104 protein-coding genes and 1 tRNA gene (2 of these 105 running past the window's edge) are annotated in these 113662 nt (G+C 73.3%); 65 read left to right on the forward strand and 40 right to left on the reverse strand.

The annotated features are described in order from the left end of the window. A protein-coding gene (locus tag AB0B20_RS06755; protein ID WP_357468780.1) for a MarP family serine protease crosses the window boundary here: on the forward strand, positions 1 to 363 show its final stretch. It extends 816 nt beyond the left edge of the window; 363 of the gene's 1179 nt are visible here — the last part of the coding sequence; its start codon lies off the left edge, out of view; its stop codon occupies positions 361 to 363. A 15-nt stretch (positions 364 to 378) separates the two neighbouring features. On the opposite strand, the gene AB0B20_RS06760 is transcribed toward AB0B20_RS06755, so the two are convergent. The 4 genes from AB0B20_RS06760 to eccCa form a co-directional block, all read right to left on the reverse strand. Next, positions 379 to 1104, reverse strand: coding sequence for a phosphatase PAP2 family protein (locus AB0B20_RS06760; RefSeq protein WP_357468783.1), 726 nt, complete (start codon positions 1102 to 1104; stop codon positions 379 to 381). A 30-nt stretch (positions 1105 to 1134) separates the two neighbouring features. After that, complete coding sequence (locus AB0B20_RS06765; RefSeq protein ID WP_357468786.1) at positions 1135 to 1926, reverse strand: phosphatase PAP2 family protein; 792 nt, start codon at positions 1924 to 1926, stop codon at positions 1135 to 1137. A gap of 40 nt (positions 1927 to 1966) precedes the next feature. Continuing rightward, positions 1967 to 3280, reverse strand: coding sequence for a type VII secretion-associated serine protease mycosin (gene mycP, locus AB0B20_RS06770; RefSeq protein WP_357468789.1), 1314 nt, complete (start codon positions 3278 to 3280; stop codon positions 1967 to 1969). An 88-nt stretch (positions 3281 to 3368) separates the two neighbouring features. Beyond that, positions 3369 to 7307, reverse strand: coding sequence for a type VII secretion protein EccCa (eccCa, locus tag AB0B20_RS06775; protein ID WP_357468792.1), 3939 nt, complete (start codon positions 7305 to 7307; stop codon positions 3369 to 3371). 105 nt (positions 7308 to 7412) lie between these two features. Here eccCa and eccD point away from each other — a divergent pair, with 105 nt between their 5' ends. Further along, positions 7413 to 8795: a type VII secretion integral membrane protein EccD gene (eccD, locus tag AB0B20_RS06780; protein ID WP_357468796.1), complete on the forward strand. Its 1383-nt coding sequence runs from the start codon at positions 7413 to 7415 to the stop codon at positions 8793 to 8795. Between the two features lie 58 nt (positions 8796 to 8853). On the opposite strand, the gene AB0B20_RS06785 is transcribed toward eccD, so the two are convergent. Then, positions 8854 to 9360 carry an inorganic diphosphatase gene (locus AB0B20_RS06785; RefSeq protein ID WP_181570752.1) on the reverse strand — a complete coding sequence of 169 codons (507 nt, stop codon included), beginning with the start codon at positions 9358 to 9360 and terminating at the stop codon, positions 8854 to 8856. A 449-nt stretch (positions 9361 to 9809) separates the two neighbouring features. Between AB0B20_RS06785 and dacB the strand changes: the two genes are divergently transcribed. The 3 genes from dacB (at position 9810) to tilS (ending at position 13437) form a co-directional block, all read left to right on the forward strand. Next, positions 9810 to 11231 (forward strand): D-alanyl-D-alanine carboxypeptidase/D-alanyl-D-alanine-endopeptidase, encoded by a 1422-nt coding sequence (gene dacB, locus AB0B20_RS06790; protein ID WP_357469063.1) that lies wholly within the window; start codon positions 9810 to 9812, stop codon positions 11229 to 11231. A 66-nt stretch (positions 11232 to 11297) separates the two neighbouring features. After that, positions 11298 to 12365, forward strand: a complete 1068-nt coding sequence (locus AB0B20_RS06795) for a zinc-dependent metalloprotease (protein WP_357385449.1) — start codon at positions 11298 to 11300, stop codon at positions 12363 to 12365. 121 nt (positions 12366 to 12486) lie between these two features. Continuing rightward, positions 12487 to 13437 carry a tRNA lysidine(34) synthetase TilS gene (gene tilS / locus AB0B20_RS06800; protein WP_357468799.1) on the forward strand — a complete coding sequence of 317 codons (951 nt, stop codon included), beginning with the start codon at positions 12487 to 12489 and terminating at the stop codon, positions 13435 to 13437. Positions 13438 to 13703: 266 nt separating this feature from the next. Here tilS and AB0B20_RS06805 read toward each other — a convergent pair whose 3' ends face one another. Beyond that, the gene (locus AB0B20_RS06805; protein ID WP_357468802.1) at positions 13704 to 14663 is read right to left on the reverse strand and encodes a helix-turn-helix domain-containing protein; all 960 of its coding nucleotides are present in this window, start codon (positions 14661 to 14663) and stop codon (positions 13704 to 13706) included. 150 nt (positions 14664 to 14813) lie between these two features. Between AB0B20_RS06805 and AB0B20_RS06810 the strand changes: the two genes are divergently transcribed. From AB0B20_RS06810 to folE, 4 genes are all read left to right on the forward strand, one after another. After that, complete coding sequence (locus AB0B20_RS06810) at positions 14814 to 14951, forward strand: hypothetical protein (RefSeq protein WP_018786602.1); 138 nt, start codon at positions 14814 to 14816, stop codon at positions 14949 to 14951. Positions 14952 to 15050: 99 nt separating this feature from the next. After that, positions 15051 to 15626, forward strand: a complete 576-nt coding sequence (gene hpt, locus AB0B20_RS06815; protein ID WP_013288988.1) for a hypoxanthine phosphoribosyltransferase — start codon at positions 15051 to 15053, stop codon at positions 15624 to 15626. Positions 15627 to 16057: 431 nt separating this feature from the next. Next, a complete protein-coding gene (gene ftsH / locus AB0B20_RS06820) occupies positions 16058 to 18070 on the forward strand; it encodes an ATP-dependent zinc metalloprotease FtsH (RefSeq protein WP_357468805.1) in 2013 nt (670 codons plus the stop codon). Positions 18071 to 18156: 86 nt separating this feature from the next. Further along, positions 18157 to 18774: a GTP cyclohydrolase I FolE gene (gene folE / locus AB0B20_RS06825; protein ID WP_259275967.1), complete on the forward strand. Its 618-nt coding sequence runs from the start codon at positions 18157 to 18159 to the stop codon at positions 18772 to 18774. A gap of 50 nt (positions 18775 to 18824) precedes the next feature. On the opposite strand, the gene AB0B20_RS06830 is transcribed toward folE, so the two are convergent. From AB0B20_RS06830 to AB0B20_RS06850, 5 genes are all read right to left on the reverse strand, one after another. Continuing rightward, positions 18825 to 19526 (reverse strand): hypothetical protein, encoded by a 702-nt coding sequence (locus tag AB0B20_RS06830; RefSeq protein WP_357385457.1) that lies wholly within the window; start codon positions 19524 to 19526, stop codon positions 18825 to 18827. Continuing rightward, on the reverse strand, positions 19523 to 21709 hold the full coding sequence (locus tag AB0B20_RS06835; protein ID WP_357468808.1) for an FtsK/SpoIIIE domain-containing protein: 2187 nt from the start codon (positions 21707 to 21709) through the stop codon (positions 19523 to 19525). Before AB0B20_RS06835 ends, AB0B20_RS06830 begins: the two co-directional genes overlap by 4 nt. A 156-nt stretch (positions 21710 to 21865) precedes the next feature. Continuing rightward, on the reverse strand, positions 21866 to 25258 hold the full coding sequence (locus tag AB0B20_RS06840; RefSeq protein ID WP_357468812.1) for an ATP-binding protein: 3393 nt from the start codon (positions 25256 to 25258) through the stop codon (positions 21866 to 21868). A 49-nt stretch (positions 25259 to 25307) separates the two neighbouring features. Beyond that, positions 25308 to 25670, reverse strand: coding sequence for a hypothetical protein (locus tag AB0B20_RS06845; protein WP_013288977.1), 363 nt, complete (start codon positions 25668 to 25670; stop codon positions 25308 to 25310). 13 nt (positions 25671 to 25683) lie between these two features. Beyond that, the gene (locus tag AB0B20_RS06850; RefSeq protein ID WP_013288976.1) at positions 25684 to 25998 is read right to left on the reverse strand and encodes a hypothetical protein; all 315 of its coding nucleotides are present in this window, start codon (positions 25996 to 25998) and stop codon (positions 25684 to 25686) included. A 357-nt stretch (positions 25999 to 26355) separates the two neighbouring features. Here AB0B20_RS06850 and folP point away from each other — a divergent pair, with 357 nt between their 5' ends. The 7 genes from folP (at position 26356) to AB0B20_RS06885 (ending at position 31000) form a co-directional block, all read left to right on the forward strand. After that, positions 26356 to 27267: a dihydropteroate synthase gene (gene folP / locus AB0B20_RS06855; protein ID WP_357468815.1), complete on the forward strand. Its 912-nt coding sequence runs from the start codon at positions 26356 to 26358 to the stop codon at positions 27265 to 27267. Continuing rightward, entirely contained in the window at positions 27264 to 27623 is a 360-nt protein-coding gene (gene folB, locus AB0B20_RS06860) for a dihydroneopterin aldolase (protein WP_357468818.1), read from the forward strand. Before folP ends, folB begins: the two co-directional genes overlap by 4 nt. Then, positions 27620 to 28147, forward strand: coding sequence for a 2-amino-4-hydroxy-6-hydroxymethyldihydropteridine diphosphokinase (gene folK, locus AB0B20_RS06865; protein WP_357385474.1), 528 nt, complete (start codon positions 27620 to 27622; stop codon positions 28145 to 28147). Before folB ends, folK begins: the two co-directional genes overlap by 4 nt. Before the next feature lie 85 nt (positions 28148 to 28232). After that, complete coding sequence (locus AB0B20_RS06870; RefSeq protein WP_120574102.1) at positions 28233 to 28721, forward strand: DUF3180 domain-containing protein; 489 nt, start codon at positions 28233 to 28235, stop codon at positions 28719 to 28721. Between the two features lie 114 nt (positions 28722 to 28835). Continuing rightward, a complete protein-coding gene (locus AB0B20_RS06875; RefSeq protein ID WP_357468821.1) occupies positions 28836 to 30062 on the forward strand; it encodes an ABC transporter permease in 1227 nt (408 codons plus the stop codon). A gap of 60 nt (positions 30063 to 30122) precedes the next feature. Beyond that, positions 30123 to 30425 (forward strand): hypothetical protein, encoded by a 303-nt coding sequence (locus AB0B20_RS06880; protein WP_135242344.1) that lies wholly within the window; start codon positions 30123 to 30125, stop codon positions 30423 to 30425. 83 nt (positions 30426 to 30508) lie between these two features. Further along, a complete protein-coding gene (locus AB0B20_RS06885; RefSeq protein WP_357385478.1) occupies positions 30509 to 31000 on the forward strand; it encodes a hypothetical protein in 492 nt (163 codons plus the stop codon). 2 nt (positions 31001 to 31002) lie between these two features. Here AB0B20_RS06885 and AB0B20_RS06890 read toward each other — a convergent pair whose 3' ends face one another. Continuing rightward, positions 31003 to 31995: an ATP-binding cassette domain-containing protein gene (locus AB0B20_RS06890; RefSeq protein WP_357468825.1), complete on the reverse strand. Its 993-nt coding sequence runs from the start codon at positions 31993 to 31995 to the stop codon at positions 31003 to 31005. 2 nt (positions 31996 to 31997) lie between these two features. Between AB0B20_RS06890 and AB0B20_RS06895 the strand changes: the two genes are divergently transcribed. From AB0B20_RS06895 to AB0B20_RS06910, 4 genes are all read left to right on the forward strand, one after another. Then, positions 31998 to 32687 (forward strand): ABC transporter permease, encoded by a 690-nt coding sequence (locus AB0B20_RS06895; protein ID WP_357385482.1) that lies wholly within the window; start codon positions 31998 to 32000, stop codon positions 32685 to 32687. Continuing rightward, complete coding sequence (locus tag AB0B20_RS06900; protein WP_357468828.1) at positions 32684 to 33406, forward strand: ABC transporter permease subunit; 723 nt, start codon at positions 32684 to 32686, stop codon at positions 33404 to 33406. Before AB0B20_RS06895 ends, AB0B20_RS06900 begins: the two co-directional genes overlap by 4 nt. A gap of 152 nt (positions 33407 to 33558) precedes the next feature. Beyond that, the gene (locus AB0B20_RS06905) at positions 33559 to 34563 is read left to right on the forward strand and encodes a glycine betaine ABC transporter substrate-binding protein (RefSeq protein ID WP_357385484.1); all 1005 of its coding nucleotides are present in this window, start codon (positions 33559 to 33561) and stop codon (positions 34561 to 34563) included. A 115-nt stretch (positions 34564 to 34678) separates the two neighbouring features. Further along, positions 34679 to 36625: a hypothetical protein gene (locus tag AB0B20_RS06910; protein ID WP_357468831.1), complete on the forward strand. Its 1947-nt coding sequence runs from the start codon at positions 34679 to 34681 to the stop codon at positions 36623 to 36625. Between the two features lie 35 nt (positions 36626 to 36660). Here the strand turns inward: AB0B20_RS06910 and AB0B20_RS06915 are convergent, their stop codons facing one another. Continuing rightward, a complete protein-coding gene (locus tag AB0B20_RS06915; RefSeq protein WP_013288963.1) occupies positions 36661 to 37830 on the reverse strand; it encodes an NADH-quinone oxidoreductase subunit D in 1170 nt (389 codons plus the stop codon). Next, entirely contained in the window at positions 37827 to 38906 is a 1080-nt protein-coding gene (locus tag AB0B20_RS06920; protein ID WP_357469068.1) for an SAM-dependent methyltransferase, read from the reverse strand. Before AB0B20_RS06920 ends, AB0B20_RS06915 begins: the two co-directional genes overlap by 4 nt. A 193-nt stretch (positions 38907 to 39099) precedes the next feature. Here AB0B20_RS06920 and AB0B20_RS06925 point away from each other — a divergent pair, with 193 nt between their 5' ends. From AB0B20_RS06925 to AB0B20_RS06955, 7 genes are all read left to right on the forward strand, one after another. Next, entirely contained in the window at positions 39100 to 40029 is a 930-nt protein-coding gene (locus AB0B20_RS06925) for a Rossmann-like and DUF2520 domain-containing protein (protein WP_357468834.1), read from the forward strand. Next, positions 40029 to 40871 (forward strand): pantoate--beta-alanine ligase, encoded by an 843-nt coding sequence (gene panC, locus AB0B20_RS06930; RefSeq protein ID WP_357468837.1) that lies wholly within the window; start codon positions 40029 to 40031, stop codon positions 40869 to 40871. Before AB0B20_RS06925 ends, panC begins: the two co-directional genes overlap by 1 nt. Before the next feature lie 29 nt (positions 40872 to 40900). After that, on the forward strand, positions 40901 to 41329 hold the full coding sequence (panD, locus tag AB0B20_RS06935) for an aspartate 1-decarboxylase (RefSeq protein WP_357385492.1): 429 nt from the start codon (positions 40901 to 40903) through the stop codon (positions 41327 to 41329). Positions 41330 to 41547: 218 nt separating this feature from the next. Further along, a complete protein-coding gene (locus tag AB0B20_RS06940) occupies positions 41548 to 42441 on the forward strand; it encodes a septum formation family protein (RefSeq protein WP_357385494.1) in 894 nt (297 codons plus the stop codon). A gap of 61 nt (positions 42442 to 42502) precedes the next feature. Continuing rightward, on the forward strand, positions 42503 to 44200 hold the full coding sequence (locus tag AB0B20_RS06945) for an L-aspartate oxidase (RefSeq protein WP_357468841.1): 1698 nt from the start codon (positions 42503 to 42505) through the stop codon (positions 44198 to 44200). 46 nt (positions 44201 to 44246) lie between these two features. Further along, complete coding sequence (gene nadC, locus AB0B20_RS06950; RefSeq protein ID WP_357468844.1) at positions 44247 to 45143, forward strand: carboxylating nicotinate-nucleotide diphosphorylase; 897 nt, start codon at positions 44247 to 44249, stop codon at positions 45141 to 45143. 9 nt (positions 45144 to 45152) lie between these two features. Further along, the gene (locus AB0B20_RS06955; RefSeq protein WP_013288955.1) at positions 45153 to 45911 is read left to right on the forward strand and encodes a type III pantothenate kinase; all 759 of its coding nucleotides are present in this window, start codon (positions 45153 to 45155) and stop codon (positions 45909 to 45911) included. Between the two features lie 80 nt (positions 45912 to 45991). Here AB0B20_RS06955 and AB0B20_RS06960 read toward each other — a convergent pair whose 3' ends face one another. Next, a complete protein-coding gene (locus AB0B20_RS06960; protein ID WP_357468847.1) occupies positions 45992 to 46738 on the reverse strand; it encodes a class I SAM-dependent methyltransferase in 747 nt (248 codons plus the stop codon). 94 nt (positions 46739 to 46832) lie between these two features. Here AB0B20_RS06960 and lysS point away from each other — a divergent pair, with 94 nt between their 5' ends. The 3 genes from lysS (at position 46833) to AB0B20_RS06975 (ending at position 51898) form a co-directional block, all read left to right on the forward strand. After that, the gene (gene lysS / locus AB0B20_RS06965) at positions 46833 to 48341 is read left to right on the forward strand and encodes a lysine--tRNA ligase (protein WP_357385502.1); all 1509 of its coding nucleotides are present in this window, start codon (positions 46833 to 46835) and stop codon (positions 48339 to 48341) included. 118 nt (positions 48342 to 48459) lie between these two features. After that, a complete protein-coding gene (locus AB0B20_RS06970; protein WP_013288952.1) occupies positions 48460 to 48810 on the forward strand; it encodes an Lsr2 family protein in 351 nt (116 codons plus the stop codon). 550 nt (positions 48811 to 49360) lie between these two features. After that, a complete protein-coding gene (locus tag AB0B20_RS06975) occupies positions 49361 to 51898 on the forward strand; it encodes an ATP-dependent Clp protease ATP-binding subunit (protein ID WP_357468850.1) in 2538 nt (845 codons plus the stop codon). A 190-nt stretch (positions 51899 to 52088) separates the two neighbouring features. Here AB0B20_RS06975 and AB0B20_RS06980 read toward each other — a convergent pair whose 3' ends face one another. Then, complete coding sequence (locus AB0B20_RS06980) at positions 52089 to 52988, reverse strand: A/G-specific adenine glycosylase (RefSeq protein WP_357385504.1); 900 nt, start codon at positions 52986 to 52988, stop codon at positions 52089 to 52091. Between the two features lie 95 nt (positions 52989 to 53083). Between AB0B20_RS06980 and AB0B20_RS06985 the strand changes: the two genes are divergently transcribed. The 3 genes from AB0B20_RS06985 (at position 53084) to AB0B20_RS06995 (ending at position 55032) form a co-directional block, all read left to right on the forward strand. Further along, positions 53084 to 53596, forward strand: coding sequence for an ACT domain-containing protein (locus tag AB0B20_RS06985; RefSeq protein ID WP_357385506.1), 513 nt, complete (start codon positions 53084 to 53086; stop codon positions 53594 to 53596). After that, positions 53593 to 54156 (forward strand): peptide deformylase, encoded by a 564-nt coding sequence (locus AB0B20_RS06990; protein WP_357385508.1) that lies wholly within the window; start codon positions 53593 to 53595, stop codon positions 54154 to 54156. Before AB0B20_RS06985 ends, AB0B20_RS06990 begins: the two co-directional genes overlap by 4 nt. Before the next feature lie 105 nt (positions 54157 to 54261). After that, a complete protein-coding gene (locus AB0B20_RS06995; RefSeq protein ID WP_357468853.1) occupies positions 54262 to 55032 on the forward strand; it encodes a hypothetical protein in 771 nt (256 codons plus the stop codon). 8 nt (positions 55033 to 55040) lie between these two features. Here AB0B20_RS06995 and disA read toward each other — a convergent pair whose 3' ends face one another. The 4 genes from disA to AB0B20_RS07015 all read right to left on the reverse strand — a co-directional run bounded on the left by disA (position 55041) and on the right by AB0B20_RS07015 (position 59635). Continuing rightward, the gene (gene disA / locus AB0B20_RS07000; protein ID WP_349880028.1) at positions 55041 to 56231 is read right to left on the reverse strand and encodes a DNA integrity scanning diadenylate cyclase DisA; all 1191 of its coding nucleotides are present in this window, start codon (positions 56229 to 56231) and stop codon (positions 55041 to 55043) included. Positions 56232 to 56361: 130 nt separating this feature from the next. Then, positions 56362 to 57810, reverse strand: a complete 1449-nt coding sequence (gene radA, locus AB0B20_RS07005; RefSeq protein WP_357468858.1) for a DNA repair protein RadA — start codon at positions 57808 to 57810, stop codon at positions 56362 to 56364. Positions 57811 to 57913: 103 nt separating this feature from the next. Next, the gene (locus AB0B20_RS07010; protein WP_357468861.1) at positions 57914 to 58663 is read right to left on the reverse strand and encodes a hypothetical protein; all 750 of its coding nucleotides are present in this window, start codon (positions 58661 to 58663) and stop codon (positions 57914 to 57916) included. Positions 58664 to 58804: 141 nt separating this feature from the next. Beyond that, complete coding sequence (locus tag AB0B20_RS07015) at positions 58805 to 59635, reverse strand: UbiA family prenyltransferase (RefSeq protein WP_357385518.1); 831 nt, start codon at positions 59633 to 59635, stop codon at positions 58805 to 58807. Between the two features lie 45 nt (positions 59636 to 59680). On the opposite strand from AB0B20_RS07015, the gene AB0B20_RS07020 reads away from it, so the two are divergent. From AB0B20_RS07020 to AB0B20_RS07035, 4 genes are all read left to right on the forward strand, one after another. Then, positions 59681 to 60436 (forward strand): methyltransferase domain-containing protein, encoded by a 756-nt coding sequence (locus AB0B20_RS07020; protein WP_357468864.1) that lies wholly within the window; start codon positions 59681 to 59683, stop codon positions 60434 to 60436. A 40-nt stretch (positions 60437 to 60476) separates the two neighbouring features. Beyond that, the gene (locus AB0B20_RS07025; RefSeq protein ID WP_357468867.1) at positions 60477 to 61643 is read left to right on the forward strand and encodes an acyl-CoA dehydrogenase family protein; all 1167 of its coding nucleotides are present in this window, start codon (positions 60477 to 60479) and stop codon (positions 61641 to 61643) included. A 96-nt stretch (positions 61644 to 61739) separates the two neighbouring features. Continuing rightward, positions 61740 to 62789, forward strand: coding sequence for a type III polyketide synthase (locus AB0B20_RS07030; protein WP_357468870.1), 1050 nt, complete (start codon positions 61740 to 61742; stop codon positions 62787 to 62789). Between the two features lie 39 nt (positions 62790 to 62828). Continuing rightward, positions 62829 to 63425, forward strand: coding sequence for a hypothetical protein (locus AB0B20_RS07035; RefSeq protein WP_357468873.1), 597 nt, complete (start codon positions 62829 to 62831; stop codon positions 63423 to 63425). A gap of 19 nt (positions 63426 to 63444) precedes the next feature. Here AB0B20_RS07035 and AB0B20_RS07040 read toward each other — a convergent pair whose 3' ends face one another. Further along, complete coding sequence (locus AB0B20_RS07040) at positions 63445 to 64140, reverse strand: hypothetical protein (RefSeq protein ID WP_357468876.1); 696 nt, start codon at positions 64138 to 64140, stop codon at positions 63445 to 63447. 327 nt (positions 64141 to 64467) lie between these two features. Here AB0B20_RS07040 and AB0B20_RS07045 point away from each other — a divergent pair, with 327 nt between their 5' ends. Together AB0B20_RS07045 and ispD are read left to right on the forward strand one after the other, a co-directional pair. Next, a complete protein-coding gene (locus AB0B20_RS07045) occupies positions 64468 to 64953 on the forward strand; it encodes a CarD family transcriptional regulator (protein WP_013288937.1) in 486 nt (161 codons plus the stop codon). Between the two features lie 53 nt (positions 64954 to 65006). After that, positions 65007 to 65702: a 2-C-methyl-D-erythritol 4-phosphate cytidylyltransferase gene (gene ispD, locus AB0B20_RS07050; protein ID WP_357385530.1), complete on the forward strand. Its 696-nt coding sequence runs from the start codon at positions 65007 to 65009 to the stop codon at positions 65700 to 65702. A gap of 5 nt (positions 65703 to 65707) precedes the next feature. Here the strand turns inward: ispD and AB0B20_RS07055 are convergent, their stop codons facing one another. Continuing rightward, positions 65708 to 66814, reverse strand: a complete 1107-nt coding sequence (locus tag AB0B20_RS07055) for a hypothetical protein (protein ID WP_357468879.1) — start codon at positions 66812 to 66814, stop codon at positions 65708 to 65710. Between the two features lie 165 nt (positions 66815 to 66979). Between AB0B20_RS07055 and ispF the strand changes: the two genes are divergently transcribed. Continuing rightward, positions 66980 to 67462 carry a 2-C-methyl-D-erythritol 2,4-cyclodiphosphate synthase gene (ispF, locus tag AB0B20_RS07060; protein ID WP_357468882.1) on the forward strand — a complete coding sequence of 161 codons (483 nt, stop codon included), beginning with the start codon at positions 66980 to 66982 and terminating at the stop codon, positions 67460 to 67462. 37 nt (positions 67463 to 67499) lie between these two features. Here the strand turns inward: ispF and AB0B20_RS07065 are convergent, their stop codons facing one another. Next, entirely contained in the window at positions 67500 to 68030 is a 531-nt protein-coding gene (locus AB0B20_RS07065; protein WP_357468885.1) for a hypothetical protein, read from the reverse strand. Positions 68031 to 68204: 174 nt separating this feature from the next. Between AB0B20_RS07065 and AB0B20_RS07070 the strand changes: the two genes are divergently transcribed. From AB0B20_RS07070 to AB0B20_RS07080, 3 genes are read left to right on the forward strand one after another with little or no spacing between them, the layout of a single operon-like run. Beyond that, positions 68205 to 69557 carry a BTAD domain-containing putative transcriptional regulator gene (locus tag AB0B20_RS07070; RefSeq protein WP_357468888.1) on the forward strand — a complete coding sequence of 451 codons (1353 nt, stop codon included), beginning with the start codon at positions 68205 to 68207 and terminating at the stop codon, positions 69555 to 69557. Between the two features lie 50 nt (positions 69558 to 69607). Next, a complete protein-coding gene (locus AB0B20_RS07075) occupies positions 69608 to 70666 on the forward strand; it encodes a tetratricopeptide repeat protein (protein WP_357468891.1) in 1059 nt (352 codons plus the stop codon). A 45-nt stretch (positions 70667 to 70711) separates the two neighbouring features. Continuing rightward, on the forward strand, positions 70712 to 71752 hold the full coding sequence (locus tag AB0B20_RS07080; protein WP_357468894.1) for an NAD(P)-dependent alcohol dehydrogenase: 1041 nt from the start codon (positions 70712 to 70714) through the stop codon (positions 71750 to 71752). Positions 71753 to 71807: 55 nt separating this feature from the next. On the opposite strand, the gene AB0B20_RS07085 is transcribed toward AB0B20_RS07080, so the two are convergent. Then, positions 71808 to 73004 (reverse strand): homogentisate 1,2-dioxygenase domain-containing protein, encoded by a 1197-nt coding sequence (locus AB0B20_RS07085; protein WP_357385542.1) that lies wholly within the window; start codon positions 73002 to 73004, stop codon positions 71808 to 71810. 94 nt (positions 73005 to 73098) lie between these two features. Between AB0B20_RS07085 and AB0B20_RS07090 the strand changes: the two genes are divergently transcribed. The 5 genes from AB0B20_RS07090 to AB0B20_RS07110 all read left to right on the forward strand — a co-directional run bounded on the left by AB0B20_RS07090 (position 73099) and on the right by AB0B20_RS07110 (position 77581). Then, positions 73099 to 73965 carry a hypothetical protein gene (locus tag AB0B20_RS07090; protein ID WP_357385544.1) on the forward strand — a complete coding sequence of 289 codons (867 nt, stop codon included), beginning with the start codon at positions 73099 to 73101 and terminating at the stop codon, positions 73963 to 73965. A gap of 119 nt (positions 73966 to 74084) precedes the next feature. After that, positions 74085 to 75284 (forward strand): fumarylacetoacetase, encoded by a 1200-nt coding sequence (fahA, locus tag AB0B20_RS07095; protein ID WP_357469070.1) that lies wholly within the window; start codon positions 74085 to 74087, stop codon positions 75282 to 75284. A 171-nt stretch (positions 75285 to 75455) separates the two neighbouring features. Beyond that, entirely contained in the window at positions 75456 to 75665 is a 210-nt protein-coding gene (locus AB0B20_RS07100; RefSeq protein WP_357468897.1) for a DUF397 domain-containing protein, read from the forward strand. 112 nt (positions 75666 to 75777) lie between these two features. Then, positions 75778 to 76260: an SRPBCC family protein gene (locus AB0B20_RS07105; RefSeq protein WP_357468900.1), complete on the forward strand. Its 483-nt coding sequence runs from the start codon at positions 75778 to 75780 to the stop codon at positions 76258 to 76260. 67 nt (positions 76261 to 76327) lie between these two features. Continuing rightward, the gene (locus tag AB0B20_RS07110) at positions 76328 to 77581 is read left to right on the forward strand and encodes a PQQ-binding-like beta-propeller repeat protein (protein WP_357385549.1); all 1254 of its coding nucleotides are present in this window, start codon (positions 76328 to 76330) and stop codon (positions 77579 to 77581) included. A 124-nt stretch (positions 77582 to 77705) separates the two neighbouring features. On the opposite strand, the gene hisC is transcribed toward AB0B20_RS07110, so the two are convergent. Genes hisC through hppD form a run of 4 tightly spaced genes read right to left on the reverse strand, consistent with a single transcriptional unit; the run spans position 77706 to position 81777 of the window. Further along, positions 77706 to 78809, reverse strand: coding sequence for a histidinol-phosphate transaminase (gene hisC / locus AB0B20_RS07115; RefSeq protein WP_357385551.1), 1104 nt, complete (start codon positions 78807 to 78809; stop codon positions 77706 to 77708). Further along, a complete protein-coding gene (locus AB0B20_RS07120) occupies positions 78806 to 79816 on the reverse strand; it encodes an RDD family protein (RefSeq protein WP_357385553.1) in 1011 nt (336 codons plus the stop codon). Before AB0B20_RS07120 ends, hisC begins: the two co-directional genes overlap by 4 nt. Before the next feature lie 55 nt (positions 79817 to 79871). Beyond that, positions 79872 to 80561, reverse strand: coding sequence for an RDD family protein (locus AB0B20_RS07125; protein ID WP_357385555.1), 690 nt, complete (start codon positions 80559 to 80561; stop codon positions 79872 to 79874). A gap of 10 nt (positions 80562 to 80571) precedes the next feature. Then, positions 80572 to 81777: a 4-hydroxyphenylpyruvate dioxygenase gene (gene hppD / locus AB0B20_RS07130; RefSeq protein ID WP_357385557.1), complete on the reverse strand. Its 1206-nt coding sequence runs from the start codon at positions 81775 to 81777 to the stop codon at positions 80572 to 80574. A gap of 140 nt (positions 81778 to 81917) precedes the next feature. On the opposite strand from hppD, the gene AB0B20_RS07135 reads away from it, so the two are divergent. The 6 genes from AB0B20_RS07135 to AB0B20_RS07160 all read left to right on the forward strand — a co-directional run bounded on the left by AB0B20_RS07135 (position 81918) and on the right by AB0B20_RS07160 (position 91049). Further along, the gene (locus AB0B20_RS07135; RefSeq protein ID WP_357385558.1) at positions 81918 to 82406 is read left to right on the forward strand and encodes an Lrp/AsnC family transcriptional regulator; all 489 of its coding nucleotides are present in this window, start codon (positions 81918 to 81920) and stop codon (positions 82404 to 82406) included. Between the two features lie 120 nt (positions 82407 to 82526). Continuing rightward, on the forward strand, positions 82527 to 83963 hold the full coding sequence (locus AB0B20_RS07140) for a PQQ-binding-like beta-propeller repeat protein (RefSeq protein ID WP_357468903.1): 1437 nt from the start codon (positions 82527 to 82529) through the stop codon (positions 83961 to 83963). 76 nt (positions 83964 to 84039) lie between these two features. After that, positions 84040 to 85707, forward strand: coding sequence for a fumarate hydratase (locus tag AB0B20_RS07145; RefSeq protein WP_357385562.1), 1668 nt, complete (start codon positions 84040 to 84042; stop codon positions 85705 to 85707). Positions 85708 to 85968: 261 nt separating this feature from the next. Next, a complete protein-coding gene (locus AB0B20_RS07150) occupies positions 85969 to 88941 on the forward strand; it encodes a BTAD domain-containing putative transcriptional regulator (RefSeq protein WP_357385564.1) in 2973 nt (990 codons plus the stop codon). 44 nt (positions 88942 to 88985) lie between these two features. Next, entirely contained in the window at positions 88986 to 90395 is a 1410-nt protein-coding gene (locus tag AB0B20_RS07155) for a class II fumarate hydratase (protein ID WP_357385566.1), read from the forward strand. Positions 90396 to 90449: 54 nt separating this feature from the next. Then, positions 90450 to 91049 (forward strand): GNAT family N-acetyltransferase, encoded by a 600-nt coding sequence (locus AB0B20_RS07160; protein WP_357385568.1) that lies wholly within the window; start codon positions 90450 to 90452, stop codon positions 91047 to 91049. On the opposite strand, the gene AB0B20_RS07165 is transcribed toward AB0B20_RS07160, so the two are convergent. Next, positions 91013 to 91561, reverse strand: a complete 549-nt coding sequence (locus AB0B20_RS07165) for a CGNR zinc finger domain-containing protein (protein ID WP_357385570.1) — start codon at positions 91559 to 91561, stop codon at positions 91013 to 91015. The genes AB0B20_RS07160 and AB0B20_RS07165 overlap by 37 nt on opposite strands. 72 nt (positions 91562 to 91633) lie before the next feature. Here AB0B20_RS07165 and AB0B20_RS07170 point away from each other — a divergent pair, with 72 nt between their 5' ends. The 3 genes from AB0B20_RS07170 to AB0B20_RS07180 all read left to right on the forward strand — a co-directional run bounded on the left by AB0B20_RS07170 (position 91634) and on the right by AB0B20_RS07180 (position 95071). Continuing rightward, positions 91634 to 92599: a DMT family transporter gene (locus tag AB0B20_RS07170; protein WP_357468907.1), complete on the forward strand. Its 966-nt coding sequence runs from the start codon at positions 91634 to 91636 to the stop codon at positions 92597 to 92599. Next, positions 92596 to 93294: an HAD family hydrolase gene (locus tag AB0B20_RS07175; RefSeq protein WP_357468910.1), complete on the forward strand. Its 699-nt coding sequence runs from the start codon at positions 92596 to 92598 to the stop codon at positions 93292 to 93294. The genes AB0B20_RS07170 and AB0B20_RS07175 overlap by 4 nt, the downstream gene beginning before the upstream one ends. 88 nt (positions 93295 to 93382) lie before the next feature. Beyond that, the gene (locus AB0B20_RS07180; RefSeq protein WP_357385576.1) at positions 93383 to 95071 is read left to right on the forward strand and encodes a S8 family serine peptidase; all 1689 of its coding nucleotides are present in this window, start codon (positions 93383 to 93385) and stop codon (positions 95069 to 95071) included. 83 nt (positions 95072 to 95154) lie between these two features. Here AB0B20_RS07180 and AB0B20_RS07185 read toward each other — a convergent pair whose 3' ends face one another. Beyond that, entirely contained in the window at positions 95155 to 96168 is a 1014-nt protein-coding gene (locus AB0B20_RS07185; RefSeq protein WP_357385578.1) for a hypothetical protein, read from the reverse strand. A 107-nt stretch (positions 96169 to 96275) separates the two neighbouring features. Beyond that, positions 96276 to 96923 carry a helix-turn-helix domain-containing protein gene (locus tag AB0B20_RS07190; protein WP_357389935.1) on the reverse strand — a complete coding sequence of 216 codons (648 nt, stop codon included), beginning with the start codon at positions 96921 to 96923 and terminating at the stop codon, positions 96276 to 96278. A gap of 63 nt (positions 96924 to 96986) precedes the next feature. Between AB0B20_RS07190 and cysS the strand changes: the two genes are divergently transcribed. Together cysS and rlmB are read left to right on the forward strand one after the other, a co-directional pair. After that, positions 96987 to 98402 carry a cysteine--tRNA ligase gene (gene cysS / locus AB0B20_RS07195; RefSeq protein ID WP_357468913.1) on the forward strand — a complete coding sequence of 472 codons (1416 nt, stop codon included), beginning with the start codon at positions 96987 to 96989 and terminating at the stop codon, positions 98400 to 98402. Beyond that, a complete protein-coding gene (gene rlmB, locus AB0B20_RS07200; RefSeq protein WP_357389931.1) occupies positions 98402 to 99517 on the forward strand; it encodes a 23S rRNA (guanosine(2251)-2'-O)-methyltransferase RlmB in 1116 nt (371 codons plus the stop codon). Before cysS ends, rlmB begins: the two co-directional genes overlap by 1 nt. A gap of 54 nt (positions 99518 to 99571) precedes the next feature. Here rlmB and ugpC read toward each other — a convergent pair whose 3' ends face one another. Further along, on the reverse strand, positions 99572 to 100663 hold the full coding sequence (gene ugpC / locus AB0B20_RS07205) for a sn-glycerol-3-phosphate ABC transporter ATP-binding protein UgpC (RefSeq protein WP_357389929.1): 1092 nt from the start codon (positions 100661 to 100663) through the stop codon (positions 99572 to 99574). Positions 100664 to 101027: 364 nt separating this feature from the next. Between ugpC and AB0B20_RS07210 the strand changes: the two genes are divergently transcribed. Next, positions 101028 to 101104, forward strand: a tRNA-Thr gene (locus AB0B20_RS07210). 120 nt (positions 101105 to 101224) lie between these two features. Here AB0B20_RS07210 and AB0B20_RS07215 read toward each other — a convergent pair. After that, a complete protein-coding gene (locus AB0B20_RS07215; RefSeq protein WP_357389927.1) occupies positions 101225 to 102277 on the reverse strand; it encodes an aldo/keto reductase in 1053 nt (350 codons plus the stop codon). A 145-nt stretch (positions 102278 to 102422) separates the two neighbouring features. On the opposite strand from AB0B20_RS07215, the gene AB0B20_RS07220 reads away from it, so the two are divergent. After that, positions 102423 to 102977: a TetR/AcrR family transcriptional regulator gene (locus AB0B20_RS07220; protein WP_357389925.1), complete on the forward strand. Its 555-nt coding sequence runs from the start codon at positions 102423 to 102425 to the stop codon at positions 102975 to 102977. A 223-nt stretch (positions 102978 to 103200) separates the two neighbouring features. Here AB0B20_RS07220 and AB0B20_RS07225 read toward each other — a convergent pair whose 3' ends face one another. Beyond that, complete coding sequence (locus AB0B20_RS07225; RefSeq protein ID WP_357468918.1) at positions 103201 to 103434, reverse strand: hypothetical protein; 234 nt, start codon at positions 103432 to 103434, stop codon at positions 103201 to 103203. A 589-nt stretch (positions 103435 to 104023) separates the two neighbouring features. On the opposite strand from AB0B20_RS07225, the gene AB0B20_RS07230 reads away from it, so the two are divergent. Beyond that, entirely contained in the window at positions 104024 to 104635 is a 612-nt protein-coding gene (locus AB0B20_RS07230; protein WP_357389923.1) for a histidine phosphatase family protein, read from the forward strand. Positions 104636 to 104642: 7 nt separating this feature from the next. Here AB0B20_RS07230 and AB0B20_RS07235 read toward each other — a convergent pair whose 3' ends face one another. Both AB0B20_RS07235 and AB0B20_RS07240 read right to left on the reverse strand, forming a co-directional pair. Further along, positions 104643 to 105299, reverse strand: coding sequence for a type 1 glutamine amidotransferase domain-containing protein (locus AB0B20_RS07235; protein WP_357389921.1), 657 nt, complete (start codon positions 105297 to 105299; stop codon positions 104643 to 104645). Positions 105300 to 105378: 79 nt separating this feature from the next. After that, positions 105379 to 105810, reverse strand: a complete 432-nt coding sequence (locus AB0B20_RS07240) for a hypothetical protein (RefSeq protein WP_357468921.1) — start codon at positions 105808 to 105810, stop codon at positions 105379 to 105381. 190 nt (positions 105811 to 106000) lie between these two features. On the opposite strand from AB0B20_RS07240, the gene AB0B20_RS07245 reads away from it, so the two are divergent. Then, positions 106001 to 108397: a M4 family metallopeptidase gene (locus tag AB0B20_RS07245; protein WP_357468924.1), complete on the forward strand. Its 2397-nt coding sequence runs from the start codon at positions 106001 to 106003 to the stop codon at positions 108395 to 108397. 75 nt (positions 108398 to 108472) lie between these two features. Then, positions 108473 to 109240: an enoyl-CoA hydratase/isomerase family protein gene (locus tag AB0B20_RS07250; RefSeq protein ID WP_357468927.1), complete on the forward strand. Its 768-nt coding sequence runs from the start codon at positions 108473 to 108475 to the stop codon at positions 109238 to 109240. An 87-nt stretch (positions 109241 to 109327) separates the two neighbouring features. On the opposite strand, the gene AB0B20_RS07255 is transcribed toward AB0B20_RS07250, so the two are convergent. The 4 genes from AB0B20_RS07255 to AB0B20_RS07270 all read right to left on the reverse strand — a co-directional run bounded on the left by AB0B20_RS07255 (position 109328) and on the right by AB0B20_RS07270 (position 113397). After that, positions 109328 to 109768 carry an HNH endonuclease gene (locus AB0B20_RS07255; protein WP_357389913.1) on the reverse strand — a complete coding sequence of 147 codons (441 nt, stop codon included), beginning with the start codon at positions 109766 to 109768 and terminating at the stop codon, positions 109328 to 109330. A 216-nt stretch (positions 109769 to 109984) separates the two neighbouring features. Beyond that, entirely contained in the window at positions 109985 to 111121 is a 1137-nt protein-coding gene (locus AB0B20_RS07260; protein ID WP_357468930.1) for a hypothetical protein, read from the reverse strand. Positions 111122 to 111175: 54 nt separating this feature from the next. Next, on the reverse strand, positions 111176 to 112720 hold the full coding sequence (locus tag AB0B20_RS07265; RefSeq protein ID WP_357389909.1) for an FAD-dependent oxidoreductase: 1545 nt from the start codon (positions 112718 to 112720) through the stop codon (positions 111176 to 111178). A gap of 197 nt (positions 112721 to 112917) precedes the next feature. After that, positions 112918 to 113397: an MSMEG_6728 family protein gene (locus AB0B20_RS07270; protein ID WP_357468933.1), complete on the reverse strand. Its 480-nt coding sequence runs from the start codon at positions 113395 to 113397 to the stop codon at positions 112918 to 112920. 141 nt (positions 113398 to 113538) lie between these two features. Here AB0B20_RS07270 and AB0B20_RS07275 point away from each other — a divergent pair, with 141 nt between their 5' ends. Then, a protein-coding gene (locus AB0B20_RS07275; RefSeq protein WP_357389937.1) for an NAD-binding protein crosses the window boundary here: on the forward strand, positions 113539 to 113662 show its start. Its footprint extends 1607 nt past the window's final position; only the first 124 of its 1731 coding nucleotides appear in the window; the start codon lies at positions 113539 to 113541; its stop codon lies off the right edge, out of view.

The following is a 113662-nucleotide window of genomic DNA, read 5'->3' on the forward strand; positions in this document are numbered from 1 at the left end:
TCGCTGCGGTTCGCCGCCGGGCCGGCCGCCACCGGCGCGGACGCGATCGTGCTCGGCTTCCCGCTCGACGGCCCGTACGACGCCCGCCCGGCCCGGATCCGGGACGTCGACCGGATCACCGGACCGGACATCTACTCGGCCGGTGACGTCAACCGGGAGATCTACACGATCCGGGCGCTGGTGCGCAGCGGCAACTCCGGCGGCCCGCTGGTCTCCTCGAACGGTCTGGTGCTCGGCGTGATCTTCGCGGCGGCGGCGGACGACCCGAACACCGGCTTCGCGGTGACCGCGGCCGAGGCGCGACCGGTGGCGCTGGCGGGCGCGGAGCGTACCCGGGGAGTCGCCACCGGCGACTGCACCTGAGCTGGCCGGCGGCGCTCAGCCGCCCACCGGTGCTCCCGCCGGTGTCGCCTCGTCACCGGAGCGGGACAGCGGCAGATGGGCGCGGCCCCAGGTGAGCGTGCGGTCGAGGACCGCCCGCGCCATGATCGCCACGCAGGCGCCGCCGTTGAGGAACGAGGCGACCACGTCGCTGGGGTGGTGCATGCCCCGGTACATCCGGGTGAGCGCCACGCCGATCGGCACCAGCACCAGCAGCGTCCACCAGGTGGCCTTGGCCGGGGTGCTGCGTGCCCGCAGCGCCAGCAGCAGCGCCAGACCGACGTAGAGCGCGGTGGCCGCCGACGTGTGCCCGGACGGGAAGCTGGACGTGGGCGGGGAGGCGTCCATGTGTGCCACGGCCGGACGGTTCCGGTCGATGACCATCGTGGTGAACAGGAAGATCAGCGCCTGTGCGGTCACCGCCGCGCACAGGAACAACGGTTCCCGCCAGCGGTGCAGCACCAGCCGCAGCACCAGGGCCGCCAGCACCGTCACCACGACGATCATCTGGGTGCTGGCGAGCGTGCTGAACACCAGCGAGACGTCGTTCCAGCCCGGCGTCCGGTCGCCGGCCAGCTCACGGTTGACCGTGTCCTCCACTGTGAACGGCCACGTGTGGGCCAGCACCCGGGTCACCAGCAGGCCCAGGCCCACCATCAGCGCGAAGAGCAGGACCAGCGGCAGCAGGACACGCCGGGTGACTCGGATCACGACATCGGACATGGCATCGCCTGTACCCCGGCGCGGGTCCGGCTACGCCCGCCCGCCCTCCGGCCCCTGGTCGGCCAGCTCCGGCTCGACCCCCTCACGCAGCGGACGCGCGGACCGCCGCCCGGTGCCGCTGCGCCAGGTGGCGAAGCCGGCCGATGTCGCGGCCACCACGGCGGCCCCGAGCACCCAGCCACCCACCACGTCGCTGGTCCAGTGCACGCCCAGCGCGATCCGGCTGATCCCGGTCACCACCGTGACCAGCACGGCGGCCGTCCACAACGCGACCCGGCCCCGGCGGCTGTCCCGTGCGAACGGCAGGAACACCAGCAGCAGCACGCCGGCGGCCAGCGTGGCGTTGAGCGCGTGCCCGGACGGGAACGAGTAACCGGCGGCCCGCGCCACCGGTTCGAGCAGATCCGGCCGGTCCCGGCCGACGAGCAGCTTGAGCAGCGCGCCGAGCAGCCCGCCGGTGACCATGGTGACGACCACCCACACCGCGAGCCGGGGCGCGCCGCGCCGGACCAGCCAGACCACCACCGCGACGGCGGCGACCCGCAGCGGGCCGGGTCCGAAGACGTGCGTCCAGACCGTCATCACGTCGACCCAGACGGGATGGTCCTGCGCGTACCCGTGGAACGCGTCGGTGATCGAGGCGTCCAGCCGCAGCAGGGGCGGCCAGGCGCCGAGCACCAGCAGCGCGATCAGGGCGAACGGCACCAGCACCAGGAACGCCGCGACAGCGGCCACTGTGAGCCGCAGGCCGAGAGAGTGCTCGCGGTCGAGGCGGCGATCGCGCCACGACCGGTGCGTGACCGGCGCCCCGGTGGTCTCCATGGGGCTTCCCCTACCCACCTGAGGGCAGGGTCAGACTGGTTCAGCGGCGGGTCTGCCGGAACCGCCGCACCATCAACGCGGTGCCGGTGACGAGCGCGACGAACAGGGCCAGGCCGGTCCAGAGCCGCTCCGGGGCCCAGACCTCCGTCTGCCCCGCCGGCCGGGCGGTCCAGCCCTCCGCCGTACGCCCGACCGGATCGCCACCCCGGCCCGCCGCCGCGGCCCGGGTGTCCCGCCCCTCGCCGGGTGCCGGGCCGAAGCCCACCACGCCGGGGGAGGCGTTGTCGTCCAGCGGGTTGTGGCCCACCCCCGGCACGTCGCCGGTCAGCGCGGCCACCGGATCGACAAGGCCGTAGCCGAACCGGTCGTCCCGGCCGGTCGGCCCGAGGTCCCGGGCTGTGGTGATCAGCCGGTTGACCACGTCGCCGGCCGACATCTTCGGATAACGGGCGCGGACCAGGGCGGCGGTCGCGGCGACGAGCGGCGCGGCGAAGCTCGTCCCCTGCACCCGCCAGTAGCCGTCCGGCCGGGCGCCGTAGAGCCCGGTGGCCGGGGCGCTGAGCACCGTCTCGTGCCCGGTGATCGAGCCGGACCAGAGGTTCTCGCTGGTCCGCTCCAGGCCGGTGACCGCGAGCACACCCGGTTCCCGGGCCGGATACCAGACCTCGGTGGTCGTCGAGGTGGCCAGGTTGCCGGTGCAGGCCACCACCACCACGTCCCGCGCGAACGCGTAGTCGAGCGCCGCGGCCAGGGCCGGGTTGTCGATGCTGCCGCCGAGCGACAGGTTGACCACCCGGGCGCCGTTGTCGACCGCCCAGCGCACCGCCTTCGCGATGATCAGCGCGTCGTCGTAGCGGTTCTCGGCGTCGAGGACCCGGACCGGGAGGATCTTGGCATCCGGCGCGAGCCCCACCACGCCCCGGTCGTCGTCGGCCCGCCCGGCGATCAGCCCGGCGACGGTGGTGCCGTGCCCCACCGGGTCCGGGCCGTCCGAGCCGTCCGGCGTCACCAGATCCAGGCCGGGCAGCACCTGACCGACCAGGTCGGGGTGGGAGCCGTCCACACCGGAGTCGATCACCGCGACCACCACGCCGCGCCCGGTCGAGGTGCGCCACGCGGTCGTCGCCCGCAACTCCTCCAACTGCCACTGCTCGTCGCGTACCTGGTCGGTGCGCAGCAGGCCGCCGGGGGCCACCCAGGGCCGCGCCACAGTGGCCGGGGCGGCGGGCGCGGCGTGTGCCGGCGGCGCCAGCGGACCGGCCACGGTGACCAGTGCCGACGCGGCGGCGAGGAGCGCGCGTCCGGCGAGACGCCGGGGCGGCCCACCGGGCAGTCCCTGCCGATCCCCTGTCACATTCCCCAGCCGTTCGGTCGCGTCAGACACATGCTGCACGGAGATTACCGGTTGTCCCGCCCGTCACGGGGCAACTCGGCGAGCCCGATCACCCGGGCGGGAGATGCGCCAGCTGCACCAGGCGCACCCCCTCCCGGCGGGTGACCAGCCGCGCCCGCCCCGGGGGGAGCGGCCCGGCCTTCACCTGGCCGACGAGAGTGCCCTCCTCCGGCCCGCCCGACATCACCAGCCCGGCCGTGGACAGCTCGCGCAGCCGCTGCACGATCGGCTCGTACGCGGTCCGCCCGGCACCGCCGGTACGCCGCGCCAGCACCAGGTGCAGCCCGATGTCCCGTGCGTGCGGCAGGTGCTCCTCCAGCGCCCGCAACGGGTTCGTCGGGCCACCGGCCACCAGGTCGTAGTCGTCCACGAGCACGAACAGCTCCGGCCCCTTCCACCACGACCGGCTGCGCAACTGCGCCGGGGTCACCTCCGGCCCCGGCTGCCGCCCCTGGAGGTAGCCGGCGGCCGACTCGATCAGCTCGGCGGTGTGCGGCGCGGCGGTGCCGTACCCGATCAGGTGCGGAGTCTCGATCACGCCCATCAGGCTGCGCCGGTAGTCCACGAGCATCACCCGGGCCTGCTCCGGGGTGAACCGGTTGACGATCGAGGTGGCGAGCGCGCGCAGGAACGACGACTTGCCGCACTCGGCGTCGCCGAAGACCAGGAAGTTCGGCTCGGTGGTGAAGTCCAGCACCACCTGGGACAGGTCCGCCTCGGCCACGCCGATCGGGAACGCCAGCCCGCTCGTCGCGCTCTGGTCCAGCTCGGCGTACGGCAGCACCGGCGGAAGCAGCCGCACCCGTGGCGCGGGCGGACCGGTCCACGCGCCGGCCACCGCCTTGACCAGGTCGGCCGTCTCGGCCCCCAGCGCCTCGACGCGGGGCTCGGCGGTGAGGAAGTGCAGCCCGCCGGGCGTGATGCCGCGTCCCGGACGCTCCTCCGGCACGGTCGCCGCCAACGCGCGCTTGACCACCACCGAGTCGGCCGGGTCGCCCAGACGCAACTCCAGCCGGGAACCGAACAGGTCGCGGATCGCCGGGCGGAAGTCCGACCAGCGCAGGGCGCTCGCCACCACGTGCACCCCGTACGCCAGGCCCCGGGTGGCGAGCTCGGTGACCAGCGGTTCCAGGTCTTCGTACTCGCCGCGCAGCGTGTTCCACCCGTCCACCACCAGGAACACGTCCCCGAACGGGTCGGGCGCGCCCGCCGCCCGCCGCCGTCGCCACGCGGCCATCGACTCCACACCGGCCTCGGCGAACCGTCGCTCCCGCTCGGCCAGCAGCCCGGCGACCTCGCCGACGGTACGGCGCACGGCGGTGCCGTCGGAGCGCCCGCTGACGCCGCCCACGTGCGGCAGGTCGCGCAGCGCGCCGAGCGTCCCGCTGCCGAAGTCGAGGCAGTAGACCTGCACCTCGGCCGGGGTGTGGGTGAGCGCGAGCGCGCAGACCAGCGTGCGCAGCAGGCTGGACCGGCCGCTGCGGGTGGTGCCGACCACCGCGACGTGCCCGGCCGCGCCGTCCAGCGCCAGCCAGAGCAGGTCGCGCCGCTGCTCGAACGGCTTGTCCACCACCGCCACCGGCACCTGTAGCGCCCCGTGCAGCTCCGGATTGGCCACCGCGAGCCCGCGTACCGGGTCGGCGCCGACCGGGCCGAGCAGCTCGTCCAGGGCGGGCGACGCGTCCAGCGGCGGCAGCCACACCTGGTGCGCCGGCGGGCCCTGCCCGGCCAGCCGGTCCACGAGCAGATCCAGCAGCGTCTCGCCGCCGTCGTCCTCGGCCGGGAGGGCGGCGGGCACGGGCGGCTCGGGCACCGGGACCAGGTGGGTGGAGAAGGTGAGCACGCGCGCCTCACCGGCACCGGACGCGCCCGCCGCCCCGCCGCGCCGGCGGACCGCGCCGGAGACGTACGCGGCCTTGAACCGGACCAGCGGGTCGGTGCCCGAGCGCAGGTAACCGTGCCCCGGACTGCGCGGCAACTCGTGCGCGTCCGGCACGCCCAGCACCGTCCGGGACTCCAGCGCCGAGAACGTCCGCAACCCGATCCGGTACGACAGGTGCGTGTCCAGCCCGCGCAGCCGCCCCTCCTCCAGCCGCTGGCTCGCCAGCAGCAGGTGCACCCCGAGCGACCGCCCCAGCCGGCCGATCTGCACGAACAGGTCGATGAAGTCGGGCTTGGCGGACAGCAGCTCGGAGAACTCGTCGCAGATCAGCAGCAGCGACGGCAGCGGGGCCAGCGGCGAACCGGCCGTCCGGGCCCGCTCGTAGTCGCGCACGCTCGCGAAGTTGCCCGCCCGGCGCAACAGCTCCTGCCGGCGCATCAGCTCACCGTTTATCGCGTCCACCATCCGGTCCACAAGCGGCAGCGCGTCGGCCAGGTTGGTGATCACGGCGGCGGTGTGCGGCAGCCGCTCGAACGGCGCGAACGTGGCGCCGCCCTTGAAGTCGACGAGCACGAAGTTGAGCTGCTCCGAGCTGTGCGTGGCGGCCAGCCCGAGCACGAGCGTGCGCAGCAGCTCCGACTTGCCCGAGCCGGTAGCGCCGATCAGCAGGCCGTGCGGGCCCATCCCGTCCTGCGCCGACTCCTTCAGGTCGAGGTCGATCGCCCCGCCGTCGGCGCCCACCCCGATCGGCACCCGCAACCTGTCCCGCGCGGCCCGGGGCGCCCAGCCCTGCTCGGCGGTGAAGCTCTCCGGGTCACCCAGACCCAGCAGCTCGGGCAGGCCCAGCTCGGCGCCGGGCAGCGCGTCCGGCCCCCGTACCGTGCCGGCCAGCCGCAGCGGCGCGAGCCGCCGGGCCACCGCCTCGGCGTCGGCGGGCGCCAGCGCGTCGGCGGCACCCACCTCGGCGTGCCCCTCGGCGGAGTGCGAGTGCAGGCGGCCGTCGACCAGGTCGAGCAGGAGCGCGTACCGGTCGAGCAGCCGGGGCGGCGGGGTGTCCAGGTCGAGCACGGTGACCGCGTCGATGCCGCCGTCACCGGCCAGGTCGCTCGCGCCGGTCAGGTCACCGCCGTCGAGCAGCACCACGACGTGCGGCCCGTCCGTGGCCGTGCCGTGCGGGCTGAACCGGGACCGGGCGCCGAGCACGTCGTCGAGCAGCCGTTCCAGGTCGGCGGCGGAGCTGGTGACCAGCCGCACCGGGCCCAGCGCGTCGGTACGCGCCGGATGATGGGCGTGCGGCAGCCACTTCACCCACTCCCAGACGGCCCGGCGTTCCGGCCCGGCGCAGACCGCGATCAGCAGCTCGTCCGGCGCGTGGAAGACGGCGAGCTGGGTGAGCACCGCCCGGGCCAGCGCCTGCGCGGCGGGCGAGCCGGCGCCGCGTACCGGGCCGGCCGGCCCGCGCACGAAGACCCGGGCGAAACTGCGCAGCGACAGCGCCACCGGCAGGTCCGGCACCACCGAGTACGCGTCCAGGAAGCGCCGCAGCGCCCCGGCCGTCATCGGCTCCAGCTCCTCCAGCGGGCGGGTGACCGGTGGGACCAGCGGGGTGGCCAGCGTCTGCGGCCCCGTACCGACCCGGACCACGGCGAAGTCCGGGTCGCCGGGCCGGCGTTCCCAGACCCGGTGACTGTCGACAGTCGACCAGAGCCGCCCCGGCTCGGGATGGCGGTAGGACAGCCCGGCCCGCTGGGCGCCGGCGGTCTCCCGCACCCGGCGCCGGAGCGTGCCCAGGTGGCGCAGGTATTCCCGGCGGGCGGCCATCAGCTCGGACTTCTTCGGCCCGGCGCTGCCCCAGGTGGTCACCAGCATCGCCACCGAGGAGAGGCCGAACATGCCGCCCACGACGTACGAGTAGGCGCCACCGCCGCGGCCGAACATCATCGCCATGGCCACCGTCCCGCCGAGCATCGGCAGCACCGTCAGCGCCTGCTGCCAGCGCCCACCGGCGGCGGCGGGGATCTCCGGCGGCGCCTCGACGGGCAGCTCGCCGACCGGGATCTCCGGGGCCGGGCGGCGTGGCGGCCGCTTGATGACGACAGTGGACACTCACCCTCCCCGAACGTGGCTCTGGGTAACCCGAGCCTGGCTCATCGTAGGTAAAGTCCTCTCGTCCGTCAGCCCACTCCCTCCGCGCGATATGGAGATGCCTCGATGACAAGCGGGCTCGCCCGGGTCACCATCAGCGCGCCCAGGCGGCGGGTCGACGTGGCCCTACCGGAGCAGGTCCCCCTGGCCGAGCTGCTGCCCGAGGTGCTCCGGCACGCCGGCGAGGGGCTGGCCGACGACGGGGAACGGCACGGCGGCTGGGTGCTGCGCCGCACCGACGGCGCGGTGCTCGCCACCGCCCAGGCGCTGCTGCCGCAGGGCGTCCGCGACGGCGAGGTGCTGCACCTGGTGCCGGCCCGCGCCGAGTGGCCCGAACTGGAGTACGACGACGTGGTCGAGGCGATAGTCGACGGCGCCCGGCGCCGGGGCGCCGCCTGGTCGGGTCACGCCACCCGGGCCGCCGCGCTGGCCGGTGCCGCCGTACCCCTGGCCGTCGGGCTGGTCGCGGTGGTCGCGGCCGGTCCGGGGGAGCACGGCTGGCCGGTCGCCGCGGCGGTCGCCCTGATCCTGGTGCTCACCGCAACCGCCGCGTCCCGGGCATACGGGGACGGCCCGGTCGGCGCCACCCTCGGCGGGTACGCGCTGCCCTGGGCGGCGGTGGCCGGAGCGCTCTCGGTCGCCTCCGGCGATCCGGTCGGCCCGATCGTGGGCCTGCGTTGGGTGGGCGCCCCCGAACTGCTCGTCGGCTCGGTGGCGCTGCTGCTGGTGGCGGTGCTCGGCCTGCTCGGCGTGGCCAGCCGGTCCCGCGTCTTCGTGGCCGGGGTGACTGTCGGCCTGGCAGGTGTGGCAGCCGCGCTCGGCGGGTTGCTGCTCCACCCGGACGGCACCGCCGCCGTACTGCTCGCCGTGCTGGTGTTCGCCCTCGGCGGGCTGCCGCTGCTGGCCATCCGGGTCGGCAAGCTGCCGCTGCCGCCGCTCACCCTGCCCAGCCCGGCCGGCACCCGGGACCTGCCGGACCGGGGGCGGGTGCACGCGGCGGTGGCCCGCGCGGAAGAGGTGCTGACCGGGATGCTGCTCGGCCACGCGGTGCTCGCGGTCGGCGCGGTCGCGGTGCTGGTCTCCGTCGGCCGGACCGCAGGGCTGCTGTTGGCGGCAGTCGCGTGCGGGGTGCTGCTGCTGCGTTCGCGCCTGTTCGTGGCGGTACGGCACCGGGTGCCGGCGATAGTCGCCGGGCTGACCGGGTTCGCCCTGCTCGGCGTGGTGCTGGCCGACCGGGCCGGTCCGGGTGGCCGGCTGGCGCTGACTGTGGGCGGGCTGGCCCTGGCCCTGACGGCGGTCACCGCCGGCGCCACCTACGCCCGGCGCCCGGTCTCCCCGTACCTCGGGCGGCTGGCCGACCTGACCGACACCGCGCTGGTGGTCGCGGTCGTGCCGGTGGCCTGCGCGGTGCTGGGCCTCTACGACCGGGCCCGCGACCTGCTCACCTGAGACACGCGGAGGCCCGGGTCGCGCGTCGCGACCCGGGCCTCCGGCGAAAGCGTGGGTGTCAGTGCAGCGTCTCGCCGCGCTCCTCGGCCTCCTTGGCCCGCCGGTACGAGTTGGCGATCTCCGCCTCGGCCTCGACCCGGCCGACCCAGGTCGCGCCCTCGACCGACTTGCCCGGCTCCAGGTCCTTGTAGACCTCGAAGAAGTGCTGGATCTCCAGCCGGTCGAACTCGCCCAGGTGGTGGATGTCGCGCAGGTGCTCCTGGCGCGGGTCCTCGTAGGGCACGCAGAGGACCTTGTCGTCGCCGCCCTTCTCGTCCGTCATCCGGAACATGCCGATGGTGCGGCAGCGGATCAGGCAGCCCGGGAACGTCGGCTCGGGCACCAGCACCAGCGCGTCCAGCGGGTCGCCGTCCTCGCCCAGGGTGCCCTCGATGAACCCGTAGTCGGCCGGGTACTGCGTGGAGGTGAAGAGGGTGCGGTCCAGCCGGATACGGCCGGTCGCGTGGTCTACCTCGTACTTGTTGCGGTGACCCTTGGGGATCTCAACCGTGACGTCGAAATCCATCTTCCACGCTCCCTCGTTTGCCCACGCTGGCTAACGGAAACCAGCGGCTCACCCCCGGCGCGGGGTGAACGCCCCCCGTCGGCTCCGGCCGCCGCATAGTGTTCGGACCGAAGTAGTGTCGCCCAAGGCGATTTCGAGCGGGGGAGGAGGGGGCCGTGGGGAGGGAAGATTCACACTACCGCCCCGAGAGGGTTGACGGGCGCGGGTCCGCCGGTTCCGGTTCCGGCGGGGCCACCGGGCGGGTGTCCGTCCCGGGTGCCAACATCCCTCATCGTCCGGCTCCGGCCGCCGGGTCCGCCCGGGTCGGCCCGCCGCACGATCCGGCAGGCCCGGTGAGCCGGCCCGGCGTGCCGGGCTCGATCCCGGTCAGCCCGCCGGTTTCGCCGTCCGACGCCGCGCCGCCCGTACCCTCCGGTCCGCCGCCGGGCCGGCCACGACGCCGCTCGCGGCTGCTCGCGGCGCTGGCCTGCGTGCTCGTGCTGGCCCTGGCGGTGGCCGGGCTCGCGGTGCTGCGCCCCGGCCCGGTCGCCGGGTGGCTGGGCGACCCCGACAGCACGGGTACGGCGGTCGCCGCGCCGCCCGAGCCGACCCCGCCGGCAGTGCTGGCCGGGCCGGACGGCAACGCCCCGCTGCCCACCGAGGCCGGCATCCGCGCGGCCCTCGACCCGCTGGTCCGCGCCGCCACGCTCGGCGACCGGGTGCACGTCTCGGTGGCCGACGTGAGCACCGGCCAGGCGCTCTACGGCAGGGGCCAGGACACCCCCACCGTGCCCGCCTCGGTGACCAAGCTGGCGACCGGGGTGGCGGTGCTCGCGGCACGCGGCCCGGCGTACCGGATCCCGACCCGCGCGGTGGCCGGGGCCAACCCGGGCGAGGTGGTCCTGGTCGGCGGTGGTGACCCCACGCTCGCCGTGAACAAGGACGGCTTCTACCCGGGCGCGGCCCGCCTGGACGACCTCGCCGCCCAGGTGCGCGACGCGCTCGGCGGCACCGCGCCGACCAAGGTGATCGTCGACTCGTCGCTGTTCAGCGGCCCGGTCTTCGAGCCCGGCTGGGACGCCGACATCCCCACCGGTGGCTTCGGCGCGGCGATCACCGCGTTGATGACCGACGGCGCTCGGAAGAACCCCGCCGAGGCGCGGCGCACCGCCGAGCAGACCAACCACGCCGCCGAGCGGGTGCCGCAGCCCGACCTGACCGCGGGCCGGCAGTTCGCCAAGCTTCTCGGCCTGACCGGCGCGGCCCAGGTGGCCCGGGGCACCGCGCCGGCCGAGTCCGGCGCCACGGGTACGGCTCCCGGCGCCGAGCTGGGCACTGTCGAGTCCCTGCCGATGATCCGGCTGGTCGACATCATGATCAGCGAGAGCGACAACGTGATCGCCGAGGCGATGGCCCGGCAGGTGGCGCTCGCCAAGGGCAAGCCCGGCTCGTTCGCCGGCGGCGCGGCCGCCACCGACCAGGTGCTCGGCGAGCTGGGCCTGCCCGCCGGTGAGATCAGCCTGGCCGACGGCAGCGGGCTGTCCCGCACCAACCGGATCAGCCCTTCGCTGCTCACCGACCTGATCACGATGGCCGGCAACGGCAGTCACCCCGAACTCGCCGCGATCTTCGGCGGCCTGCCCGTCGGCGGCTGGTCGGGCACGCTCGGCGAGCGCTACCGGGCGGCGGCCACGAGCGCCGGGGCGGGTGTGGTGCGGGCCAAGACCGGCACGCTGAGCGGCGTCAACGCGATCGCCGGCACGGTGACCACCGCCGATGGCCGGTTGCTCACGTTCGCCGTGCTCACCGACCGGACCCAGGGCTCGCTGGACGAGAGCCGCGCGGCGCTGGACCGGATCAGCTCGGCGCTGGCCGGGTGCGGCTGCCGCTGACCGACGGGCGTCGATCGGCCGGCGCGACCCCGGGTGGGGGTGTTCCGGCGCGGGTACGGTGGGTTCATGGCGCAGTTCGTGGACTGGGATCTGGCCGCCGCGACCGCGGGGGCGCTGAGTAAGTCGGGCCCTCGGGTGTCGTACGCCGAGGCCACCGACGTGGTCGGCGACCTGCGCCGGCTGACCGAGGAGGCGGCCGGTCACGTCGCCGACTACACCGGCCTGCGTGCGCAGGTCGCCCACCCGCCGGTACGCGTGGTCGACCGCCGCGACTGGGCGGCGGCGAACATCGCCGGGCTGCGTGAGGTGGTCTCCCCGCTGGTCGAGCGCCTCTCCGGCGACAAGCGGCCGGGCGCGCTCACCGAGGCGATCGGCTCCCGGGTGACAGGTGTGCAGGCCGGCACCGTGCTGGCGTACCTCTCCGGGCGCGTGCTCGGCCAGTACGAGGTCTTCGCCGGCGACCCCGGCCAGCTGCTGCTGGTGGCGCCGAACATCCTCGAGGTCGAGCGGAAGCTCGGCGCGGACTCGCGCGACTTCCGGCTCTGGGTGTGCCTGCACGAGGTCACCCACCGCACCCAGTTCACCGCCGTGCCGTGGATGCGCGCGTACTTCCTCGGTGAGGTGCAGGCGTTCGTGGACGCCTCGCAGGGCGGGGAGCACCTGCTGGAACGACTCCGCCGTGGGGTGGCCACGCTCTCCGACGCGGTCAAGGACCCGGAGAGCCGGGCCAGCGTGCTGGACATCGTGCAGACCCCGGCCCAGCGCGCGGTGCTGGACCGGCTGACCGCGCTGATGACGTTGCTCGAGGGCCACGCCGAGTTCGTGATGGACGGCGTGGGCCCGCAGGTCATCCCCAGCGTCGAGTCGATCCGCGCGGCGTTCAACCGCCGTCGCGAGTCCGGCAACCCGCTGGAGAAGGCGATCCGGCGGCTGCTCGGCATCGAGGTCAAGATGCGCCAGTACGCCGAGGGCCGCAAGTTCGTGCACGGCGTGGTCGACCGGGTGGGGATGCAGGGCTTCAACAAGATCTTCTCGTCCCCGCTGACGCTGCCCCGGCTGGACGAGCTGGGCGACCCGGACGCCTGGGTGAACCGCGTACACGGGCCCGCCGGTGCCACCCCGCCCGTCGTCTGATCCGGTCGTTTCGGCTGGTCCGGCCGGCTCGGCTGGTCCCGGCTCGGCCGACGGCACCGGCCCGGCTGATTCCGGCGCTCGGTCGCGGCGATCTCCGTCGCCCGCTCCCGCCGTCGCGGCCGTGCGGCTCGCCGTACGCCGGTTGCTGACCCGTCTGCCCGGCGGCGGCCCGGTGCTGGTGGCCTGCTCCGGCGGGGCCGACTCGCTCGCGCTCGCTGCCGCCACCGCGTTCGTGGCCCCCCGGCTCGGGCGCCCGGCTGGCCTGGTGACAGTCGACCATGGCCTGCAACCCGGGTCCGCCGAACGGGCCGAGGCGGTCGCCGGCTGGGCCCGCGCCGCCGGGCTCGACCCGGTCGAGGCGCTCACGGTACGGGTGGACGGCCGGCCCGGCGGCCCCGAGGCAGCCGCCCGGGAGGCCCGGTACGAGGCGCTGGTCACCGCCGCCCGCCGGTACGACGCGGCCGGGGTGCTGCTCGGGCACACCCGCGACGACCAGGCCGAGACCGTCCTGCTGGCACTGGCCCGGGGCGCCGGACCGCGCGGGCTGTCCGGGATGCCGGAACGGCGCGATCTCGACGGGGTGCCCCTGTTGCGCCCGTTGCTCGACGTCCCGCGTGCCGACACGCGGGCCGCCTGCGCCGCGCTCGGACTCGACCCGTGGGCGGACCCGCACAACGCCGATCCCGCGTACGCCCGGGCCCGGGTCCGGGCCGAGGCACTGCCCGCCCTCGTCGACGCGCTGGGCCCGGGGGTGGTGGCGAACCTGGCCCGTACCGCCGGGCTGCTCGCGGCCGACAACGCCGCGCTCGACGCGCTCGCCGCCGCCGCGCTGGCCGACGTCCGGACCGAGGGGAGCGGCCTGTCCGTCGCCGGGCTCGCCGGGCTGCCGGCCGCCGTCCGCACCCGGGCGCTGCACGCCTGGGCCCGTGAGCTGGGCGCGACACCGGCCGCCCTGTCCCACAGTCACGTGGCGGCGCTGGACGCCCTGGTCACGGCCTGGCACGGACAGGGCCCGGTGCACCTGCCCGGCGGCCTCCAGATCCGCCGCCGGGCAGACCACCTCCAACCCTGACCCGCTGTACCCGGCGCTGCGCCCGCCCTCACCCCTGCCTGCCCGCCGCCGTTCCGACCCTCCCCACCCCCCGGCCCCGCTGATCAAGGAGTTTGGGTCACGTTCCGGCCCTCCCCACCCCTCAAACTCCTTGATCACCGCTCCAGGCGTGCCGGCCGGGGCGTTGATCATGAGGTTGGCGGGGAGAAAATGGGCGGAAAGCGCGGTCAACCTCATGATCGACGAAGTGAGCGCGCCGGGGAGGGGGTGCACGAGACGGGGGTGGGTCAGGTGGATTGGCGGTCTCGGAAGGTGGTGCGGTAGGCCAGCGGGGTGGTGCCCACCCGGCGGGTGAAGTGGTGCCGCAGGGCCGCCGCGTCGCCGAATCCGGCCTGCTCGGCGACGCCCTCCACGCTCAGCGCGGTGTCCTCCAGCAGGTGCCGGGCCAGCAGCACCCGCTGGTTGGTCAGCCAGTCGTGCGGGGTGGTGCCGGTCTCGGCGCGGAAACGGCGGGCGAACGTACGCGGGGCCATCCCGGCGCGCGCCGCCAGCTCGTCCACTGTCACCTGCCGCCGTAGGTGTCCCATCAGCCACTCCAGCACCGGTTCCAGGGTGGGCGCCTCCGGCGCCTTGGGGATCGGTGTCTCGACGTACTGCGACTGGCCGCCGTCGCGGTGCGGTGGCACCACCATCCGGCGGGCCAACCGGGTCGCCACCGCCGAGCCGTGTTCCTGGCGTACGAGATGCAGGCAGGCGTCGATGCCGGCGGCGGTGCCGGCGCTGGTGAGCAGCCGGTCGTCCTGTACGTAGAGCGAGTCGCACTGGACCCGGGCGGCCGGGAAGCGCCGCTGGAGTTCGTCGGTGTACCGCCAGTGGGTGGTGCAGTCGCGCCCGTCGAGCACGCCCGCCTCGCCGAGGACGAACGCGCCGGCGCAGACGCTGAGCAGCCAGGCGCCCCGGTCGGCGGCGCGGCGCAGCGCGGCGAGCACCGGTTCGGGCACGGGGGTGCCGTCGGCGTGCGCGGGCACCGCCACCAGGTCGGCGTCCTCGACCGGGCCCAGGTCGGCGGTGGGGGTGAGCAGGAAGCCGGAGCGGCTGCGTACCGCGCTGCCGTCGGCGGTGCAGACGTCGAACCGGTAGCCGGGGAAGCCGTCGGCGGTGCGGTCGGTGCCGAAGACCTCCGCGAGCACGCCGAGTTCGAACGCGGCGACCTGGTCCAGGGCGATGACGGCGACCGTGCGGAGCATGTGACGAGGGTAACCTGCCGGATGGCAGGAAATCGATGCCCACTGGCTTTTCTGCCACTGTCGGCCTCGGTCGGTGGTCCGCAGAATCAATGGTGTCCGGTGCGCACCGGCGGCGAAAACAGTCTCAACCATGTGAAAGGGAGCGCCGCCATGACCGTTCTCCTGCTTCTGCTCTTCCTGCTCCTCCTCGTCGGCGCCAGCGCCTTCGGGTTCACCGCCGACACCCGCGACTCGGCCGACTGGAAGCCGAGCGACGACGGGCAGCGCTGGCGCTCCCGTACCTGCTGAGGTGATTTGGTCAGTTCGCGCCGAAAATCCCCGGCGGGACCGCGCCAAAAGGGGCGGCCCCGCCGACGGCGGCGCGGGCGCGTACGGCAGGCTAGGAGCATGGCTGACGGCTCCTGGTACGACGCCGACATCGACCACGTGATCATTTCGGAGGCGCAGATCCGCGACAAGACCGCGGAGCTGGCCAAGCAGGTCTCGGCGGACTACGCCCACGTCGAGGACGGCCTGCTGCTCGTGTGTGTGCTCAAGGGAGCGGTCATGTTCATGGCCGACTTCGCCCGCGCGCTGGGCCGCCAGGGCCCGCCCGCCGAGCTGGAGTTCATGGCCGTCTCCTCCTACGGCCAGGGCACCACCTCGTCCGGCGTGGTCCGCATCCTCAAGGACCTCGACCGCGACATCGCCGGCCGGCACGTGGTGGTCGTCGAGGACATCGTCGACTCCGGCCTGACACTGTCCTGGCTGCTGCGCTACCTGGAGTCGCGCTCCGCGGCGAGCGTCGAGGTGGTCGCGCTGTTCCGCAAGCCGGACGCGGTCAAGGTCCAGGTCCCGGTCAAATACGTCGGGTTCGACATCCCGACCGAGTTCGTCGTGGGCTACGGGCTCGACTTCGGCGAGCGGTACCGCGAGGTGCCCTACGTCGGGGTGCTCAAGCCCGAGGTGTACGCCCGGGCCTGACCCTGCCGAGCCCTTCGTCAGCTGACATTCAGCGGGCTCTCAGTCTTCCGGTCTACGGTAGGGGCCGGTGACGTGGAGGCACCCTCCACGCCCGGCCCCTCGAACCGCGTGACCGTGCGGTGTGGGCGGGCCGGGTGGGAGCTCCCCGCCACGCCGGCTCAAACCCAGGTTCGCCCTACGCGTAAGCGCCGGGCTCGCAAGCTCGCTCAACGTGCGCGCCGAGGTTCCGAATGTGCGCGACTGCGGGGCTCGCAAGCTCACTCCTCGCGCGCACGGTGTACCGTCGAATGACCGTGGTGCGGCAGTTTGCGTGCCCCGGGGGTCGGGCCGGCCCGCACGGCGGCCCCGGCCGCCGCTCAAGGCGGCGACACCATTCAGACGGTCAGGACGTCGATCAGGAGGATGCGGGCGCCTCGGCACCCGACTACAGCATGGAACGTACGCGTTTCTTCCGCCGACCGGTGGTCTGGATCATCCTGGTCATCCTCGGCGCCGTCGTGCTCAGTCAACTGTTCACCGCTGGTCCCAGCTACCACCGGGTGGATACTTCCGTCGCGCTCGACCAGCTCAACAAGGGCGGCATCGAGAAGGTCGTCTTCCAGGACAAGGAGCAGACGCTCCAGCTCGACCTGAAGGACAAGGCCAAGTTCGGCGACGACACCACCACCGACAAGATCGAGGCGCAGTTCCCGTACGAGGTCGGCGGCCAGGTCTGGAACCAGGTCCGCGAGGCCGAGGCGGCGGACCGGATCACCGGCCCGGTCGACACCAAGGTGTCGTCGGACAGCATCTGGGTCAGCCTGCTGGTCAACCTGCTTCCCATCGCGCTTCTCGTGCTCCTGCTGCTGTTCTTCATGTCGCAGATGCAGGGTGGCGGCTCGCGGGTGCTCAACTTCGGCAAGTCCAAGGCGAAGATGATCACCAAGGACACGCCGAAGACCACCTTCGCGGACGTGGCCGGGGCCGAGGAGGCCGTCGAGGAACTGCACGAGATCAAGGACTTCCTGCAGAACCCGGCGAAATACCAGGCCCTGGGCGCCAAGATCCCGAAGGGCGTGCTGCTGTTCGGCCCGCCCGGAACCGGTAAGACGCTGCTCGCCCGCGCGGTGGCCGGCGAGGCCGGGGTGCCCTTCTACTCCATCTCCGGCTCCGACTTCGTCGAGATGTTCGTCGGTGTCGGCGCCAGCCGGGTCCGCGACCTGTTCGAGCAGGCCAAGTCGAACGCCCCGGCGATCGTCTTCGTCGACGAGATCGACGCGGTCGGCCGGCACCGTGGCGCCGGCATGGGCGGCGGTCACGACGAGCGGGAGCAGACGCTCAACCAGCTCCTGGTCGAGATGGACGGCTTCGACACCAAGGGCGGCGTCATCCTGATCGCCGCCACCAACCGGCCGGACATCCTCGACCCGGCGTTGCTGCGCCCGGGCCGGTTCGACAGGCAGATCCCGGTCGACGCCCCCGACATGGAGGGCCGCAAGGCCATCCTGCGGGTGCACGCCAAGGGCAAGCCGTTCACGCCCGACGTCGACCTCGACGCGGTCGCCCGGCGTACCCCGGGCTTCAGCGGCGCCGACCTGGCCAACGTGATCAACGAGGCCGCGCTGCTCACCGCTCGTAAGGAGCAGCGGGCGATCACGAACGACTCCCTGGAGGAGTCGATCGACCGGGTGATCGCCGGCCCGCAGCGCCGGACCCGGGTGATGAGCGACCAGGAGAAGAAGATCACCGCGTACCACGAGGGTGGGCACGCGCTTGTCGCCTGGGCGCTGCCGCACGCCGCGCCGGTGCACAAGGTGACCATCCTGTCCCGGGGTCGCTCGCTGGGTCACACGCTTGTCCTCCCGACGGAGGACAAGTACACCCAGACCCGGGCCGAGATGATCGACACCCTGGCGTACGCGCTGGGCGGTCGGGCGGCCGAGGAGCTGGTCTTCCACGAGCCGACCACCGGCGCCGGCAACGACATCGAGAAGGCCACCCAGCTGGCCCGCGCGATGATCACGCAGTACGGCATGAGCTCCAAGCTCGGTGCGATCAAGTACGGCACCAGCGGCGACGAGCCGTTCCTCGGCCGCAACATGGGCCACGAGCGGGACTACTCCGACGCGGTGGCCGCCGAGATCGACGGGGAGATGCGTGCCCTGATCGAGCTGGCCCACGACGAGGCCTGGGAGATCCTGGTGGAATACCGGGACGTCCTGGACAACATGGTCCTGGAGCTGATGGAGAAGGAGACGCTCTCCACCGCCGACATGGCCCGGATCTGCGCGCGCGTGGTCAAGCGCCCGCCGATGGCGCCGTACCACGGCTTCGGCAAGCGTCAGCCCTCCACCGAGCCGCCGGTGCTCACGCCGGCCGAGAAGGAGGCGCTGGCCGCTCAGGCCCGCGCCGACGGTGCCGCCTCGATCGGTGGTTCCAGCAACAACTCGGACGGTATGCACTGAACAGCGATCCGACGACGGCCGGCTCCCCGCACAGGGAGTCGGCCGTCTCCGCGACCGAGCCCGACGGCGACGACGCGCTCGACTACGTGGCCGCGCGGCTGATCAGCGGCAAGCTCACCGGTGGCCCGGTGGAGGAGAGCGTCGACCTCGCCCGGATCGAGAAGGCGGTCCGCGAGATCCTCATCGCGGTCGGCGAGGACCCGGACCGCGACGGTCTCCAGCAGACACCGGCCCGGGTGGCCCGTGCGTACGCCGAACTCTTCGCCGGCCTGCGGGTCGACCCGGCGCAGGTGCTCCGCACCACCTTCGAGGCCAACCACGAGGAGCTGGTGCTCGTCCGGGACATCGACGTGATGAGCCTCTGCGAGCACCACCTGCTGCCGTTCCGGGGCAGCGCGCACATCGGCTACATCCCCGGCCCGGACGGCCGGATCACCGGCCTGTCCAAGCTGGCCCGGCTGGTCGAGGTGTTCGCCCGCCGGCCCCAGGTGCAGGAGCGGCTCACCTCGCAGATCGCCGACCTGCTGATGTCCAGCCTCGCCCCGCGCGGCGTGATCGTCGTGCTGGAGTGCGAGCACATGTGCATGGCGATGCGCGGCATCCAGAAGTCGGGCGCGAAGACCATCACGTCCGCGGTGCGCGGCGGCCTGCAGAACGACGCCAAGTCGCGGGCCGAGGCGATGGCACTGATCATGGCCCGCTGACCCCGACCGCCACCGACGGCCGCGTACTCCCGCCGGGAGCGCGGCCGTCGTCAGTCCGGCAGCATGGCGAGCAGCAGCCCGGCGGCGGTGAGCACCGCCGGCACCAGGCAGACCAGGGCACCGAAGCGCGGCGTCCGGTCCACCCGGTCGGTGGGACGCGGACGGAAGACACGCCCCACCGCGAGCCAGCCCAGCATGAACGCGACAGCCGGCAGCGGCAGTCCGACCAGCAGCGCCAGCACCGTCACCGGGCCCGGACCGGCGACCGCGTACAGCACGAGCTGGAGCAGCGGCACCACGAGCGCCAGCGGCCCGTACACCAGAAGGTTGCGCGGACGGGCGGGCCACCGCGCCAGCCGGGGCAGGCCACGCGCGCTCAGCGTGTCGTCCGCCGCATCCGCCCAGTCTCCGGCCGCGCGCAGCGCCGCCAGCACCGCCGACGGCCCACCCGCCATCGACCGGGCCGCCTCGGTCACCTCCGGCGGCGTCGGGACCAGCGACAACGCCGGTACGCCCAGCTCACGCAGCCGGGACTGCTGCGGCGCCAGCCGTTCCCGTACCACGGTCAGCTCCTCGCGGGCCGCGGCCACCGACCGTGCCTGCTCCCCGGCGGCGGTGGCCGCCGCCCGGCGTACGCCGTCGAGCGCCCGCGCGGCGGCGACATACTCCGCCCAGGCCGACTCGGCGGGATCCGCCACCGTGGCCGGCCCACCCGAGCGGGGCCCCGGTACGGTCGTGCCGGTCTCACTCATGCCGTGCCCTCCCCGGTGCGGTCCGTCGCCCGCCGGTCCGGCTCGACCCGCGCGGTCGCCGCCGCCCCGGTCGTGCCGAACGGCACGAAAACCGTGCCCTGCTCGTCCGGGCCGTCCCAGAGCACCGCGCGGCCCGGCCGGGGCCGCCACCACACCGGGCGGTCGAAGAGCTGCTCCAGCCGGCCGCCCGGCACGTCCGTGACCGCCACGGCGGTGAGCTTGTCCACCTCGCCCTCCGGGCCGAGCAGCCCGGCCAGCGGAGCCGGCGTCCGCCACCAGCCGAGCAGGTGCCGGCCGGCCGGCGGGCCCTCCACCAGCAGCGACCGAAGCAGGTCGGGCGGCAGCTCGGAGGCGTCCGGCACGTCCAGCCCGAACACCACCAGGTAACCCGGCTCGTCCGACGCCATGGCGTCCCTCAGCCCGGCCGCGTCGACGGTCTCCACCCGGTGCCGCCCGGCCAGCTCGGCGGCGAGCGCCCCGGCCGGCTCGGCCGACCCGTTCGCCAGCGGCGCCAGCACGAACCGGACCGCGCCCGGCTGTGCCGCCGCCGCACTGCGAACAGCCGTCACCAGCAGGCGCTCCGCCTCCTCGTCCCGCCCCAGGACGGCCAGGTTCCGTCCCGCGCCCGGCCCCAGCGGCACCGTCACCGTGGACCGGCGCACGTCCACCGCCCGGCCCAGCAACGCGGCGGGCCCGTGGGCGCGGCCGGCGAGCGCGGCCCGGTGCCGAGGATCGTTCGCCAGCAGCGGGCGGGCGTACCCGGCGAAGACCACCGGCGGCGTCGCCGCCTCGTCCCGTGCCTCCCAGAGCCGTCGCCGCAGGTCGGTGAGGACCTCGGGGTCCTCGTACGGATCCGGGAAGCGGATCATCCGCTCGTGCCCCCGGGTCGCGCCGCGCGGCCCGCCCAGGCCACCCGCCGTGTTCACCACCGCGCTGCCCACCGGCAGCCCGGCCGCCGAGTCGTTCGCCGGTTCCAGCACCGCCGAGCCGCCGGGCAGCGCCACCCGCACCGGGAACTGGCCGAGCAGCGGGTCACGCGGACCGCCGATACCCAGGTCACCCTCGCCGGCCAGCACCAGGTGGATCCCGTACGAGCGGCCGGCGCGGGCGAGAGCGTCCAACCGGGCCAGCAGGTCGGCGGCGAGGCGGTCCCGCTCGCGTAGCGCCATCGGGAAGTTGTCGACCACGCAGACGATCCGGGGCAGCGGCTGGTGCTGCCGCAGCTCGGTGTAGCGCTGCCCACCGGCCCGCCGGGACGCCTCCTCGCGGCGGCGCAGTTCCGCCGCCAGCTCGCCGAACAGGGCGGCCACGTACTCCCGGTCGGCAGCCATCCCGGCGGCGCGCACCTGCGGCACCCAGGAACGGTCCCGCTCGGTCTGGAGGAACTCCACGAAGGACTCGCCGTCGGCCAGGTCGGCCAGGTAGAGCGCCAGCTCGTCCGGGCCGTACCGGGCGGCGAGTCCGAACAACGCGTCGGTCAGGAACGCCGACCGGCCCGCCTGACCCCGGCCGCTGACCAGCCAGTGCGGGGTCAGCTCGGTGAAGCCCAGGCTGACCGGACGCCCGGCGGCGTCACCCACTGTGGTGCTCAGCCCGTCCGCCGAGCCGGCCGCCCAGAAACCGTCCGCCGGCAGCAGGTCACGCAGGGACAGACGCGAGCCGTCCTCGATCTGCCGGGCCAGCCGCGCACACACGTCGGCGACCAGCTCGGCGGGCGGGTCCTCGTCGAGGAACACGGGCGAGTTCAGCCCGCCCGGCGGCTCGGTGCCGGGACTGCTGAAGCCGGCACCGGGCGGGTCGCCGACAAGCGCGTACGCGGTGCGCACCGTCACCGGTGTGGCACGCGGCAGCGGGCTGCCGTCCGGCCAGCCGGCGAGCACCAGATGCAGCCCGGCGCGCGGCCCACCCTCGGCCAGTCCGGCGAGCCGGTCCAGGTCGGCTGTGGTCGTACCGCCTGGTAGCGCGGCGACCACGAGCAGCAGCGTCCGGTCGTGCCCGCGCTGCCGGGCGGTTCCGGCCGCCATCCACTGCTCGGCCTCGGCCAGCACCGCGCGCATTCCGGCGAGGTCGGTGGCGGGCGGAGGCAACAGCCCGGCGTCGGCCAGCGGCGCGTACCCGGCGAATGTCGCACCGGAGCAGCCGTCGACCGCGCGGACCAGCAGGACCGGAAGTCGGCCTGCCACTCCTTGGTGCTGCACAGCTCGGCGCGCGCCTGGGCGACCGGCGCGGCGGCGTACGCGGGTGTGGCACCCCCGATCACCGGCCAGGAGATCGTGGCCCCGGCGAGTACGCCGAGCGCGAGGAGGAGCGCCGTGATCCGTGCCCGGGCCCTCGCCATGTCACGCCTCCAGATCAGCCAGGACGGTCGGCAGTATCCCGGCGGCCTGGGCGACCGCGGCGGGGGTGGTGTCCAGGTGCTCCAGCAGCCCGTCGACGTACGACACGTCGACCCGGACCTTCTGCACGCGCCCGTCGACGTCGCGCATGACGAACTCGCGGAAGCCGAGCCGGTTGGCCGACCCGCTGTCGGCCTGGGAGAGGGAGGCGAGTGTCGCCTCGTACCCGTCGTCCACGGGCACCCGCAGCAGGCGTAGCGCCTCGGAGGCGATCTCGCTGTCCTCGGCGATCCGGCCGACGAAGACGGTGGAGACGAGGTTCTGCACGTCGAGGCCGAGGATGTCCTTCGGGTTCTGCGAGGCGACCAGCGCGGCCAGGTTCCACTTGCGGGAGTCGCGGGCGAGCCGGACCAGGAACGACCGGCCGGAGCGCCAGCCCTCCATGAAGTGCGCCTCGTCGAGGCCGACCAGCTTCCGCGAGGACATCGACCCGCCGTAGCAGCGGCGTACCGCGAGCCGGTGCGCGGTGTGCAGCATCGGCAACGCGAGGGCCTCCTCGGCCGACCAGTACTCCCGCTCGATCTTGAGGTCGGGGAGCCGCAGGCCGGCCATGGTGATGACGGTGAGCGCGGCGTCGGCACCGAGCAGCCCCTCCGGCGGCCGGCCGAAGAAGAGCATGGCCAGCGGCATCTCGGCGGTGTCGAGCAGCAGGTGGGCCAGCTCGCGACCGGCGTCGTCGTCGAGCCCTTGCAGGCAGGTGACCACGTCGTCGAGCGTGGAGGTCTCCTCGGCGGGCACCTGGCGTACGGCGTGCCGGAACAGCGTGGCGGTGGACGCCTCCCGGGCCACCTGCGGCGGCACCAGCATCATGCAGATGTCCTGCACCAGCATCCGGCGCTCGGCGCGGGCGTTCGACACGGCGATCTCGAACTCACGGTCGCCCGCCGGGCCGGCGCCGAACTCGCTGCGCAGCGGCGTCGGGATCAGCGCGTACGGCGCGAGCGTGCCCTGCTCCGAGCCGGTCAGGTTGAGCACCCGGGAGTACGGTGCCAGCTCGGGCATGGCGCACAGCCGGGCCAGCGGACCGGACGGGTCGAGCAGCGTCACCTGTACGCCACGGCGTGCGGCCAGGTAGCCGAGCGCGCCGAGCAGCGTCGACTTGCCACCGCCGGGTTCGGCGACGAAGACGGCGAGGCCGGAGCGCTCGCGTACCTCCATCGGGAAGTGCAGGTCGAGGAAGACGGGCCGGCGGCAGGTGCCGGCGGTGCGCCCGATCAGGTCGCCGCGCCGGTCGCCGACAGTGGACGCGGCCTGCGGCAGCGCGGCGGCCAGCAGGTTGACGGGCATCCGCCGGACGTAGCCGGTGTTGGCGATCGGTTCGCCGGGGATGAACTCGCGGGCCAGCCAGTCCTGGTTCTTCGGGTGCTGGAGCGAGATCCGCAGCTCGCGGGAGTAGAGCTGGATGAGCCGCCGGGCCCGCTCCAGGCACTCCTCCCGGGTCCGCCCGCCGACCGCGATGCGGTGCCAGCCGTGTGCCCGGGCCGAGTCGACGGGCAGGCCGGTGGTCATCTCGTCGCCGATCACCAGCGCGCGCTTGGCCAGCCGTTCCAGCTCCGGTGGCGCGTCGATGCCGTGCTCGGCGTAGTCGAGCTGCTGGGAGCGGATCATCCGGAGCCGGTGTTCGAGGTTCCGGAAGGAGTCGTTGGGACCGAGGATGTCGACCCGGGTGGACAACTCCATCGGCCACGGCAGCCGCTCGTGGAAGTGCAGCCAGGGCTCGTGCCGTTCGGGGATCTCCAGCGGCTCCATCCGGCCGACCGCGAGCACCGCGACGTGGCGCTCCTCGCCGGTCATCCGGTTGACCAGCTTCACCGTCGAGCCGTACGGGGTGCGGTAGCGCTCGACCTGCTCGGTGAGGGCCAGCAGATCGCCGCGTTCCCACCGGCCGTTCGTGATCGGGGAGAGGACGCCGGGCGGCGCCATGCACAGCGCCACCGACCGGTAGAGCAGCCATTCCAGCTCGGGCGCGGTGACCCGCCGCCCGCGCATGCCGAACGCGCCGAGGACCTCGTCGAACTGCTCGACGGTACGGCTCAGCCGGCGCCGCTCGCCGTCGGCGGTGCCCCGGCCGAACGTACGCAACAGTCGTTCGGTGAGCGAGTCGCCGAGTGACCGGCGGGCGAACGTGACACCGAGGTAGGTCTGGCCCTCGGCGTGGTTGACCGCCATCAGGTGCCGCTGGGCGGCGACCAGGTGATCGGCCCAGCCGGTGGTGCCGGGCACGTCGGGCAGCGGGGCGACGGTGTGCGCGTCGATGGTGCGGGCCCACTCGTCGGCCGGGAAGGGCCTTGTGGTCCGGCGCAGGTGCAGCCGGAAGCCGGCGAGGCCGGCGTACTGCTCGGAGATCGCCGAGAGCAGCGCCTCGCGTTCCGCGTCCGGCCGGAACGCCCACCGCACCTCGGGCAGCCAGTACCAGGCGGTGACCGTGTTCGGAGTGAAGGTGAGGTGACCGGCGATCTCGGTGATGGCCAGCTCGACCGACGGGTCCCGATCGCCGAACTTGATCTTCGGGGCGCGGACCCGGGCCGGTTTGGTCGGCCGGTTCCGGCGTTCCGGCGTGCGTTGCCGGGGCGGCGTCACCTCGCGGTGCTCCGGGCGGCCCACCTCACGCGAGGGCGCCGTGCCGGTCGCGAGCGGCTCGGCCGGGGCGAGGTCCGGTTCCCGGTGCTCGGCCGGGGCGGGCGCGGCGACGGTCACGGGCGGCGCGGGGATCTGCGGGGGCGGCGGTAGCGCCGGCTCCGGCTCGGCCGGAGGGCGGAGCACGGGCAGCCGGTCACCGGCCTGCTGCGGAACCCGGCTACGGGACGGCGGCGGCGGGGCGAGGACCGCTGGCGGGTCGGGCAGGGACGGCTCGACCGGCGGCGGCGCGGCGTGCGTGGGCGCGGGCCGGGGACGCCCGACGGCGCGTACCCCCGGGGCCTGCTCGCGGACCGGCGGTTCCGGTTCGGGCCGCGGGGCCGGCTCGATCGGGACGGCGGGCTGGTGCGGGATCGGCAGGGGCTCGCGGCCGACGCCGCGGCGGGGCGGCGCCACCACCGGCTCGACCGGCGAGGGTGGCGCGGACGCGGCGGGTCGCCGCCGGGGCTGCGCGCCGCCGAACAGGTCGAGGAAGGGCGAGTCGATGTCGCCGTCGGGGCGTACCGGTTCACGCGGTGTCATCGGCCGCGGCGGCTGGAAGACGCCGACGCGGCCGTGCCCGGGGCTGGTGACGAGCGCGCTGTCCAGGACCACCTCGTCCAGATCCTCGTCCGGTGGGTAGTCGAACGATCGCGCACGGTTACCGTTGGGCCCGGCCGGGCGCCCGGCCGGGGAACCCGGCGTGGAAGAGCGACTCATGCGACCGCCTCACCCGCATCGTTCGTCTGCACGGTTGTCGTACGCCCGGTCATGCCAGTTCCTCCCGGATCCTGATCCGGCTCGCCACGAGCCGCGGATCCCGCTGCTCGGTGGCCGGTTCCCGGGTGCGTCGCCAGTCGGTCAGCGCGGTCCGGATGACCATTCGCGCGGGTCGGTCCGGGTCGACGTACCGGAAGATGAACGAGGTCGTCACGATCGCCAGCGAGATCTCCCAGGCGGGGAACAGCTCGACCTGGAGCGTGAACAACCAGTGGATGAACATGTAGAGGGGTACGAGCAGCATGAACAGGCCGTACTGGGCGTACGGCAGATGGACGGGAAGGGTGTACCCGGGCGGCCCCAGGTAGACGAGGCGTGCCCGGTAGATGTCGTCGTCGGTGCGCAGCCGCATCGTCGCCCGCGCCCTACTCGAAGATCAGGTTGATCAGGTAGTCGCCGACGAAGAACAGTGTTGCCGCCCCGGCGATGAAGGCCAGGCCGATGATGGCGATGGCCGAGCTGGTCAGCACCTTCGAGATCTCACCCCGGCTGGCCCGGCCGATGAAGATCACGCCGAGGACCGCGAGCAGGATCGGCGCGATCTTGCTGGCGAAGAAGGTGACGACGTTGTCGGTGTCGATGCCCTTCGGGGCCGGCTCGGCGAGTGGAGTCGACGCCAGGGTGTGGAGCGCGTGGTCGACGGCACTGGATGCCGTTGCCATGAGCTCGATGGCGATCACTGGAAACCTCCCCAAGGTCGCGGCCGGCGGCGCCGCGTTGGTGCAAGTAGGCAAGCCTGGCGGGATGGTGCTCGTCAGAGACAGCGCCGTAAACGCTGCGTCCGTCACCCACCACGCAGAGTGGTGAGTTTTGGGGGGATTCTTCCCGCTTCGGCCCTCCCTCCAGGCTTCGCCATCTCGATGCTGGGCAATTCCAAAGCGTACGGCCCGGCCACCTTTGCGACAAGCCGTGAAGAGTCGACCCCCGAATGCCCGGATGACCGATCGTACACCTGTTCCAATGCGCACGTCAGGGGTGCCGCGTTCCGCGTTCGACCGGTGGCCGGAAGCCCTGGCGGCGAACGGTACTGTCGGGCCGTGACCGATCTGGTACGGGCGGAGAACCCGGTGGTGATGGGCGTCCTCAACGTCACGCCCGACTCCTTCTCCGACGGCGGCAGATACGCCGATCTGGACGCGGCCGTCGCACACGGGGTGCGACTGCGCTCCGACGGCGCGGACCTGATCGACGTGGGTGGCGAGTCCACCCGGCCGGGCGCCGACCGGGTCGACCCGGAGACGGAGACCGCCCGGGTGCTGCCTGTGGTCCGCGAGCTGAGCGCCGCCGGGATTCTGGTCAGCATCGACACCAGTCGCGCCCGGGTCGCCGAGGCCGTCCTCGCCGCCGGCGCGTACGCGGTGAACGACGTCTCCGGCGGCCTCGCCGATCCGGACATGGCCCGGGTGGTCTGCGACGCGGGCTGCCCCTGGGTGCTCATGCACTGGCGGGGGCACTCCCGGGGGATGCGTGAGCTGGCCACGTACACCGACGTGGTGGCCGACGTCCGGGACGAGCTGAGCCGGCGCGTCGACGCCGCGCTCGCCGCCGGGGTCGCCGCCGACCGGATCATCGTCGACCCGGGCCTGGGCTTCGCCAAGACCGCCGCGCACAACTGGGCGCTCAGCGCCCGCCTGCCGGAGCTGGTCGAGCTGGGCTTTCCGGTGCTGTTCGGGGCCAGCCGCAAGTCCTACCTGGGCCGGCTGCTCGCCGACCCGGCGGGCGAACCCCGGCCCACCGCCGGGCGGGAGGCCGCGACCGTCGCGACCAGCGTGCTCGCCGTCGCGGCCGGCGCCTGGGGGGTGCGCGTGCACGACGTCCGCGGCACCGCCGACGCGCTCGCCGTCTGGCGGGCCACCGGCAGCCCCCGGCTGGCCGCCGCGACCGGCGCACGGCCGGCGACCGCGTCGCGGACAGCAGCGACCACCGGCCTGAGCGGAGGCGACAGGTGACCGACCGGATCGAGCTGACCGGCCTGCGCGCGCACGGCCGCCACGGCGTCTACGACTTCGAGCGCGCGCAGGGCCAGGAGTTCGTGGTCGACGCGGTGCTCGAACTGGACCTCGGCCCGGCCGCCGGCTCGGACGAGGTGACCGACACCGTGCACTACGGCGAGCTGGCCGAACGTCTGGTCGCGGTCATCACCGGCGAGCCGGTGAACCTGATCGAGACACTCGCCGACCGGCTGCTCGCGGTCTGCCTGGCCGAGCCGCTGGTGGAGGCCGCGACGGTGACCGTGCACAAGCCCGAGGCCCCGATCCCGCACGCCTTCCGGGACGTCGCCGTCACGATGCGGCGTAACCGGTGACCCGGGCCGTGCTGTCGATCGGCAGCAACCTGGGCGACCGTCTCGGCCACCTGCGTGGCGCCGTGGCCGCGCTCGGCGACCGGGTGCTGCTGGTCTCCGGCGTCTACGAGACTCCACCGTGGGGGGACGCCGACCAGCCCGCGTACCTGAACGCGGTGGTGATGGTCGCGGACCCGGCGGCGGCGCCCGAGGACTGGCTGGCCCGCGCCCGGGCCGCGGAGGCGGCGGCCGGGCGCGACCGCGACCCGCGACGGCGGTACGGGCCGCGCACGCTGGACGTGGACGTGATCGCGGTCTGGGACGACGCCGGTGAGCCGGTGCTCCGCGACGACGCCGAGCTGACGGTGCCGCACCCCCGGGCCCACCTGCGCGCCTTCGTGCTGCGCCCGTGGATCGACATCGAGCCGCACGGCCGGCTACCCGGGCACGGCTGGCTGACCGACCTGCTCAACGCCGAGCCGCTGGCCGGGGACGCGCTGGAACTGAGCCCGCGACCGGATCTGACGCTAGAGTCGGAAACATGACCCGCTGGAGTGCGGCCCCGCCGTCGCGAGCCGAGGAGGCGCGGTGAGCACCGCGCGCTCCCCGCAGGGGCCCGACCGCTTCCGGATGGGCCCGACCCGGGCCTCCACGCTGGTGGTGGCCGGTCTGGCCGCCGCCGCGGTGGCCTGGCTGCTGATCAGCGGCTTCTACTACGACTTCGCGCCCGACCTGCCCTGGCTGCCGGTGATCACGCTGGCCGGGCTGGCCGTGCTGGAGGGCTACGCCGCGGTCAACACGCGCGGCCGGATCGAGCGGCGGCCCGGCCGGGAGCCGGTGAACCCGCTGCTGGTGGCCCGGTTCGTGGTGCTGGCCAAGGCGTCCGCGCTGGCCGGTGCCATCTTCGCCGGCTTCTACGCGGGGCTGACCGGCTGGCTGTTCGTCGAGCGCACGAACGCGGCGGTGGGCGACCGGCCCGCCGCGCTCGGCGGCCTGATCGCCGCGCTCGCGCTGGTCGCGGCCGCGCTCTGGCTGGAACGCTCCTGCCGGGTCCCGGAGCAGGAGGACGACGAGGACCGCGAGCCGGGCGACCGGGAGACGCCCCGCGGCCGTCTCTGAGGGTTCCCCCCACCCCGGCCCGGCGGTACCGTCCCTGGGCGACCGGAGAGCGACGGCCGCCACCGGTCCGCCCGCCCGTGGGCCGGACGCGGCCACCTGGGGAGGCGCGAGCCAATGGCGTACGACGATGCGGGCCGGACAGCGCCGCCGGAGACGTCGTCCGGGGTGCCCGCTGCCGTACTGGAGAACGTCTTCGACGACCCGGCACACGGCGAACCCGGCCGGGACCGGATCGCGGTGCACGTGCTCTGGGAGTTCGTGCTGCTGGCCGCGCTGGTCGCGATGGCCTGGCTGCTCTGGCGGGAGGACTCGGACGCGCTGCGCGGCGGCGCCCTGAAGACGCTGCTCGTCGACGTGGCCGCGCTCGGCCTGTTCACCCTCGCCGCCGGCCTGAGCCTGCGGGCCGGCGCGGTGAACCTGGCGATCGGCCCGGTCGCGCTGGCCTCCGCGCTGCACTTCGCCGAGCAGGGCGACCGGGGCGTACGGGAGGCGCTGCTGCCGGCGCTCGGGGTGGCGGCGGTGGCCGGGCTTGCACTCGCCCTGGCCGTCGTGGTGCTGCACGTGCCCGGCTGGGCGGCGAGCCTGGCCGGGGCGGCCGGCGTGATCGTCTACCTGGAACGGCGGACCGGCCCGGTCACCGTGCAGGGGGACTACGACCCCCGCCGCAGCGCGCTGTACCTCTTCGTCGGCTTCGCCGCGGTCGCCGTCCTCGGTGGCCTGTTCGCCGCGATGAAGCCGGTACGCCGGCTGATCGGCCGGTTCCGGCCGGTCGCCGACCCGGCCCGGCGGCGCGGCGCGGTGGCCGCCACGGTGACCGCGCTGGCGCTCGTCGGGTCCACCGTGCTGGCGATGCTCGCCGGCGTGCTGCTCGCGGCGAACGGGGACGGTCAGGTCGCGCCCGGCACCGGGCTGGACTGGACCGTGCTGGCGATCGGCACGGCGATGCTCGCCGGCACCAGCGCGTACGGACGCCGAGGCGGCATCTTCGGCACCCTGTTCGCGGTCTGCCTGGTGGTGGTGTTCCTGGCCTGGACCGTGCCGTACGGCTGGACGGTCAGCCGGTGGGCGCTGGGTGGTGCCGTGCTCGGCGTCGGCCTGCTCGTCACCCGGCTGGTCGAGACGTTCGGCCGGCCGCGCCCGGCGGCGCCGGTCGGACCCGGTCCGGTCCGCCCGGCCCGGGACGGCGCGTCGAGTGGCGGCTGGACGATGACCCCGGCGCCCCAGCCGGGCGACACCTGGCCGTCGGTGCTGCCGGTACGCGAGCACGAGACCCCGGTCGAGGCATGGGAGGCCCAGCGCTGGGACAGCGAACCCCGGCGCTGGGACGCCGACGATCGCTGACCCGGCGGTGGCCGTGCGTCCCGCGCGCCGGGACTGATCTCTCCGGTTAGGCTCGGCGGCATGACCGATACTCCTGCCCCCGGCGGCCGCACCTTCGACGAGCTCGACAAGCTCTCCACCGAGGAACTGCGCGAGCAGGCGTTCAACCTGGCGCGCGACCGCCGCGACGTGGGCTTCTTCTGGTCGGTCCTGCGGCACCTGCCCAACGCCGACGAGGCCGCCGCGCTGGACGGGGCGCCGAACTCGATCGGCCCGACCATCGACGAGGCGAACGCGCTCTGGCGTGAGCTGACCGGGCACGGCTACGACGAGTCCGCGCCGCTGCTGCGCGCCGCCTTCATCGACTACCTGATGAAGCACTGAGGTCGATGACGGCCCGCCGGCCGGCGGCAGCCGCCCGCCTACGCAGGTTTGCCCGGCGGGACCGGCCGGGAACTGACCGCCGCATGGCTCTGAGCAACCGCCCTCGTACCGTCTCCCAGTACGGCACGGCCGCCGGCACCGGGATGCTCGCCGCGTTCCTGCTCGTCGCCGTCGGCGGCAGCCCGATGTACGTGGACTGGGCGCAGCGCGGCACCGACCCGACCGGGGCCGGTGGCTGGTTCCTCCGGCTGCTCGCCTGGCCGTCCTGGCGGTGGCAGGCCGACGAGGGCGTGTTCGCCACCAATCTCCGGGCGATCCTGCTCCTCGTGCTGGCCGCGGCGCTGCTGTACCTCCTGCCCGGCCCGCAGGTCGACCGGGTGACGTCCTCGGGCAGCCAGTTCCTCTCCGGCTGGGGCGCGTACGCGCTCGCCGCCGGGCTCAGTGCCCTGCTCGCCACGCTCCTCGGCCCGCACGGCTCGCTGTACGCCGCGTTCCAGGCCGCCAGCACCGGTGTCACGTACGGCTTCTTCGCGGGCTGGATCGTCGGCCTGGCCAGCCTCGGCGGCCGGGCCTGAGGTCAGTCCACAGCGCCCAGCGTCAGCACCCGGGCGCGGGCGAGCAGCCCCACCGCCCGGCCCTCCTCGGTGACCACCGCGTGCTCGGCGCCGGAGGTGAGCAGCGCGCCGAGCGCGTCGTACGCCGAGTCGCCGAGCGCCACAGTGGGCAGGCCGGCGCCGCCGTCGGCCGGGAGCGGGTCGAGCACCGCGCGGGTCACCGGGGTGACAGCGAGCCGCCGGATGCCCCGGTCGGCGCCGACGAACTCGCGGACGAAGTCCGAGGCGGGCGCGCCGAGCAGCGCGGCGGGCGTGTCGTACTGCTCCAGCCGGCCGCCCTCGGAGAGCACCGCGATCCGGTCGCCCAGCCGGACCGCCTCGTCGAGGTCGTGGGTGACCAGCACGATCGTCTTGCGTACCTCGGCCTGCAACCGCAGGAACTCCTCCTGCAGGCGGGTCCGGACGATCGGGTCCACCGCCGAGAACGGCTCGTCCATCAGCAGCACCACCGGATCGGCGGCGAGCGCCCGGGCCACGCCGACGCGCTGCCGCTGCCCGCCGGACAGCTCGTGCGGGTACCGCCTGCTGAACTGAGCCGGGTCCAGACCGACGAGCTCCAGCAGCTCGCCGACCCGGGCCCGGATCCGCTGCTTCGGCCAGCCGAGCAGCCCCGGCACGGTCGCCACGTTCGCGGCGACGGTCTGGTGCGGGAAGAGGCCGACGTTCTGGATGACGTAGCCGATGCGGCGGCGTAGCGCCACCGGATCGACCCGGGTGACGTCGTCGTCGCCGAGCAGGATCCGCCCGCCGGTCGGCTCGATCAGCCGGTTGACCATCCGCAGCACAGTCGACTTGCCGCAGCCGGACGGGCCGATCAGCACCACCAGCTCGCCGGCGGCGACCTCCAGGCTCAGCTCGCGTACCGCCTCGGTGCCGTCCGGGTAGCGCTTGCGGATGCGCTCCAGCGTGATCGACGCCGCGCCGCCTCCGGCGGTGCTCCCCGGGGTACCGTCCACGTGTGTCCCTCCACCTGAGCTACCGGGCCGACCCGGGTAATCCGTGGTTCTCCTGGCAGTACGTGCGGGACAACTCTGACACGATCCTCGCCGCGCTGCGGGAGCACACCTGGCTGACCGGCCGGGCCGTGGTGATCGCCGCGCTGGTGGCGCTGCCGCTGGCGGTGCTCGCGTACTGGTTCCGGTCGCTGTCGGCACCCATCCTGGCGGTGACCGGGGTGCTCTACACCGTCCCGTCGCTGGCGTTGTTCGCGTTCCTGGCGCCGTACCTGGGCATCGGCGCGATCACCGTGCTCACCGTCGTGGCGCTGTACGCGTTGCTGGTCATCGTGCGCAACGCGCTGGCCGGGCTGAACCAGGTGCCGCCGGAGGTGCGCGAGGCCGCCGAGGGCATGGGGTACGGCAGGTGGGGGCGGCTGCTGCGGATCGAGCTGCCGCTGGCGCTGCCGGGCATCCTCACCGGCGTACGGCTGGCGACCGTGTCCACTGTCGCGCTCGTCACGGTCGGGGTGGTGGTCGGCCGGGGCGGCCTGGGCCAGCTCATCTTCGCGGGCTTCCAGAACAACTTCTACAAGGCCCAGATCATGACCGGCACGGTGCTGTGCGTGCTGCTGGCGCTGGTGCTCGACCTGGTGCTGGCGGGCGTGGGCCGCCTGCTCACCCCCTGGCTGCGCGGGAGGTCCGCCCGGTGAACCCCGTCGAGCAGGCAGTGGTCTGGCTGAACGACCCGCTGAACTGGACCAACCCCGGCGGCGTGCTGGACCGCCTCGGCGAGCACCTGAGCATGTCCGCGCTGGCGGTGCTGCTGGGCTGCCTGGTGGCCTGGCCGATCGGGCTCTGGCTCGGGCACAGCGGCCGGGGCGGCGGGCTGGTCCTGCTGGTCTCCAACGTCACGCTGGCGATCCCGACGCTGGCGCTGCTGACCATCCTCCCGCTGACGTTCCTCGGCTTCGGCCGGTCGGCAGTGGTCGTGGCGCTCGCGGTCTTCGCGGTTCCGCCGCTGCTGGCGAACGCGTACACCGGGGTGCGGCAGGCCGACCCGGAGGCCCGGGACGCGGCCCGGGGGATGGGCCTGTCCGGCGGCCAGGTGCTGCGCCGGGTGGAGCTGCCGCTCGCGGTGCCCTACCTGGCGGCCGGCTTCCGTACCGCGGCGGTGCAGGTGGTGGCCACCGCGGCGCTCGCCTCCTTCGTCAACGGCGGCGGGCTGGGCCAGATCATCCGGGCCGGTTTCGGGCTCGACATCGCCGCCGGCGGGGGGCAGATCATCGCGGGCGGGGTGCTGGTGGCCGGGTTGGCGCTGCTCGTGGAGGGGGTGCTCGCGCTGGTGGAGCGGGCGGTCACGCCGCGCCCGCTGCGCCGGGTACGCCGGCGGGCGAACCGCCGCGCGACGGCGGCGACGACCGGCGGTTGAGCCGTCGGTGACGATCAGGTGACGAAAACCGCTCCGAGTTTGTCGGTCGGGTCTGGAGGATATTGGCTGGAGTCGCGGGTGGCCGTCCGGGTCGCCCGTCGGACACGCGGCCGGCCCGACGGGTCGCGCCGGGACACGGAAGGCGGGCACTCATGCGTGCGCGTACACGAATGGCCGCCGGGGCGATCGGCGCTCTCACCGCGGCCGCGCTTCTCACCGGCTGCGGCGACGCCGGCTCGTCCGGCACCGACGCGCCCGAGCAGGGCGCCTCGGGGGCGGGCTGTGCTCCGGTGGCCGGTGACCAGCTCGTCGTCCTGACCGACGACAAGAAGCTCCAGAACACCGACAACGTCATTCCCGCGATCAACGCGAAGGCGGCCACGCCGCAGCTCGTCGCCGCGCTCGACAAGGTCTCCGCGAAGCTCGACACCCCGAAGCTGATCCAACTCAACCGGGCGGTCGACGTCGACCGCAAGACGCCCCAGGTCGCCGCGCAGGAGTTCGCCTCCGCCAACGGCGTGACCGACGGGATCGAGAAGGGCCCGGGCGGCCAGATCACAGTCGGCGCGGGCAACTTCAGCGAGAGCCAGACCATCGCCGAGCTCTACAAGATCGCGCTCACCGCCGCCGGCTACCAGGTCAAGGTGCAGACCATCGGCAACCGGGAGCTCTACGAGCCGGCGCTGGAGAAGGGCCAGATCCAGGTCGTCCCGGAGTACGCCGCCACCATGGCGGAGTTCCTCAACACCAAGAACAACGGCAAGGACGCGCAGCCCGTCTCCTCGCCGGAGCTGGACAAGACGGTCGCGGCGCTGAAGAGCCAGGGTGACAAGAACGGCCTGGTCTTCGGCCAGCCGTCCCAGGCGCAGGACCAGAACGCGTTCGCCGTCACCAAGGCGTTCGCCGACAAGTACGGCGTCTCGACGCTCTCCGAGCTGGCCGCCAAGTGCTCCGGCCAGGCGACCGTGCTGGCCGGGCCGCCGGAGTGCCCGCAGCGGCCGAAGTGCCAGGCCGGCCTGGTCGAGGTCTACGACTTCAAGGCCGGCTCGTTCAGCTCGCTCGACGCGGGCGGCCCGCAGACCAAGAACGCGCTGAAGACCGGCTCGGCGAGCGTCGGCCTGGTCTTCTCCTCCGACGCCGCGCTGGCCACGAGCTGACGCACCACCGCCGGCCGGTGCCACGCGTGCCGGCCGGCGGCCCGTTCGGCGGCCCGGGCATCGAGTCGTGCCGACCCGTTCCCCTCGGGTGGAACTCTCGGTAATCTGCTCAGCCATGCCCGCCTCGGTCGCGCCCACCGACAAGAGCACGCCCACGGTGCTCACCGTCCTGTTCTGGGTCGGTGTGGGGCTGGCGCCCCTGGCCGCGCTCATCCTGCTGATCGCCGACGGCAACGGCTCGCTCCGGTTCGGTGCGGTCCTGGCGATCCTCGCCGTCGTGCTCATCGGTCTGTCGATGGCGCTGCGGCCGGAGGGCGGTTCCGACGACGCGGCCACCGAGGAGCTGCGCGAGGAGCTGGCGCAGCTCCGGCGGGAGTTGCGAGCCGAGATCGTGGCCGCCGCGCAGCGCGGCAACCAGGCACTCGACCAGGCCCGCCGGGCGGAGGAGGCGGCCGGCGCGGTACGGCATCGGCTCGACGCGGCAGCCGCCGGACTGGCCGCCGCGCCCGCACCCGCCGCAGCGCCCGTGCCCGCGTCCGCCGCCGTGCCCGCGTCCGCATCCGCCGCCGTGCCGGAGCGCCCGAGCGGTGCGGCACGGGTGCCGGTCACCGGCAGGTCCGACGCGGGACGGGCGCACCCGGCCGGCCGGGACGACGACGAACCGGCCTGGCCGGCGGGCGCCGCCGGCCGCTACGGAACCGACTCCGACTCACCCAGGGCGGGCGCCGAGCCGCTCCGGCCCGGCCGTTACGACGCCGAGCCGCCCCGGACCGGCCGTTACGACGATGAGCCGTCCCGGGCGGATTACTACGAATCCGAACAGCCCCGGTCCGGCCGTCACGAACCCGACCCGGTGCGGACGGGCCGGCACGACGCCGAGCCGGCGCGGGCCACCGTACGTCCGGACCGGCCGGCGAGCGGGGTGTACGGCGCGGCGCGGGTCTCCGATCCGGCGGCCCGCCCGGTCGGCGTGGTCCACCACACCGAGACGGTGCACGTCACCACCCGGCACACGATTGTCGGCGGTGGTGAGCCGGCCGGAAACCGGTACGGCGGATTCCCCGGCGGCTGGTCGGACGAGGACCGGTCGCGTGGCACGGACCCGGCCGATCACTGGCGTGCGGGACACCGCGACCCGGGCGACCGGCCGGGCCGTCGGGCCGCTCCTGATGATCGTGGTCGGGGTGCGGAGTCCGTTGACGACAGGCACTCGTGGAACGACCCCGGACGCCCAGGTGCCGACCATCCGTGGGCGGGCGTCGGCCGGACCGCCGACGGTGAACCGGGCTGGTCCGCGCGTACCGACGGTGAACCGGGCTGGTCCGCGCGTACCGATGGCGAACAGGGCTGGTCCGGGCGCACCGGCGGGGAACCGGGCTGGTCCGCGCGGACCGCCGGGGGCGGCTGGTCGAGCGACCAGGGCCGGACGGCGGCGGAGGAGCAGCGGCAGTGGCCCGGCGGGGGTGACGACCGGGCGGCGGGCGCGTGGCCGGCGGCCGCGGCGGGCGGGCCGGACGCCCCGGCGGGCCGGGCGAGCGACGGCGACCAGTGGTCCGAGATGAGTGCGGGCAACCGGTGGGCCGCCGTCCGCGACGACGGCGCGGGCCGGGAGATCCGGCTCGGAGAACGACGGGCGGCTGTGCACGCCGACGGCGGCGGCACCGAGTACCGGGTCGAGGACCGGTGGGCGTCGGTACGCGGCGGCGGTCCGGCCGCGAGCGGGCCGGGCGAGCCGGAGGGCCGCTGGTCGGCGGAGAGCAACCCGGCGCTGCCGGCCGGCGGGGTGCCGGTGCCGGAGGAGTGGCGGCCACCGGCGCGGCGCAGCGGCCAGCCGGAATGGCGGCAGCCGCCCCCCGAGTGGCGTCAGCCCGGACCGGAGTGGCGTCAGCCGGAGGAACGGCACCAGGCCGAGCCGGAATGGCGGCAGCCGGAGACGCCGCAGCCCGAGTCGCAGTGGCGTCGGCCCGAGCCGGAGTGGCGGCCGGCGGAACCGGAGTGGCGCAGCCCAGAGCGCGGTGGACACGGCCGGCCGCACCGGGACGCCACCGACCGCTGGGGCTGAACCGCCCGCATCGACCGACAGCGCCCGGACGGCTGTTACTTGTCGATGTCGCCCACCACGAAGAACATCGAGCCGAGGATGGCGATCAGGTCGGGCACCAGGCAGCCGGGCAGCAGCGACGACAGGGCCTGCACGTTCGCGTACGAGGCGGTGCGCAGCTTCATCCGCCACGGCGTCTTCTCGCCCCGGGACACCAGGTAGTAGCCGTTGATGCCGAGCGGGTTCTCGGTCCAGGCGTACGTGTGCCCCTCGGGCGCCTTCAGCACCTTCGGCAGCCGGGTGTTCACCGGTCCGCTGATCCGGTCCACCCGGTCCAGGCACTGCTCGGCGAGGTCGAGCGAGACGTACACCTGGTCGAGCAGCACCTCGAAGCGGGCGTGACAGTCACCGGCGGTCTTCGTCACCACCGGCACGTCGAGCTGGTCGTAGGCCAGGTAGGGCTCGTCGCGGCGCAGGTCGAGGTCGAGCCCGGAGGCGCGGGCGACCGGACCGGACGCACCGAACGCGGCGGCGTCGGCGGCGGACAGCACGCCGACCCCGACGGTACGGGCCAGGAAGATCTCGTTGCGCCGGATCAGGTTGTCGAGGTCGGGCATCCGTCGGCGTACCTCGGCGATGGCGGCGCGGGCGCGTCCGGTCCAGCCGGACGGCACCTCCTCCTTCAGGCCGCCGACCCGGTTGAACATGTAGTGGATCCGGCCGCCGGAGACCTCCTCCATCACGGCCTGGATGGTCTCGCGTTCCCGGAACGCGTAGAACATCGGCGTGATCGCGCCGATCTCCAGCGGGTACGAGCCGAGGAACATCAGGTGGTTGAGCACTCGGTTCAGCTCGGCCAGCGCCATCCGCAGCCAGGTGGCGCGCTCCGGCACCTCCATGCCCATCAGCCGCTCGACGGCGAGCACCACGCCCAGTTCGTTCGAGAACGCCGACAGCCAGTCGTGCCGGTTCGCCAGCACGATGATCTGCCGGTAGTCGCGTACCTCGAAAAGCTTCTCCGCCCCCCGGTGCATGTAGCCGACGATCGGTTCGGCGGCGACCACCCGCTCCCCGTCGAGCACCAGCTTGAGCCGCAGCACGCCGTGCGTCGACGGGTGTTGCGGCCCGATGTTGAGCACCATGTCGGTGCCGAGCTGCTCACCGCCCGCGCCGGTGCCGACTGTGAGCTCGCGGAGGTCGGCGGCGTCCGTGGTCATGCCCGTCATCGTGCCACGACCGCGTCGAGCGCGACGCCGACCGGCTGCCGCAGCCACAGGTGCCCGCCGAGCCCGGCCGGGTCGGTCAGTTCGGCCGCCGCCGACGCCGCGGCCAGCGCCCGCAGGTAGCCGGCCGGGTCGCGGGAGGCCAGGCTCAGCGGCGGTCGCCCGCCGTCGGCCCCGAGCGCCCGCAGCGCCTCCCGCTGCGAGACCAGGGAGTACGCGCACCGGGCGACCCGCTCACCGGCGGAGGCGACCGAGTCCATGGCGACGTGCGCCGTCACGTCGCACGATCCGTCCGGCACCGGCGGCACCTGCCGTCCACCCCGGTACCCGGTCAACGTCCCGTCCAGCGGACGCGAGTCCCGCAGATGCCCGTAGTCCACGGCGAGCGCCAACCCCCGCGCGACCTTCCCCACGGCCCCCGCCCAAGCCAGATCCCGCCCCACCCCGATCTCCCCCCTCCCACCGACCCCGCGGCGACTCCCGCCCTCGCCCTCCCCGGTGATCAAGGAGTTCGTGTCCTGATCCGGGCCCTCCGCCGACACGAACTCCTTGATCACCGGGGAGGGAGGCGGGGCGGACGGTGAGGGCCACCAGTGGGTCAGCCAGGTGGTGCCGGTGGGGGACGGGGGCGGGCCCACCGTCTCCTCGCCGGTTTTCGGGTTCACCAGGAGGAGACGCCAGCCTGCCTCGGTGTGGACCGCCACGTCCACGGGGACGTTGTCCAGCCACTCGGTCGCCAGGAGCAGGCCGGTTATCGCGTCCGGGATGTCGGCCTGCCAGGCGATCTCCGGCGGCAGGCCGGCCGGGCGGGGCGACAGTTCCACCGCTACCGGGTTGATCCGGGCGGCCAGCTCGGGTGCGGCCTGCGCCAGCAGCGCCCGGAGCAGTTCGCCCCGGCCCGCACCCACGTCCACCACGTCCAGCCGCGCGGGGTGGCCCAGCGCCGCGTCCACCAGTTCGAGTTGCCGCAGCAGGCAGGCGGCGAACGCGGGCGAGGCGTGCACGCTCGTGCGGAAGTGCGCGGCGGGCCCGCCGCCGGAGACGAAGAAGCCGTCCGGCCCGTACAGCGCCCGCTCCATCGCGTCGCGCCAGCGCAGCGGGGAGGTCACCGGGCCGACCCTACGGGACGTACCCGAACGGGCGGTTTGCCCGCCACCGCAGCGGCCGGTTCCGGCGGCCGGTGAAGGTTTTCACACCTCCTTGTTTCCGGTCTGTCACCCGGGCGCATACTTGCCATCGACCGGTACCCCCTTCGAGGACTGGATCGCTGCCATGAGCGCACCGCTGCGCCCTCGGGCCACCGCTGCCCCGCTCGTCTCTCCCCGTACCCTCACCGTCGGCGTGCTCGGCGCCGGCCGGGTCGGCGCCGTGCTGGGCGCGGCCCTCGCCGCCGCCGGCCACCGGGTCGTCGCCGCGTCCGGCGCCTCGGGCGCGACAAGGGCCCGGCTGGCGCTGCTGCTGCCCCGGACCCCGCACCACGAGGCGTCCGCCGTGGCGCGCGCCGCCACCGACCTGCTGATCGTCGCGGTCCCGGACGACGCGCTCGCGGACGTGGTCGCTGACCTGGCCGCGAGCGGCGCGCTGCGCCCCGGCCAGGTGGTGGCGCACACCTCCGGCGCGCACGGGCTGGCCGCGCTGGCCCCGGTCGTCGAGGCGGGCGCCCGGCCGCTCGCGCTGCACCCGGCGATGACCTTCACCGGTACGCCGGACGACCTGTCCCGCCTGCCGGGCATCTCCTACGGCGTGACCGCCCCGGCCGAGCTGCGTCCGTTCGCGACGCGGCTGGTGGCCGACCTGGGCGGTGTGCCGGAGTGGGTGGGTGAGGCGGACCGGCCGCTCTACCACGCGGCGCTGGCGCACGGCGCCAACCACCTGGTGACGCTCGTCAACGAGTCCGCCGACCGGCTGCGTGACGCCGGGGTGGAGCGGCCGGAGAAGGTGCTCGCCCCGCTGCTGCGGGCCGCGCTGGAGAACGCGCTGCGGCTGGGCGACGACGCGCTGACCGGCCCGGTGTCGCGGGGTGACGCGGGGACCGTACGCCGGCATCTGGACCGGCTGGCGCGGACCGCGCCGGAATCCGTACCCGCGTATCTGGCGTTGGCACGACGGACGGCGGACCGCGCCGTCGCGGTCGGCCGCCTGCGCCCGGCGGACGCGGCCGCGCTGCGCAACGTGCTCGACGGAATCGAGGTGGCGGCCTGATGGCCGAGGTGCTGCACACGCGCAAGGAGCTGGCGGCGGCCCGCGAGGCGATGGCCGGCACCGTCGGCGTCGTGATGACCATGGGCGCGCTGCACGCCGGGCACGAGGCGCTGCTGCGGGCCGCCCGCGAGCGCGCCGGCCACGTCATCGTCACGATCTTCGTGAACCCGTTGCAGTTCGGCCCGAACGAGGACTTCGACCGCTACCCGCGCACGCTCGACTCCGACCTGGAGATCTGCCGCCGGGCCGGGGTGGACGTGGTGTTCGCGCCCTCGGCGACCGAGATGTACCCGGAGGGACGCCCGACAGTGGGGCTGAATCCGGGGCCGCTGGGCGAGGACCTGGAGGGCCTGAGCCGTCCCGGCTTCTTCCACGGCGTGCTCACGGTGGTCATGAAGCTGCTCCAGCTCACCCGGCCCGACCTGGCGTTCTTCGGCGAGAAGGACTATCAGCAGCTCACCCTGGTGCGCCGGATGGTCCGCGACCTCGACGTGCCGACCGAGATCGTCGGCGTGCCGACCGTACGGGAAGCGGACGGGCTGGCCATGTCGAGCCGGAACCGGTACCTCTCGGCGGAGGAACGGCGGACCGCGCTGAGCCTGTCCGCCGCGTTGCGGGCCGGCGCCGAGGCGGCCGAGCGGGGCGAGGACGCGGGCGCGGTGCTGGCCGCCGCGCACCGGGCCTTCGACGCGCCGGACGCCCGCCTGGACTATCTGGTGCTCACCGACACCCAGCTGGAACCCGGCCCGGTCGACGGCCCGGCCCGGCTGCTGATCGCGGCCTGGGTCGGCGCCACCCGCCTGATCGACAACACGGCGATCCACCTCGCGCCGCGTCCCTGACCCCACCACGAATGCGGAAAGGCACCCCGATGTTCCGGACCATGCTCAAGTCGAAGATCCACCGGGCCACGGTGACCCAGGCCGACCTGCACTACGTCGGCTCGGTCACGGTGGACGAGGATCTGCTCGACGCGGCGGACCTGCTCCCCGGCGAGCAGGTCGCGATCGTGGACATCACGAACGGCGCCCGGCTGGAGACGTACGTGATCCCGGGGCGGCGGGGCAGCGGCGTGATCGGCATCAACGGCGCCGCCGCGCACCTGGTGCACCCCGGCGACCTGGTCATCCTGATCTCGTACGGCCAGATGGACGACGCCGAGGCGCGCGCGTACCGCCCCCGGGTGGTGCACGTCGACGCCGACAACAGGGTCGTCGACCTCTCGGCAGACCCGACGACGGCGGCCCCCGGCACCGCGGGCGCCCCCGTCCCCAACCCCCTCGCCGCCTCCCTGAGCTGACCCGCCCCGCCGTTCTCGCCCTTTCTCGCCCTTTCTCACCCCGTCGATCTTGCACTTTCGGCCCCTCGGATGCGTCTTTTGTCCGGCTTGCCGGGGCGACTAGTGCAAGATCGACGAGGGTGGCGGAGTGGGGAACGCGGTCTGTCACCGGAAGGTCATTTTCGGCTACCCTGAGCGGACCGTCGGGGATCGACGGTCGTCGGCTGGGGGAGGCCGCGATGCGCCGTGCGATGAGCGCCCTGGTCGCCGCGATTGTCGCGAGCGCCGCCCTGGCCGGCTGCGCCGGCACCGGCGGGCTGGACGGCGACCTCACCGACGACTGGGCCGCGATGGCGGCCCCCGCGCCGTTCACCCCGGCTGCCGGGGTCTGCCAGGTCGCCGACTTCACCGCGAGCGTCGGGCTGGCCGCGTACGCGCCGGTCGGCTGCGAGCTGCCGCACCGGGTGGAGACGGTGCACGTCGGCGCGTTCACAGCGGACCGGCCCACCCCGCCACCGCTCGCCTCACCCGAGCTGCGTACCGCGTTCGCCGACTGCGACAAACGGGCCGCCGGGTACGTGGGTGACGACTGGCGGGCCGGGCGGCTCCGGCTGGCGGTGGCGCTGCCGACGGGTGTCGGCTGGACGGCCGGCTCTCGCTGGTACCGGTGCGATCTGACCGAACTGACCACCACCGAGGCGGCGGCCACCGTGGTGACTCGGACGGGCAGCCTGCGCGACGCGCTCAGGACGCCGTCCCCGCTGCGGCTGGGCTGCCAGCGCACCGTACGGGAGGCGGGCCGCGTGCAGCGGCTCACCCCGATCGCCTGCACTGTGGCACACGACGCCGAGTTCGTCGGCGTGTGGGCCGCGCCGGACCGCCCGTACCCGACAAAGCCGGAGGACTGGGCGCCGCTCTACGACGGCTGCTTCGCCGTGATCGCCCGTTATGCCGGGCTGCCCGCCGACGGCCATCTGCGCTACCGCAGCGACGTGGTGGTCCGCCCGCCCGCGGCCGGTCGCTGGGCGGTCGGTGACCGGGGCGTGCGCTGTTACCTGTGGCTCAGCGACCGTACGGTGACCACCTCGCTCAAGGGCGCCGGACCGGCCGCCCTGCCGCGCCGGACGAGGTAGCCGACCGCACTCGTCACGCCCCCCGCGCCCGAGCCGAGGACGCTTCGGGTTGACTGTGCTCATGGACCTACCCACAGTCGGCCTGCCGGCGCTGCCCCGGCTGCTCGCCGCGCCCGCCCCCGGCTGGGTGGAGACCACAGACGTGATCGTGGTCGGCTCCGGTGTGGCCGGGCTGACCGCCGCGCTGCACCTGCGCGAGGCGGGCCTGCACGTCACGGTGGTCACCAAGGTCGACATGGACGAGGGCTCCACCCGCTGGGCGCAGGGCGGGATCGCCGCCGTGCTGGACCCGGCGGACACGCCGGCCGCGCACGCGTACGACACGGAGGTCGCCGGCGTCGGTCTGTGCGACCCGGCGGCGGTCCGCGCGCTGGTGGCCGAGGGGCCGACCCGGCTGCGTGAGCTGATGCGGATCGGGGCGGAGTTCGACCGCAACCCGGACGGCTCGCTGATGCTGACCCGCGAGGGCGGCCACCGGGCCGACCGGATCGTGCACGCGGGCGGTGACGCCACCGGCGCGGAGGTGCAGCGGGCGCTGCACGACGCGGTGCGCCGCGACCCGTGGATCCGGCTGGTCGAGCACGCACTGGTGCTGGACCTCCTGCGCGCTCCCGGCGACGGGCCGGGCGGGCTCGGCCCGGCCTGCGGCATCACACTGCACGTGCTCGGCGAGGGCAGCGAGGACGGCGTCGGCGCGATCCTCGGCCGCGCGGTGGTGCTGGCCACCGGCGGCATGGGGCAGGTCTTCGCCGCCACCACCAATCCGGCGGTCTCCACCGGGGACGGCGTGGCGCTGGCGTTGCGCGCGGGCGCTGCGGTCACCGACGTGGAGTTCGTCCAGTTCCACCCGACCGCGCTGATCGTGCCGGCGGGCGGCCCGGGTGCCGGGCTGGCACAGCAGCCGCTGGTCTCCGAGGCGCTGCGCGGCGAGGGCGCCCACCTGGTCGACGGCGACGGCAAGCGGTTCATGGTCGGCCAGCACGAACTGGCCGAGCTGGCCCCCCGGGACGTGGTCGCCAAGGGCATCCACCGGGTGCTGCTCGCGTCCGGCGCCGACCACGTGTTCCTGGACGCCCGCCACCTGGGCGGCGACTTCCTGGCCCGGCGCTTTCCCACCATCGTGGCGTCCTGCCTGGCCATCGGCGTGGACCCGGCGACCGACCTGATCCCGGTCGCGCCGGCCGCGCACTACGCCTCCGGCGGCGTCCGGACGGACCTGCGCGGCCATACCTCCATCCCCGGCCTGTACGCGTGCGGCGAGGTCGCCTGCACCGGCGTGCACGGCGCGAACCGGCTCGCCAGCAACTCGCTGCTGGAAGGGCTGGTCTTCTCCCGCCGGATCGCCGAGGACATCGCCGCCGGCCTGCCCGAGCAGGCTCGCCCGGCGGAGACCGGCGCCTGGGTGGGCGGTCCGGGTCCGCTGGTGCCGGCGTCCGGCACGGCGGATCTGCAACGGGCGATGACGCGGGGCGCGGGCGTGCTCCGGTCGGAGCGAACGCTGGAGGCCACCGCCGCCACGCTCACCGCGCTGGGCGCGGGGCAGGGCTCGCCGCGTACCGCCGACTGGGAGGCCACGAACCTGCTCACAGTGGCGTCGACGCTGGTCGCCGCCGCGTACGCGCGCCAGGAGACGCGGGGCTGCCACTGGCGCGAGGACTTCCCGACCGCCGACGAGCGGTGGCTGGGTCACCTGGTGGCCGAGGTGGCAACGGACGGCCGGGTGGCCGAGCGCTGGGAATCCCGTGAGCGCGAGGAGTGAGCCGGTTTTGCGAGCCCCGCAGTCGCGAACGAAGGAGGCACAGTTCATGAGGGAGCCGACGGAGCGGGCGCTGCGGGAGGGTGGCCTGGACCCGGAGCGGGTCCGGCACGTCATCGTCGACACGCTGCGCGAGGATCTGGGGCCCGACTTCCTCGACGTCACGAGCGTGGCCACCATCCCGGACGAGCAGCACGACACGGCCGATCTGGTGGCGCGTGCCGACGGCGTGGTGGCCGGACTGCCGGTGGCCGCCGCCGTGTTCGAGCTGGTCGGCGAGGTGACCGGCGCGGGGCGTACGGTCGAGGTGTCGCTTGTGGCGCACGACGGGCAGCGGGTGACGCGCGGCGAGGTGCTGGCGACCGTGACCGGGCCGACCCGGCTGCTGCTGACCGGCGAGCGCACGGCGCTGAACCTGCTGTCCCGCATGTCCGGCGTGGCAACGCACACCCGGGCCTGGGCCGACGCGCTCGCCGGCACGAAGGCGACGGTGCTCGACACCCGCAAGACCGCGCCGGGCCTGCGGGCGCTGGAGAAGTACGCGGTCCGGGCCGGTGGCGGCACGAACAAGCGGATGGGCCTGTACGACGTCGCCATGATCAAGGACAACCACAAGCTCGCGGCGGGCGGGATCGCCGCCGCGTTCCGCCGGGTCCGGGACGCGTTCCCCGACGTTCCGGTGCAGGTCGAGGTGGACACGCCGGCCGAGGCGGTGGAGGCCGTCGAGGCGGGCGCGCGGTTCCTGCTGCTGGACAACATGACCCCGGCCCAGCTGCGCGAGGTGGTGGCGTCGGTGGGTGACCGGGCGGAGCTGGAGGCCACCGGCGGGCTGACGCTGCCGATGGCGGCCGAGTACGGCGCGACGGGCGTCGACTTCCTCTCGGTGGGGGCGCTCACCCACTCCTCGCCGATCCTGGACATCGCCCTCGACCTGCGCGCCGTCTAGGCTGCCGCTGTGCTGCTCTGCATCGACATCGGAAACACGAACACCGTGCTGGCGACCTTCGACGGCGACAAGCTGGTGCACTCGTGGCGGATCAAGACCGACGCCCGCTCCACCGCGGACGAGCTGGGCCTGATGTTCCGCGGGCTGCTCGCCGGCGACGCCGTGGAGATCACCGGCGTGGCCGCCTGCTCGACCGTGCCGGCCGCGCTGCGCTCGCTGCGCACCATGCTGGACAGGTACTACGCCGACCTGCCCAGCGTGATCGTCGAGCCGGGGGTGCGGACCGGCGTGCAGCTCGCCATCGACAACCCGAAGGAGGTGGGCGCGGACCGGGTGGTGAACACGCTCGCCGCGTACACGCTCTACGGCGGGCCGTCGATCGTCGTGGACTTCGGCACCACCACCAACTTCGACCTGGTCAGCAGCCGGGGCGAATTCCTCGGCGGCGCGTTCGCGCCCGGCATCGAGATCTCCTTCGACGCGCTGGCCGCCCGCGCCGCCCAGTTGCGCAAGGTGGAGGCGACCCGGCCGCGCTCGGTGATCGGCAAGAACACTGTCGAGTGCCTTCAGGCCGGGCTCTACTTCGGCTTCGCGGGCCAGGTGGACCGGATCGTCGAGCGCATGTCGGAGGAGCTGGGCGGCGTGAAGGCGGTCATCGCCACCGGCGGCCTGGCCTCGCTGGTGCTCGGCGAGTGCCACACCATCACCCACCACGAGCCGATGATCACGCTGATCGGCCTGCGGATGGTCTACGACCGCAACGTCTGAGGTGCAAGGAAGGGCCCCCTCTTAACGCCTCCGGTAGAGGAAGGGCCCCTTCTTAACGCCGCCGCTTCAACGCCGCCGCTTCAACTCCGGCACGCCCGGAGCACCATCGTGCGGTACGGCAGCTCGACGGCGTCCCGGCCGGCCAGGTCGGGGTGGGTGGCGAACAGCTCCGCCAGCTCCGCGTCCACCCGCCGCCGCTCGTCCGCGTCGGCGGTCAGCCAGAACGAGCGGGTGTGCAGCATCGCCACCACCTCGTCCGGCGTGAGCGTGGTGGCGTGCGCGAACTCGCCCACCTCGACCGCCGTGAAGGCGGGGCCGAAGTCCGCGTACCGCTGGGTCACGTCGCCCGCGTTGTCGCCGAGGTGGGCGATCCGGGTCAGCTCCGCGACCCAGCCGACCCGCTCGTCGCGGATGTTCCAGACCGGCGCGAACGTGCCGCCCGGCCGCAGCACACGGGCCACCTCGGCGTGCGCCAGCTCCCTGTCGAACCAGTGGTAGGCCTGCCCGGCCAGCACCGCGTCCGCCGACCCGTCCGGCAGCGGCACCGCCTCGGCGCTGCCGGCCAGCGCCGTCGTGCCAGGCGTGGCGGCGGCCAGCTGCGCCCGCATCCCCGGATCGGGCTCCACGGGTACGACCCGCGCCACCGGCCCGCTCAGCGCCAGCAGCCCTCGGGTGAGGATGCCGGTGCCGGCGCCGAGGTCCACCACCCGGGCGGCGTGCAGCCCGTCCAGCGCCCAGCGCAACGCGGCCTCGGGGTAGCGGGGACGGAACCGGTCGTACTCGGCCGCGGCGGCGCCGAACGAGAGGGCCGCAGTGGGGTCGGTCATGGCGGGCAGGTTATCCCGTAACGGCCGCCCGGGCGCTTGAGTACGCTCATGTGCTGACCCCGCCGATGTTCCCCAAGGCCTGAGGAAGCGTGCCGTGACCGAGCAGAACGCCCTGCCAACAGACCCCGCCGACGACCTTCCCGAGCAGATGAAGGTCCGCCGGGAGAAGCGGGACCGGATGCTCGCCGAGGGCGTCGAGCCGTACCCCGTGGGCTTCCCGCGCACCACCACGCTCGCGCGGCTGCGGGAGCGCTACGCCGACCTGCCCACCGACACCGCCACCGGCGACCGGGTCTCGGTCACCGGCCGGGTGATCTTCATTCGCAACACCGGCAAGCTCTGCTTCGCGACGCTGCGCGACGGTGACGGCACCGAGGTCCAGGCGATGCTCTCGCTGGACCGGGTCGGCGCCGAGCGGCTGGCGGACTGGAAGCGCCTGGTCGACCTCGGTGACCACGTCGGCGTGACCGGCGAGGTGATCACCAGCCGGCGCGGCGAGCTGTCCGTTCTCGCCGAGGAGTGGGCGGTGACCGCCAAGGCGCTGCGCCCGCTGCCGGTGGCGCACAAGCCGCTCAGCGAGGAGTCCCGGGTCCGCCAGCGCTACGTGGACCTGGTCGTCCGCCCGCAGGCGCGGCAGATGGTACGCACCCGGTCCACCGCCGTACGCAGCCTGCGCGACACCCTGCACGGTCAGGACTTCATCGAGGTCGAGACCCCGATGCTGCAACTGCTGCACGGCGGGGCGGCGGCCCGCCCATTCGTGACCCACAGCAATGCGCTCGACACGGATCTGTATCTGCGAATCGCGCCGGAACTGTTTCTCAAGCGTGCGGTGGTCGGCGGCGTGGACCGCGTCTTCGAGATCAACCGCAACTTCCGTAATGAGGGCATCGACTCTTCGCACTCGCCCGAGTTCGCGATGCTGGAGGCGTACCAGGCGTACGGCGACTACCACACGATGGCGGAGCTGACCCGAAATCTCGTGCAGCAGGCCGCACTGGCGGTCGCCGGCTCGACGGTGGTGACCCACGCCGACGGGCGTGAGTTCGATCTGGGCGGGCAGTGGCGGTCGGTGTCGCTGTTCGGTGTTCTTTCCGAAGCGCTCGGTGAGGAGGTCACCGTCCGCACCGAAAGGGCACGCCTCGTCGAGTACGCGGACAAGGTCGGTCTCTCGGTCGACCCGAAGTGGGGGCCGGGCAAGCTGGCCGAGGAGTTGTTCGAGGAACTGGTGGTGCCGTCCCTTCAGGCGCCGACGTTCGTGATGGACTACCCGGAGGAGACCAGCCCGCTGACCCGGGCCCACCGCAGCGAGCCGGGCCTGGCCGAGAAGTGGGACCTCTACGTGCTCGGATTCGAGCTGGGCACCGCGTACTCGGAGCTGGTCGACCCGGTCGTGCAGCGCGAGCGGCTGGTGGCCCAGGCGCAGCTCGCGGCGCGCGGAGACGACGAGGCCATGCGGCTGGACGAGGATTTTCTCCGAGCGATGGAGTATGGAATGCCGCCGTCCGGAGGCATGGGAATGGGAATCGACAGGCTGCTGATGGCACTGACGGGGCTCGGAATTCGGGAAACGATCCTGTTCCCGTTGGTCCGGCCCGAGTAGGCGCTCCGCAAGCCTTCTCCGGCTCGTTACCCGGTCCTATTGACGGAGCAAGCGCCGGACGGGTTATTGTGCTCGGGGTATTGCAGGAGCACAACCCTGCTCGAAAGGAATGTAGGACGTGGCCAAGCAGATCATTCACAAGCTGGTCGATGACCTGGACGGTGGGGACGCTGACGAGACCGTCAAGTTCGCGCTCGACGGGGTGCAGTACGAGATCGACCTCTCCGCATCCAACGCCGGTAAATTGCGTGACGTATTCGCGCCGTACATCGCGAACGGAACGAAGGTCGGTCGCGGGGGTGTGGTCGTGGGTGGCCGGGCCGCTCGGGGCCGGGGCGGGGCGACCGCCGACCGCGAGCAGAACCGGGCCATCCGCGAGTGGGCCAAGAAGGCCGGCAAGGACATCTCCGACCGGGGCCGGATCCCGCAGGAGATCGTGGACGAGTACCACGCGAAGGCGGGGCACTGACCCCACCCTCGTCACGGGCGACGCGACGCCGGACCGGAGTGCCACTCCGGGCGGCGTCGCCGTTTCCGCGTCGGTGTCCTGTTGCGCGCTGGTGTCCTGTTTCCGCGTCCGCGTCCCCGACCGGTCGCGCGGTCCCGTTTCGGCCGCGCCGCGCCGGCTGGCCGGTGCGGCCCGAGCGGGCCGGCCGGTCCACGGTCGGGGAAGAAATCTCCGCCGGGGACGGTTGTCCACAGGCGGTGGAGACTGCGTCCACAGGCTGTGGACGACCCGGCGGACGCGCCGGCGACGCACCGGGTCCACCTCGACCGGCCGTTCGGCCGCCGGTCGAATTTCGCTCTGCGCGTACAGGCAGGGGTCCCGGAACACCTCCTGAGCGTGGACGGTTGTCAGAAACGACGCCGGAACGGTCATTCGCGGGGGCACACGACCTCAGCGGAGGCGGTCCGCGGCGATAGAGTAAGGAGGCACGGACGCCCGTCCCGGACGTCCGCGCACCGGCCCCGCCGAGATCTGACCATCAAGGCGCACGGCACGTGAGGAGCACGAGGGCATGTTCGAGCGGTTCACCGACCGAGCGCGACGGGTTGTCGTCCTGGCCCAAGAAGAGGCCCGGATGCTCAACCACAACTACATCGGTACGGAACACATCCTGCTGGGCCTGATCCACGAGGGTGAGGGTGTCGCGGCAAAGGCCCTGGAGAGCCTCGGCATCTCCCTGGAGGGCGTGCGTCAGCAGGTCGAGGAGATCATCGGCCAGGGCCAGCAGGCGCCGAGCGGGCACATCCCGTTCACGCCGCGGGCCAAGAAGGTGCTGGAGCTGTCGCTGCGCGAGGCGCTGCAGCTCGGCCACAACTACATCGGCACCGAGCACATCCTGCTCGGCCTGATCCGCGAGGGCGAGGGCGTCGCCGCCCAGGTCCTGGTGAAGCTGGGCGCCGACCTGAACCGGGTGCGCCAGCAGGTCATCCAGCTGCTCTCCGGCTACCAGGGCAAGGAGCCGGCCGCGGCCGGCGCCGCGCCGGGCGAGGCCGCGCCGTCGACCAGCCTCGTGCTGGACCAGTTCGGCCGCAACCTGACCCAGGCCGCCCGCGAGGGCAAGCTCGACCCGGTCATCGGGCGCGAGAAGGAGATCGAGCGGGTCATGCAGGTGCTGTCCCGCCGCACCAAGAACAACCCGGTGCTGATCGGTGAGCCCGGCGTCGGCAAGACCGCCGTGGTGGAGGGCCTGTCCCAGAAGATCATCAAGGGCGAGGTGCCCGAGACGCTGAAGGACAAGCAGCTCTACACGCTCGACCTCGGTGCCCTGGTCGCCGGTTCCCGCTACCGCGGCGACTTCGAGGAGCGCCTGAAGAAGGTGCTCAAGGAGATCCGCACCCGGGGCGACATCATCCTGTTCATCGACGAGATCCACACCCTCGTCGGTGCGGGTGCGGCCGAGGGCGCGATCGACGCCGCCAGCATCCTCAAGCCGATGCTGGCCCGTGGTGAGCTGCAGACCATCGGCGCCACCACGCTCGACGAGTACCGCAAGCACCTGGAGAAGGACGCCGCTCTGGAGCGTCGTTTCCAGCCGATCCAGGTGGGTGAGCCGTCGCTGGCCCACACCATCGAGATCCTCAAGGGCCTGCGGGACCGCTACGAGGCGCACCACCGCGTCTCCATCACCGACGCCGCCCTGGTCGCCGCCGCGACGCTGGCCGACCGGTACATCTCCGACCGGTTCCTGCCGGACAAGGCGATCGACCTGATCGACGAGGCGGGCGCGCGGATGCGCATCCGCCGGATGACCGCGCCGCCGGACCTGCGCGACTTCGACGAGCGCATCGCCCAGGTGCGCCGCGACAAGGAGTCCGCGATCGACGCGCAGGACTTCGAGCGGGCCGCGCAGCTGCGCGACACCGAGAAGCAGCTGCTGGGCCAGAAGGCGCAGCGGGAGAAGGAGTGGAAGGCCGGTGACCTGGACGTCGTCAGCGAGGTCGACGACGAGCAGATCGCCGAGGTGCTCGGCAACTGGACCGGCATCCCGGTCTACAAGCTGACCGAGGAGGAGACCTCGCGCCTGCTGCGCATGGAGGACGAGCTGCACAAGCGCGTCATCGGCCAGGAGGACGCGGTCAAGGCGGTCTCGAAGGCGATCCGGCGTACCCGGGCCGGCCTGAAGGACCCGAAGCGCCCCTCCGGCTCGTTCATCTTCGCCGGCCCGTCCGGCGTCGGTAAGACCGAGCTGTCCAAGGCGCTCGCCGAGTTCCTGTTCGGCAGCGAGGACGCCCTCATCCAGCTCGACATGTCGGAGTTCCACGACCGGTACACCGTGTCCCGGCTCGTCGGTGCCCCTCCCGGCTACGTCGGCTACGACGAGGGCGGGCAGCTCACCGAGAAGGTGCGTCGCCGGCCGTTCTCGGTGGTCCTCTTCGACGAGATCGAGAAGGCCCACCCGGACGTGTTCAACACGCTCCTCCAGATCCTGGAGGACGGGCGCCTCACCGACGGCCAGGGCCGGATCGTGGACTTCAAGAACACGGTCATCATCCTGACCACCAACCTCGGTACGCGCGACGTCGCCAAGGCGGTCTCGCTGGGCTTCCAGCAGTCGGAGGACTCCGAGTCGAACTACGACCGGATGAAGCAGAAGGTCAACGACGAGCTCAAGCAGCACTTCCGGCCCGAGTTCCTCAACCGGATCGACGACACCATCGTCTTCCACCAGCTCCGCGAGAACGAGATCCTCTCGATCGTCGACATCATGATCCAGCGGATCGAGGGCCAGCTGCGCAACAAGGACATGGGTCTGGAGCTGACCGACAACGCGAAGAAGTACCTCGCGAAGAAGGGCTTCGACCCGGTGCTGGGTGCCCGGCCGCTGCGCCGCACGATCCAGCGCGACATCGAGGACAACCTGTCCGAGCGGATCCTGTTCAACGAGCTGACCCCGGGTCAGATCGTGGTGGTGGACTGCGAGGGCGACCCGGAGAACATCGACAAGTCCAAGCTCGTCTTCCGGGGTGCGGACCGGCCGGACGCCGTGCCGGACGCGGTCCCGGCGGACCTCGGCGGCACCGCCGCCACCGGCGCGGACGACGCCGCATAACGAGAGCACGAAGGGCGACGGCCCCGGTAGGCGAAAGCCACCGGGGCCGTCGCCTGCCCATGCCCACCCACCCCGCCCCTACCCGGTTGATCAAGGAGTTTGTGTCTCCCGATGGGCTTCTCGGGGACACAAACTCCTTGATCACCGCTTGCGGTGAGGGTGGGGGTGGGGCGGGTGGGGTGGGGTGCGGTCAGGGGAGGGGGAGGGCGGGGCCGTCGCCGGCCAGGCGGAACGACTCCTCGCCAACCGGTTCCACCAGGCCGTCGGTGACCAGGCCGGCCAGGGCCCGGGCCCGCTGCACGTCGTCGTGCCAGACCTGGTCCAGCCGCTGGTGCGGCACCGGGCCGGTGGACTCCCGCAGCACCGCGAGCAGCAGTCCGCGTACCTGCCGGTCGGTGCCCGCGTAGCGCTGCGGCCGGCGGGTCGGTCCGGCCGGGGCGGCCTGCCCGGAGGCCCGCCAGGCGCAGCTCGACTCGACCGGGCAGACCGCGCAGCGCGGCGTACGGGCGGTGCAGACGACGGCGCCGAGTTCCATGAACGCGGCGCTGGCGAGCGCGGCGGCGGCCGGCTCGATCGGTAGCAGCTCCTCGGTGGCGACCAGGTCGGCTGGGCGGGTGGTGGGGCCGGCGTCGGGTTCTCCGGCGATCGCCCGGCACACCACCCGCCGGACGTTCGTGTCCACCACCGGGTGCCGCTGCCCGTACGCGAACGCGGCGACCGCGCGGGCCGTGTACGTGCCGACACCAGGTAGCGCCAGCAGCTGGTCGAGCCGGTCGGGCACCACGCCGCCGTGCCGTTCCACTATTGCCACCGCGCACTCGCGCAGGCGGATCGCCCGGCGGGGGTAGCCGAGCCGCCCCCACATCCGGATCGCCTCGGCCGGGGTGTCCTCGGCGAGCGCGCGCGGCTCGGGCCAGCGGGCCAGCCATGCCTGGAAGGCGGGTACCACCCGGACCACAGGGGTCTGCTGGAGCATGACCTCGCTGACCAGGATCGCCCAGGCGCCGATGCCGGGCTTGCGCCAGGGCAGGTCGCGGGCGTTGCGCTCGTACCACCGGCTGACCAGGGTGGCGAATGTGGGCTCGGACATCGCGCCGCCGATCATGTCACGACTGCCTTTCCCGCAGGTTGGGCGGGCGGGTGGCCGGTGTCGATCGATCATGGACGACGGGGCAGAATGTCCGAATGAACGAGCTCGCGATCACCGTCATCGGCCGGGACCGGCCGGGCATCGTGGCCGACGTCGCGGAGGTCCTCGCCCGGCTGGGCGCGAACCTCACCGACTCGACGATGACCCGGCTGCGTGGACACTTCGCGATGACCCTGATCTGCGTTGGCCCGGCCGCCGCCGACGTCGAGGCCGCGCTGGCCCCGCTCGCCGCCGACGGTCACCTGCTGGCCACCGTACGCGCTGTCACGCCGGACGGCGGCAGCGAGCCCACGGGCGAGCCGTACGTGCTGGCGGTGCACGGCGCAGACCGGATGGGCATCGTCGCGGCGATGACCCGGGTGCTCACCGACGCGGGCGGGAACGTCACCGACCTGAGCACCCGGCTGACCGGCTCGCTCTACGTGGTGGTCGCCGAGGTCGAGTTGCCGCCCGGCGTGTCGGACGAGGTGGCCGGCCGGCTCACCCGGGTCGCCGCGGATCTGGGCGTGGGGGTCAGCCTCCGCCCGGCGGACACGGATCTGCTGTGACCGGGCCGGAGTACGCGGGCCTGGGCGGCTGGACACCGGAGAAGCTCGGCGTCTCCGGTGCGGTACGCCCGGTGGTCACGGCCCCGGAGCCGGTGCTGAGCCAACCCGGCCCGGAGGTCGACCCGACGTCTGCCGAGGTGGTGCGCCTCGCCGCCGACCTGGTGGCCACGATGCGCGTCTCGCCCGGCTGTGTGGGCCTGGCGGCGCCGCAGGTGGGGGTGAGCGCGCAGGTGTTCGCGGTGGACGTGACGGGGCATCCGAAGGCGGTCACGGTGCACGGCACGTTCGTGCTCTGCAACGCCCGGGTGGTGGAGGCGTCCCGGTGGAAGGCCGGCCGGGAGGGCTGCATGTCGGTGCCGGACCTGACCGGCGATGTGAAGCGGGCCAGCCGCCTGGTGGTCGAGGGTGTGCTTCCGGGCAGCGGCGAGCCGGTCCGGCTGGTGACCGACGGCTTCGAGGCGCGTGCGCTCCAGCACGAGATCGACCACTGCGCGGGGCTGCTCTTCCTCGACCGGGTGGCGGGCGCGCACGCGATCTACCAGCGCAAGGTCTACCTCTGACGGTGATCGTCGCGCTCCACTGTGGACGGCTGTCCGGGTGCCGCGGCGGGTTCCCGGCGCGTCGGACCGGCGAGCCGTGCGCCGCGCGGCTACGGTAGGCGCATCATGCGTCTGACGGTCGGCCCCCTGCCCCCTGCCGTGTACTGGCGGCGTCGTGCCGTCGTGCTCGGAGCAGGGCTGCTCTTCCTGATTGTCCTGCTCTATTCCTGCACCGGTACGGACCGCAACACCGGTGCGCCGGGTACGGACCCGTCCCCGAGCGGTTCCGCCGGCGCTCAGCCCGACCCGTCCGGTTCGGTGCTGACCCCGCAGTCGGGCGGCCCGTCACCGACGGCCGGCGACACCGGCGGCGGCGCGAACACCGGCGGCGGCACCGGCGACGGTGGCGCGAGCAGCGGCGGCGGGAACACCGGCGGGGGCGTGAACAACGGGGGTGGCAACGGCAACGGCGGCGCCACCGGCCAGCCGGTCTCCGATGACGGCACCTGCACCGACTCCGAGTTGCTGGTGACGCCGGTGGCGGTGCCGCCCACCGCCCAGCGGGGCACTGTGGTCACGCTGCGCCTCAAGGTCAAGAACGTGTCGAACCGTACGTGCAGCCGGGACGTCGGCGCCGATCTCCAGGAGCTGTACCTGAAGTCGGGCGCGGAGAAGGTCTGGTCGTCGGACACCTGCGGCACCGGCAAGGGCTCGGATGTGCAGTCGTTCACGCCGGACTTCGAGCGCTCCTACGAGCTGGGCTGGAACGGCCGGCGGGACAACAGGTGCGCCAACGGGGTCGCGAGCGGTGAGTTCGCCGCGATCGGGGCGTACCAGCTGTTCGCCCGGGTCGGCACCAAGATCAGCGAGCCGGTGAAGCTGACCGTCACCGGCTGAGCGGTCGGTCAGACGTACCGTTCGAGGATGCTGGCCTCGGCGAGTCGGGACAGGCCCTCGCGGACGCCACGGGCGCGGGCGTCGCCCACACCCTCGACCGCCTGGAGGTCTTCCACTGTCGCGCCGAGCAGCCGCTGGAGGCTGCCGAAGTGCACCACCAGCCGGTCGACCACGGCGACCGGCAGCCGGGGCACCTTCGCCAGCAGGCGGAAACCGCGCGGGCTGACCGCCGCGTCGAGCGCGTCCGAGGCGGACGGGTAACCGATCGCCTTCGCCACCGCCACGAGGTCGATGAGTTCGGTGGCGCTGAGCAGGTCGAGCTCGACGAGCGCCTCGTCGAGCGTGCGCGACTTGCGGCCGGTCGGCAGGTAGTCGCGGATGACCAGGGTGCGGTCGGCGTCCACGCCGGCCATCAGCTCGTCGAGCTGGAGGGCCAGCAGGCGGCCGTCGGTGCCCAGCTCCACCACGTAGCCGGCGATCTCGTCGGCGATCCGGCGGACCATCTCCAGCCGCTGCACCACCGCCACCGCGTCGCGGACGGTGACCAGATCCTCGATCTCCAGGGCGGAGAGCGTGCCGGAGACCTCGTCCAGCCGCAGCTTGTAGCGCTCCAGCGTGGCGAGCGCCTGGTTGGCGCGGGACAGGATGGCTGCCGAGTCGTCCAGCACGTGCCGCTGGCCGTTCACGTAGAGGCTGATGATCCGCATCGACTGGCTGACCGAGATGACCGGGTAGCCGGTCTGCCGGGCCACCCGCTCGGCGGTGCGGTGCCGGGTGCCGGACTCCTCGGTGGGGATGGACGGGTCGGGCATCAGGTGCACGCCGGCCTGCACGATCCGGGTGCCGTCGCTGGAGAGCACCACCGCGCCGTCCATCTTGCACAACTCCCGGACCCGGGTGGCGGAGAACTCCACGTCCATCGGGAAGCCGCCGGTGCAGATCTGCTCGACCACCTTGTCGTAGCCGAGCACGATCAGCGCGCCGGTGCGGCCGCGCAGGATCCGCTCCAGGCCGTCGCGCAGGGCGGTCCCCGGCGCCATCAGGGCGAGATTGGCGCGCAGCGGATCGGCGCCGGCCCCGCCGCCGACGCTTCCGTTGACGCTCACGCTGATGGCACGAGCGGGGTTGCCGCTCACGGCGCCGGTACGGGCGTGCGGCGTCGCCGTTGCGGGCTTTGTGGCATCGCGGTCGATCGGCACGGGCACAGTCTACGGACTGCCATGCGGTGGGTGCTCTCGTGGTTACTGTGATGTGTCACGATGCCCGGCTCGGGCGGGTCGGTGCGGCCTGCGTGGCCTGCCCGGAAACGCCCGGCGGATCCCACCCGTGTCACTCCGCCGACGCGCGGGCGGCCGCCTGGAGGGCGGCTCGCACGTCGGTGACCTCGATCACCCGCATGTTCTCCGGCCCGGCGCCGCTGCTCTCCGGCCCGCAGCCGGGCGGCACGAGGGCCAGCCGGAAGCCGAGCCGGGCGGCCTCGGCCAGCCGGCGGGGGACCGCGCCGACGCGGCGGACCTCGCCGGTGAGGCCCACCTCGCCGATGGCCACCAGATGCGGGTTGAGCGCCAGGTTGAGCCCGCCGGACGCGACGGCGAGCGCCACGGCCAGGTCGGCCGCCGGCTCCACCACCCGGATGCCGCCGACGGTGGCGGCGAAGACCTCCCGGTCGTGCAGCGTGAGCCGCTCGGTGCGGCGCTGGAGAACCGCGAGGACCATGGCGAGCCGGGCGCTGTCGAGGCCGGAGACGGTGCGCCGGGGCGAGCCGGCGACAGTTGCCCCGATCAGCGCCTGCACCTCGGTCACCAGCGCCCGGCGCCCCTCCATCGCCACCGTCACGCAGGTGCCCGGCACCGGCTCGGAGTAGCGGGTCAGGAACAGCCCGGACGGGTCGGCCAGGCTGCTGATGCCGCCCTCGTGCATCTCGAAGCAGCCCACCTCGTCGGCCGCGCCGAAGCGGTTCTTCACGCCGCGCACCATGCGCAGCGAGGAGTGCTTGTCGCCCTCGAAGTGCAGCACCACGTCGACCAGGTGCTCCAGCACCCGGGGACCGGCCACCTGGCCGTCCTTGGTGACGTGCCCGACCAGCACGGTGGCGATGCCGCGCTCCTTGGCCACCGCGACCAGCGCGGCGGTGACCGCGCGGACCTGGGTGACGCCGCCCGGCACGCCCTCGGTGCCCGTGGTCGAGATGGTCTGCACCGAATCGAGCACCAGCAAGCCTGGCTTGACCGCGTCGAGGTGGCCCAGCACCGCCGACAGGTCGCTCTCGGCGGCCAGGTAGAGCTGGTCGTGCAGCGCGCCCATCCGCTCGGCGCGCAGCCGCACCTGACTGACCGACTCCTCGCCGCTGACCACCAGCGACGGGCTGCCGGCACCGGCCGCCCACTGCTGTGCCACGTCGAGCAGCAGCGTCGACTTGCCCACGCCGGGCTCACCGGCGAGCAGCACCACAGCGCCGGGAACCAGCCCGCCGCCGAGCACCCGGTCGAGCTCGCTGACGCCGGTGGGGCGGGCCCGGGCGGGCGCGGCGCTGATCGTGGCGATCGGCCGGGCCGGCTCGGCCGGCATCCGTGAGCTGACCACCCGGCCGGAGACCATGGGGCCGGTGACCGTGCACTCGACCACCGAGCCCCACTCGCCGCACTCGGGGCACCGGCCCACCCACTTCGGCGGCTGGTGGCCGCAGGCGTCGCACTCGTAGGCCGGGCGGGGGTCGCGGGTGGCGGCGCGACCGCGGCCGGCGCCGGCACGGGAGGGGGTCGATCGGGGCGAGGTCACCACCGGACGCTAACCGGCCCGTACGACGAAAGCCCACCCGAAACGGCGACACCGCCGGCGTGGCGCTGGCCACGGCGGCGGTGCCGACGGAAGGAGGGGGAGGTCAGTGGCCGCCCTCGGCGCCGCCGTCCTCACCGGCGTGCTCACGCGGGTTCACGATCTTCGACGGCGTGGCCTCCGCCGTCAGCGGGATGCCGATCGGGGCCGGGGTCTTGACGACCTTGCCGTCGCCGAAGTCGAAGGTCAGGTTGACCTGCTGGCCGACGAGCAGCTTCTCGTTCAGGCCGACGAGCTGGAGGAACCGCGGGTTGCCGGCGTTGAGCTGGGCGTAGCTGAGCGCCGGGATCTCGATCCGGGCCGGCTGACCGGCGGGCGCGGACTCACTCTCGCTCGGCGACGGGCTGGCCGACGGCGACCCGGTCACCTCCAGCGACTGGCTCGGCGAGGCGCTCGGGTCGGACGCGGTCGGCGAGGTGGTCACCGGCTCGGTGGGCGAACCGGTCGGGGTGGCCGCGCCGCTCTCGCCCGCGCCGGAACCGGTGAGCACGATCTCCCGCGCGCTGTCGGTCGTGACCGTCACGGTCACCGGCTTCTCGCTGTCGTTGTAGATCACCACGTTGACCGGCGCGTTCGACCCGGCCTCGTAGCCCTTGGGGCCCGGGAACTGCACGTAGAGCCCGCGCACCTTGTAGAGGTTGTCGGAGGTCTGGACGTTGACGCCCTGTACCGACGGGATCTTGTTGGCGGTCTCGGAAATCTGCCCGGCGCCGCACCCGGACAGCAGCAGCGCCGCCGCCGCCGTGCCGGCCAGCAGCAGGGCCGGCCCCCGGGAACCCCTGATCGAGCGCGTCACGTCGGTCCTCCTCGTCACGATCCCCGCCCGGTCGACCACCGGGCACGGGGTGGCCATACCCGCGCAGACCGCGCTCCAGGGTAGTTGGAGCTGATCGAGGCCCGCACGCGGACCCGGCAATACCACCTCGGAGGGACCTGCTCAGACCACCCGGCCGCTCGTCACCAGCAGCACCACATCGATGAGCGCCACCACCAGCACCGCCCGGAAGGCGGCCGCCGAGCGTCCGGGCGCGGAGCGTCCCGCGTACCAGCCGGCCGCCGGCACGGCGACGGCGGCGGCGACCGCCGACAGGCCGGTCCACGACGGCGGCCCGGGCGGGCCGAGGACCAGCGTGACGGTGGCCGCGAGCAGCAGCCCGGCGGCGGCCAGCCGGCTGCCCACCGGCCCGATCCGGTGCGGCAGCCCGCGCACCCCGGTCCGGGCGTCGTCGGCCAGGTCGGGCAGCACGTTGGCGAAGTGCGCGCCGGCGCCGAGCAGCGCGGCGGCGGCCACCAGCCAGACCGGGGGCGCCGGCGAGCCGGGCAGCGCGAGCACCACGAACGCGGGCAGCGCGCCGAACGAGACCGCGTAGGGCAGCACCGAAACCGGCGTCGACTTCAGCGGCCGGTTGTAGAGCAGCGCGGAGACCAGGCCCAGGGTGGCGCAGGCCGCCGCGGCCGGGCCGCCGGCCAGCGCCAGCAGGGGCACGGCGAGGGCGGCCACCGCGGTGGCGCGGGCCAGCGTCGGCCGGGCCACCGCGCCGGTGGTCACCGGTTTGTCGGTACGCCCCACCGCGGCGTCCCGGTCGGCGTCGATCAGGTCGTTGCTCCACCCGACCGCGAGCTGACTGGCCAGCACCGTCAGCCCCACCGCGACGACACCGGCCGCGGAGTGCCCGACACCGGCGGCGAGCAGCGCGGCGACCACGGTGACCGCCGCCGCCGGCTCCGGATGGCTCGCCCGGACGAGCCCTGACACCCGTGTCGACATACCGGAAGTCTGGTCGTTACCGGGCAGTCGTGCCACGCTCGACGCATGCCCGACGCGTCCCCGGTGTCCACTCCGTACCGGGTGCTGCCGCCGAACGACCCCCGGCAGTACGACGACCTGGCCGGCGAGTGGTGGCGGCCGGACGGAGCGTTCGCGATGCTGCACTGGCTGGCGCGGGCGCGCGCGGCACTCGTGCCTCCGGCGTCCACGCCGGACGATCCGCTCGTCGACCTGGGTTGCGGCGCCGGGCTGCTGGCGCCGCACCTGGCCGGGAAGGGCTACCACCACGTCGGGGTGGACCTGACCCGCTCCGCGCTCGACCAGGCCGCGAAGCACGGCGTGACCGTGATCCAGGGCGACGCGACGGCGGTGCCGCTGGCCGACGGCTGCGCCGCGGTGGTCTCCGCCGGGGAGGTGCTGGAGCACGTACCGGACTGGCGGCGGGCGGTCGCCGAGGCGTGCCGGCTGCTGCGACCCGGCGGCCTGCTGGTGCTGGACACGCTCAACGACACGCTGCTGGCCCGGCTGGTCGCGGTGGAGCTGGGCGAACGGCTGCCCACGGTGCCGCGCGGCATCCACGACCCGCGGCTGTTCGTCGACGCCCGCGCACTGGTCGCCGAGTGCGCCCGGCACGGCGTGTCGCTGACGGTGCGCGGGGTCCGCCCGGAGCTGGGCGGGACGCTCGCGTGGCTGCTGCGCCGCATGCGCGGCGGCGACCGTCCGGGCCGGACCGAACCGCGCATCGTGCCGACCCGGTCGACGGCGGTGCTGTACCAGGGCTGGGGGCGCCGGAGCGGGTAGCCGGGGCCGCCCGGGGTAAAGGACGCGAGAAGGGGGCGACATGACTGTGCACGCGCTGGAGGCGGCCCGCCGGTTGGCGCCGCGACTGGCCGCCCGCGCGGCCGGGCACGACCGGGACGGCTCGTTCCCCGTGGACGACTTCGCGGACCTGCGGGAAGCAGGGCTGTTCGGCCTGATGGTGCCCCCCGAGCTGGGCGGCGCGGGCGCGAGCTTCGCCGAGTACGCAGCTGTCGCCACCGAACTGGCCCGGGGCAACGGCGCGACCGCGCTGGTGTTCAACATGCACGCCTCGGTCACCGGGGCGCTGGGCGCGGTCACCGAGGAACTGGCCGAGGCGCTCGGCGTACCGGACGAGGCGCTGGCGGCGCGGGACCGGTTGCTGCGCGCGGCGGCCGACGGCGCCTGGTACGCGGTCGCGATGAGCGAACGCGGCGCCGGCGCCCGGTTGTCCCAGCTCAGCACCGTCTACGAGCCGGTCGAGGGTGGCTGGCACATCAAGGGCAGCAAGACGTTCTGCTCCGGGGCCGGCCACCCGGACGGCTACCTGGTGGCCGCCCGCAGCGCCGCCGACCAGTCGGTGGTGTCGCAGTTCCTGGTCCCGGCCGGGGACGGGATCACCGTCGAGCCCACCTGGGACTCGCTCGGCATGCGGGCCACCTCCTCGCACGACGTGCACCTGGACGTGACGGTCCCGGCCGACCGGCTGCTCGGCGGCGTCGAAGGGCTGGCCCTGGTCGTCGCCCAGCTCATGCCGCACTGGCTGGTGGCGAGCTACGCGGCGGTCTACGTCGGCGTGGCCCGGGCCGCCGTCGACGCCGCGGCCGAGCACCTCAACGCGCGCAACCTGGCCGGCCTGCCCGCCGTGCGGGCCCGTCTGGGCCGGGCCGACGCGGCCACCGCCGCCGCCGAACTGGTGGTCGCCGAGGCGGCCCGGCGGGTCGACGAGGCGCCCGGCGACGCCGAGACGAACCGCTGGGTGTGGCGGGCCAAGCTGCTCGCCGGCACCACCGCGGCCGACGTCGCGGCCTCCATGCTGGAGGCGGCGGGCACCTCGGCGACGCGGCGCGGGCATCCGCTGGAGCGGCTCTACCGGGACGCCCGCTGCGGTTCGCTGCATCCGGCCACGTCCGACGTGTGCGCCGACTGGCTCGGCATCGCCGCGCTGGGCGGCGACCCGGACCGGGACAGCACGCTCCCTCGTTGGTGAGCGCGAGGAGTGAGCCGGTTTTGCGAGCCCCGCAGTCGCTGACGAAAAGCGGCACGGTGACCAGAGTCGGTGCGAGTGAAGGGCGAGGGTGGGGACGTGGGCATACCGGTGATCGCGGGTCTGGGTACGGCACAACCGCCGGCGGCGGCGCAGGACGAGCTGTGGACGGGCTTCTTCGCGGGGCACTTCCAGGGGAACACCCGGGCACTGGCCGAGCGGATCTTCGCGAACTCCGGCGTGACCCGGCGGCAGGCGGCGGTCAACCCGCTGCTGGAGGACGTCTCGGAGTGGCCGACCGAGCGCCGGATGCGCCGCTACCAGGTGGAGGCGCTGCCGCTGGGCAAGGAGGCGGTCGGCCGGGCGCTCACCGCCGCCGGCCTGGACGCCGCCGACATCGGGCTGTTCATCGTCTGCTCCTGCACCGGGTACGCCACCCCGGGGCTGGACATCCTGCTCGCCCGGGACCTCGGCATGTCTCCCGCCACCCAGCGCATGTTCGTCGGGCACATGGGCTGCTATGCGGCCCTGCCCGGGCTGGGCGCGGCGAGCGACTTCGTCACCGCCCGGGGGCGGCCGGCGCTGCTGCTCTGCGCGGAGCTGACCAGCCTGCACATCCAGCCGCCGGGCGCCCGGGTGGACACCCAGCAGATCGTCTCCCACGCGCTGTTCTCGGACGCCGCGGTCGCCGCCGTGGTCGTCCCGGGCGGCCGGGGGTACGCGCTGCGCGAGGTCACCTCGGTCACCGACACCTCCACTGCCGACCACATGACCTGGGACGTCACCGACACCGGCTTCCGGATGGGGCTGTCGCCGAAGGTGCCGCAGGTCCTCTCCCGGCATGTCCGGACGCTGATCGACGACCTGCTGGCGCGGCACGGGTGCGAACGTTCCGACGTGGACGGCTGGGCGGTGCACCCGGGCGGTCCGCGGATCCTCAACGTGGTGGAGCGTGAGCTGGCCCTGCCGCCGGACGGGCTCGACGCGTCCCGGGGCACGCTCGCCGAACACGGCAACTGCTCGTCCCCGACGGTGCTGCTGATCCTGGACCGGCTGTGGCGCGCGGAGCCGTCCCCGCGCTGGGTGGTGATGCTCGCGTTCGGGCCGGGCCTGACGCTCTACGCGGTGTTGCTGGAACGGGTGGGCTGACGGCTCGCCCCGCCTCGGCCGCGCCGATACGCTGCCGTCATGGCCTCCGACGAGCGGGACGGGCGGGTACCGCTGGCCGTGCTGACCGCCCTGGCGTTGGCCGCCGGCGCGGCCTGGTGGCGGGCGGCGGCACCGGAGCCCGGTCCGGCCACCGCGGCACCGGCCGCGAGTGCCGAGGCGCTCTTCCGCACTGTGATGGTCGACCCGCCGACCGGCGCCGTCTGGCCGTCCCGCCCGGGAAGCGATCTGCCGCCGGGGGTGCGCCGTGGGGCGGTCACCGAGCCGGAGCGGTCGGTGGTGATGCGGGTGGAGGCGGACGGCACCGCGCGCGTGCTCAGGATGTCGCACGTGGTGTGGCGGGAGACGTCAAGCCTGACGCCGGACGGCCCACCCGTCGTACGGCAGGTGAACCCCTCGCGCGGCGACGACTACCGGCTGACTGTGAGCTGCTCGGGGGACGGTGTGGTCGCCGTCCGGCTCTCCGGCGCCGGGGACGGCGACGCGCGGCGGGTGCTCCGGTGCGGCGGGCGGCTGGAGCTGCCCGTGCTGGGCGGCACGGGCGCACCGGTGCTGGTGCGGTTCAGCGGTGTACGCGGCCGGGCCGAACTGGACGCCCGGCTCGAAGCGCTCTACTGAGCGCGGTCGGGCCGGTGGCTCAGCCGCCCAGCCGGGCGAGGTCGGCGCCGTAGGCCGACAACGGGCCCAGCTCCGGCACCACCCGCACCAGCGTGCCCTGCCGGTCCACGAGCAGCGCGGCGGCGGTGCCGGGGTGGGGCGACAGGTGCAGGTAGGAGCGCAGGCCGCCGGCCGGGTCGCCGAGCGGGCGTACCCCCGGGACGCTCGCGGGCCCGGCACCGCGGCCCTCGGTCACGGTGACCACGGTGACGCCGGGCGGGGCGGCGCGTGCCGCGGTGCCGACCTGCTCGGCGCAGGCGCAGGCGTCGACCAGGATGATCACGGCGGGCAGCAGGCTGCGCAGCGGCACCGGCGTGTCGTCCGCGCCGACCAGGTCCAGCGCGGGCAGCGGGCCGACCGGCTGCGGCGCGGCGGTGGAGCGCGGGAGCACCGTCGGCGCACCGGACCGGGTGCCGGTACGCGGCCATGTGACGGCGGCCAGCCCGGCGAGCGTGACGAGCACCGACACGAGCAGGATCAGCACCGGCAGCCCGAGCCGGGCCGGAGTCGTACGCCGGCCGGAGCCCCGCCGCGCGCGGCGCAGCTCCCGGCGGACCTGCCGGGCCTCGTCGGCGAGCGCCGAGGCGTCGTCCGGGACGACCACCCGTCCCCACTCCGGGGGCAGGCCGGGGAGCCCGTCCGGCGGCCCCTGGCCGTCAGCGTCAGGCACGCCCATCGGACCCCCAGGAACGTCTCGGTGAGCGGACGTCACGTCCCTCATTAGCGTCCCGCACCGGCCGCCGTAACGCCACACCTGGGCGCGGATGGAGTTGCGGAGCTACCATGGAAGGAGCGCATAGCCCTAGATCCGGACGCTCCCGTCACCCTTACCGGGTTGTCACGTGTTCCTCACGGAGCGTGTCGAAAGCATCGGTTTGACCGCCTGTCAAGCTGAAGAAATACCTCTCACAGGGCCCCTGAGCTGCGCCAACGATCAGGACAGCGGTGAGACATCGGTGCCTGAGCGTGTTACCCTAGACACAGCGAAAGGGGTTTCGAACCTATGGTTTTCAGTGTCGGCGAGACCGTTGTTTACCCCCACCACGGGGCCGCACTCATCGAGGCAATCGAGACTCGGGTCATCAAGGGCGAGCCCAGGGAATACCTCGTCCTGAGGGTCGCGCAGGGTGACCTGACGGTCCGGGTGCCCGCCGAGAACGCCGAGATCGTGGGTGTGCGCGAAGTGGTTGGCGAAGAGGGCCTGGGCAAGGTCTTCGACGTGCTCCGTGCACCGCACACCGAGGAGCCGACCAACTGGTCGCGGCGTTACAAGGCGAATCTGGAGAAGCTGGCCTCCGGCAACCCGCTGAAGGTGGCCGAGGTCGTCCGCGACCTGTGGCGCCGGGAGCGGGAGCGGGGCCTGTCGGCGGGCGAGAAGCGGATGCTCGCCAAGGCTCGTGACATCCTCGTCGGCGAGGTCGCGCTGGCGGAGAAGAGCACCAAGGACGAGGCCGAGACGCTGCTCGACAAGGTGCTGACCGAGGCCTGATCCACGCCTCTGCCTCTACCCACCCCGCAGCGAACGAATCCGAGGACCGCGACGTGACCGCGCAGCTCAATCCGCGCGGTGACGTCGCGGTCCTCGTTCCTGCGGCAGGTGCCGGCGTACGCCTCGGACCCGGCGCCCCCAAGGCACTCCGGTTGCTCGCCGGTGAGCCGCTACTGGTGCACGCGGTCCGCCGGATCGCCGCCGCGCCCTCGGTGCACACGATCGTGGTGGCCGCACCGGCGACCGAAGTCGAGGCGGTACGCGCGATGCTCGACCCCGTGGCCCCGGTGACAGTCGTACCCGGTGGCGCCGAACGCCAGGCGTCGGTGGCGGCGGCCCTCGCAGCAGTTCCCGCCGGCCCGGACATCGTCCTGGTGCACGACGCGGCCCGCGCGCTCACCCCGCCCCACCTGGTCGAGTCGGTGGCCGCGGCGGTCCGCGACGGGCACGACGCGGTGATCCCGGTGCTTGCGGTGGTCGACACGATCAAGGAGGTCGACGCGGCCGAGCGGGTGCTCGGCACTGTCGACAGGTCAGCGCTGCGGGCGGTGCAGACGCCGCAGGGCTTCCGTCGGTCGGTGCTGATCGCGGCCCACAGTTCGGCTGGTGACGCGCTCACCGACGACGCCGGGCTGGTCGAGAAGCAGGGGGGCGCGGTGACCTGCGTACCCGGCTCCGAGCTGGCCCTGAAGATCACTCGCCCGTTCGACCTGGCCCTGGCCGAACACCTGCTTGCCACCGGCGCCTGACCGCCTCACAGGTCGGCGGTGGATCGAGCCCGGCGGAGGCGGTCTCGGACGACATACCGCTGGCCTTGCGTGAAAGCGCTACCTCTGCCTCGGCCGTGGTGCGGGATCGGCGTCGGTAGCGTCAGATGGCCCGCCGACCCCGGCGCCGTGAGTCCGAACACCTGATAACGCCCCTCGGTCCACCCGTGCTTCCGGCTGACCTCGATGATGTCGGCGAGGAGTGCGTCGCGTGGTTCACCCGCCGCTCGGAGCCGGTTCACCTCACCGACCGTCCAATCGACGTTGTCGAGCCGGAAGAGGATCTTGGGCACCTCTGGAAGGATCTGGCGCTGCGAGTAGACGGCCAGATGATCCACAGGTTGAAATGACCTGCCTGCCTGGCAGACGTACGCTCGCGCCGACTGGTAGAGCCCCCATGCGTTCTTGGCGGGGACCACGACCGTGTCGTTGCGGGCGGCTGGGCGCAGTCGGTGTACCTCTGTCACCCGCTCAATCTTCCTGAGCCAGCGGGCGGCATCCGGGTCGGCCCACGCGACGACGTCGATCATCTGACTGAGGCGGAACGGCACGTCGGTCGCGAGAAGAGAATCATGATGGGCAAGCCGGTTGCGGAACACCCGCAGAGCATTCATCGCGCTGGCGACGTCGTGGCGCTTGCCGGACGAGTGCGGGAAGGCGAGGTGCAGGGCCTCCCGCCACAGTTGCTCGTGCTCCGAGCCCAACATGGAGACCCAGAAGCCGAAACTTAAGCCCGCGATGATCTGGTCGCGGGTTTCTTTCCGGGAATGTTCTCGACGCAGGCGCGCGCGGACCTCCGCGACGTTCCGGTCGATGCCGTCCTGCACGTGGCGCCTACCGCTGACCTCGAGGGGGAACCACGGGATGCCGCGGTCCGGCTCGTTGAGGTGCGCTCTCATCTCCCGATCAATCGCGTTGCGGGTAACGACCTCGACGTAGTGGAACGCCTCGAACGACGCGCCTGTGAGGGCGACGCTCCACTCGTACAACTCGCAGGCTTTGCTTTCGTCGCCACCGGCGGCAGCCAGATAGGGGTGGAACCTGCCGGGCGAGATCCAGTGGTGCACCGTTCGAGCATGGGGGTGATGCGTCACGGAGCGGATGCTAAGCGTGACGATCGCGAGGGATCGCCCGCCGCGCCGACGGCAACGAAAGAGCCCCAGGCGCTTGCACGAGGCAGAGGCGACACTGGGGCGTACAACAACCAAAGCTAACCACAGCCCGGGCCGCCGTCAAGGCGCGACGCGTACCCTCTGGTCATGATCGTTCCTCGGGTGGCCGTCGGCACCGACGTGCACGCGTTCGCTGCCGGACGACCCTGCTGGGTCGCCGGCCTGCACTGGCCCGACCAGGACGGCCTGGCCGGCCACTCCGACGCCGACGTGGCGGCACACGCCGCCTGCAACGCCCTGCTCTCCGCCGCCGGCCTCGGCGACCTGGGCGCGAACTTCGGGGTGGACCAGCCGGAGTGGGCGGGCGCGTCGGGGGTGGCGCTGCTGACCGAGAGCGCGCGCCGGGTACGGGCGGCGGGCTTCCACATCGGCAACGTGTCGGTGCAGGTGGTGGGCAACCGCCCCAAGATCGGGCCGCGCCGGGAGGAGGCGCAGCGGGTGCTCTCCGAGGCGGTCGGCGCCCCGGTGACCGTCTCCGCCGCCACCACCGACGGGCTGGGCTTCACCGGGCGCGGGGAGGGGCTGGCCGGAATCGCTGTGGCCCTGGTCTACGAGGCGCCGGCCGACTGACGTGGTGACCGGGGACGCCGGTCACCGCGTCACCCGATCAGTCGACGTCGGTGCAGACGTTGTGGGTCGTGCCGTGGAGCATCGTGATCGTCTTGTCGTAGGTGGGGGAGAACTCCACCCGGAACTGGCCGTCGACGATCCACAGCCCCTTCGGCAGCGTGCCGGCGTTCTCCCGGAAGCCGAGCAGCACCGGCCCGGTCACGTACCAGGTCATCGAGCCGTCGGTGCGGTAGACGACGAGGGCGGTGCCGCTCGCGTCCGCCGTCGAGGTGGCGCCGGTCTCCAGGTTCGTCACCCGGTTGATCAGAGCGCCGGTGAACAACTCCCGCTTCGGGGCGCCGTCCGGGTAGGTCTCGATCGTCAGCTTCCGCACCTCGTCCACGATCGGCTCGACCCGTACGGCGAACTCGCACCGCGCGCCGGCGGGCATCTCGAACGGCGCCTGGGGTGCCCGCTCCCAGGCACCCGGGGCGGGATGCCGCTCCGGCGCGGCGGACGCCGACCCTGGTAGGGCCGCGACCGCCGCCACCACGACGCTCGCCACCGCGATACTCATCCTGAACCGCATGTTCCACTCCATCCCTCGCTGGTCCGGGCGGCGAGCATCGCCGGACCCGCTCACCACCGGCTCACCGTGTCGAGCGGCAGGTGTCGCGCGGGCGGACCCGGTCGGCCGGGTCCCTCACCACGCGATCACCGTCGGGCGACAACCCCCGGCCGGTACCGGGTCGTCCTGTTCGGTATGGAGTTCCGCCTGCTCGGGCCGTTCGAGGCCCGCCACGACGGCCGGCCGGTCGACGTCGGCAGCCGGCGCCAGGAGCGTTGCCTGCTCGGGGTGCTGCTGCTCGACGTGGGCCGGGTGGTGCCGACCGATCGCCTCATCGACCTGCTCTGGAACGGCCGGCCGCCGGCCACGGCCCGGAGTGCGGTGCAGACGTACATCGGGCGGCTGCGGGGCTCACTCAACCCGTACGGGGTTCTGATCAGCACCCGGGGTGAGGGCTACGCGGTGGAGGAGGACGGGCACCGGGTCGACGTCGACGAGTTCGCCGACCTGGTCCGGGCGGCCGGGCGGACCGCCGATCCCGCCGGGCGGGTGCGGTCACTCGACCGGGCGCTCGCCCTCTGGCGCGGGCCGCTGCTCGCCGACGCGGCGGACGACGAGCTGCGGGACCGGCTGCACGGCACGGTCGAGGAACTTCGCCTTGTCGCCGTGGAACTACGGGCCGAGGCGCAGCTCGCGCTGGGCCGGCACACGCGCGCGATAGCCGACCTGATGCCGCTGGCCGCCCAGCACCCGACGCGGGAACACCTCGTGGCGGTCCTGATGACCGCCCTGTACCGGGGCGACCGGCGGGCCGACGCGTTGCGCCTCTACCGCGCCACCCGGGACCTGCTCGTGGCCGACTTCGGCGTCGAGCCGGGGCCCCGCCTCCGGGAGGTGCAGCGCCGGGTGCTCGCGGGCGACGACCGGCTGGACCGGGCCGGCCGGCCGATGCACGAGATCCGGGTCGGCGACGAGAGCCTGCCGTGGAGCGTGGGCGGCCACCCGGCCCTGGACTTCTGCAACACGCTCGCCGGGTGGGGGCACGAGCCGCCGCTGCCCGGCGCCGAGTGGCTGCGCGGCTACCGCACCCTCGCCGTCTGGGCCGGCCACGTCGGGCTGGTGGACGAGGTTTCGACGAACCGCCTGCTGCACCTCGCGCGCCGCGACCCGGCAGCGGCGGAGGCGGTGCTCGACGAGGCCCGTACGCTCCGCGCCGCGCTCTACGCCAGCCTGGTCGACCCGGACGACGGCCCTGCCTTCGAGAACGTCGCGCGGGCCGCCGAGGCCGCCGCCCGTACGCTCGTCTTCCGGCGCGAGGCAGACGGACGCGGCAGGTGGTGGCCCGACCTGGCGGCCGGGCTCCGACTGCCGGTGCACGCCGCCGCGTTCAGCGGCGCGCAGCTGCTCGCCGATCCGGCCCGGTTCACGGTGCGGGTCTGTCCGGACCGGCGGTGCGGGTGGCTGTTCCTGGACGAGAGCGGGCTGCGCCGGTGGTGCAGCCTGGGCACGTGCGGCGGCCGGGCGGGCGCGTCCTGCCGGAGTGCCTGACGCCGGGCACCCTCGGCGCGCGGTGGGTCGGGGCGGATACGCTCGCCGGGATGCCGAGTGACGCCGCCCCCGACCAGTCCGCCGCCGACGGTTACCTGCAACGCGCCCACCTGCTCGCCGAGCTGGGGCGCTACGACGAGGGGATCGGCGAGCTGACCGCGCTGCTCGCGGCCGAGCCCGGGCACCTGTCCGCGCTGACCATGCTGGCCCGGATGCACCTGGCCGCAGGCCGGCCGGCCGAGGCGCTCGCCGCCGTCGAGACGCTCGTGCCCGCCGTCGAGACGCCCACCGTGGACGGCACCGCTGAGACACCCGGCACGTCGCCCGCCGCCCCGCCCGAGGCGGTCGTGCCGGCGCTCGTGGCGCGCGGGTTCGCGCTGCTCGACCTGGGACGCTGGAAGCCCGCCGCGGCCACCGCCGACGAGATCCTGGCGCGTGCGCCGGGCGACGCGTACGCGCAGCGCAGTGCCGCCGCCCTCCTCTCCGCGTCCCGCAACGGGCAGGCGGCGCTGGACGCGGCCTGGCGCGGGGTGGAGCTGGCCCAGGACGAGCCGGAGGCGCACCTGGTGCTGGGCCTGGTCGCGGTGCGGCTGCAACTGTTCGACCTGGCCGAGCGGGCCTACCGGGAGGCGCTGCGGCTGGACCCGGAGCTGGGCGAGGCGGGGCGGGACGTGGGCGTGGCCCGGCTGGAACGACGCCGCTACGCCGAGACGCTGGAGCACCTGACCGCGCTGGCCGACCTGCCGGTGGCCCGGCCCGACCCGGCCCGGACGGTGGACGCCGGCATCCGGCGCCTCATGCTGTCGGTGGCCGGATTGTCCCTGGTCGCGAGCGTGCTGGTCGCCGCCCTGGCCCCGGCCTCGCCGGGCGCGTCCCGGCTGCTCGCGGTGCTGTCGGTGGCCGGGGTGGCGGTGCTGCTGCGGCGCCCGGCCACCTGGCAGCCCGGCCTGCGCGAGGCGATGTCGCGCGGCCTGGCCGTGCCGGTCTACGCGGCCGCCGCCGCGGTGCTGCTGCTGCTCGTGTACGCGCTGGTCGGCGGCCCGTGGCCGCTCGCCGGGGCGATCACCGCGTCGGTGGTGGCCGGATTCACCGCGTTCACTCGCCGGTGAGAGGGTAGGAGCACCGGAAACACCGGCTGAAGGAAGCGGGAACCAGTGCTCACCGTCAACGCCTACGCGGCGACGTCCGCGACCGAACCGCTCGCCCCGACCACCATCGAGCGGCGCGATCTCGGACCGGACGACGTCCTCATCGACATCAAGTTCTCCGGCATCTGCCACTCCGACATCCACACCGCGCGCAGCGAGTGGGGGCCGACCCGCTACCCGATCGTGGTGGGTCACGAGATCGCGGGCGTGGTGCGGGAGGTCGGTTCCGCTGTCACGAAGTTCGCCGCCGGCGACCGGGTGGGCGTCGGCTGCCTCGTCGACTCCTGCCGGGAGTGCGACAACTGCCGCAAGGGCCTGGAGCAGTACTGCCTGAAGGGCAGCACCGGCACGTACGGCGGGGTGGGCCGGGACGGCAAGCCGACCCAGGGCGGCTACTCGCAGGCCATCGTGGTCACCGAGGACTTCGTGCTGCGCATCCCGGACGGCATCGAGCTGGACGCCGCCGCGCCGCTGCTCTGCGCCGGCATCACCACGTACTCGCCGTTGCGGCACTGGAACGCCGGGCCGGGCCGCCGGGTGGCGGTGATCGGCTTGGGCGGCCTCGGCCACATGGCGGTGAAGCTGGCGCACGCCATGGGCGCCGAGGTGACTGTGCTGTCGCAGTCGCTGAAGAAGCAGGAGGACGGGCTGCGGCTCGGCGCCGACCACTACTACGCCACGGCGGACGAGGACACGTTCACCGAGCTGGCAGGCTCGTTCGACCTGATCATCAACACGGTGAGCGCGACCCTCGACATGGACGCGTACCTGCGGCTGCTGGCTGTGGACGGGACGCTGGTCAACGTGGGCGCGCCCGAGGATCCGCTGTCGGTGCACGCGTTCTCGCTGATCCCGGCCCGCCGGTCGTTCGCCGGATCGAACATCGGCGGCATCGCGGAGACCCAGGAGATGCTCGACTTCTGCGCCGAGCACGGGCTGGGCGCAGAGATCGAGGTCATCCCGGCGGAGAAGATCAACGAGGCGTACGAGCGGGTGCTCGCCTCCGACGTGCGCTACCGCTTCGTCATCGACGCGTCCACGTTCTGACGACCGCGTGCGAAGGGGCCGCGTCCGTGCCGGGCGCGGCCCCTTCTCGCGTACGTCAGGACTTGCGCGCCCAGGTCCAGGCGTAGCCGTCGTCCTCGCAGTCGGCGGCCGCGTCGCAGAGGTCCAGCGGCCGGAACGTGTCCACCATGACGGCCAGCTCGTCGAAGAACTCCGCCCCGATCGACCGCTCGGCCGCGCCCGGCTGGGGGCCGTGGGTGAAGCCGGACGGGTGCAGCGAGATCGAGCCCTGCTCGATGCCGGAGCCGCGCCGGGCCTCGTAGTTGCCGCCGGTGTAGAACAGCATCTCGTCGGAGTCGACGTTGTGGTGGTTGTACGGCACCGGGATGGCGGCCGGGTGGTAGTCCACCTTGCGCGGCACGAACGAGCAGATCACGAAGTTCGGGCCCTGGAACGTCTGGTGGACCGGCGGCGGCTGGTGGATCCGCCCGGTGATCGGCTCGAAGTCGTGGATGGAGAACGCCCACGGGTACATGTGCCCGTCCCAGCCGACCACGTCGAACGGGTGGTTCGCATAGACATGACGCGTCCAGGCTGTGCCGCTGCCACCCGGTCCTGCGGCCCGAGACCGGTGCTTGACCAGCACCTCCACCTCCTCGCCGTCGACGAGCAGCGGGGTGTCCGGTCCTCGGACGTCGCGCTCGCAGTAGGGCGCGTGCTCCAGGAACTGCCCGCGTACGGAGAGGTAGCGCTTGGGCGGCCCGATGTGGCCGGCGGCCTCGACGGCGAGCAGCCGGGTCGGCTCGTCGCCGGTGGGCACCAGGCGGTGGATGGTCGAGGTGGGGATGACGACGTAGTCACCGGCGACCGCGTCCAGCACGCCGAACGGCGACTCGACCCGCATCGACCCGGCCTCCAGGTAGAGGCAGTGGTCGCCGGTGGCGTCGCGGAACAGCGGCGACGGGCGGTCGGCGAGCACGTACGCGATGCGTACGTCGTCGTTGGCGAGCAGGTACTGCCGGCCGAGCACCGGGTCCGCGCCGGTGCCGTCGAGCTTGTGTGTGCGCAGGTGGCGCGGCTTGAGCGGCAGGTTCGGCACGCGGGTGACTGTGGGCGGGGCGTACTCCTCGGCGGCGAGGATCGCGGTCGGGGCGTGCCGGTGGTAGAGCAGCGACGAGTCGGAGGAGAAGCCCTCCTGGCCGACCAGTTCCTCCGCGTAGAGCGTGCCGTCGGGCTGGCGGAACTGGGTGTGGCGCTTGCGCGGCACGTCGCCGACGCTGCGGTAGTACGGCATTTCGCCTCCCGATATGTCCCGTTCTCCGGCCGGTGGCGTCCGATAATCGGACGCTGTTGTCCGTTCCTCGTAGCGTCCCGTACATTCTTGTCTCGTGTCAACGCAGGTGCCCCGCCTCCTCTCCGGTCTGGTGGACGACGCCGCGGTCTTCCCGCCCGGCAACGCCCCGCTGCCCGACGCGGTGACCGCGCACCGCACCCACCGCACCGCCTGGTACGCGGACATGGTCGGTCCGCTGCTGCTGCCCGCCTCGGAGATCCAGCGCGGGTCGCTGCGCGGCCTGGTGGACCCCGCCGAGGGGCTGGTGATCGGGCTGGTCGGCGACACCGGCCTGGACCAGCTCCCGCAGGCGCTGGACGCGCTCGCGCCCGACGGGGTGGCCGCCCGGCAGATCGAGGCGCCGGTGGCCAAGCGCGGCGAGGACCCGCAACCGGGGTTGTCCGCGCTGATGACGCTCGCCGGCCGGCTCGACACCACCGCCGTGTACGCGGAGATCCCGCTCACCTTCGGGCTGATGGGCGCGCTCGACACGCTCGCCGAGGCGCGTGCCGGCGGGCTGCCGGTGGCCGCCAAGTTCCGCACCGGCGGGCTCGCCGCCGAGCTGTTCCCGACCCCGGTCGAGCTGGCCGCGGTGATCTGCGCCTGCCGGGACCGGAAGCTGCCGTTCAAGCTCACCGCCGGGCTGCACCACGCGATCCGGCACCGCGACCCGGAGACCGGCTTCAACCACCACGGTTTCGTGAACGTGCTGGGCGCGACGCTCGCCGCCGTCGGTGGCGCCGAGGTGGACGCCGTGGCCGAGCTGCTCGCCGCCACCGACCCGGTACGCGTGGTCGAGCCGGCCCGGGCGCACCGCGACGCCGAGCGCCCGCTCTGGGTCGGGTACGGCTCGTGCAGCATCTCCGACCCACTTACCGATCTGATCCGGCTGGGGCTGGTGAACGGAGGCTTTGAGGCATGAGCGAACGCACCGAGCGGAGCGAGGGCCGTGAGGGCATGCCCGGCAAGCACGGCATGAGCGAACGCACCGAGCGGAGCGAGGGCCGTGAGGGCATGCCCGGCATGCCCGGCAAGCACGGCATGAGCTGGGTTCCGGGTGTGGCGGGGTCGCCGTACGGGGTGACGAACCTGCCGTACGGCGTGTTCCGGCACGGCGAGGGCGAGCCGCGCGTCGGCGTCCGCATCGGTGACTTCGCGCTGGACCTGGCCGGCGCGGAGGCCGCCGGTCTGGTGCTGGCCGGCGGCGCGCTGGGCCGGCCGACGCTCAACGCCTTCATGGCGCTCGGCCGCCCGCAGTGGACGGCGGTCCGGCAGCGGGTCGTCGAGCTGCTCACCGAGCCGGAGCACCGGGCGGCCGTCGAGCCGTTGCTGGTGCCGCTGCGTGAGGTCGAGATGGCGCTGCCGTTCGAGGTGGCCGACTACGTCGACTTCTACTCCTCCGAGCACCACGCCTCGAACGTCGGGCAGATCTTCCGGCCCGGCCAGCCGCCGCTGCTGCCGAACTGGAAGCACGTGCCGATCGGCTACCACGGCCGGGCGGGCACGGTGGTGGTCTCCGGCACGCCGGTGATCCGCCCGACCGGGCAGCGGGCCAGCGTGCAGGGCCCGACCACCGGTGCCTCGGTCCGGCTGGACATCGAGGCCGAGGTGGGCTTCGTGGTGGGCGTGCCGAGCCGCCTCGGCGAGCGGGTGCCGGTGGCCGACTTCGACGACCACGTCTTCGGCGTGGTGCTCGTCAACGACTGGTCGGCCCGGGACATCCAGGCGTGGGAGTACCAGCCGCTCGGGCCGTTCCTCGGCAAGTCGTTCGCCACCTCCGTCTCGGCCTGGGTGACGCCGCTGGAGGCGCTGGCCGACGCGTTCGTGCCCGCGCCCGACCAGGACCCGCCGGTGCAGGACTACCTGCGCGACACCCCGCGCCTCGGGCTGGACCTGACGCTGTCGGTGCAGTGGAACGGCGAGCGGGTAGCCGAGCCGCCGTTCGCCGGCATGTACTGGACCCCGGCGCAGCAGCTCGCGCACCTCACCGTCAACGGCGCGTCGCTGCGTACCGGCGACCTCTACGCCTCCGGCACCGTCTCCGGCCCGGAGCGCGGTCAGGTCGGGTCGTTCCTGGAGCTGACCTGGGGCGGGTCCGAGCCGGTCAAGTTCGCCGACGGCAGCGAGCGGACGTTCCTGGAGGACGGCGACACGGTGACGATCACCGCCACCGCGCCCGGCCCGGACGGCACCACAGTCGCGTTGGGCGAGGTCACCGGGACGATCCTCCCGGCCCGCTGACATCCGGCCTGCCACGGCCCCGGTCGCACCAGATGTGCGACCGGGGCCGTTTCCTTCGCCGTTGATCGGTCCGGATCACGTACGCCCGGCCGGTGGTTCCCGGTCGAGCCGGGAGCCGCCCGCGGTGCCGGGCCGGGGCGTACCCGGGAAGCCGAGCAGGAAGGACCGAGCATGACCGATTTGACCGGTGCCGTCTGGCGCACCAGCAGCCGCTCGAACGATCAGGGCCTCTGCGTCGAGGTGGCGACGAACGTGGTCGCCGCGCACGGCGTGGTGGGCGTACGCGACTCGAAGGACCCGGACGGCCCGGCGCTGGCGGTGAGCCCACCGGGCTGGGCCGCGTTCGTCACCGCGCTGCGGGGCGGCTCGTTGCGCGGCTGACCGTCCGTGCCACACCCCGGTGCCCCGGATCGGGGCACCGGCGGTGGAAATGTCACAGCGAGGCTCCCCGTTTCCCGTCACGCCCCGTACCGTGTACGACACGGGAGGTGCCATGTCGACGGTGACGGTATCCGCATTCATCGAAGCGCAGCACGCCGACCTGTGGCGGCTGCTCACCGACCTCCCGGCCCGTGCCGACTGGCTCTCGGCGGTGGACGCGGTCGAGGTCCTCGGCGCCGGCGGGTTCGGACCGGGCACTGTGTGGCGGGAGACCCGCTTCCGGCCGGACGGCGGCACCGAGCCGGAGGAGTTCGAGGTGATCGAGTCGGTCGCCCCGAGCCGTCTGGTGCTCGGCTCGCGCGGTGCCGGCGCCGACTACCGGATCACGTGGACGCTGCGCACCGTCGAGCGGCGGCGGCGCGGCTGCACCGAGGTCACCGTCGAGCAGGAGGCGGTGCCGACCCGGGCGTACGGGCGGGTGCTGGCCCTGATCCTCGGCGGCCTGGCCGCCCGCGCGGTCGAGGGCGCGCTCCGGCGTGACCTGGCCGACCTGGCACTAGCGGCCGGTTCCGCCCGATCCACCGAGGCCGCCTGAGCCGACCCGGCCGCTCCCCGTACCCGGCCCGCACGCGGCCGGTAGGGTGCCGGGGCGGAGGTGACGGATGGCGAAGGCCGCGAAGCGGCGGGCCGTGGTGGCGCTGGTGGCGGTGCTCGCCGTCGCGGCGTCGGTCGCCGTGGTCGTCCGGGTGCTGGCACCCGCCGAGGTCGACACGCCGGCCCGCAAGCCCTACCCGGAGGCGCCCGCGCCGACCGCCGGGGTGCTCGCCCGGCTGCCGGTGGCGCCGCTGGTCGTGGACGGCCGCCTCCGCGTCTACGCGGGCACCCGTCAGGTGTACGCGGACCAGCCGGTCACCGGACGGCACCGGGTCACCCCGTTCTGGTCCTTCCGCCGCTGGCCGGCGAAGCTGGCCGGAGTGCTCGCCGAGCAGACCACAGTCGTCAGCCGCTGGTCCGACGGGAGGCTGGTGGCGCTGGACGCGCGTACCGGCCGGGTGGCCTGGCGGGCCGACGGCCCGCGGCCGGGGTCGGTGCCGGAGCCGCGACGCACCTTCGCCGCCACGGTCTGGGATCCGGCGGGTCTGCACGTGGCGCGCACCGCGGACGGGCGGACCGTGCTGGTGGCGGCCGGCCCGGGCGGGGTCGGCGGGTACGACCTGGCCGACGGCCGCCGGCTCTGGCACGTCGACGTGGGCCGGGGCTGCCGGTCCGACGTGGGTACGACAGCGAGCGGTGAGCTGGTCGGCGTGGACCGTTGCGACGGCCCGGCCGCCGTCGAGTTGCGGGACGCGGCGACCGGCGTGGTGCGGACCCGCTGGCGTCCGCCGGACGCGCCGGAACAACTCGCCGTGACGCCGGTGGGCTGCCGCGACGGGCACTCGGGTTGTCGCGGGCTGCGTACCGCCGGGCCGGACGGCGCGGGCAGCCGGGGCTGGCTGGTCACCGACCCGGGCGAACCGGCCGCCGCGCCCGGCCTGGACCACCCGGACACGGTGCTGGACGGCGAGCGGGCGGTGGACACGGCCGGCGGCGTGGTGGTCGGGCGTTCGGCGCGTACCGGCGAGGAGCTGTGGCGCCGGGCGGACATCCATCCGGCCCGGGTGCTCGCGACCGAGCCGGGACGGGTGCACCTGCTGACCGACCGGCGGGAACTGGTCACCGTCGACCCGCTCACCGGCACGACCCGGTCGAGCTTCGTGCTGGACCTGGGACGGGACGGGATCGGCTGGCGGCCGGGGCGGGCGTACGCGGTGGACGGCTACGTCGCGGTGGAGCGGCTGCGGGAGAGCGCCGCCGCGGAGGACGACGACCAGGGGTACTTCCTGATGGCCGAGCCGGTGCTGTTCGCGGTGACCTGACTCGGCGAGTCGAGCGTTACAAAACGGACAAAAGCCCCTAGGGTTCTCTTGTCTGATCGGTCTTCGGACGAAGACGCCCGGACCGGTCCGTAGGGGGTTGACGGACCGGCCCGGGCGCGCCCGGTCAGGCCAGCGCGGCCTCGGCGGCGGCCAGGAACGCGTCGTTCTCGGCCGGGGTGCCGATGGTGACCCGTACGCCGTCACCGGGGAACGGCCGGACGATCACGCCGCGCGCCTCGCACGCCCGGCCGAACTCCACCGCCCGCTCGCCCAGCGGCAGCCAGACGAAGTTGGCCTGGCTGTCCGGCACGTCCGGCACGAACTTGCGCAGCGCCTCGGTGACCCGGTCCCGCTCGGCCACGACCAGCGCGCAGCGCCGTTCCACCTCGTCGGCCTGTGCGAGCGCGGCGAGCGCGCCGGCCTGGGCCGCCATGCTGGTGGAGAACGGGGTGACCACCTTGCGCACGGCGGCGGCCACCTCGGGCGCCGCGACCAGCCAGCCGATCCGCAGGCCGGCCAGGCCCCACGCCTTGGACAGCGTGCGCAGCACCGCCACGTTCGGCCGGTCCAGGTAGGTCAGGCCGTCCGGCACCTCCGGGTCGGTGACGAACTCCCGGTACGCCTCGTCGATCACCACGAGCACGTCGTCCGGCACCGCGTCGAGGAAGCGGTCCAGCTCGGCGCGGCGCACCGCCGTACCGGTGGGGTTGTTCGGGTTGCAGACCAGCACCATCCGGGTCCGGTCGGTCACCGCCGCCGCCATCGCGGCCAGGTCGTGCCCGTGGCCGGCGTCGTTCGGCACCCGCACGCTTGTCGCGCCGCTGGTCGCCGCGATGATCGGGTACGCCTCGAAGGAGCGCCACGAGTAGAGCAGCTCGTCACCGGGCAGGCAGGTGGCGCGCACCAGGTGCTCGGCCAGCGCCACCGAACCGCAGCCGGTGGCGATCCGGTCCGCGTCCACGCCGTACCGCTCGGCGAGCGCCTGGCGCAGCGCCACCACGCCCATGTCCGGGTAGCGGTGCGAACCGGCCACCGCCTCGGCCACCGCCTCCACCACGCCCGGAAGCGGGCCGTACGGCACCTCGTTGCTGGCCAGCTTGATCGCCTCGGCCAGGCCCAGCTCGCGGGCCAGGTCGGCCGGGCTGCGGCCGGGCACGTAGTTGGGCAGCGCGTCCAGGTCGGCGCGGGTCAGCCGCAGCGCGGGCTGCTGGCGTCCGGTGTCGGTCATGGGGTGTCTCCCGGGGTGTCGGCGCTCTCGGGCGGGGTGGTACGGGGGTCACGCTTGCGGGGGAGCTGGACCACCACCGTCTGCGCCCGCTTGTCGTGCAGGGCCTGGCGCAGCGGATGGTCGAACAGTGGCGAGATCGCGTCGATGAGCTGGAGCAGCAGGCCCAGCCCGCAGCAGTACCAGAGCAGCGTCGGCAGGCCGAGCGTGCTCCAGCGCCGGGTGGCCCGGCCGAAGCCGAGCGGCTGGTCCGCCTCGACCGGCAGCGCGCGAATGCCCATCAGCCGCTTGCCGAAGGTCTGACCGCGCGCCGCCATCGACGGCACCTCGTACGCGTACCAGAGCGCGGTGGCGATCACCAGGATGGCGATCTGGAGACCGCCGGCCTGGTCGTCGATCTGGGGCAGCCCGTCGGTGGACGTGTCGCCGTTCAGCGCCCGGCGCACCGACTCGCGCAGGTACGGGGAGACGGCCTCGATGTAGCGCCAGACGAACCAGCCGTTCACCACGGCGTTGAGCAGGAACACGATGCCCAGGTCGATCAGGCGCGCGACCAGCCGGGCGCCGTAGGAGGCGAGCGGCAGCCCGTGCGGGCGCGGGATCGGCTGCGCGCCGGGCCAGTGCGGGTACGGCCAGCCCGGCGGCGGCCCCTGCGTGCCCGGTCCGGCCTGTCCCGGCTGCCCGGGCTGGCCCGGCCACGGGTTCACCTGGCCGGGCTGGCCCGGCTGACCCGGCCAGGGACCGGCCTGACCCGGCTGGCCGGGCCACGGGCTCGGTCCGCCCGGCGTGCCGGACGTCGGGGTCGCCTCGGGCCGGTCGCCGGGCCCGGAGGCCGGGCGCTCGGCGGCGGGCGTCGCGGCGGCCGGCGCGGGCTCGGGTTCCGCGGGCGGCGGACCCTCGGGCGGGGTGACGTCGACCGGAATCGGCGCGCCGATCCAGCCCTCGCCGTCCCACCACCTGCGGGTCTCCGTGTCGGCGGGGTCGACGTACCAGCCAGGTTCCAAACTCACGATGCCGTCCTTGTTCGCGACTGCGGGGCTCGCAGACCCGGCTCACTCCTCGCGCTCACTGGCCAACCTTAACGACGACCGTTCCGGCAAACTTGTCGTGTAGGCACTGCTGCCAGGGCTTGTCCCAGAGTTGCCACAAACCGTCGAGGTAGCTGAGGAACGGCACGAACATCCCACCGGCGAACTCGACGAGCCAGCGCTTGCCGAGCATGCCCCGGGTCAGTGGGGCGTCCGGCTGCATCGGCACGATCCGCAGCTTCATCACCTTCTTGCCGAGCGTCTGCCCGGTCCGGCGGGCGTACTCGACGTGGTAGACCCAGTAGAAGGCGAGCATCAGAAGCAGGATTCCGAACTCGGCGGCGAGCAGCGGCAGCAACACGTCCGTCCAGATGTCGGCCGGGTCCGGGCCGTTCGGGCCGGCCTGCTCGATCTGGTCGACCATCCAGAAGATGAGCAGGAGGAAGACCGGCATGAACAACACCAGCGTCACCGCCATGGCGACGGCGACGTCGATCAGGTAGGCCAGCAGCCGGTCGCCGAAGCCCGCCAGCGGCTGCCCGTTCGGCGCCACCGGAGGCGGGGCGGGCGCCGGGGCGTACCCGGGGGGCGGGTAGCCGGGCGGGCCGGCGTACCCCGGAGGAACGTGTTGTGCGGGCACCGCCGGTCCGCCGGGCGGCGCGAAGCCGCCGCCCGCGAATGGATGTCCGGCGGGCGGCGGCGTCGGGTTCGGAGGAGGCTGGGTCACGCGGACAGTGTTACAGGTTCCCGCGCTTCTCCTGCTCGCGCTCGATGGCCTCGAACAGGGCCTTGAAGTTGCCCTTGCCGAAACCGAGCGAGCCGTGCCGCTCGATCAGCTCGAAGAAGACGGTGGGGCGGTCCTGCACCGGCTTGGTGAAGATCTGGAGCAGGTAGCCGTCCTCGTCCCGGTCGACCAGGATCTTGCGGGACTGCAGCTCCTCGATCGGCACCCGGACGTTGCCGATACGGGCGCGCAGCTCCGGGTCCTCGTAGTACGAATCCGGCGTGTCCAGGAACTCGACACCCGCCGCGCGCATGGCGTCCACGCTGGCCAGGATGTCGTTGGTGGCCACCGCGATGTGCTGGGCGCCGGGCCCCTGGTAGAACTCCAGGTACTCGTCGATCTGCGACTTCTTGCGGGCCACGGCCGGCTCGTTGAGCGGGAACTTCACCTTGCGGGTGCCGTTGGCGACCACCTTGCTCATCAGCGCCGAGTAGTCGGTGGCGATGTCGTCGCCGATGAACTCCGCCATGTTCGAGAAGCCCATGACGCGCTTGTAGAACTCGACCCACTCGTCCATCCGGCCCAGCTCCACGTTGCCGACCACGTGGTCGACCGCCTGGAAGAACCGCTTCGGCTGGAGCCCGGCGTCGATCATCGGCTGCCGGTCCACGATCGGGCCGCGAGCGACGAAGCCGGGCAGGAACGGGCCGGTGTAGCGGGACCTGTCGACCAGGCTGTGCCGGGTGTCGCCGTACGCGGCGATGGAGGCCATCCGCACGGTGCCGTGCTCGTCGCTGACGTCGTGCGGCTCGACCACGCCGGTCGCGCCCTGCGCCAACGCGTGCGCGTACGCGGCGTCCACGTCCGGCACCTCCAGCGCGATGTCGCAGACGCCGTCGCTGTGCTTCGCCACGTGGTCGGCGCCGTCGGCGTCCGGGCGTACCGCGCCGGTCAGCACGAAGCGGGCCGAACCGCTGGTCAGCACGTACTGCGCGTGGTCCCGGTAGCCCTGCTCCGGACCCCGGTACGCCACGCAGGTCATGCCGAACGCGGTGGAGTAGTAGTGCGCCGCCTGCTTGGCGTTGCCCACCAGGAAGTGGACGTGGTCCATGCCCTTGACCGGGAACGGGTCGCGGGTGATGTCGTGGTCGACCGCGCCGACGAGAGCGTCGACGTCGACCTCCTCGGTCGACTGGGGTCGGTCGATCGCCTGGGTCATGGTGGCCTCCCTCGCGTACCGGCCGGCCTCGGGGGCCGCCGTGGATGTGCTCTTCCGGCGAGGATCTACGGGTCACGGTGAGTTGGGCAACAGTTAGCGTTATTCCTGGTCAGGTTGTGCATTCGGTACCGTCGGGCACCATGAACACTGGTCAGGATGTACAGCTCGACGACCTGGACGCGCGCTTGATCGAACTGCTGGCGGAGGAGCCGCGGATCGGTGTGCTGGAGTGCTCCCGCCGACTCGGCGTGGCCCGGGGCACGGTCCAGGCCCGGCTCGACAAGCTCGTCGGCCGGGGCGTGGTGACCGGGTTCGGGCCGGACATCACGCCCGCCGCCATCGGCTTCGGGGTGACCAGCTTCGTCACCCTGGAGATCAGCCAGCGGCACGGCCACGACCAGGTCACCGCGCACCTGGCCGCCATCCCCGAGGTGCTGGAGGCGCACACCATCACCGGCTCCAGCGACATGCTCTGCCGGATCGTCGCCCGGTCGAACGCCGACCTCCAGCGGGTCATCGACCAGATCGTCGCCTCGGAGGGCATCCGGCGCGCGTCCACGATCATCGCGCTGGCCGAGCAGATCCCGTACCGCACGTTGCCGCTCGTCCGCTCCGCCGCCCGCGGGTAAGGAAGGGCCCCCTGTTAACGCATTCGGAGGTGGAAGGGCCCCCTATTAACACCTCACCCACCCAAGAAGCGCCGCGACACGCGCCGCACGCGGCCCGGGGGACAGGTGATCGTCGCTACCGTGTGCGGTGTGAAGGGCCTAGGCGTACGCGGCTGGTTGCTGCTCGGGCTCGTCACCGTGGTCGTCCTCGCCGCGACAGGCGTCTGGAACCCCTTCCCGGCACTGTGGGACTGGGTCGACCGCAGCAAGCCGATCTCCGAGCCGGATGTGGCCTGGCAGCAACGCGTCGGCGGCACGCCGCGCAGCGTCACCATCGCCGGCGACACCGTGATCGTGGAGCAGCGCACCCGCATCGAGGCGCGCAACCTCGCCGACGGCAGCCGGCTGTGGGAACGCAAGGCCGACTGGTCGGCGGTCGCGGGCGGCGACCGGGACCCGGTCGTCGCCGTGGGCCGGCTGCTCGACAAGGGGTACGAGGTGCTCGACCCGGTCAGCGGCGTGACCCGCCGCCGCGACGACCGCGCGATCGCCGTCTGGACGTACCGGAACCTGCTGCTGGACGCGTACTGCGTGCAGCCCACCGACTGCACGCTGCGTGCCTGGGAGCCGCGTGGCACCGCCCCGCTGTGGAGCGCGTTCCTGCCCGGCGTGCACAGCGGCGTGCTCGCCGACAACCCGGAACTGCTCGGTACCCGGCGACTGGGCGCCAACCGGATCGACGGCGGGGTGGCCGGGCCGGAGTCCGTCCCACCGCTGCTCGGTTTCCCGGTCGACGGGCGGGTGCACGTGGTGGACACCGCCACCGGCCGGGTGTTGCAGAACGTCCAGCCCGGCCGGGAGGAGCGGCTCGCCGTGGTCGGCGGCCGGCTGCTCCGGATCGCCGCCACCTCCCGGGACGGGGGTTGCTACTACGCGGTCACCGCTGTGGACCCGGCCAACGGTCAGCAGGTGTGGCGGCGTACCGGGCTCAACCTGCGCACCGCCGACTACGCCGGCTGCGTGCAGCGGGAGGATCCGCAGGGCGGGCGCAACGTACTCATCGGGGTGGCCCCGGACGGGCGCGAGGCGGTGCTCGACGGGTACGACGGACGCCTGCTCCAGGTCGGCGCGGACGGCGAGAAGCTGCTCGCCGTGGACGACCGCTACGCCGTGGTGCGCAGCGCCGACAAGGGCTCGCTGCTGGGCCGGGAGCTGTCCGCCGACCGGACCCGCTGGACCCGGCCGGCAGGCGGCAAGAGCGGCGCGGCACTCACCCCGTACGCGGCGGTGATCACCGAGGAGAAGCCGTCCCGGCTGATCGCTGTCGAGCCGCGCGGGGGCCGGGTGCTGGTCGAGCTGCGCACGTCGGCGAACGCGCTGGCGGTCGGCCCGAACGGCATGATCATCGGCGAGGGACGGGAGATCGGGTACGTCCGCTGGGGCGCCGGTACGGCAGCGGTGCCGGGACCGGAGCGGGACGGCGCACCGGTCGCGCCGGACCCGGACGGCAGCTGGCGCCCGCCGGCCGGCCAGGGCAGTTGCGGGCCGAAACGGGAACTCTGCGCCGACGGCGGGTGACTGCCTGTGAGAGCGTCGTCCCACCACCCACCTGCGGGTGCCACCGATCGACGCCTCTGCCCTAGGCTTTTCGGTCATGAGCAGTGCCGCCGCATTCTCGTACGCACCCCTGCTGCCGACCGGCCCCGACGAGACCGAATACCGCCTGGTCACCGACGAGGGCGTGGACGTCGTCAACGGCCCGGGAGGCCGCCGGTTCCTGACCGTGGATCCGGGCGCGCTGACCGCGCTCACGGCGGAGGCGATGCACGACATCGCCCACTTCCTGCGCCCGGCGCACCTGGCCCAGCTCCGGTCGATCATCGACGATCCGGCGGCCTCGCCGAACGACCGCTTCGTCGCGCTCGACCTGCTGCGCAACGCGAACATCGCGGCCGGTGGCGTGCTGCCGATGTGCCAGGACACCGGCACCGCGATCGTGATGGGCAAGCGCGGCCGGCACGTGCTCACCGACGGCACCGACGCGGAGGCGATCTCGCGCGGCGTCTACCAGGCGTACACCCGGCTCAACCTGCGTTACTCGCAGCTCGCCCCGCTGACCATGTGGGACGAGCGGAACACCGGCAGCAACCTGCCCGCCCAGGTCGAGCTGTACGCCGAGGACCCGGACGGCCACCCCGACGCGTACAAGTTCCTGTTCATGGCCAAGGGCGGCGGCTCGGCCAACAAGTCCTACCTCTACCAGGAGACCAAGGCGCTGCTGAACCCGACGCGGATGATGCAGTTCCTGGAGGAGAAGCTGCGGCTCATCGGCACCGCCGCCTGCCCGCCCTACCACCTGGCCATCGTCATCGGCGGCACCTCCGCCGAGTACGCGCTGAAGACCGCGAAGTACGCCTCCGCGAAATACCTGGACGCGCTGCCCACTCAGGGCTCGATGAGCGCGCACGGCTTCCGTGACCTGGAGCTGGAGGCCGAGGTGCTGGAGCTGACCCGCAACTTCGGCATCGGCGCGCAGTTCGGCGGGCGCTACTTCTGCCACGACGTACGGGTGGTGCGGCTGCCCCGGCACGGCGCCTCCTGCCCGGTCGCGATCGCGGTGTCCTGCTCGGCCGACAGGCAGGCGGTGGCGAAGATCACCCCGTCGGGCGTCTGGCTGGAGCGGCTGGAGACCGACCCGGCGCGCTACCTGCCCGACGTGACCGACGAGACGCTGGAGACCGAGGAGGTCGTCCGCGTCGACCTGAACCGGCCGATGGACGAGATCCGGGCCGAACTGTCGAAGTACCCGGTGAAGACCCGGCTGTCCCTGACCGGCCCGCTCGTCGTGGCCCGGGACATCGCGCACGCGAAGATCGCCGAGCGGCTGGACGCGGGCGAGCCGATGCCGCAATACCTGCGTGACCACGCGGTCTACTACGCCGGCCCGGCGAAGACCCCCGAGGGCTACGCCTCCGGCTCGTTCGGTCCCACCACCGCGGGCCGGATGGACGCGTACGTGGAGAAGTTCCAGGCGGCCGGCGGCTCGATGGTGATGCTCGCGAAGGGCAACCGGTCCGCCCAGGTCACCCGCTCCTGCCAGGCCCACGGCGGGTTCTATCTCGGCTCGATCGGCGGCCCGGCCGCCCGCCTCGCGCAGGACTGCATCAAGCACGTCGAGGTGCTGGAGTACGCCGAGCTGGGCATGGAGGCGGTCTGGAAGATCGAGGTGGAGGACTTCCCCGCCTTCATCGTCGTCGACGACAAGGGCAACGACTTCTTCGCCGAGGTCACCAAGCCGGTGCTCACCGTCGGGCGGCGCTGAGTCCGGACATACGCCGAGGGGCGCCCGGGAGAGATCCCGAGCGCCCCTCGGCGTGTTCGTCGTGCATCGACATCGGTGCGCCTGCCCGGCCGCGTGGCCGGACAGGCGCACCGCCCCCGTCGGATGCCGTAACCGACAACCCGCGGCAAGTCTGGGTGAGGCCGCTGCCGAACCGCTATCGAATCGCTATCGCCTGCTCGGAGCACCCGGTGATCATCGGGCTACTCTGCTGAATGTTGCTCGTGACGGGTGGGAGCGCGGATGCGGTTCGGAATCCTGGGGCCCCTGCGGGTCGGTGGCGGTGAGGCCACAGTCACCGCGGGACGGGATCGGACCGTGCTCGCCGTCTTGTTGTTGCGCCCGGGACGAGTGGTACCGGTCGAGGACCTGGTCGACGCCGTCTGGGACGAGCGCCCACCGGCCACCGCGCGTACCCAGCTCCAGAGCTGCGTGTCGCGCCTGCGGCAGCGGTTCGTGCGGCTCGGACTGCCGGCCGGGACCATCGTCACCGATCCGGCCGGCTACACCATCCGGGTCGAGGCGGGGGACCTCGACGCCGAGGTGTTCGCGAGCACTGTGGAGACGGCCCGCCGGAATGCCGCCGCCGGCCGGCTGACCGAGGCCCGCCAGCACTACCGGGCCGCGCTGGCGCTGTGGCGTGGCCCGGCGCTGGCCGGCGTCCCCGCCCGCAGTGTGCGGCAGCGGGCCCGGGCGCTGGACGAGCAGCGGCTTGGCGTGCTGGAGGACTGCGTCGACATCGAGCTGCGGCTGCGCATGGCCGCCGATCTGATCGACGAGCTGACCGAGGCGGTCGAGCGCAACCCGCTGCGGGAGCGCCTGCGCGGGCAGTCGATGCTGGCTCTCTCGGCGGTCGGCCGCCACGCGGACGCGCTCGCCGTCTACCGGGAGGGGCGGCGGATCTACGCCGAGGAGCTGGGCATCGAACCCGGCGCGGCGTTGCAGGAGCTGCACCAGCGGATCCTCGCCGGTGACGTGGCGCTGGGCGGGCCGGAGAACCGGCCCACCGCCCCGGTGCGGGCGCTGCCCCGCACGATCAGCGACTTCACCGGGCGGCAGCAGACAGTGTCCAGGTTGGTGCGGGAGATCGTCGAGGACGGAATCCGGGTCCAGCTCATCGACGGCATGGCCGGTAGCGGCAAGACCACACTCGCGGTACAGGTGGCGACCGCTGTCGCCGACCGGTTCCCCGACGCGCAGCTCTTCGTCGACCTGCACGGACACAGCGAACAGAGCCCGCTCGCCACGACCGCGGCGGTGGCCACCCTGCTCCGGCAACTCGGCGTGCCGCCCGAGCGGGTTCCCGCCGACCTGGCGGACCGGCTGGCGGTGTGGCGGTCCGAACTGGCCGGCCGGCGGGCGGTGGTGGTGCTCGACAACGCCGCCGACGCGGACCAGGTGGCGCCGTTGCTGCCGAACGGCCCGGACTGCCTGGTGCTGATCACCAGCCGCCGCCGACTGGTCGGCCTGGACTCGGGCCGGCCGTCGTCGCTGCCGGTACTCGACAGCGATGAAGCGGTCGAGCTGCTGGCCCGGGTGGCCGGCACGGAGCGGATCGCCGCCGAGCCCGAGGCGGCGGCGGAGGTGGCCCGGCGCTGCGGTCACCTTCCGCTCGCCCTGCGGCTGGCCGGGGCCCGGCTCGCGCACCGGCCGCGCTGGCGGGTGGCGGACCTGGCGCAGCGGCTGGCCGGCGCGTCCGATCCGCTGGCCGAGCTGGCCGCGGGGGAGCGCTCGGTCGCCCGCGCCTTCGCGCTGTCGTACGAGCAGGTGTCAGCGGTCGCGCAGCGGGTCTTCCGGCTGCTCGGGCTGCACCCCGGCGTCACCGCCGACAACCGGGTGGCGGCGGTGCTCACGGAGCTGTCGGTGCCGGATGCTCAGGATGCCCTCGACGAACTCGTCGACGCGCACCTCGTCGACGAGGCGGAGCCGGGCCGCTACCGGCTGCACGATCTGATCCGGGAGTACGCGCGCATGCTCGTCGCGCAACGCGAGACCGTCGAGGAGCGAAGGGCGGTGACGGCACGGCTCCTCGACTTTCACCTGCACGTCGCCGCGGCGTTGGGGAAGGCGATCGATTCGGTCGGGTGCCCGTCACTGCCCGAGCCGGTGCGATCCGACCTGGTGGACGGCACCGTCGCCCTCGGCCGTCCGTGGCTGGAGGAGAATCGGCCGGCGATGACGGCCCTGGTCCGGCTGGCCGAGCAGGAGGGTTTCCTCCAGCAGAGCTGGCAGCTCGCCCGGGTGGGCTGGTCGATAAACTTCTACGGCGGTCACCTCGACGATCTGGTGGAGACGCACCAGATCGGTCTGCGTGCCGCGGAGCGCCTGGGCGACGACGAAGCAGTGGCCACGATGCTCAACTATCTGGCTTCGGCGGACTACCGCCGGGCGAGGTTCGCAGAGGCCATCCGGCGGATGGAGGCGGCGGTCGGCATCTACCGGCGGCTCGGCCGCCGGGACGACCTGGTCAAGGCGCTCGGCAACCTCGGCACCGCGTACGGGGTCGACGGACAGCCCCAGCGGGCCATCAAGGTGTTCGAGTCGCTGCTGGTGCCCGCTCGCCGGATGCCGGACCCGACCTCGTTCTTGAGCTGGTTGAACAACCTGGCGTTCACGCTTATCGAGATCGGCCGCTACGACGAGGCGGTGCGGATGTGCCGCGATCAGATGGCCGTGGCCCGGCAGGCCGGCGATCTGCGGCAGGTCGGTAACGCCATCGGCCACCTCGGGATGGCGCGGCACCGAAGGGGCGAGCGCGGCCCCGCGCTTCGGCTCCTGGGTGCCGGTGCAAGGCTCAAGCGCCAGGTGGGCAACCGCTACGGCGAGGGTGAGCTGCTCAACGAGCTGGGCACGATGGAGCGCGAGGAAGGCCGGCCGGAACTGGCCGCCGAGCTGCACTGGGAAGCGCTCGTGGCCATGACCGACGCCGGGGATCTGGTCGGGCAGTGTGCCACCCGGAACCTGCTGGCCCGGGCGATCCTCGATCAGGGCGACGTCGCCAGCGCGCTGGACCTGCACCGACGGGTGCTCTCTGATGCCGCTCGGCTCGGCGCTCGCTACGAGCAGGCTCGTGCGCTCGACGGCATGGCCCGCTGCCTGAGGCACACCGACGCCGAGCGGGCTCGCCGGTACGCCGGGCGGGCGCTGGCGCTGTTCCGCCAGGTCGAGTCGCCGGACCAGCGGGAGGCGGAGAGGCTGCTGGCCGAGCTCGGCTGAGGGCCGCGCCACTTTCCCTGCACACCGGCCAGTGGCGCGGCAGGATGGTACGCGTGACGACTCCAGAGGCGACCGGCTACCGGATCGAACGCGACTCGATGGGCGAGGTGGAGGTGCCCGCCGACGCGCTGTGGCGGGCGCAGACCCAGCGCGCGGTGCAGAACTTCCCGATCTCCGGGCGCGGGCTGGAACCGGCCCAGATCAAGGCCCTGGCGCAGATCAAGGGGGCGGCGGCCCTGGTCAACGGTGAGCTGGGCGTGATCGACGCGGACGTGGCGCAGGCGATCGCCACCGCCGCCGCGCACGTGGCCGAGGGCGGCTACGACGACCAGTTCCCGGTGGACGTCTTCCAGACCGGGTCCGGCACCTCGTCCAACATGAACACGAACGAGGTGATCGCCACGCTGGCGAGCCGCGAGCTGGGCCGGGACGTGCACCCGAACGACCACGTCAACGCGTCGCAGTCCAGCAACGACGTGTTCCCCACCTCGATCCACCTGGCCGCCACCCAGTTCGTGGTGGAGGATCTGATCCCCTCGCTGAAGCAGCTCGCGGGCGCGCTGGAGGAGAAGGCGGCCGAGTTCGAGACGGTGGTCAAGGCCGGGCGTACCCACCTGATGGACGCCACGCCGGTCACGCTCGGGCAGGAGTTCGGCGGTTACGCCGCGCAGGTGCGTTACGGCGTGGAGCGGCTGGAGTCGGCGCTGCCCCGGCTGGCCGAGCTGCCGCTGGGCGGCACCGCCGTCGGCACCGGCATCAACACGCCGCTGGGCTTCGCCGACCGGGTGATCGGCAAGCTGCGGGAGTCGACAGGGCTGCCGCTGACCGAGGCGCGCAACCACTTCGAGGCGCAGGGCGCCCGGGACGCGCTGGTGGAGACGTCCGGCCAGCTCCGTACCATCGCGGTCGGCCTCTACAAGATCGCCAACGACGTGCGCTGGATGGGCTCCGGCCCGCGCGCCGGGCTGCGCGAGCTGCGCATCCCGGACCTCCAGCCGGGATCGTCGATCATGCCGGGCAAGGTGAACCCGGTGGTCGCCGAGGCGATGCGGCAGGTCTGCGCCCAGGTGGTCGGCAACGACGCGGCGGTGGCGTTCGCCGGGTCGCAGGGCGACTTCGAGCTGAACGTGATGCTCCCGGTGATGGGCCGCAACCTGCTTGAGTCGATCAAGCTGATCGCCGCGTCCAGCCGGCTGTTCGCGGAGCGGCTGGTGGCCGGCCTGGTCGCGGACGCCGAGGTCTGCCTGGCGTACGCGGAGGGCTCGCCGTCGATCGTCACCCCGCTCAACCGCCATCTCGGGTACGACGAGGCCGCCTCGATCGCCAAGGAGGCGCTGGCCAAGCAGGTGTCCATCCGCGAGGTGGTGATCTCCCGGGGGCACGTCGACTCGGGCAAGCTCACCGAGACCCAGTTGGACGAGGCACTGGACCTGCTGCGGATGACCCACCCCTGAGCCGGTACCGGTAATTGCCTCGACCGGCCACAGTGAGCGCGGCATGATCCGACCGTGCGTGACGACGGCGACGTGTTGCTGGAGACCGCGCGGCTGACGCTGCGCCGGTTCACGATGGACGACGTGGACCGGCTGGTGGCGCTGGACGCCGACCCGGAGGTCATGCGCTTCCTGACCGGTGGCGCGCCGACGCCGGCCGGGACGTTCCGGGACGAGGTGCTGCCCCGGGTGCTCGCCGGGTACGACCGGCATCCCGGGCTCGGCCGCTGGGCGGCGCTGGACCGGTTCAGCGGCGAGTTCCTCGGCTGGTTCGCGCTCGACCCGTCCGAGGACGGCACCGAGGCGGAGCTGGGCTACCGGCTGCGCCGCGCGGCGTGGGGACACGGGCTTGCGACCGAGGGCGCGCGGGCGCTGGTGCGGCACGCGTTCGACACGGTGGGCGTCCGCCGGGTGTGGGCCGAGACGATGACGATCAACGACCGCTCCCGCGCGGTGATGGCCCGCGCCGGGCTGCGCTACGTCCGCACCTTCCACCTGACCTTCGACGACCCGATTCCGGGTACGGAGCACGGCGAGGTGGAGTACGAGCTGCGCCGCGACGACTGGCCCGCGACGCGTCAGGAGTGGGACGCGGCGGCCTTGCGGGCCCGGTAGGCGCTCACCGCGGCCCGGTTGCCGCAGCCGGCGTCGCAGAACCGGCGGGACCGGTTCCGGGACAGGTCGACGAGCACGTTGTCACAGTCGGGGTGGTCGCAGTGCCGCAGCCGGCTCAGTTCGCCCGCCCGGACCAGGTCGGCCATCGCCATCGCGGCCTCGACGGCCATCCGGGTCGCCAGCGGCGCGTCCCGTGGCACGGCGTGCAGGTGGTACGGCTCGTCGTCGTGCCGGACGAGTTGCGGCAGCGCCTGCGACTCGCGCAGCAGCCCGTTGACGATCGCCACCACCTCGTCGGTGTCGGCGTACCAGATGCGGCGCAGCCGGGGCCGCAGCGCGCGGACCTGGCGCAGTTCGGCGTCGGTGTGCTCGTGCCGGCCGCTCCACCCGTGGGTGGTGAAGAAGGCGTCCAGGGCGGCCACGTCGGGCAGCCCTTCCCGGTCGCCGTCGGCGGTGTTCACCAGTGCCGCGGCGCTGACCAGCGCACATTCGGTGTCATGAGCGAAAAGCAACTTGACTCCTGTCGGAGGCTACGCCTAGCGTCATCAGCATAACCTCCATTCACTCATGACCAGGAGTTGCCGATGCGTGAACGGTCCAGCGTCGGGCTCGGCCTGGCACTGCTCTCCGCGATCACCTTCGCCACCTCGGGCACCTTCGCCCGCCCACTGATCACCGGGGAGTGGTCGGCGGTAGCTGTGGTGATCGCCCGGGTCGGCATCGCCGCGCTGGTGCTCGCCGTCCCCGCCGTGCTGGCGCTGCGCGGCAGGTGGGAGGTGCTGCGCCGCAACGCGTTCAGCGTGGTGCTGTTCGGGTTGCTCGGCGTGGCCACGGCGCAGGCGTGCTTCTTCAACGCGGTCCGCTACCTCCCGGTCGGTGTGGCGCTCCTGCTGGAATACCTCGGCATCGTGCTCGTGGTCGGATGGATGTGGCTGGCCCACGGGCAGCGACCCCGGCTGCTGACAGTGGCCGGCTCCGTCACCGCCCTGTGTGGACTGGTGCTCGTCCTCGACCTCACCGGTGCCGGGCGACTCGACCCGGTGGGCGTGCTCTGGGGGCTCGGTGCGGGCGTCGGGCTGGCCGGATACTTCGTCATCGCCGGCCGGACCGACGCGCGTCTGCCCTCGGTGGTGATGGCCAGCGGTGGCATGGCGGTCGGCGCGCTGGCGTTGCTCCTGCTCGGCGGCATCGGCGCGCTGCCGCTCACCGCCGGCACCGCCGACGTCACCTTCGGCGGGCACCGGGTGAGCTGGCTGGTGCCGGTCGCCGGGCTGTCGCTCATCGCCGCGGTGGTCGCGTACCTCGCCGGTGTCGCCAGCACCCGGCTGCTCGGAGCGCGGCTGTCCTCCTTCGTGGGGCTGACCGAGGTGATGTTCGCGGTGCTGATCGCCTGGCTGGTGCTCGACGAACTGCCCGGCCTGATCCAGCTGGCCGGCGGCGTGCTCATCCTCGGCGGCGTCGCCCTGGTCCGGGCAGGCGAACTGCGGGGCGCGCCACAACCGGTGCCGACGCCGGCGGCAGCCGAACCGGTGCCGGCCGGTGACCGGTGAGCGGGCCACACGGCGCCGTCGTCTTCGACGCCGACGAGACCCTCGTCGACCTGCGCCCGGCGGTCACCGGCGCGCTCGTCGCCGTACTCGAGGAGATGCGGCGGCGGACCCCGGCGGCGGCCGCCGTGGCGCTCGCGGACCTGGAGGAGGACTGGGGTGCGGTCTTCGGCGCGCTCAGCGCCGCCCCGGTGCAGGAGATCCGGCGGGCCGCGCTGGTCCGTTCGCTGGCCCGGGCCGGGCTGGAGGCGGACCTGGACGAGTTCGCGGCGTTGTTCTTCGCCCGCCGGTACGCGCTGAGCCGCCCCTTCCCGGACGTGCTGCCCGCGCTGGCGGCGTTGCGCCCGCACCACGTGCTGGGCTTCGCCACGAACGGCAACAGCCGTGCCGAACGCTGCGGCCTCGACGGGCAGTTCGCGTTCGAGCTGTACGCGCACGAGGGCGGTCTGCCCAAGAAGCCCGCCGCTGAGTTCTTCGGCGCGGTGGTGGCGGCGTCCGGGCTGCCGGCGTCCCGGATCGTCCACGTCGGTGACTCGCCGGAGCACGACGTGGTGGCCGCGCAGCGGGCCGGGCTGCGTGCGATCTGGCTCAACCGGGCCGGACTGCCCCGTCCACGGGGCCTCGAACCCGACGCCGAGGTGGCCACGCTCGCCGACCTGTCCGAGGTGCTTATCGCCTTGACGAACGCGAATGCCTAGTTGCCGCCGATAACGGACGTCGATCTGGCGGAACGCGCTCCCGTGATGTGGGATGACACCACGTCCCTCAACGAGAGGATCTGATGTGGTGAGCAAGCGCTTCACCGTCGGCGCGGTCGCGGCTGCGGCCTCGCTGGCACTCACGGTGACCGGCCTGAGCATTCCGGCGAGCGCCGCGCCGTCGGACACCCGGACCTTCACCGTGCTGGCCGAGAGCGGCGTCTCCACCGACGCCGCGATCGCCGCGATCGCCGCCGCCGGTGGCAAGGTCGTCGCCCGCACCGACGACGTCGGCCTCTTCCAGGTCACCAGCGACCGGGCGGACTTCGCCAGCCGGGCCAACGCGGCCGGCGCGCTGGTCGGCGCCGCCGAGGAGAAGGCGATCGGCCGCAAGCCGAAGCTGGACCGGGTCGAGCAGGAGCACCTGCTGGCCGCCGCGGCGACGAAGGGCAAGGTCGCCAAGGGCAAGAACAAGAAGATGGACCCGCTCGACGACAAGCTCTGGGGTCTGGACATGATCCGGGCCGACAAGGCCCGCAAGATCGAGCCGGGCGACCGCCGGGTCACCGTCGGGATCCTGGACACCGGCGTCGACGCCAGCCAGCCCGACCTGGCACCGAACTTCAACTGGGCGCTGTCGCGCAACTTCGCCCCGGACATCCCCGAGGTCGACGGGCCGTGCGAGGTGGCGAGCTGCCTCGACCCGGTCGGCACCGACGACGGCGGGCACGGCACGCACGTGGCCGGCACCATCGGCGCCGCAGCCAACGGCTTCGGCCTGTCCGGCGTGGCCCCGAACGTCTCCCTGGTGGAGCTGAAGGGCGGCCAGGACAGCGGGTACTTCTTCCTCAACCCGGTGGTGAACGCCCTGGTGCACGCGGGCCGCTCCGGGCTGGACGTGGTGAACATGTCCTTCTACGTCGACCCGTGGCTCTACAACTGCACCGCCAACCCGGCCGACTCGCCGGAGGCGCAGGCCGAGCAGCGCACCGTCATCGAGGCGATGAAGCGGGCGCTGAACTTCGCGCACCGCAAGGGCGTCACGCTGGTCGGCTCGCTCGGCAACAACCACGAGGACCTGGGCGCGCCGCGTACCGACGTGAGCAGCCCGGACTACGGCGCCGACCCGTACCCGCGCCCGATCGACAACGCGACCTGCTGGGACCTGCCGGTCGAGGGCCCGCACGTGATCGGCGTGTCGGCGGTCGGCCCGTCCGGCAAGAAGTCTGACTACTCGAACTACGGCACCGAGCAGATCTCGGTGGCGGCGCCGGGTGGCTGGTTCCGGGACGGCTTCGGCACCGACACGTACCGCACCGACGCCAACATGATCCTCTCCACGTACCCGAAGAAGGTGCTCCAGGAGGAGGGGTCGGTCGACGAGAACGGCAACATCGTCGCCGGCTTCGAGGAATCGGTGTTCAAGCAGTGCACCGCCAAGGGTGAGTGTGGCTACTACACCTACCTGCAGGGCACCTCGATGGCGTCCCCGCACGTCTCGGGTGTGGCCGCGCTGATCGTCAGCAAGCACGGCAAGAAGGAGGGCCGCAACGGCTACGGCATGGCGCCGAACCTGGTCGAGCAGCACCTCTACCGGACGGCGGCGGAGCACGCCTGCCCGGAGCCGCGGCTGCAGAGCTACACCAACGAGGGCCGGGACGCCGAGTTCGACGCGTACTGCGCGGGCTCGCTGAACTTCAACGGCTTCTACGGCTACGGCATCGTCGACGCCTACGCCGCGGTGAAGACCCCGGTCAAGCCGAACGTCCGACCGTAACGACCGTTTCCCCGAAGTGGCGGTGTCCGGAGTTCCCGGACGCCGCCACTTCGGCGTTCCGGCTTCCTTCCGGACGGCGGGCGTCACGGCCGCCATCCCCGGGCCACCAGTGCGGCGCGGATCTCCCGGACCAGGGCGGGGAACTCCTTGCGCAGGCGGCGGCCGGTCACGTGCAACACCAGCCAGCCGGCTTCGACAAGCTGGTTGAGCCGCCTCCGGTCGAGGTGCGTGCGGTCCGCGTCGGCGCGCCACTGACCGTCGTACTCGACGGCGACCCGGAACCCCGGCCAGGCCAGATCGGAGTGCAGGATCAGGCCGGTCGACACGCGCACCGGATGCTGGGCCACCGGGCGCGGCAGGCCGGCGAGGACAAGGCGTACCCGCAGGTGGGACTCGGGCGGTGACTGGGCCAGCCCGTCGGTCAGGCCGAACACCCACGCCGCCCGCCGCCCACCGGGGCGACAGGCGTTCCGGGCCGCCTCGCCCGCCAGTGCCGAGCGGCTGACCGAACCGGTACGCAACAGCCCGTCGATGATGCCGACCGCCTTCACCGGATCGGCCCAGACCGCTGTCTCCCAGGCACAGGCGACCGGCTCGGTACGCGGCGGCGGGCCGGCCAGGATCATCACCGCGCCGGGGGACGACTCTGCGAAGGGGTTCGATGCGGCGGGCGACCCCGTGCCGACGGATGGGCTCGTTCGCGCGGGTGCCGCGCCGCCGACCGGGACCAGGAGGCCGCTGCGTGTGCTCGACATCGGGGCGTGGTGCACCCGGACACCCGGCTGGGAGTCGGCCCGGACCGTGGCCGGCAGCAGGACGTGCACGTCGTCGGTGAGGCCGGCGGCGTGCTCGACCCCGTGCAGGTAGGCCGCCGAAGGGCCGGCGACCACCGCGCCCGGCGGCATGCGCATCAGCGCGGCGCGGCAGGCCAGCGCGTGGTCGCGGTCGAGCCGCGCGTCGGCGTACACGTCCTGCCGGAGCCGGATCCAGGACGCGCCCCGCAGGTGGTGCCGGGACAGCAGCCCGCGCCGGATCGCTTCCGAGCCCCGGAAGACCTGCCAGGCCAGCTCCGGCGGTCGATGAGGTTGAGGTGGCATGGGACGAGCGTGGCGGCGCACGGGTGGAGATCGATACCCCTGTGGACAGCCGCAGCCGTGCCGCCCTTCGCGCCCTGTGGACAACCCCCGAGCGGCCTGCCGATGTGCTAGGAGAGCGCTGCGGCTACCGCTTCGGCGGCGGCCGTGACCTGGGCGCCGACGTCCGCCACGTCGAGCGGGGTCAGCGACACCACCCCCACGCTGCCCTCCAGACCCGGCACGCCGAGCACCGGGGCGGCCACTCCGTACGCGCCGGACTCCAGCTCGCCGCTGGTGCTCACCGGCCCCGGATCGCCGGCCCGCCCGGCCAGCACCGCCCGGCCCGCCGCGCCCCGCTCCAGCGGGTGCCGGGTGCCGGTCCGGTACGCCACGTGGAAGGACGTCCAGCTCGGCTCGACCACCGCCAGCGCGACCCCCTCGCCGCCCTCGACCACCGTCAGGTGGGCGGTCGCCCCGGTGCCCTCGGCGAGGCGGCGCAGCGCGGGCAACGCCCCCTCGGCCAGCAGGGGCTGGGCGCGGCGGGCCAGGTGCAGCACGCCCACGCCGATGCGCAGCCGGCCCTCGCCGTCGCGCCGGAGCATGCCGTGGCCGGTCAGCGCGCCGACCAGCCGGTAGACGGCCGCCCGGCCGATGCCCAGCCGGTGCGCCGCCTCGGTGACTGTCAGCCCGCCCGGCGCGTCCGCGACCAGGTGCAGCAGCCGCAGACCCCGGTCCAGGGTCTGTGCGGTCTCTCCCGTGCGTGCCGCCGTGTCCACAGCACGCAGCGTACGACCCGGCTCCGGCCAACCCGGAAATGTGTGGACGGCTACCCTTGTGAGGTGACGCTACGCCTGTATGACACCGCCACCCGATCGGTGCGGGACTTCGTCCCGCGGGAAGCCGGCAAGGTGGGGGTCTACCTGTGTGGTCTCACGCTCCAGGCCCCGCCCCACATCGGCCACCTTCGCTCCGGCGTCAACTACGACGTGCTGCGCCGCTGGCTGCTCAGCAAGGGCTTCGAGGTCACGTTCATCCGCAACCTGACTGACATCGACGACAAGGTCCTGGCCAAGGCGATGGAGCAGGACCGGCCGTTCTGGTCGATCGCGTACGCCAACGAGCAGATCCTCACCGCCTCCTACCGGGCGCTCAACGTGCTCCCGCCGACGTACGAGCCGCGCGCCACCGGGCACATCCCGGAGATGCACGAGCTGATCGTCCGGCTGATCGAGACCGGCCACGCCTACCCGGCCACCGACGGCTCCGGCGACGTCTACTTCGACGTGGCCTCCTGGCCCGCGTACGGCTCGCTGTCCGGCCAGTCCCCGGCGGACATGCAGCCCGCCGGCGACGCCCCCGACCGGGGCAAGCGGGATCCGCGTGACTTCGCGCTCTGGAAGGGCGCCAAGCCGGGCGAGCCGGCCGACGCCTACTGGCCGTCGCCGTGGGGGCGCGGGCGCCCCGGCTGGCACATCGAGTGCTCGGCCATGTGCTGGCGCTACCTGGGCCCCGAGTTCGACATCCACGGCGGCGGGCTCGACCTGACGTTCCCGCACCACGAGAACGAGATCGCCCAGTCGCAGGCAGCCGACCTGCCGTTCGCCCGCTACTGGGTGCACCACGGCCTGCTCGGCATCGGCGGCACCAAGATGGGCAAGTCGCTCGGCAACACGCTCGACCTCGACTACGTGGCCTCGCTCGGGGTCCGCCCGGTGGAGCTGCGCTACTACTACGTCGCCGCGCACTACCGCTCCCGCATCGACTACTCCGAGGACGCGTTGCGCGAGGCCGCCGTGGCGTACCGGCGGATCGAGGGCTTCGTGCAGCGGGCGGCCGAGCGGGTCGGCACGGGCCGGCCCGGCGGCCTGCCGGACGCCTTCGTGGCCGCGATGGACGACGACCTCAACACGTCGGCGGCGCTGGCGGCGCTGCACGAGGTGGTTCGTGACGGCAACACCGCGCTCACCGCCGGGGACGATGTGACCGTCCGCACGGCGCTCGCCGCCACCCGGGCGATGCTGGATATCCTCGGCGTCGACCCCCTGGACCCGGCCTGGACCGGCGGCGGCCGCGCGGACGACCTGCGCGGCGTGGTGGACTCCCTGATCGCGCTGGCCCTGGAGCAGCGCGCGCAGGCCCGCGGCCGCAGGGACTGGGCCGCCGCCGACGCCGTACGCGACCAGCTCAAGCAGGCCGGCGTGGTCGTCGAGGACACCCCCCAGGGCCCGCGTTGGACTATTGGAGAGCAGGACTGATGGCCGGCAACTCGCAGCGCCGTGGCCGGCGACTGACGCCGAAGGCGGGCGCCCCCAAGGGCACCGGTGGCAAGAACAAGGACTCCCTCGCCGGGCGGGGCCGCACGCTGCCCGCCGACGAGCGGCCCTGGCACAAGGCGTACTCGGGCACCGAGAAGCTGCCCCAGCGCACCGCCTGGAAGCAGGACAAGGAGCGCCGCACCGCCGCCGAGGAGGGGCGTGCGCCCAAGATCGGCCAGCCCGGCACCAAGGACACCACCTGGGGCAAGGGCAGCCGGGCCGGTGTGCCGCTCAAGGGCGGCAAGGGCAAGCCCGCCGGCCGGGGCGGCCCCCGGGTCGCGCCGGGCCGTAAGGCCAACCCGGCGAAGGACAGCCCCGAGCTGCTGGTCGGGCGCAACCCGGTGCTGGAGTCGCTGCGCACCCAGGTGCCCGCGACCGCGCTCTACACCGCGCAGGGCATCGACATGGACGACCGGGTCAAGGAGATCGTCCGCACCGCCGCCGACCGGGGCATCGCGATCCTGGAGGTCAGCCGCGCCGAGCTGGACCGGATGACCGGCGGGGTGCTGCACCAGGGCGTCGGCCTCCAGGTGCCGCCGTTCGCCTACGAGCCGTTCGACGACCTGGTCGCGGCGGCGCTGGAGCAGGCCGCTCCGCTGCTCGTCGCGCTGGACGGCGTCACCGACCCGCGTAACCTCGGCGCGGTCATCCGCTCGGCCGCCGCGTTCGGCGCGCAGGGTGTCTTCGTACCCGAACGGCGTGCCGCCGGGATCACCGCGACCGCCTGGCGGACCAGCGCCGGCGCGGCCGCGCGCGTGCCGGTGGCCCAGGTCACCAACCTGACCCGGTCGCTCAAGGCGTGCAAGGAGGCCGGCTTCGTCGTGGTCGGCCTGGACGCCGACGGGCAGACCGACCTGTACGACCTGGAGGCCGCCGTCGGCCCGCTCGTCGTGGTGGTCGGCTCGGAGGGCCGAGGGCTGTCCCGCCTGGTCGGGGAGACCTGCGACCTGACCGTCAGCATCCCGATGGTCTCCGAGGTGGAGTCGCTAAACGCCAGCGTCGCCGCCGCGGTCACGCTCGCCGAGGTCGCCCGCCGCCGGTCCGTCGAGGCCTGACCGAGAGCAACGAAAAGGGCGGTCCGCCGTGGCGGGCCGCCCTTTTCGCGTACGTCAGATCCGCTGGCCGGTGGCGGCGTGGAAGACGTGGCTGCGGCCGGTACGCGGCTTGACGAACACGGTGTCGCCCATGTTCGGCATGCTGCGCCGGTCGGTACGGACCACGAACCGCTCGTTGTGGCCCTCCAGCGCGGCGTGGCCGTAGATGTTCGCGTCCGAGCCCAGGTCCTCGACCAACTCGACCACGACCGGCATGCCGCCCTCGGACGGGCTGACGAGGTCGCAGTCCTCCGGCCGGAAGCCGACGGTGACCTTGCCGTCGCCGCCCTCGGCGTTGGCCGCCTGGACCTGCTCGCGGGTCAGCGGCACGATCATCTCGGCGAACGCGCCGCCCTGTTCGGTCAGCTTCACCGTCTTGATGTTCATGGCCGGGGAGCCCATGAAGCCGGCGACGAAGACGTTGGCCGGGGTGTCGTAGAGCGCCCGCGGGGTGTCCACCTGCTGGAGTACGCCGTCCAGCATGACCGCCACCCGGTGACCCATGGTCATGGCCTCGACCTGGTCGTGGGTGACGTAGACGGTGGTGACGCCCAGCTTCGCCTGGAGCGAGGCGATCTGGGTACGGGTCTGCACACGCAGCTTGGCGTCGAGGTTCGACAGCGGCTCGTCCATGAGGAAGACCTGCGGCTCGCGGACGATCGCGCGGCCCATGGCGACACGCTGGCGCTGCCCGCCGGAGAGCGCCTTCGGCTTGCGGCTGAGGAACTCCTCCAGCTGGAGCAGCCCGGCCGCCTCCTTGACCCGCCGGTCGATCTCCGCCTTCGAGGTCTTGCGCAGCTTGAGGGCGAACGCCATGTTCTCGTACACCGTCATGTGCGGGTAGAGGGCGTAGTTCTGGAAGACCATCGCGATGTCGCGGGCCTTCGGCGGGAGGTGGGTGACGTCCCGGTCGTCGATGTAGATCGCGCCGTCGTCGACGTCCTCCAGGCCGGCGAGCATCCGGAGGCTGGTGGACTTGCCGCAACCGGACGGGCCGACCAGGACGAGGAACTCCCCGTCACCGATCTGGAGGTCGAGCTGGTTGACGGCGGGGCGCTCGGTGCCCGGATAGATCCGGGACGCCTTCGAGTAGGTGACCGTAGCCATGATGGAGCGCTTCCTTTCACCGGCAGGAACGTGCCGGACGATCCGAGTGAAGGAGCGACCGGCGCCCAAGGCGCCGGCCAACGGGGTCGTCGCTCAGGCAGCCGAGGCCGGCCGGAGTGTCGTCCGTGTCACTGCACGGTAAACGGCTTTCGCGATCGTGCCAAGACGTGGCGCGACGGATGGGACGGACGGCATACGCATAACGGGCACAGAGGCACGGCGAGGCATCAATCTCCCCGGCTGGGAGCGCGGCCGGGTGATGATCCATCGTCATCCCGGTCGGGATACCGACGTTTTCCGTGCTCGGAACCCCTGCGAGGCGGGATTTCCGGGGCTCAGTCGCTATGCTGACCCCTACGCACGCGCCCCTGTAGCTCAGCTGGCCAGAGCACTCGCCTTGTAAGCGAGATGTCGCCGGTTCGATCCCGGCCGGGGGCTCCAATTCCATCAGGCATTTCGCGGCGGCAGTCGCTGCGATCTGGCCAGTGACAGCGGCGGGCTCATGAGAGCCCGCAGGCGATCCGGCTGACCTGGAGCAGCCATCACCACTGGGCATGACGATCAGGCGGCGCCACGCTCGCTGACCGGTCGGCGGCGCAGGTTCGGGTTCAGCAGGGCCGGGGGCAGATAGGCCTGGTCGAGCCGGGTGACATCGGTGCCGGGCGCGACGATCTCATCGATCCGGTCGAGGATCTCGTCGGTGAGCGTGACGTCGACGCCGGCGAGCAGGTCGTCGAGGTGCTCCATCGTGCGCGGGCCGAGGATTGCGCTGGTCACGCCGGGGTGTGCGATGGCGAATGCCATGGCGAGGTGGGTCAACGGCAGGCCTGCCTCGTCGGCGAGCGGGATGAGTTGTTCGACGATGTCGATCCGGCGCTCGTCGGTGAGGTGTTTGGAGAAGCGGGCACGGCGCAGGTCGTTCTGCTCGCCCTTGCGGACCCGGCCGGTGAGCATTCCCTGCCCGAGTGGGCCCCACACCAGCGTGCCCATCCCGTAGCGCTGCGCGGCCGGCAGCACCTCGCTCTCGATGCCGCGGTTGAGGATCGAGTAGGGCGGCTGCTCGGTGTGGAAACGTTCCAGCCCGCGCCGCTCGGCGACCCACTGGGCGTCGACGATGTCGGAGGCGGGCATCGTGGATGATCCGATCGCCCGGACCTTGCCACTGCGGATCAGGTCGGAGAGCGCCGAGAGCGTCTCCTCGATGTCGGTGTCGGGGTCCGGGCGCTGGATCTGGTAGAGGTCGATGTGGTCGGTCTGCAGGCGGCGCAGCGAGTCCTCAACCGCGGTCATGATCCAGCGGCGGGAGGCGCCTCGCCGGTTGGGGTCGGTGGCCGCACCCGGCGTCCGGGGCAGCGCGATCAGCCTGGGCAGGCCCACCTTGGTCGCGAGGACGACGTTGTCCCGGCGGCCCTTGAGGGCCCTACCCACGATCTCCTCCGAGTCGCCGTAGGCATCGGCGGTGTCGACGACGTTGATCCCCGCGTCCAGCGCCTTGTGAATGACCTTGATCGAGTCGCCGGGGTCGGGATTCCCGATCACGGTGGCGAACATCAGCGTGCCGAGCGCGTACGGGCTGACCTTGATGCCCGTCCGGCCCAGGGTGCGGTACTGCATGAGCGTCTCCCTGCGGTATCGTCGTTAGGTGGAAAGTCTTTCCGGAACTGAACTATACGGAAAGGCTTTCCGGAAAAGCAAGGGAGGTGTAGCTGTGTCCGACAACAGAGCAGATTCCGGTGTTCGCGACCGCGCCCCGCGCCGGATGCGCACCGACGCGCGCCGCAACATCGAGTCCCTGCTCGAAGCTGCGAAGACGGTCTTCGGCACCGTCGGCGTCGACGCCCCCGCCAAAGAGATCACCGATCTGGCCGGCGTCGGCGTCGGCACGCTCTACCGGCACTTCCCGCAGCGCGCGGACCTGATCAAGGCCGTCATCGAGCGGGAGATCGACGCATGCGCCGACGCGGCCCCGGCCCTGGCCGCCACGCACGAACCGGGGGTAGCCCTCGCGAAGTGGCTCGACCGGTTCACCGCGTTCGTCGCGACGAAACGCGGATTTGCCGTGGCCCTGCACTCCGGCGATCCGGCGTTCGACGGCCTGCCCGGATATCTCCTGCAGAAGCTGGGACCGGCCCTCGAGTCGTTGCTCAAGGCCGCGACAGCCAGCGGTGAGGTCCGGGCCCGGATCAGTGCCCAGGACCTGCTGTACGCCGTTGCGAAACTGTGCGCGCCCATGCCGGACGAGGAACCCGACTACGGGCGGCGCATGGTCGCGCTCCTCGTCGACGGACTGCGGTCCGGCGAGCCCCCGCACTGACACACACCAGTCGACTCGGGCGGAGCTGAACGGACGATCGGGTCGAGCTGGGACGGGCGCAGGCGCTGTCTAGCAATTAGTGCCAACGTCAACGCGGACGTACTCGACCGGCCACGGCCAGCGGGCGGCGAATGGCTCGCGGTAGTCGCCGCCAGAGACGGACGCGGACCCGCGGCACCCAGGGCTGGTAAGCGAGGCATCGCGAGGCTGGCTCCGCGCCCGCTCATTCTATGTCCGGATTGGCGGTGCCCCGCCGGGCAAGGTGACAAGTGTGGTCTTGCGGCGCTTGTGCTTGCAGGGTTTCCTGCGAGGGCTTTCTCACGCTTATGAACCGCGAGAAATGCGGCCCAGGGAAGATGATAGGAACGGCTGGTTCGATTGCAACAATGCCGGCCGCCACCCGGTTAACATCCGGGCCGCCGATCAGAATCAGGATGCCGGTCGGTCCGATCGTCACGCAGAAAATTGTTGTCATCCCGTACCGTGACAGATGCCCCGATCTCCCGAATTCGATCTTGGATGGGCGTCAGTGCCAATACGTCTTCGAGCCCCACTAACCCGGATGGCTCCCATCCGTCATTCTGAGCTCGGTCGTGGTCCCCCACTACTGCTGTTAGTTGCCCGGCCGTCATGCCACGCCAAAATCTCCGTGCCCATAGTTGGCTTGCCTTTCGCCTGCCTTCGGTGTGCAACCAGACGACGACGCCACCGATTGCCGCCGCTATCAAATTCGTCAGGATGTCGCCGGATGACTTCCAAAGCCAGGTAAGGATTTGACCAATGACCTGCACGTTCCCTCCCGCCTCTGTTGATCATCTTCGCCTGGATGCGTACAGACCATGGTAGATAGAGCTGTCCATGAATAGGTCATTCAATCGGAGTTTCATGCGCTGGCTCACCGTCAACGTGCCGGGCGCCCCCGGGTCGGGAGATCCTGCTGGAGAAGCCGAGCCCGCCGACTCTGGAACGGATCGGGAAGATGCGCCAGCGCCCATGAAGGGCGAGTGACCGGGTTAGTCTCGCGGTCCCCGACCGTGGAGGTGCCGATGCCCAGCCGCCTGCTCTACCTGGTCCGTCACGGCGAGCAGGACCGCCCGGAGGAGGAGGCGGACACCGGACTGTCCGAGCGGGGCCGGCGGCAGGCGACGCTGCTGGGTGAGCGGCTGCGCGGCACGCGCTTTGCCGCCGTACACCATGGGCCGGCCCGCCGGGCCGCGGAGACCGCCGGGCTGGTCGCGGCGTCGCTGCCGGGTGTTCCGGTACGCGAGGACGACCGCGCGGGCGATCACATGCCGCACGACACCGACCCGGCCGGCCTGCCCGAGCGGTACGTGGCGTTCCTGGCCGGCTTCACCGAGCGGGAGCGGCGGGACGGGCCGCGCGTGACGGCGGAGGCGGTGGCCCGGTTCGCCGCCGCCCCCGCGCAGGGTGACGTACGCGAGCTGGTCGTCACCCACAACTTCCTGGTCGCCTGGCTGGTGCTGAGCGCGCTGGAGGCGCCGGCCCGGCGGTGGATCGGGCTCAACCAGCAGAACTGCGGGTTGACCGTGATCCGTTACAGCTCGGGCGGCCCGCCGGCGCTCATCGCGTTCAACGACGTCGCCCACCTGCCGCCCGAGCTGCGTGCCACCGGCCTGCCCGACGACTACCGGATCTGACCGGCGCTCAGGCGAGCAGCTTCACCACGGCGTCGGCCACGGCGCGGGCGGACTGCGGGTTCTGGCCGGTCACCAGGCGCTCGTCGACCACCACGTGCTCGGTGAAGTCGGGTGCCGGCACGTGCTGCGCGCCGGCCTCGGTGAGCTTGTCGGCGAGCAGGAACGGCACCTCGTCGGTGAGGCCGACGGCCGCCTCCTCGCTGTTCGTGAACCCGGCCACCCGCTTGCCGGCGATCAGCCGGGAGCCGTCGGTGAGGGTGAGGTTCACCAGCGCCGACGGGCCGTGGCAGACGGCGGCCACCACGCCGCCGCGCTCGTAGATCGAGCGGGCGATGCGGGCCAGGTCGGGGTCGTCCGGGAAGTCCCACATGGTGCCGTGACCGCCGGCGAAGAGGATCACGTCGTACCCGTCCGGTTCGACGTCGGCGGCCTTCGGCGTGTCGGTGACGCCGGCGGTGGCGAGGAAGTCGTTCTGGGTGCTGTCGTTCTCGTCCCGGCCGTCGACGGGCGGCTCCCCGCCGGCCACCGACACCAGGTCGACGTCGTACCCGGCGGCCCGGAACACCTCCCACGGCTCGGCGGCCTCGCCGACGTAGTAGCCGGTCGAGCGGCCGGTGCGGCCCAGCTCGGAATGACTGGTCATGGCGATGAGTGCGCGAGTCATGCCTTCCATGCTGGCCCGCTCGTCCGCCGGCCGGCCATAGGCCGATGTCACAGCCGGAACGGGTTTGAGGTCGGGCGGGTCAGCCGGTGGCGCCGTTGAGCAGGTCCACCACCTGCGCGGTGACGGCCGGCGGCGTGGCCTTCGGCGGGCAGTCCACGTAGCCGACCTGGTTCGGCCCGATGGTGAGCCGGTAGGTGAACGCGTCGGCGCACATGGGCGGCGGCACTGTCACGGCGGCCTCGGCGGCCAGCCGGGGGTCGGCGGTGAGCTGCCGCAGCCGGGCGAGTTCCGTGTCGCTGAGCCGCCCCTCCCGGGAGGCGCCGGCGCGGTCGGTCCTCGTCCACTGACCGTGCGGCTCGACCCGGACGGTGTCGGTCACCCCGGCGATGCCGCCGGACTTCTCCAGCACGACCTCGGCGGCCAGCGGCGGGGGGCCGTCCGTGATGACCGGTGGCTCGTCGGCGCGGGCGCAGCCGGCGAGCGGGACGAGAAGGGCGGCGACGGCCGCCACGGCGGGGGCAGCTCTCATACCGGATCGGACGCGCGACGGGACCACCCGGTTCCGGGTCACCGCTCCTCCTCATCCGTTCGGTCAGTGTCTCCGGCGGGAGCTCGCCAGCCTCTTTCACGTTCTTCGATGTATCGCTATATCTACACCAGTGACAACCCCCGTCACAACATCAGCCTTCGGAGGAGGGCCCGTGAAAAGATCCGTCGCCGCCGTCAGCGCAGCGCTGCTCACAAGCAGCGTGCTGGCCTGCGTCACCACCTCTGCGCAAGCGGCAGCGCCAAGCGCACCCAGTCCCGAGACCTCGGCCGCAGCCCGGTCCGCGAGCCTGCTGCGCGCCAACCCCGGCGCCGTCCAGGGCGCCAGCGGTGAGGCCTACCAGGCCGTCCGCACCAAGGTCGACCCGTCCGGGGCCGCGCACACCCGCTACAGCCGGACCTATCAGGGTCTCCGGGTGTACGGCGGTGACTTCGTCATCCACACCGCCGCGAACGGCAGCATGACCGGCGCGTCGGTCAGCCTCTCCGCCCCGCTGACCCTGAGCACCACCGCGAAGGTCGGCGCGGACGCGGCGAAGGCCAGCGCCCGCAAGACGTTCTCCGGCTCGGTCACCTCGGTCGGCGCGCCGGAGCTGTTCGTCGACGCCAGCAGCGGCAAGGGCCGCCTCGCCTGGGAGACCGTCGCGACCGGCTGGAAGGCGGACAAGCAGACGCCGTCGAAGCTGCACGTCATCACCGACGCCACCACCGGCAAGGTGATCGGCTCGTACGACGAGATCGAGACGGTGGCCGGCACCGGCCAGGGCATCTACACCGGCTCGGTCACCATCGACACGACGCTGTCCGGCAGCACGTACCAGATGATCGACCCGGTACGCGGCAACGGCCGTACCTGCGACATGAACAACGGGACCTCCACCTGCACCACGTTCACCGACGCGGACAACGCGTGGGGCACCGGCGCCACCTCGAACCGGCAGTCGGCCGCCGTGGACGCCCACTTCGGCGCCGCCAAGACGTTCGACTACTTCAAGAACGTGCACGGCCGCAACGGCATCTTCGGCAACGGCCAGGGTGTGCCGAGCCGGGTGCACTACGGCAACAACTACGTGAACGCCTTCTGGGACGGCGCCCAGATGACGTACGGCGACGGTTCGGGCAACTCCCGTCCGCTGGTCTCGCTGGACGTGGCCGGGCACGAGATGAGCCACGGTGTCACCGAGGCGCTGGCCGGGCTGGTCTACTCCGGCGAGTCCGGTGGCCTCAACGAGTCCACCAGCGACATCTTCGGCAACATGGTGGAGTTCTACGCCGCCGCGCCGAGCGACCCGGGCGACTACCAGGTCGGTGAGAAGATCAACATCAACGGCAACGGTACGCCGCTGCGCTACATGTACAACCCGTCGCTGGACGGCTCGTCCGACTCCTGCTGGTCCACCAGCACGAAGAACAAGGACGTGCACTACTCCTCCGGCGTCGGCAACCACTTCTTCTTCAACCTCGCCGAGGGCACCGGCGCCACCGCGTACGGCACCTCGCCGGTCTGCGGCTCGGCCCCGGCGGTCACCGGCATCGGCCGCACCAAGGCGGAGAAGATCTGGTACCGGGCGCTCGACGTGTACTTCACCTCGAACACCTCGTACGTGAACACCAGCAACCCGGCCAACACCGCCCGCGCGTACACCCTGCGGGCCGCGACCGACCTGTACGGCAACTGCTCGACCGAGTACAAGACCGTCCAGGCCGCGTGGACCGCGGTGAACGTGGCCGGCAACGACGCGCCGTGCAGCTCCACCGGCAACGACTACTCCGTCTCGCTCTCGCCGACCGCCGGGTCCGTGACCGCGGGTGGATCGGTCTCCGCCACCGTCGCCACGTCCACCACCAGCGGCACCGCGCAGACCGTGACGTTCTCCGCGTCCGGCCTGCCGACCGCCGCCACCGCGTCGTTCAGCCCCACCTCGGTGACCTCGGGCGCCTCGTCCACCCTCACCATCGCCACCGGCTCCGGCACCCCGGCCGGCACCTACACGGTGACCGTCACCGGAAGCGCGGCGTCGGGCACGAAGACCGCCACCTACTCGCTGACCGTCAGCAGCGTCGGCGGCGGCTGCACCGGTGCCGGGCAGAAGCTCGGCAACCCGGGCTTCGAGTCCGGCAACACGGTCTGGAGCTCCACCTCCGGCGTGATCGGCCAGCACGGCACCAGCCAGCCGGCCCGCACCGGCACCTGGAGCGCGTGGATGAACGGGTACGGCAGCACCCGTACCGAGACGCTGTCGCAGTCGGTGAGCCTGCCGAGCGGCTGCTCCGCGTACACCCTCTCGTTCTGGCTGCACATCGACTCGGCCGAGAGCACCACCAGCGTCCAGTACGACAAGCTGAACGTGCAGGTGCTCAACTCGTCCGGCTCGGTGCTGGCCACGCTGGCGACCTACTCGAACCTGAACAAGGCCGCCGGCTACAGCCAGAAGTCGTTCAACCTGGCGGCGTACGCCGGGCAGACCGTCACGCTGAAGTTCACCGGCACCGAGGACGTCTCGCTGCAGACCTCCTTCGTGCTCGACGACACCGCGATCAACGTCTCCTGACCTGATCGCCGATCCCGGGGCCCGGCGGCCACCCCACGCGGGTGGTCGCCGGGCCCCGGCCGTTACGGTCGCACCATGTCCGACGCGGAACTCACAGTCACCCTGGACGGCCCGGTGGCGACCGTGGTCATCCACAACCCGGCCCGGCGCAACGCGATGACCCCGGCCATGTGGCGGCAGCTCCCGGTGCTGCTGGACGGCCTGGAGGCGGACCCGGCCGTACGGGTGCTGGTGCTCACCGGCGCGGGCGGCACGTTCTGCGCCGGCGCCGACCTGGGCGACCTGGACGAGCTGCTGGCCGCCGGTGACGGCAGCATCGCGGTGGCCGCCGAGGAACGGCTCGCCGCGTTCGGCCGTCCCACTGTGGCGGCTATCGAGGGCGCCTGCGTGGGCGGCGGATGCCAGCTCGCCGTCGCGTGCGACCTGCGGCTGGCCGCCGCGGACGCCCGGTTCGGCGTACCCCCGGCGCGGCTCGGCCTGGTCTACCCGGCGCCGACCACCCGTCGGCTGGCCGCGCTGGTCGGTCCGTCGGCGGCCAAGCACCTGCTGTTCACCAGCGAGCTGGTGAACGCCGAGCGGGCGCTGCGGATCGGCCTGGTGGACGAGGTGCTGCCGGCCGGTGAGCTGGCCGGGCGGGTGGCGGCGCTGACCGCCACCGTCGCGGAACGGTCCCGGCTCACAGTGACCGCCGCCAAGGAGATCGTGGACGGGCGCGCCGACGCCGACCGGCTGGTCTGGTGGCACGGCCAGGTGCGGGACAGCGGCGAGGCCCGCGAGGGGGTGGCGGCCGTCAACGAGCGCCGGCCGCCGCGCTTCGGCTGGACTCCGCCGGCCACGCGCTGACCGCCGAGGCGGGCAGGCGGACGGGACCGGCGGGCGCGGCGCCGGGGCGTACCCCCGGCACCGCCCCCTGTGCCCGCCGGCCGTCCGTCACCGCGCCAGCGCGGCCCAGCTCGGCGTCACCGGCTCCCGCCGCAGCGGCATGCCCGCCTCGGCCGGGGTCCGGTCACCCTTGCGCTGGTTGCACGCGTAGCAGGCGGCGGTGGTGTTCCCCCAGGTGTTCCGGCCACCGCGCGAGCGGGGCAGGACATGGTCGATCGTGCTGGCCGCTCCGTCGCAGTAGGCGCACCGCCGCCGGTCGCGCGCCAGCACGCCGGCCCGGGACCAGGCCGGGCCGGCGCTGAACCGCCAGCGGGTCACCACGTACCGGACGAGGCGGACCACCCGCGGCAGCGGGAAGACGCCGATCACCCGGTCCGGCTCGGCCTCGTGGATCTCGGCGACCCGGCGGCAGAGCATCCGGATCGCGTGCTTGACGGTGACCCGGTGCAGCGGGCCGAGGTCGGCGTTTATGACGAGGACGGCGTCCACCGGGCTCTCCCTTCACGATCGGCGGTACGGCGACGAAAAAGCCGCCCGGTCCACGGGACCGGGCGGCGACGACGGGGACGCGTAAGACGCGTCAGTCGTGCCCTCCGGGCCAGGGACCGTGTTCCCGGCAACCGTCGCCGAGCAGCCACGACGTCATCGTGGTGGCGTATCGCAGCGACATGGACGGCTCCTGGAACGGTGGTTGACCTTGCGCGCTCACGGTAGATCGATCCGGGAGTCGTGGCCAACGTATTTCGATCCGTCGTCGGCGGGCCGCCGCTGCCGTCCGGCCCGTCCGGTGCGCCGGGCGGCGGTGAGCGGCCTGTCGATCCGGGCGGTCATCTGCACCACCAGCTCGCTGTCCAGCAGCGGGCGGTTCACCTCGGCGGCCACCGACAGCGTGGGCGTGGAGATCGACCGCCAGATCGCGGTGAGCCCGGCGCCGAGGCCGACGAGCGCCACCGCCGCCCGGGTGGTGGGGGAGCCGGCCGCGGCGGCGGCGCTGACCCCGACGACCGCGAGCAGCACCACCAGCAGCGGCGCCAGCACCGGCCAGAAGATGCCCCGGGCCGCCTGTGCGACCAGCTTCCGGTCCCGGATGATGACGTTGCGGGCGACCACCGCCCAGTTCTCCTCGTCGAGCAGGTCGCGCGGGTGCAGGCCGCCGGTCAGCACGTCCTGCCACAGGTCGCCCTGGTTGCGCAGCTCGCGGGCCAGCTCGCCGAGTCCGGCCTCGGCCGGGTCGCCCACTGTGGCGCGGCCGACAGCGGTGGCCCAGGCGGCGAGCGAGCGGCGCACCACGGCGGCCGAGTACGGCGGCAGTACGCTCGCCAGCTCGTCCAGCCACCTGCTGATCTGGATGTGCCGGCCACCGAAGCGCCCGGCGAGCTGGTCGGCGTCGCCGCGCCGCACGGTGTCGGCGAGCGAGCGCCCGAGCCGGTACGCCACGCCCACCCGGTGGTTCGTCGCCATCGTCCAGCGCAGCACGTCGATGTTGAGGTCGTCGAGCGCGCGCAGCAGCGGCTCCCGGTCGGCTCCGGTGGCACCCCGGGCGGCGGCGGTGCAGGGCACCGTACGACCGGCCGGGGTCAGCGGCGCGATCTGGGTCAGCGCGACGTCCACGCCGTCGAGGTACATGCCGAGCCGGTGCCGCCCGGCCAGCTCGGTCAGGTTCGACAGCTTCGGCGGCGCGGGCGCCGGCCGGTCCCCGTCCCCGGTCAGGTCGGCGGTCTGCGCGTGGTGGTAGGCGTCCGCCATGGACCAGCCGAGCCGCAGCGCGGTGACCACCGCGGTCCGTTCGTCCCGCGGTGTCCCGTGTTCCTCGTCGCGCGGCTCGCGCGTCGGGGTGCTCACCGCCCGACCTCCCGTGTCACCGGATCAGTCGAGCGTAAAGCCGTTCTTGTCGGCCTATGACCGTTTCGGGCCAGTCCTGCTGGCCAGCAGGCCGCGCGGACGGATCGACCGGACCGGCTCGGCCGCCGCCCCCTCGGCACGCAGGATGTGGTTCGCCGCGATGATCCCGGTGGCCGCCGAGCGTTCCATCAGCGCGCTCGGGAATTCGGTGCGGATGCCGTCCCCGGCCAGATAGAGGCCGGGCGCGTCGGTCTCCACCCCCGGACGCCAGGCGTGGCTACCCGGCGTGAACGCCGGGGCCTGCGCCTCGACCCGGGCGCGCAGCTCGCGTACCCGCAGGTCGGCGACCTCCGGCCAGAGCGCGGTCAGCTCCCGCAGCATCCGCGCGGCCAGCTCGTCGGCCGGCACGTCCGGCTCGCAGGCGTACGCGTGCAGCTCCACCACCGAGCCGCCGGTCCGCTCGGCCCAGCGGCGGGGCTCGTCCTCCAGCCGGTGGTAGAGCGTCACCGAGTCCAGCGTGGGCTGCCGGGAGACACCGCTGAACACCGCCCGGTCGGCCCGGACGTCCCCGTCCATCCAGTAGCGCGCCACCGCGTACGGCGGACCGGGCCTGCCGAACGCGGGCATCCGCGCCACCAGCTCGGGGGCCGCCGCGACCAGGCCGGGCGAGGCGTCGACAAGCGCGGCGAGCGCGGGCGGGTCCACCGCGAGCACCACGTGCGGCGCCTCCCAGACGTCACCGTCGGCGCCGGTCACCCGCCAGCCCTCCGGGGTACGGTCCAGCCGGGCCGCCGCCGCGCCGGTCGTCACCCGGCCGCCGTGCTTGCCCACGTACCGGGTCAGCGGCTCCCAGATCGCCGTGCCGTAGTCCCGGTCCGGGCAGTCGAAGGCCAGCCCTTCCGGATTGCCGAGCAGGTAGAAGTGGAACTGGGCGATCATCTCGGCGGCCGACATCTCCGCCTCGTGGTTGAAGAACGAGTGCGAGAAGACCTCGAACAGCATGGCCCGCGCCCGGTCCGGCAGCCGCAGCGAGGTGAGCAGCTCGTCGGCCGTCCGCTCGTCGAAGTCCTCGTAGGTGCGTACCGGGTCGTAGGTGAGCAGCGGCAGCGCGGCGTCCCGGTCCATCGAGCGCAGGTCCGCCAGGCGCAGGCTGGGACTGCGCAGCAGCAGCGCCAGCAGGTTCGCCGGCGGTGCGGGCGGCAGCTTGCCGAACTCCTCGGTCGGCCACCGCTCGGACAGGATCGGGTAGCCCGGGATCGGCTTGAGGAAGCCCAGCGCGGGATCGACCCGGCGCAGGATCGACCGCCAGTTCCAGTACTGCCGGAAGAACGCGTGGAAGCCGTGCTCGTTGCGCTGGACGCCGTCGGGCAGCTCCTCCGGCCAGGCGCCGAGCCGCCCGCCGAGGTGCGGCGCCGCTTCCAGCACCGTCACCGCCACGCCCCGCTCGGCCAGCACCACCGCCGCCGACATGCCCGCGATGCCGCCGCCGACCACCAGCGCCGCGACCGGCCGCGGCATGCGGTCGGCGCCTCCGCCGCCCGGGTCCACCAGGTGCTCGCGTACGCCGATGAGGCGACCTACCACTTGCGACAGACTCACGGGGCATCCTTCGGTCGGCGGTCCCCCAGTCTGCCCGAGGTGAAAGGAAGGGGCCCCTTTTAACGCATACGGAGGTGCAGGGGCCCCTTCTTAACGCCGGGCGATCCGTGCGGCGCGTGCGTCGGGTGGGCGCGTGGGGTGAGGCGTTAACAGGGGGCCCTTCCTCTACCGGAGGCGTTAACAAGGGGCCCTTCCTTTCACGGCAGGCAGCGGCGCGGGCGGTCCGAGGGCGGCCAGACGTACTCCAGGTCGGGGGAGACGTCGGTGAACAGCGGTGCGTAGTGGACGGGGTCCTTGCGCAGCAGCGACGACCGGTGGCTGCGGTGCAGGTCGTCGCGGCCCAGCCAGGGCGGCAGCTCACCGGCGACGGCCAGCTCGTCCTGGGTGCGGATCACCGACACGCCGCAGGCGGCGGCGAGGTCGGTGGCGAGCGTGCCGGCGCAGGTGTCGGCCCGGCCCGGCTCGCACCACACCGCGCACATGTCCAGCCCGTACCGGGTCAGCGCCTCCTCGTACCCGGCCCACATCTTCACCGCGGGGTGGTTGCGCCAGCCGTAGTCGGGCCGGGTCAGCCCGCGCAGCACCTGGATCGCCTCCACGCGCTGCTTGCCCAGCCGCTTCTGGTCCAGCGTGCGCGCGCTGCCCAGGAAGTCCGGATACGGCAGGAACGTCTGCATGCCGGTGCGTTACCCGTACCCGGACCCGCCATGCGTTCATGATCGTCGGGGCTGCGCGCATCGCGAGCGGCTGACTACGATCCGGACATGGCCGAGCCACTGCGTGACCGTGCGCGCCGCGCGACCGGCTGGCGGCTCCGGATGAACGGGGACGAACGCCCCCACTACGTGGTCTGCGGCTCCGATCCGCTCGCCTACTGGGTGGTCCGGTCGCTGCTCGCCACCGACAACGCCGACGGCCGGGTGCGGGTCACGCTCGTGGTGC

It is taken from the genome of Micromonospora sp. NPDC049151, assembly GCF_040648395.1.
In the GTDB taxonomy this organism is placed as follows: Bacteria; Actinomycetota; Actinomycetes; order Mycobacteriales; family Micromonosporaceae; genus Micromonospora.

What these genes read in the sequence shown, in the direction of transcription:
- AB0B20_RS07110 (WP_357385549.1), top strand. Translation starts at nt 76,328, where the DNA reads ATGGCGAAGGCCGCGAAGCGGCGGGCCGTGGTGGCGCTGGTGGCGGTG.
- AB0B20_RS07025 (WP_357468867.1), top strand. Translation starts at nt 60,477, where the DNA reads ATGACTGTGCACGCGCTGGAGGCGGCCCGCCGGTTGGCGCCGCGACTG.
- ugpC (WP_357389929.1), bottom strand. Translation starts at nt 100,663, where the DNA reads ATGGCTACGGTCACCTACTCGAAGGCGTCCCGGATCTATCCGGGCACC.
- AB0B20_RS07045 (WP_013288937.1), top strand. Translation starts at nt 64,468, where the DNA reads ATGGTTTTCAGTGTCGGCGAGACCGTTGTTTACCCCCACCACGGGGCC.
- ftsH (WP_357468805.1), top strand. Translation starts at nt 16,058, where the DNA reads ATGGAACGTACGCGTTTCTTCCGCCGACCGGTGGTCTGGATCATCCTG.
- AB0B20_RS07035 (WP_357468873.1), top strand. Translation starts at nt 62,829, where the DNA reads ATGGCCTCCGACGAGCGGGACGGGCGGGTACCGCTGGCCGTGCTGACC.
- AB0B20_RS07085 (WP_357385542.1), bottom strand. Translation starts at nt 73,004, where the DNA reads ATGCCGTACTACCGCAGCGTCGGCGACGTGCCGCGCAAGCGCCACACC.
- AB0B20_RS06785 (WP_181570752.1), bottom strand. Translation starts at nt 9,360, where the DNA reads ATGGATTTCGACGTCACGGTTGAGATCCCCAAGGGTCACCGCAACAAG.
- AB0B20_RS07270 (WP_357468933.1), bottom strand. Translation starts at nt 113,397, where the DNA reads ATGCAGACGTTCCTGCCGTATCCGGACTTCCTGGGCAGCGCGCGCACG.
- AB0B20_RS07040 (WP_357468876.1), bottom strand. Translation starts at nt 64,140, where the DNA reads ATGGGCGTGCCTGACGCTGACGGCCAGGGGCCGCCGGACGGGCTCCCC.
- AB0B20_RS06880 (WP_135242344.1), top strand. Translation starts at nt 30,123, where the DNA reads ATGACCGATACTCCTGCCCCCGGCGGCCGCACCTTCGACGAGCTCGAC.
- AB0B20_RS07215 (WP_357389927.1), bottom strand. Translation starts at nt 102,277, where the DNA reads ATGCAGTACCGCACCCTGGGCCGGACGGGCATCAAGGTCAGCCCGTAC.
- AB0B20_RS07020 (WP_357468864.1), top strand. Translation starts at nt 59,681, where the DNA reads ATGCCCGACGCGTCCCCGGTGTCCACTCCGTACCGGGTGCTGCCGCCG.
- AB0B20_RS06920 (WP_357469068.1), bottom strand. Translation starts at nt 38,906, where the DNA reads ATGGAGCGGGCGCTGTACGGGCCGGACGGCTTCTTCGTCTCCGGCGGC.
- hppD (WP_357385557.1), bottom strand. Translation starts at nt 81,777, where the DNA reads ATGACCCAGGCGATCGACCGACCCCAGTCGACCGAGGAGGTCGACGTC.
- AB0B20_RS07220 (WP_357389925.1), top strand. Translation starts at nt 102,423, where the DNA reads ATGCGCACCGACGCGCGCCGCAACATCGAGTCCCTGCTCGAAGCTGCG.
- AB0B20_RS06905 (WP_357385484.1), top strand. Translation starts at nt 33,559, where the DNA reads ATGCGTGCGCGTACACGAATGGCCGCCGGGGCGATCGGCGCTCTCACC.
- AB0B20_RS06765 (WP_357468786.1), bottom strand. Translation starts at nt 1,926, where the DNA reads ATGGAGACCACCGGGGCGCCGGTCACGCACCGGTCGTGGCGCGATCGC.
- AB0B20_RS06925 (WP_357468834.1), top strand. Translation starts at nt 39,100, where the DNA reads ATGAGCGCACCGCTGCGCCCTCGGGCCACCGCTGCCCCGCTCGTCTCT.
- AB0B20_RS06980 (WP_357385504.1), bottom strand. Translation starts at nt 52,988, where the DNA reads ATGTCCGAGCCCACATTCGCCACCCTGGTCAGCCGGTGGTACGAGCGC.
- AB0B20_RS06795 (WP_357385449.1), top strand. Translation starts at nt 11,298, where the DNA reads ATGGCGCAGTTCGTGGACTGGGATCTGGCCGCCGCGACCGCGGGGGCG.
- AB0B20_RS07065 (WP_357468885.1), bottom strand. Translation starts at nt 68,030, where the DNA reads ATGCGGTTCAGGATGAGTATCGCGGTGGCGAGCGTCGTGGTGGCGGCG.
- AB0B20_RS06915 (WP_013288963.1), bottom strand. Translation starts at nt 37,830, where the DNA reads ATGACGGGCATGACCACGGACGCCGCCGACCTCCGCGAGCTCACAGTC.
- AB0B20_RS07230 (WP_357389923.1), top strand. Translation starts at nt 104,024, where the DNA reads ATGCCCAGCCGCCTGCTCTACCTGGTCCGTCACGGCGAGCAGGACCGC.
- AB0B20_RS06995 (WP_357468853.1), top strand. Translation starts at nt 54,262, where the DNA reads ATGCGTCTGACGGTCGGCCCCCTGCCCCCTGCCGTGTACTGGCGGCGT.
- AB0B20_RS06945 (WP_357468841.1), top strand. Translation starts at nt 42,503, where the DNA reads ATGGACCTACCCACAGTCGGCCTGCCGGCGCTGCCCCGGCTGCTCGCC.
- AB0B20_RS07100 (WP_357468897.1), top strand. Translation starts at nt 75,456, where the DNA reads ATGACCGATTTGACCGGTGCCGTCTGGCGCACCAGCAGCCGCTCGAAC.
- AB0B20_RS07250 (WP_357468927.1), top strand. Translation starts at nt 108,473, where the DNA reads ATGTCCGACGCGGAACTCACAGTCACCCTGGACGGCCCGGTGGCGACC.
- AB0B20_RS07170 (WP_357468907.1), top strand. Translation starts at nt 91,634, where the DNA reads ATGCGTGAACGGTCCAGCGTCGGGCTCGGCCTGGCACTGCTCTCCGCG.
- AB0B20_RS06830 (WP_357385457.1), bottom strand. Translation starts at nt 19,526, where the DNA reads ATGAGTGAGACCGGCACGACCGTACCGGGGCCCCGCTCGGGTGGGCCG.
- AB0B20_RS06875 (WP_357468821.1), top strand. Translation starts at nt 28,836, where the DNA reads ATGGCGTACGACGATGCGGGCCGGACAGCGCCGCCGGAGACGTCGTCC.
- AB0B20_RS07075 (WP_357468891.1), top strand. Translation starts at nt 69,608, where the DNA reads ATGCCGAGTGACGCCGCCCCCGACCAGTCCGCCGCCGACGGTTACCTG.
- panC (WP_357468837.1), top strand. Translation starts at nt 40,029, where the DNA reads ATGGCCGAGGTGCTGCACACGCGCAAGGAGCTGGCGGCGGCCCGCGAG.
- ispF (WP_357468882.1), top strand. Translation starts at nt 66,980, where the DNA reads ATGATCGTTCCTCGGGTGGCCGTCGGCACCGACGTGCACGCGTTCGCT.
- AB0B20_RS06975 (WP_357468850.1), top strand. Translation starts at nt 49,361, where the DNA reads ATGTTCGAGCGGTTCACCGACCGAGCGCGACGGGTTGTCGTCCTGGCC.
- AB0B20_RS07105 (WP_357468900.1), top strand. Translation starts at nt 75,778, where the DNA reads ATGTCGACGGTGACGGTATCCGCATTCATCGAAGCGCAGCACGCCGAC.
- AB0B20_RS06840 (WP_357468812.1), bottom strand. Translation starts at nt 25,258, where the DNA reads ATGAGTCGCTCTTCCACGCCGGGTTCCCCGGCCGGGCGCCCGGCCGGG.
- AB0B20_RS07015 (WP_357385518.1), bottom strand. Translation starts at nt 59,635, where the DNA reads ATGTCGACACGGGTGTCAGGGCTCGTCCGGGCGAGCCATCCGGAGCCG.
- AB0B20_RS07070 (WP_357468888.1), top strand. Translation starts at nt 68,205, where the DNA reads ATGGAGTTCCGCCTGCTCGGGCCGTTCGAGGCCCGCCACGACGGCCGG.
- AB0B20_RS06885 (WP_357385478.1), top strand. Translation starts at nt 30,509, where the DNA reads ATGGCTCTGAGCAACCGCCCTCGTACCGTCTCCCAGTACGGCACGGCC.
- eccD (WP_357468796.1), top strand. Translation starts at nt 7,413, where the DNA reads ATGACAAGCGGGCTCGCCCGGGTCACCATCAGCGCGCCCAGGCGGCGG.
- AB0B20_RS06940 (WP_357385494.1), top strand. Translation starts at nt 41,548, where the DNA reads ATGCGCCGTGCGATGAGCGCCCTGGTCGCCGCGATTGTCGCGAGCGCC.
- AB0B20_RS07145 (WP_357385562.1), top strand. Translation starts at nt 84,040, where the DNA reads ATGAGCAGTGCCGCCGCATTCTCGTACGCACCCCTGCTGCCGACCGGC.
- AB0B20_RS06985 (WP_357385506.1), top strand. Translation starts at nt 53,084, where the DNA reads ATGAACGAGCTCGCGATCACCGTCATCGGCCGGGACCGGCCGGGCATC.
- AB0B20_RS07155 (WP_357385566.1), top strand. Translation starts at nt 88,986, where the DNA reads ATGGTACGCGTGACGACTCCAGAGGCGACCGGCTACCGGATCGAACGC.
- AB0B20_RS06845 (WP_013288977.1), bottom strand. Translation starts at nt 25,670, where the DNA reads ATGCGGCTGCGCACCGACGACGACATCTACCGGGCACGCCTCGTCTAC.
- AB0B20_RS06910 (WP_357468831.1), top strand. Translation starts at nt 34,679, where the DNA reads ATGCCCGCCTCGGTCGCGCCCACCGACAAGAGCACGCCCACGGTGCTC.
- AB0B20_RS06760 (WP_357468783.1), bottom strand. Translation starts at nt 1,104, where the DNA reads ATGTCCGATGTCGTGATCCGAGTCACCCGGCGTGTCCTGCTGCCGCTG.
- panD (WP_357385492.1), top strand. Translation starts at nt 40,901, where the DNA reads ATGTTCCGGACCATGCTCAAGTCGAAGATCCACCGGGCCACGGTGACC.
- AB0B20_RS07150 (WP_357385564.1), top strand. Translation starts at nt 85,969, where the DNA reads ATGCGGTTCGGAATCCTGGGGCCCCTGCGGGTCGGTGGCGGTGAGGCC.
- AB0B20_RS07235 (WP_357389921.1), bottom strand. Translation starts at nt 105,299, where the DNA reads ATGACTCGCGCACTCATCGCCATGACCAGTCATTCCGAGCTGGGCCGC.
- fahA (WP_357469070.1), top strand. Translation starts at nt 74,085, where the DNA reads ATGAGCTGGGTTCCGGGTGTGGCGGGGTCGCCGTACGGGGTGACGAAC.
- AB0B20_RS06960 (WP_357468847.1), bottom strand. Translation starts at nt 46,738, where the DNA reads ATGACCGACCCCACTGCGGCCCTCTCGTTCGGCGCCGCCGCGGCCGAG.
- nadC (WP_357468844.1), top strand. Translation starts at nt 44,247, where the DNA reads ATGAGGGAGCCGACGGAGCGGGCGCTGCGGGAGGGTGGCCTGGACCCG.
- hpt (WP_013288988.1), top strand. Translation starts at nt 15,051, where the DNA reads ATGGCTGACGGCTCCTGGTACGACGCCGACATCGACCACGTGATCATT.
- AB0B20_RS06805 (WP_357468802.1), bottom strand. Translation starts at nt 14,663, where the DNA reads ATGCTCCGCACGGTCGCCGTCATCGCCCTGGACCAGGTCGCCGCGTTC.
- AB0B20_RS06870 (WP_120574102.1), top strand. Translation starts at nt 28,233, where the DNA reads ATGGGCCCGACCCGGGCCTCCACGCTGGTGGTGGCCGGTCTGGCCGCC.
- AB0B20_RS07185 (WP_357385578.1), bottom strand. Translation starts at nt 96,168, where the DNA reads ATGCCACCTCAACCTCATCGACCGCCGGAGCTGGCCTGGCAGGTCTTC.
- AB0B20_RS06810 (WP_018786602.1), top strand. Translation starts at nt 14,814, where the DNA reads ATGACCGTTCTCCTGCTTCTGCTCTTCCTGCTCCTCCTCGTCGGCGCC.
- rlmB (WP_357389931.1), top strand. Translation starts at nt 98,402, where the DNA reads ATGGCCGGCAACTCGCAGCGCCGTGGCCGGCGACTGACGCCGAAGGCG.
- hisC (WP_357385551.1), bottom strand. Translation starts at nt 78,809, where the DNA reads ATGACCGACACCGGACGCCAGCAGCCCGCGCTGCGGCTGACCCGCGCC.
- AB0B20_RS07135 (WP_357385558.1), top strand. Translation starts at nt 81,918, where the DNA reads ATGAACACTGGTCAGGATGTACAGCTCGACGACCTGGACGCGCGCTTG.